Annotated in this window: 104 protein-coding genes, 1 tRNA gene, 2 pseudogenes and 1 riboswitch; of the genes and pseudogenes, 59 read left to right on the top strand and 48 right to left on the bottom strand. The window is 70.0% G+C overall.

The window, feature by feature from the left end; translation table 11 throughout:
• Positions 1 to 19: 19 nt before the first annotated feature.
• The 3 genes from Apa02nite_RS25450 to Apa02nite_RS25440 all read right to left on the bottom strand — a co-directional run bounded on the left by Apa02nite_RS25450 (position 20) and on the right by Apa02nite_RS25440 (position 2,978).
• Positions 20 to 673 (bottom strand): biliverdin-producing heme oxygenase, encoded by a 654-nt coding sequence (locus Apa02nite_RS25450; RefSeq protein ID WP_067691558.1) that lies wholly within the window; start codon positions 671 to 673, stop codon positions 20 to 22.
• A gap of 67 nt (positions 674 to 740) precedes the next feature.
• Positions 741 to 1,712 (bottom strand): WxL protein peptidoglycan domain-containing protein, encoded by a 972-nt coding sequence (locus tag Apa02nite_RS25445; protein WP_203827214.1) that lies wholly within the window; start codon positions 1,710 to 1,712, stop codon positions 741 to 743.
• Positions 1,713 to 1,823: 111 nt separating this feature from the next.
• Entirely contained in the window at positions 1,824 to 2,978 is a 1,155-nt protein-coding gene (locus Apa02nite_RS25440; protein WP_203827213.1) for an HtaA domain-containing protein, read from the bottom strand.
• A gap of 150 nt (positions 2,979 to 3,128) precedes the next feature.
• On the opposite strand from Apa02nite_RS25440, the gene Apa02nite_RS25435 reads away from it, so the two are divergent.
• From Apa02nite_RS25435 to Apa02nite_RS25420, 4 genes are read left to right on the top strand one after another with little or no spacing between them, the layout of a single operon-like run.
• Positions 3,129 to 3,869 carry a hypothetical protein gene (locus Apa02nite_RS25435; protein ID WP_203827212.1) on the top strand — a complete coding sequence of 247 codons (741 nt, stop codon included), beginning with the start codon at positions 3,129 to 3,131 and terminating at the stop codon, positions 3,867 to 3,869.
• Between the two features lie 25 nt (positions 3,870 to 3,894).
• Positions 3,895 to 4,917: a heme/hemin ABC transporter substrate-binding protein gene (locus Apa02nite_RS25430; protein ID WP_203827211.1), complete on the top strand. Its 1,023-nt coding sequence runs from the start codon at positions 3,895 to 3,897 to the stop codon at positions 4,915 to 4,917.
• A gap of 41 nt (positions 4,918 to 4,958) precedes the next feature.
• On the top strand, positions 4,959 to 5,966 hold the full coding sequence (locus Apa02nite_RS25425; protein WP_239164556.1) for a FecCD family ABC transporter permease: 1,008 nt from the start codon (positions 4,959 to 4,961) through the stop codon (positions 5,964 to 5,966).
• On the top strand, positions 5,963 to 6,772 hold the full coding sequence (locus Apa02nite_RS25420) for a heme ABC transporter ATP-binding protein (protein ID WP_307871977.1): 810 nt from the start codon (positions 5,963 to 5,965) through the stop codon (positions 6,770 to 6,772). The genes Apa02nite_RS25425 and Apa02nite_RS25420 overlap by 4 nt, the downstream gene beginning before the upstream one ends.
• 181 nt (positions 6,773 to 6,953) lie before the next feature.
• On the opposite strand, the gene Apa02nite_RS25415 is transcribed toward Apa02nite_RS25420, so the two are convergent.
• Positions 6,954 to 7,751, bottom strand: a complete 798-nt coding sequence (locus Apa02nite_RS25415; RefSeq protein WP_203827208.1) for a S1 family peptidase — start codon at positions 7,749 to 7,751, stop codon at positions 6,954 to 6,956.
• A 247-nt stretch (positions 7,752 to 7,998) separates the two neighbouring features.
• Positions 7,999 to 8,940 (bottom strand): N-acetylglucosamine kinase, encoded by a 942-nt coding sequence (locus Apa02nite_RS25410; RefSeq protein ID WP_239164555.1) that lies wholly within the window; start codon positions 8,938 to 8,940, stop codon positions 7,999 to 8,001.
• A gap of 69 nt (positions 8,941 to 9,009) precedes the next feature.
• Between Apa02nite_RS25410 and Apa02nite_RS25405 the strand changes: the two genes are divergently transcribed.
• The 5 genes from Apa02nite_RS25405 to Apa02nite_RS25385 all read left to right on the top strand — a co-directional run bounded on the left by Apa02nite_RS25405 (position 9,010) and on the right by Apa02nite_RS25385 (position 15,905).
• On the top strand, positions 9,010 to 9,936 hold the full coding sequence (locus Apa02nite_RS25405; RefSeq protein ID WP_232344178.1) for a MurR/RpiR family transcriptional regulator: 927 nt from the start codon (positions 9,010 to 9,012) through the stop codon (positions 9,934 to 9,936).
• Positions 9,933 to 10,685, top strand: a complete 753-nt coding sequence (locus Apa02nite_RS25400; RefSeq protein WP_203827207.1) for a sugar isomerase domain-containing protein — start codon at positions 9,933 to 9,935, stop codon at positions 10,683 to 10,685. The genes Apa02nite_RS25405 and Apa02nite_RS25400 overlap by 4 nt, the downstream gene beginning before the upstream one ends.
• A 97-nt stretch (positions 10,686 to 10,782) precedes the next feature.
• Complete coding sequence (locus Apa02nite_RS25395) at positions 10,783 to 11,982, top strand: glycoside hydrolase family 16 protein (RefSeq protein WP_203827206.1); 1,200 nt, start codon at positions 10,783 to 10,785, stop codon at positions 11,980 to 11,982.
• A gap of 129 nt (positions 11,983 to 12,111) precedes the next feature.
• Positions 12,112 to 12,320, top strand: a riboswitch (cobalamin riboswitch).
• A gap of 133 nt (positions 12,321 to 12,453) precedes the next feature.
• Positions 12,454 to 14,910: a ribonucleoside-diphosphate reductase subunit alpha gene (locus Apa02nite_RS25390; protein ID WP_203827205.1), complete on the top strand. Its 2,457-nt coding sequence runs from the start codon at positions 12,454 to 12,456 to the stop codon at positions 14,908 to 14,910.
• Complete coding sequence (locus Apa02nite_RS25385; RefSeq protein WP_067691584.1) at positions 14,910 to 15,905, top strand: ribonucleotide-diphosphate reductase subunit beta; 996 nt, start codon at positions 14,910 to 14,912, stop codon at positions 15,903 to 15,905. Before Apa02nite_RS25390 ends, Apa02nite_RS25385 begins: the two co-directional genes overlap by 1 nt.
• A gap of 115 nt (positions 15,906 to 16,020) precedes the next feature.
• On the opposite strand, the gene Apa02nite_RS25380 is transcribed toward Apa02nite_RS25385, so the two are convergent.
• The 3 genes from Apa02nite_RS25380 to deoC form a co-directional block, all read right to left on the bottom strand.
• Positions 16,021 to 16,794, bottom strand: a complete 774-nt coding sequence (locus Apa02nite_RS25380; RefSeq protein WP_067691587.1) for a peptidase — start codon at positions 16,792 to 16,794, stop codon at positions 16,021 to 16,023.
• Positions 16,794 to 18,089: a VWA domain-containing protein gene (locus tag Apa02nite_RS25375; RefSeq protein WP_373873052.1), complete on the bottom strand. Its 1,296-nt coding sequence runs from the start codon at positions 18,087 to 18,089 to the stop codon at positions 16,794 to 16,796. The genes Apa02nite_RS25380 and Apa02nite_RS25375 overlap by 1 nt, the downstream gene beginning before the upstream one ends.
• A gap of 212 nt (positions 18,090 to 18,301) precedes the next feature.
• Positions 18,302 to 18,997: a deoxyribose-phosphate aldolase gene (deoC, locus tag Apa02nite_RS25370; protein WP_203827204.1), complete on the bottom strand. Its 696-nt coding sequence runs from the start codon at positions 18,995 to 18,997 to the stop codon at positions 18,302 to 18,304.
• 70 nt (positions 18,998 to 19,067) lie between these two features.
• On the opposite strand from deoC, the gene Apa02nite_RS25365 reads away from it, so the two are divergent.
• A complete protein-coding gene (locus tag Apa02nite_RS25365; protein WP_067691605.1) occupies positions 19,068 to 19,787 on the top strand; it encodes a GntR family transcriptional regulator in 720 nt (239 codons plus the stop codon).
• 130 nt (positions 19,788 to 19,917) lie between these two features.
• Complete coding sequence (locus Apa02nite_RS25360) at positions 19,918 to 21,486, top strand: ATP-binding cassette domain-containing protein (protein WP_203827203.1); 1,569 nt, start codon at positions 19,918 to 19,920, stop codon at positions 21,484 to 21,486.
• A 164-nt stretch (positions 21,487 to 21,650) separates the two neighbouring features.
• Here Apa02nite_RS25360 and Apa02nite_RS25355 read toward each other — a convergent pair whose 3' ends face one another.
• The 4 genes from Apa02nite_RS25355 to Apa02nite_RS25340 form a co-directional block, all read right to left on the bottom strand.
• Positions 21,651 to 22,271 (bottom strand): hypothetical protein, encoded by a 621-nt coding sequence (locus tag Apa02nite_RS25355; RefSeq protein WP_203827202.1) that lies wholly within the window; start codon positions 22,269 to 22,271, stop codon positions 21,651 to 21,653.
• Positions 22,271 to 22,795: a SigE family RNA polymerase sigma factor gene (locus Apa02nite_RS25350; RefSeq protein ID WP_232344179.1), complete on the bottom strand. Its 525-nt coding sequence runs from the start codon at positions 22,793 to 22,795 to the stop codon at positions 22,271 to 22,273. Before Apa02nite_RS25350 ends, Apa02nite_RS25355 begins: the two co-directional genes overlap by 1 nt.
• Positions 22,796 to 22,893: 98 nt before the next feature.
• Entirely contained in the window at positions 22,894 to 23,355 is a 462-nt protein-coding gene (locus Apa02nite_RS25345; RefSeq protein ID WP_203827200.1) for a hypothetical protein, read from the bottom strand.
• Between the two features lie 181 nt (positions 23,356 to 23,536).
• Positions 23,537 to 23,896, bottom strand: a complete 360-nt coding sequence (locus tag Apa02nite_RS25340) for a DoxX family protein (protein WP_203827199.1) — start codon at positions 23,894 to 23,896, stop codon at positions 23,537 to 23,539.
• A gap of 120 nt (positions 23,897 to 24,016) precedes the next feature.
• Between Apa02nite_RS25340 and Apa02nite_RS25335 the strand changes: the two genes are divergently transcribed.
• Positions 24,017 to 24,388 carry a winged helix-turn-helix transcriptional regulator gene (locus Apa02nite_RS25335; protein ID WP_067691627.1) on the top strand — a complete coding sequence of 124 codons (372 nt, stop codon included), beginning with the start codon at positions 24,017 to 24,019 and terminating at the stop codon, positions 24,386 to 24,388.
• Here the strand turns inward: Apa02nite_RS25335 and Apa02nite_RS25330 are convergent.
• Both Apa02nite_RS25330 and Apa02nite_RS25325 read right to left on the bottom strand, forming a co-directional pair.
• Entirely contained in the window at positions 24,376 to 26,202 is a 1,827-nt protein-coding gene (locus Apa02nite_RS25330) for a sensor histidine kinase (protein WP_203827198.1), read from the bottom strand. The genes Apa02nite_RS25335 and Apa02nite_RS25330 overlap by 13 nt on opposite strands.
• Positions 26,195 to 26,881, bottom strand: coding sequence for a response regulator transcription factor (locus Apa02nite_RS25325; protein ID WP_198170835.1), 687 nt, complete (start codon positions 26,879 to 26,881; stop codon positions 26,195 to 26,197). The genes Apa02nite_RS25330 and Apa02nite_RS25325 overlap by 8 nt, the downstream gene beginning before the upstream one ends.
• Positions 26,882 to 26,972: 91 nt before the next feature.
• On the opposite strand from Apa02nite_RS25325, the gene Apa02nite_RS25320 reads away from it, so the two are divergent.
• The 4 genes from Apa02nite_RS25320 (at position 26,973) to Apa02nite_RS25305 (ending at position 30,474) form a co-directional block, all read left to right on the top strand.
• On the top strand, positions 26,973 to 27,509 hold the full coding sequence (locus tag Apa02nite_RS25320) for a hypothetical protein (protein WP_203827197.1): 537 nt from the start codon (positions 26,973 to 26,975) through the stop codon (positions 27,507 to 27,509).
• A gap of 127 nt (positions 27,510 to 27,636) precedes the next feature.
• A complete protein-coding gene (locus tag Apa02nite_RS25315) occupies positions 27,637 to 28,554 on the top strand; it encodes an efflux RND transporter periplasmic adaptor subunit (RefSeq protein WP_203827196.1) in 918 nt (305 codons plus the stop codon).
• Positions 28,555 to 28,628: 74 nt separating this feature from the next.
• Positions 28,629 to 29,309, top strand: a complete 681-nt coding sequence (locus Apa02nite_RS25310) for an ABC transporter ATP-binding protein (protein WP_203827220.1) — start codon at positions 28,629 to 28,631, stop codon at positions 29,307 to 29,309.
• Complete coding sequence (locus Apa02nite_RS25305; protein WP_203827195.1) at positions 29,287 to 30,474, top strand: ABC transporter permease; 1,188 nt, start codon at positions 29,287 to 29,289, stop codon at positions 30,472 to 30,474. The genes Apa02nite_RS25310 and Apa02nite_RS25305 overlap by 23 nt, the downstream gene beginning before the upstream one ends.
• An 82-nt stretch (positions 30,475 to 30,556) precedes the next feature.
• On the opposite strand, the gene Apa02nite_RS25300 is transcribed toward Apa02nite_RS25305, so the two are convergent.
• The 3 genes from Apa02nite_RS25300 to Apa02nite_RS25290 all read right to left on the bottom strand — a co-directional run bounded on the left by Apa02nite_RS25300 (position 30,557) and on the right by Apa02nite_RS25290 (position 33,024).
• On the bottom strand, positions 30,557 to 31,807 hold the full coding sequence (locus Apa02nite_RS25300) for a hypothetical protein (protein WP_203827194.1): 1,251 nt from the start codon (positions 31,805 to 31,807) through the stop codon (positions 30,557 to 30,559).
• A gap of 69 nt (positions 31,808 to 31,876) precedes the next feature.
• Positions 31,877 to 32,380, bottom strand: a complete 504-nt coding sequence (locus Apa02nite_RS25295) for a SigE family RNA polymerase sigma factor (protein ID WP_067691793.1) — start codon at positions 32,378 to 32,380, stop codon at positions 31,877 to 31,879.
• A gap of 86 nt (positions 32,381 to 32,466) precedes the next feature.
• Positions 32,467 to 33,024, bottom strand: coding sequence for a hypothetical protein (locus Apa02nite_RS25290; protein ID WP_203827193.1), 558 nt, complete (start codon positions 33,022 to 33,024; stop codon positions 32,467 to 32,469).
• Between the two features lie 92 nt (positions 33,025 to 33,116).
• On the opposite strand from Apa02nite_RS25290, the gene Apa02nite_RS25285 reads away from it, so the two are divergent.
• Positions 33,117 to 34,286, top strand: a complete 1,170-nt coding sequence (locus Apa02nite_RS25285) for a calcium-binding protein (RefSeq protein WP_203827192.1) — start codon at positions 33,117 to 33,119, stop codon at positions 34,284 to 34,286.
• Between the two features lie 50 nt (positions 34,287 to 34,336).
• Here Apa02nite_RS25285 and Apa02nite_RS25280 read toward each other — a convergent pair whose 3' ends face one another.
• The gene (locus Apa02nite_RS25280; RefSeq protein WP_203827191.1) at positions 34,337 to 35,206 is read right to left on the bottom strand and encodes a hypothetical protein; all 870 of its coding nucleotides are present in this window, start codon (positions 35,204 to 35,206) and stop codon (positions 34,337 to 34,339) included.
• Between the two features lie 299 nt (positions 35,207 to 35,505).
• Here Apa02nite_RS25280 and Apa02nite_RS25275 point away from each other — a divergent pair, with 299 nt between their 5' ends.
• The 6 genes from Apa02nite_RS25275 (at position 35,506) to Apa02nite_RS25250 (ending at position 40,325) form a co-directional block, all read left to right on the top strand.
• Positions 35,506 to 36,360, top strand: coding sequence for a CPBP family intramembrane glutamic endopeptidase (locus Apa02nite_RS25275; protein WP_203827190.1), 855 nt, complete (start codon positions 35,506 to 35,508; stop codon positions 36,358 to 36,360).
• 206 nt (positions 36,361 to 36,566) lie between these two features.
• Positions 36,567 to 37,085: a hypothetical protein gene (locus tag Apa02nite_RS25270; RefSeq protein ID WP_203827189.1), complete on the top strand. Its 519-nt coding sequence runs from the start codon at positions 36,567 to 36,569 to the stop codon at positions 37,083 to 37,085.
• A gap of 36 nt (positions 37,086 to 37,121) precedes the next feature.
• Entirely contained in the window at positions 37,122 to 37,610 is a 489-nt protein-coding gene (locus Apa02nite_RS25265; protein ID WP_203827188.1) for a GAF domain-containing protein, read from the top strand.
• 130 nt (positions 37,611 to 37,740) lie between these two features.
• On the top strand, positions 37,741 to 39,174 hold the full coding sequence (locus Apa02nite_RS25260) for a sensor domain-containing diguanylate cyclase (protein WP_203827187.1): 1,434 nt from the start codon (positions 37,741 to 37,743) through the stop codon (positions 39,172 to 39,174).
• Positions 39,175 to 39,229: 55 nt separating this feature from the next.
• On the top strand, positions 39,230 to 39,454 hold the full coding sequence (locus Apa02nite_RS25255) for a hypothetical protein (protein ID WP_203827186.1): 225 nt from the start codon (positions 39,230 to 39,232) through the stop codon (positions 39,452 to 39,454).
• Between the two features lie 88 nt (positions 39,455 to 39,542).
• Positions 39,543 to 40,325, top strand: a complete 783-nt coding sequence (locus Apa02nite_RS25250; protein WP_203827185.1) for a hypothetical protein — start codon at positions 39,543 to 39,545, stop codon at positions 40,323 to 40,325.
• On the opposite strand, the gene Apa02nite_RS25245 is transcribed toward Apa02nite_RS25250, so the two are convergent.
• Entirely contained in the window at positions 40,318 to 41,148 is an 831-nt protein-coding gene (locus Apa02nite_RS25245; RefSeq protein ID WP_203827184.1) for a hypothetical protein, read from the bottom strand. The genes Apa02nite_RS25250 and Apa02nite_RS25245 overlap by 8 nt on opposite strands.
• 44 nt (positions 41,149 to 41,192) lie before the next feature.
• Here Apa02nite_RS25245 and Apa02nite_RS25240 point away from each other — a divergent pair, with 44 nt between their 5' ends.
• The 10 genes from Apa02nite_RS25240 (at position 41,193) to Apa02nite_RS25195 (ending at position 50,430) form a co-directional block, all read left to right on the top strand.
• Positions 41,193 to 42,158 carry a helix-turn-helix domain-containing protein gene (locus Apa02nite_RS25240; RefSeq protein WP_203827183.1) on the top strand — a complete coding sequence of 322 codons (966 nt, stop codon included), beginning with the start codon at positions 41,193 to 41,195 and terminating at the stop codon, positions 42,156 to 42,158.
• A gap of 83 nt (positions 42,159 to 42,241) precedes the next feature.
• Positions 42,242 to 42,559, top strand: a complete 318-nt coding sequence (locus Apa02nite_RS25235; RefSeq protein ID WP_203827182.1) for a WXG100 family type VII secretion target — start codon at positions 42,242 to 42,244, stop codon at positions 42,557 to 42,559.
• Entirely contained in the window at positions 42,510 to 42,944 is a 435-nt protein-coding gene (locus Apa02nite_RS52405; protein WP_373873046.1) for a putative T7SS-secreted protein, read from the top strand. The genes Apa02nite_RS25235 and Apa02nite_RS52405 overlap by 50 nt, the downstream gene beginning before the upstream one ends.
• A 241-nt stretch (positions 42,945 to 43,185) precedes the next feature.
• Positions 43,186 to 43,608: a contact-dependent growth inhibition system immunity protein gene (locus tag Apa02nite_RS25225; protein WP_203827180.1), complete on the top strand. Its 423-nt coding sequence runs from the start codon at positions 43,186 to 43,188 to the stop codon at positions 43,606 to 43,608.
• A gap of 154 nt (positions 43,609 to 43,762) precedes the next feature.
• The gene (locus tag Apa02nite_RS25220) at positions 43,763 to 44,920 is read left to right on the top strand and encodes a calcium-binding protein (RefSeq protein WP_203827179.1); all 1,158 of its coding nucleotides are present in this window, start codon (positions 43,763 to 43,765) and stop codon (positions 44,918 to 44,920) included.
• A gap of 612 nt (positions 44,921 to 45,532) precedes the next feature.
• Positions 45,533 to 45,823 carry a hypothetical protein gene (locus tag Apa02nite_RS25215; RefSeq protein ID WP_203827178.1) on the top strand — a complete coding sequence of 97 codons (291 nt, stop codon included), beginning with the start codon at positions 45,533 to 45,535 and terminating at the stop codon, positions 45,821 to 45,823.
• Positions 45,824 to 46,129: 306 nt separating this feature from the next.
• Entirely contained in the window at positions 46,130 to 46,486 is a 357-nt protein-coding gene (locus Apa02nite_RS25210) for a hypothetical protein (RefSeq protein ID WP_157441428.1), read from the top strand.
• Between the two features lie 1,144 nt (positions 46,487 to 47,630).
• The gene (locus tag Apa02nite_RS25205) at positions 47,631 to 48,962 is read left to right on the top strand and encodes a sensor histidine kinase (protein ID WP_203827177.1); all 1,332 of its coding nucleotides are present in this window, start codon (positions 47,631 to 47,633) and stop codon (positions 48,960 to 48,962) included.
• Entirely contained in the window at positions 48,947 to 49,615 is a 669-nt protein-coding gene (locus Apa02nite_RS25200) for a response regulator transcription factor (protein ID WP_203827176.1), read from the top strand. The genes Apa02nite_RS25205 and Apa02nite_RS25200 overlap by 16 nt, the downstream gene beginning before the upstream one ends.
• Positions 49,616 to 49,758: 143 nt before the next feature.
• The gene (locus tag Apa02nite_RS25195) at positions 49,759 to 50,430 is read left to right on the top strand and encodes a helix-turn-helix transcriptional regulator (RefSeq protein ID WP_198170840.1); all 672 of its coding nucleotides are present in this window, start codon (positions 49,759 to 49,761) and stop codon (positions 50,428 to 50,430) included.
• Positions 50,431 to 50,517: 87 nt separating this feature from the next.
• Here Apa02nite_RS25195 and Apa02nite_RS25190 read toward each other — a convergent pair whose 3' ends face one another.
• From Apa02nite_RS25190 to Apa02nite_RS25175, 4 genes are all read right to left on the bottom strand, one after another.
• Entirely contained in the window at positions 50,518 to 51,198 is a 681-nt protein-coding gene (locus Apa02nite_RS25190) for a response regulator transcription factor (protein WP_203827175.1), read from the bottom strand.
• 99 nt (positions 51,199 to 51,297) lie between these two features.
• Entirely contained in the window at positions 51,298 to 52,050 is a 753-nt protein-coding gene (locus Apa02nite_RS25185) for a hypothetical protein (protein ID WP_203827174.1), read from the bottom strand.
• 27 nt (positions 52,051 to 52,077) lie between these two features.
• Positions 52,078 to 52,809, bottom strand: a complete 732-nt coding sequence (locus Apa02nite_RS25180) for a sulfotransferase family protein (RefSeq protein ID WP_203827173.1) — start codon at positions 52,807 to 52,809, stop codon at positions 52,078 to 52,080.
• Positions 52,809 to 53,621 (bottom strand): inositol monophosphatase family protein, encoded by an 813-nt coding sequence (locus Apa02nite_RS25175; protein ID WP_203827172.1) that lies wholly within the window; start codon positions 53,619 to 53,621, stop codon positions 52,809 to 52,811. The genes Apa02nite_RS25180 and Apa02nite_RS25175 overlap by 1 nt, the downstream gene beginning before the upstream one ends.
• A gap of 266 nt (positions 53,622 to 53,887) precedes the next feature.
• Between Apa02nite_RS25175 and Apa02nite_RS25170 the strand changes: the two genes are divergently transcribed.
• The 15 genes from Apa02nite_RS25170 to Apa02nite_RS25100 all read left to right on the top strand — a co-directional run bounded on the left by Apa02nite_RS25170 (position 53,888) and on the right by Apa02nite_RS25100 (position 70,129).
• The gene (locus tag Apa02nite_RS25170) at positions 53,888 to 55,165 is read left to right on the top strand and encodes an aspartate aminotransferase family protein (RefSeq protein WP_203827171.1); all 1,278 of its coding nucleotides are present in this window, start codon (positions 53,888 to 53,890) and stop codon (positions 55,163 to 55,165) included.
• The gene (locus Apa02nite_RS25165; RefSeq protein ID WP_203827170.1) at positions 55,162 to 56,196 is read left to right on the top strand and encodes a Gfo/Idh/MocA family protein; all 1,035 of its coding nucleotides are present in this window, start codon (positions 55,162 to 55,164) and stop codon (positions 56,194 to 56,196) included. Before Apa02nite_RS25170 ends, Apa02nite_RS25165 begins: the two co-directional genes overlap by 4 nt.
• 32 nt (positions 56,197 to 56,228) lie before the next feature.
• Positions 56,229 to 57,347, top strand: coding sequence for a hypothetical protein (locus Apa02nite_RS25160; protein ID WP_203827169.1), 1,119 nt, complete (start codon positions 56,229 to 56,231; stop codon positions 57,345 to 57,347).
• A 115-nt stretch (positions 57,348 to 57,462) separates the two neighbouring features.
• On the top strand, positions 57,463 to 59,235 hold the full coding sequence (locus tag Apa02nite_RS25155) for a fatty acyl-AMP ligase (RefSeq protein WP_203827168.1): 1,773 nt from the start codon (positions 57,463 to 57,465) through the stop codon (positions 59,233 to 59,235).
• On the top strand, positions 59,235 to 60,956 hold the full coding sequence (locus tag Apa02nite_RS25150) for an acyl-CoA dehydrogenase family protein (RefSeq protein WP_203827167.1): 1,722 nt from the start codon (positions 59,235 to 59,237) through the stop codon (positions 60,954 to 60,956). The genes Apa02nite_RS25155 and Apa02nite_RS25150 overlap by 1 nt, the downstream gene beginning before the upstream one ends.
• Positions 60,956 to 62,662 carry an acyl-CoA dehydrogenase family protein gene (locus Apa02nite_RS25145; protein ID WP_203827166.1) on the top strand — a complete coding sequence of 569 codons (1,707 nt, stop codon included), beginning with the start codon at positions 60,956 to 60,958 and terminating at the stop codon, positions 62,660 to 62,662. The genes Apa02nite_RS25150 and Apa02nite_RS25145 overlap by 1 nt, the downstream gene beginning before the upstream one ends.
• Positions 62,659 to 62,931: an acyl carrier protein gene (locus Apa02nite_RS25140; RefSeq protein WP_067691725.1), complete on the top strand. Its 273-nt coding sequence runs from the start codon at positions 62,659 to 62,661 to the stop codon at positions 62,929 to 62,931. The genes Apa02nite_RS25145 and Apa02nite_RS25140 overlap by 4 nt, the downstream gene beginning before the upstream one ends.
• A complete protein-coding gene (locus Apa02nite_RS25135; protein ID WP_203827165.1) occupies positions 62,928 to 63,857 on the top strand; it encodes a 3-oxoacyl-[acyl-carrier-protein] synthase III C-terminal domain-containing protein in 930 nt (309 codons plus the stop codon). Before Apa02nite_RS25140 ends, Apa02nite_RS25135 begins: the two co-directional genes overlap by 4 nt.
• A gap of 9 nt (positions 63,858 to 63,866) precedes the next feature.
• The gene (locus tag Apa02nite_RS25130) at positions 63,867 to 65,246 is read left to right on the top strand and encodes a preATP grasp domain-containing protein (protein ID WP_203827164.1); all 1,380 of its coding nucleotides are present in this window, start codon (positions 63,867 to 63,869) and stop codon (positions 65,244 to 65,246) included.
• Positions 65,243 to 66,499, top strand: a complete 1,257-nt coding sequence (lysA, locus tag Apa02nite_RS25125; protein ID WP_239164554.1) for a diaminopimelate decarboxylase — start codon at positions 65,243 to 65,245, stop codon at positions 66,497 to 66,499. The genes Apa02nite_RS25130 and lysA overlap by 4 nt, the downstream gene beginning before the upstream one ends.
• Positions 66,500 to 66,533: 34 nt before the next feature.
• On the top strand, positions 66,534 to 66,809 hold the full coding sequence (locus Apa02nite_RS25120) for an acyl carrier protein (RefSeq protein WP_232344180.1): 276 nt from the start codon (positions 66,534 to 66,536) through the stop codon (positions 66,807 to 66,809).
• 6 nt (positions 66,810 to 66,815) lie between these two features.
• Positions 66,816 to 67,649 (top strand): hypothetical protein, encoded by an 834-nt coding sequence (locus Apa02nite_RS25115; protein WP_203827163.1) that lies wholly within the window; start codon positions 66,816 to 66,818, stop codon positions 67,647 to 67,649.
• Positions 67,646 to 68,299, top strand: a complete 654-nt coding sequence (locus tag Apa02nite_RS25110; RefSeq protein WP_203827162.1) for an acyl-CoA dehydrogenase family protein — start codon at positions 67,646 to 67,648, stop codon at positions 68,297 to 68,299. The genes Apa02nite_RS25115 and Apa02nite_RS25110 overlap by 4 nt, the downstream gene beginning before the upstream one ends.
• Positions 68,296 to 69,453 carry an acyl-CoA dehydrogenase family protein gene (locus Apa02nite_RS25105; RefSeq protein ID WP_067691818.1) on the top strand — a complete coding sequence of 386 codons (1,158 nt, stop codon included), beginning with the start codon at positions 68,296 to 68,298 and terminating at the stop codon, positions 69,451 to 69,453. The genes Apa02nite_RS25110 and Apa02nite_RS25105 overlap by 4 nt, the downstream gene beginning before the upstream one ends.
• Entirely contained in the window at positions 69,446 to 70,129 is a 684-nt protein-coding gene (locus Apa02nite_RS25100) for a 4'-phosphopantetheinyl transferase family protein (RefSeq protein WP_203827161.1), read from the top strand. Before Apa02nite_RS25105 ends, Apa02nite_RS25100 begins: the two co-directional genes overlap by 8 nt.
• A 50-nt stretch (positions 70,130 to 70,179) precedes the next feature.
• On the opposite strand, the gene Apa02nite_RS25095 is transcribed toward Apa02nite_RS25100, so the two are convergent.
• Positions 70,180 to 71,259: an inositol-3-phosphate synthase gene (locus Apa02nite_RS25095; protein ID WP_203827160.1), complete on the bottom strand. Its 1,080-nt coding sequence runs from the start codon at positions 71,257 to 71,259 to the stop codon at positions 70,180 to 70,182.
• A 169-nt stretch (positions 71,260 to 71,428) separates the two neighbouring features.
• Between Apa02nite_RS25095 and Apa02nite_RS25090 the strand changes: the two genes are divergently transcribed.
• From Apa02nite_RS25090 to Apa02nite_RS25080, 3 genes are all read left to right on the top strand, one after another.
• Positions 71,429 to 72,580, top strand: coding sequence for a sensor histidine kinase (locus Apa02nite_RS25090; protein WP_203827159.1), 1,152 nt, complete (start codon positions 71,429 to 71,431; stop codon positions 72,578 to 72,580).
• A gap of 27 nt (positions 72,581 to 72,607) precedes the next feature.
• Positions 72,608 to 73,273 (top strand): response regulator, encoded by a 666-nt coding sequence (locus tag Apa02nite_RS25085; RefSeq protein ID WP_067691745.1) that lies wholly within the window; start codon positions 72,608 to 72,610, stop codon positions 73,271 to 73,273.
• A gap of 113 nt (positions 73,274 to 73,386) precedes the next feature.
• Positions 73,387 to 75,492, top strand: a complete 2,106-nt coding sequence (locus Apa02nite_RS25080; protein WP_203827158.1) for an MMPL family transporter — start codon at positions 73,387 to 73,389, stop codon at positions 75,490 to 75,492.
• A 52-nt stretch (positions 75,493 to 75,544) separates the two neighbouring features.
• On the opposite strand, the gene Apa02nite_RS25075 is transcribed toward Apa02nite_RS25080, so the two are convergent.
• The 4 genes from Apa02nite_RS25075 to Apa02nite_RS25060 are packed head-to-tail and all read right to left on the bottom strand — an operon-like array spanning position 75,545 to position 80,200.
• Positions 75,545 to 76,981 carry a condensation domain-containing protein gene (locus tag Apa02nite_RS25075; protein WP_203827157.1) on the bottom strand — a complete coding sequence of 479 codons (1,437 nt, stop codon included), beginning with the start codon at positions 76,979 to 76,981 and terminating at the stop codon, positions 75,545 to 75,547.
• Positions 76,969 to 77,658 carry a hypothetical protein gene (locus Apa02nite_RS25070; protein WP_203827156.1) on the bottom strand — a complete coding sequence of 230 codons (690 nt, stop codon included), beginning with the start codon at positions 77,656 to 77,658 and terminating at the stop codon, positions 76,969 to 76,971. Before Apa02nite_RS25070 ends, Apa02nite_RS25075 begins: the two co-directional genes overlap by 13 nt.
• The gene (locus Apa02nite_RS25065; RefSeq protein WP_203827155.1) at positions 77,655 to 78,860 is read right to left on the bottom strand and encodes a hypothetical protein; all 1,206 of its coding nucleotides are present in this window, start codon (positions 78,858 to 78,860) and stop codon (positions 77,655 to 77,657) included. The genes Apa02nite_RS25070 and Apa02nite_RS25065 overlap by 4 nt, the downstream gene beginning before the upstream one ends.
• Positions 78,860 to 80,200 carry an MATE family efflux transporter gene (locus Apa02nite_RS25060; protein ID WP_203827154.1) on the bottom strand — a complete coding sequence of 447 codons (1,341 nt, stop codon included), beginning with the start codon at positions 80,198 to 80,200 and terminating at the stop codon, positions 78,860 to 78,862. The genes Apa02nite_RS25065 and Apa02nite_RS25060 overlap by 1 nt, the downstream gene beginning before the upstream one ends.
• Before the next feature lie 253 nt (positions 80,201 to 80,453).
• On the opposite strand from Apa02nite_RS25060, the gene Apa02nite_RS25055 reads away from it, so the two are divergent.
• On the top strand, positions 80,454 to 81,539 hold the full coding sequence (locus Apa02nite_RS25055; protein WP_203827153.1) for a calcium-binding protein: 1,086 nt from the start codon (positions 80,454 to 80,456) through the stop codon (positions 81,537 to 81,539).
• A 61-nt stretch (positions 81,540 to 81,600) separates the two neighbouring features.
• On the opposite strand, the gene Apa02nite_RS25050 is transcribed toward Apa02nite_RS25055, so the two are convergent.
• The 9 genes from Apa02nite_RS25050 to Apa02nite_RS25010 all read right to left on the bottom strand — a co-directional run bounded on the left by Apa02nite_RS25050 (position 81,601) and on the right by Apa02nite_RS25010 (position 86,657).
• Positions 81,601 to 81,852: a hypothetical protein gene (locus Apa02nite_RS25050; protein ID WP_203827152.1), complete on the bottom strand. Its 252-nt coding sequence runs from the start codon at positions 81,850 to 81,852 to the stop codon at positions 81,601 to 81,603.
• Between the two features lie 47 nt (positions 81,853 to 81,899).
• Positions 81,900 to 82,202, bottom strand: a complete 303-nt coding sequence (locus tag Apa02nite_RS25045; protein WP_203827151.1) for a hypothetical protein — start codon at positions 82,200 to 82,202, stop codon at positions 81,900 to 81,902.
• 30 nt (positions 82,203 to 82,232) lie between these two features.
• Complete coding sequence (locus Apa02nite_RS25040) at positions 82,233 to 82,442, bottom strand: hypothetical protein (RefSeq protein WP_203827150.1); 210 nt, start codon at positions 82,440 to 82,442, stop codon at positions 82,233 to 82,235.
• 189 nt (positions 82,443 to 82,631) lie between these two features.
• A protein-coding gene (locus Apa02nite_RS25035) for an IS3 family transposase (RefSeq protein WP_203827149.1) occupies positions 82,632 to 83,830 on the bottom strand; the annotation gives its coding sequence in 2 pieces (ribosomal slippage) (positions 82,632 to 83,566 and positions 83,566 to 83,830; 1,200 coding nt in all).
• Positions 83,745 to 84,812: a WXG100 family type VII secretion target gene (locus Apa02nite_RS25030; RefSeq protein WP_203827148.1), complete on the bottom strand. Its 1,068-nt coding sequence runs from the start codon at positions 84,810 to 84,812 to the stop codon at positions 83,745 to 83,747. Before Apa02nite_RS25030 ends, Apa02nite_RS25035 begins: the two co-directional genes overlap by 86 nt.
• A complete protein-coding gene (locus Apa02nite_RS25025; protein WP_203827147.1) occupies positions 84,809 to 85,135 on the bottom strand; it encodes a hypothetical protein in 327 nt (108 codons plus the stop codon). Before Apa02nite_RS25025 ends, Apa02nite_RS25030 begins: the two co-directional genes overlap by 4 nt.
• A complete protein-coding gene (locus tag Apa02nite_RS25020; protein WP_203827146.1) occupies positions 85,132 to 85,515 on the bottom strand; it encodes a YbaB/EbfC family nucleoid-associated protein in 384 nt (127 codons plus the stop codon). The genes Apa02nite_RS25025 and Apa02nite_RS25020 overlap by 4 nt, the downstream gene beginning before the upstream one ends.
• 108 nt (positions 85,516 to 85,623) lie before the next feature.
• Positions 85,624 to 86,013: a PPOX class F420-dependent oxidoreductase gene (locus Apa02nite_RS25015; RefSeq protein ID WP_203827145.1), complete on the bottom strand. Its 390-nt coding sequence runs from the start codon at positions 86,011 to 86,013 to the stop codon at positions 85,624 to 85,626.
• Positions 86,014 to 86,027: 14 nt separating this feature from the next.
• Complete coding sequence (locus Apa02nite_RS25010) at positions 86,028 to 86,657, bottom strand: TetR/AcrR family transcriptional regulator (protein WP_239164553.1); 630 nt, start codon at positions 86,655 to 86,657, stop codon at positions 86,028 to 86,030.
• 18 nt (positions 86,658 to 86,675) lie between these two features.
• On the opposite strand from Apa02nite_RS25010, the gene Apa02nite_RS25005 reads away from it, so the two are divergent.
• The gene (locus tag Apa02nite_RS25005; protein WP_239164552.1) at positions 86,676 to 87,929 is read left to right on the top strand and encodes an epoxide hydrolase family protein; all 1,254 of its coding nucleotides are present in this window, start codon (positions 86,676 to 86,678) and stop codon (positions 87,927 to 87,929) included.
• Between the two features lie 180 nt (positions 87,930 to 88,109).
• Here Apa02nite_RS25005 and Apa02nite_RS25000 read toward each other — a convergent pair whose 3' ends face one another.
• Together Apa02nite_RS25000 and Apa02nite_RS24995 are read right to left on the bottom strand one after the other, a co-directional pair.
• Entirely contained in the window at positions 88,110 to 88,430 is a 321-nt protein-coding gene (locus Apa02nite_RS25000) for a MerR family transcriptional regulator (RefSeq protein WP_203827143.1), read from the bottom strand.
• 759 nt (positions 88,431 to 89,189) lie between these two features.
• Positions 89,190 to 89,311, bottom strand: a pseudogene (locus tag Apa02nite_RS24995) (IS5/IS1182 family transposase); the annotation flags it as partial.
• A 9-nt stretch (positions 89,312 to 89,320) separates the two neighbouring features.
• On the opposite strand from Apa02nite_RS24995, the gene Apa02nite_RS24990 reads away from it, so the two are divergent.
• Positions 89,321 to 89,596, top strand: a complete 276-nt coding sequence (locus Apa02nite_RS24990; RefSeq protein WP_203827142.1) for a hypothetical protein — start codon at positions 89,321 to 89,323, stop codon at positions 89,594 to 89,596.
• A 28-nt stretch (positions 89,597 to 89,624) separates the two neighbouring features.
• Here Apa02nite_RS24990 and Apa02nite_RS24985 read toward each other — a convergent pair whose 3' ends face one another.
• The 4 genes and pseudogenes from Apa02nite_RS24985 to Apa02nite_RS24970 all read right to left on the bottom strand — a co-directional run bounded on the left by Apa02nite_RS24985 (position 89,625) and on the right by Apa02nite_RS24970 (position 92,091).
• Positions 89,625 to 90,488 carry an 8-oxoguanine DNA glycosylase OGG fold protein gene (locus Apa02nite_RS24985; RefSeq protein WP_203827141.1) on the bottom strand — a complete coding sequence of 288 codons (864 nt, stop codon included), beginning with the start codon at positions 90,486 to 90,488 and terminating at the stop codon, positions 89,625 to 89,627.
• Between the two features lie 443 nt (positions 90,489 to 90,931).
• Positions 90,932 to 91,264: a hypothetical protein gene (locus tag Apa02nite_RS24980; protein ID WP_203827140.1), complete on the bottom strand. Its 333-nt coding sequence runs from the start codon at positions 91,262 to 91,264 to the stop codon at positions 90,932 to 90,934.
• 3 nt (positions 91,265 to 91,267) lie between these two features.
• A pseudogene (locus tag Apa02nite_RS52400) lies at positions 91,268 to 91,459 on the bottom strand (polymorphic toxin type 30 domain-containing protein); the annotation flags it as partial.
• 92 nt (positions 91,460 to 91,551) lie between these two features.
• The gene (locus Apa02nite_RS24970) at positions 91,552 to 92,091 is read right to left on the bottom strand and encodes a hypothetical protein (protein ID WP_203827139.1); all 540 of its coding nucleotides are present in this window, start codon (positions 92,089 to 92,091) and stop codon (positions 91,552 to 91,554) included.
• A gap of 552 nt (positions 92,092 to 92,643) precedes the next feature.
• On the opposite strand from Apa02nite_RS24970, the gene Apa02nite_RS24965 reads away from it, so the two are divergent.
• The 3 genes from Apa02nite_RS24965 (at position 92,644) to Apa02nite_RS24955 (ending at position 95,257) form a co-directional block, all read left to right on the top strand.
• Positions 92,644 to 92,716, top strand: a tRNA-Arg gene (locus Apa02nite_RS24965).
• Between the two features lie 118 nt (positions 92,717 to 92,834).
• The gene (locus Apa02nite_RS24960; protein WP_203827138.1) at positions 92,835 to 94,160 is read left to right on the top strand and encodes a cellulose-binding domain-containing protein; all 1,326 of its coding nucleotides are present in this window, start codon (positions 92,835 to 92,837) and stop codon (positions 94,158 to 94,160) included.
• A 116-nt stretch (positions 94,161 to 94,276) separates the two neighbouring features.
• Entirely contained in the window at positions 94,277 to 95,257 is a 981-nt protein-coding gene (locus tag Apa02nite_RS24955; RefSeq protein ID WP_203827137.1) for an alpha/beta hydrolase, read from the top strand.
• 159 nt (positions 95,258 to 95,416) lie between these two features.
• On the opposite strand, the gene Apa02nite_RS24950 is transcribed toward Apa02nite_RS24955, so the two are convergent.
• From Apa02nite_RS24950 to Apa02nite_RS24940, 3 genes are read right to left on the bottom strand one after another with little or no spacing between them, the layout of a single operon-like run.
• Complete coding sequence (locus Apa02nite_RS24950) at positions 95,417 to 96,025, bottom strand: MarR family winged helix-turn-helix transcriptional regulator (protein ID WP_239164551.1); 609 nt, start codon at positions 96,023 to 96,025, stop codon at positions 95,417 to 95,419.
• Between the two features lie 14 nt (positions 96,026 to 96,039).
• On the bottom strand, positions 96,040 to 96,507 hold the full coding sequence (locus Apa02nite_RS24945; RefSeq protein WP_203827136.1) for a cytidine/deoxycytidylate deaminase family protein: 468 nt from the start codon (positions 96,505 to 96,507) through the stop codon (positions 96,040 to 96,042).
• A complete protein-coding gene (locus Apa02nite_RS24940; protein WP_203827135.1) occupies positions 96,504 to 97,160 on the bottom strand; it encodes a GTP cyclohydrolase II in 657 nt (218 codons plus the stop codon). Before Apa02nite_RS24940 ends, Apa02nite_RS24945 begins: the two co-directional genes overlap by 4 nt.
• Before the next feature lie 189 nt (positions 97,161 to 97,349).
• On the opposite strand from Apa02nite_RS24940, the gene Apa02nite_RS24935 reads away from it, so the two are divergent.
• Positions 97,350 to 98,966, top strand: coding sequence for a serine/threonine protein kinase (locus Apa02nite_RS24935; RefSeq protein WP_203827134.1), 1,617 nt, complete (start codon positions 97,350 to 97,352; stop codon positions 98,964 to 98,966).
• 61 nt (positions 98,967 to 99,027) lie between these two features.
• On the opposite strand, the gene Apa02nite_RS24930 is transcribed toward Apa02nite_RS24935, so the two are convergent.
• Positions 99,028 to 102,090: an EAL domain-containing protein gene (locus tag Apa02nite_RS24930; RefSeq protein WP_239164550.1), complete on the bottom strand. Its 3,063-nt coding sequence runs from the start codon at positions 102,088 to 102,090 to the stop codon at positions 99,028 to 99,030.
• Between the two features lie 150 nt (positions 102,091 to 102,240).
• Between Apa02nite_RS24930 and Apa02nite_RS24925 the strand changes: the two genes are divergently transcribed.
• On the top strand, positions 102,241 to 103,851 hold the full coding sequence (locus Apa02nite_RS24925; RefSeq protein ID WP_203827133.1) for a chitinase: 1,611 nt from the start codon (positions 102,241 to 102,243) through the stop codon (positions 103,849 to 103,851).
• On the opposite strand, the gene Apa02nite_RS24920 is transcribed toward Apa02nite_RS24925, so the two are convergent.
• Positions 103,848 to 105,707, bottom strand: a complete 1,860-nt coding sequence (locus tag Apa02nite_RS24920) for an Lcl domain-containing protein (protein WP_203827132.1) — start codon at positions 105,705 to 105,707, stop codon at positions 103,848 to 103,850. The genes Apa02nite_RS24925 and Apa02nite_RS24920 overlap by 4 nt on opposite strands.
• Between the last annotated feature and the right edge of the window lie 430 nt (positions 105,708 to 106,137).

Here is a 106,137-nt window from a genome sequence, read left to right as displayed (position 1 = left end):
CGTGGCGGGTGGGGTGCGGTCAGGCGGCGGGGACCAGATCCTCTGGATAGGCGGTGCCCAGCTCCTGGAAGATGGCGGCGTTCAGGGTGAAGGCCAGCTGGGACTCCTCGACCAGGGTGTCCAGGTCCGCGGCCGGGAGGTCGAGGGCGTCCAGGCGGGCGCGGTAGACCGTCTTGTAGGCCTTCGGGTCGGTGATCTGGTCGAAGCGGTAGAACGCCGTGCCCGCGTCGCCCAAGTGGTAGGTCGCGGCGACCTTGCGGCCGACCAACTGACCACCGGAGAGGTCGCCCAGATAGCGCACATAGTGGTGGGCCACGAAGTGGGCCGATGAGGTGTGGCAGTGCTCGCGCAGCCGGTCCGCGTAGCGGCGGGTGGCGTCGAGGGGCACGACGGACGACTCCCAGTCCGGGCCGTGCAGGTGGGCCAGATCGGACTCGAGGGCGGCGACCCGGGACAGGGCCGGGTCGGCGAAGTCGGCCGCGTCCGGGTGATCGGCCATCGCGGTCGCGGCGGCTTCCAGCTCCCGGTAGATGACCAGGTACTGGGCGGTCAGGGCGGTGAAACCGGTGAGCGGGACCGCGCCGGCCATCAGGCGGGCGATGAAACTGCGGGTCTCCGCGTCGCGGTGCTCGGACATGGTGGCCTTGCGGAGGCGTGCGGCGAATCCGGTCATCTGTCGGCTCGTCCTTCCTGGCTGTGCCGGTTGCGGGAGGGAAGCACGACAACGGTGTCGTACTCGATCATGCTGCGGGGGTGGGACGGTGTCCAGCGCGACGACGCCGTACGAACCGGACGATGAGGTAGAGCAGGACCGCGCCGAGCACCGCGACCAGAGCCCAGGGCCAGGCCCAGACGCCGGTGCTGCGGGACACCGCGGGAAGCTTCTGGTCGAACGAGGCGGGCTCGACCCAGACCTGCGCGGCCAGGCGGACCGTCGGCTGCACGCCGAGGATCTTCTCGGTCACGGTGACCGAGCCACCGGGCAGCAGCTCGGGGATCTCCATACCGCCGGTGCGGGCCAGCTCCCAGCCGAACGGGCCGGTCACCCGGACCGTGCCGGTGCCACTGAGCCGCAGGTTCCCGGTGTTGTGCACGAGGTATTTGACGGTCATCACGCCGCCGTCGGCCGGGTTCGCCGAGGTGACGTACTCCAGTCGTACCGTGTCGATCTTCAATGTCGGTGTGACGGCGCCGGCGACGGTGAGATAGACGCGGGCCGCGACCCGGCGGTCGACGAGCACCTTCTGACCGTTCGCGGTGGTCTGTTCCTCGGCGATCGAGGTGACCACTCCGCCGGCGTGGTCGCCCGGCGTCGCGTCGGCCGGCACCGAGATCGAGAACGGGATGTCCAAGCGGGTGTTCGCCGGCACGGTGTATCTCGTGGCGCCCAGCGCCGTCCAGGACCCGACGTCGGTCGGCTTCTGCGCGGCCGGGAGCAACGCGAACGAGCCGTCGTCGGTGGTGTACGCGTCGGTGCCGTACACGGTGAAGACCAGTGGGCGGGTGGTCAGGTTGGTGACCCCGACGTAGTCGGTGAGCCGTTCGCCGGGCGCGGCACGCCGGATGATGAAGTCCCGGCCGTCGGGGCCCTTCGCCGTCGACGGCTGCACCGACCAGCGCACGTCGGACGAGCCGCTGGGAGCGGCCGAGGCCGGCGCCGGGATCAGCACAGCGAGCAGCGACAGGGCGGCCAGCGCGCCACGTACGACCATGGTGCTCCTTACGATGGGTGCGGGCCGGACGGGAACTGTTGCGGAATTCCCGTCCGGTTCCCCGCCCGCTGGTGAATCAGGCGAGCGTCAGAGCTCGATGAGCGTCGGAGCTCAGGCGAGCGTCAGGGTGAGCACGGCGCTGTACTCACCGGCTGCGCTGGACTCGGGGATGCCGAGGCTCAGCGCCGCGCCACACGTGGAGCTGCCGAGGCTGCTCCCGGTGTCGGCCTTGCAGAGGGTGCGGCTCGCGCCCAGCCCGGTGCCGGGTGCGACCGGGCTGCCCGGCGCGACGGCGTTGGTGACGCCGTTCGCCGCGACCAGACCGGTGCCGGCGACCGCCGCGGTCGGTGTCCAGCCGAGGTTGGCGGCCGGGATGGTGGCCCCGCCGGTGGAGGCGAAATCGGTCACCTGACCGACCAGGTCCCAGCCGGAGTTGGTGCCGCGCAGGTCGCTGACCGTGACCGCGTTGAGGTTGCCGGTCGCGGTCTGGCCCGGGGTGGCCGCGGAGAGCGCCACCGCGGAACCGGCCGAGGTGAGCGTGAGTGCCCCGCCGGAGACCGCTGCGGTGATCTTCTGGGCGGCCGAGCTGCTGCCACCGGGCTGCTCCGGCTCCTGCGGCTCTTCCGGTTCCTGCGGTTCCTCCGGCTCGGTCGCGGTCGCGGAGGCGGACGCGGTGATCGGGTCGAGCGCCGAACCGGCCGAGTAGAAGCCGGCGAACGCGCCGGCACCCGAGCTGGTCAGCGTGCCGGCCAGGTTCGAGAACGAGACGGCGCCGTCGGTCACGGCCGGTGCGGTGGTCACCACGGTGGCGATCTCCGCCTGGTCCAGGTGCTGCTCGGTGCTGCCACCGTTGGCCACCAGGTCCACATCGGCCAGTAGTGCGCCGGTGCCGTCGCCGTCGACCACCAGGGTCGGGTTGGCCAGGGTGATCTCGAACATGTGCAGCGGGTAGGAGAAGACCACGGTCCCGCCGTAGGTGACCTTCGCGGTGCCCGCGGCGGCGTCGTACGTGCCGCCGGTGGCCGGGAAGTCGAACGTCCCGTCGGCGTTGCGGGTCGCGCCGTCCTTGACGGCGATCGGCGGGGTGCCGTTGCCGGTGCCGACGTAGGCCCGGAACGACGCCTTGAAGCCCCAGTCGAGGCTGCCACCGCCGACCTTGACCTCGGCGGCCATCGCCGGTGCGGCCGCGATCAGGGAGGTGGCGACGCCGAGAGCCAGCGCGCCGGCCAGCAGTGCGGCCCGATGCGAGCCGTGAGATGTGCCCATGCTCGTGAGTTCCTTCCGAATAGGGCAGTGACCCGCTGTCGCGAGTTCAGTTAGGGTAGCCTCACCTAACCTCATGATCAAAAGCAAGATCGCAGGGGTACGAATGTGGTGGGGGCGACAGTGCGCATCGGCCTGAGAACGGTGGCCACGGTGCTGACTCTGCTGGTGGTGGTGCTGTCCGGCACACCCGCGCAGGCGGCGAAGCGACTCTCGGTGTCCAAGACCAAGGGCCTGGACCGAGCCGGGCAGACGGTCACCGTCACCGGCCGTGGGTACGACGTGAAAAAAGGCATCTACGTGGCGTTCTGCCTGGACAACGGCGCCGGCGTGATCCCGTCGCCGTGCGGTGGCGGCGCCGACATGTCCGGCTCGTCGGGTTCCTCCTCGTGGATCTCGTCGAACCCGCCGTCCTATGGGGAGGGTCTGGCCACGCCGTACGGCGCGGGCGGCTCGTTCACCGTGTCGATCCGGGTCAGCCAGATGATCGGTGAGGTGGACTGCGCGGTCCGCGGCTGCGCGATCGTCACCCGGGCTGATCACACGCGGACAAGCGATCGGTCCCAAGACGTGCGGATCGCGGTTCGTTTCGCGCCCGCCAGGACCGGGACCGCAGTGACCGTGGCGCCGAGCCCGGTCAAAGGGGCAGCGGTCGCGCCGACCGGGAAGCCGACATCCCCGCCGGTCGGGCCGCCGACCGGACGCCTGGCCACCGCCGCACCGCACGCGGCCACGACGGTCGCCGCGTTGCCGGCCGCCGATCTCGCGCTGACCAGGACGAGCGCCGCCACGCCGCTCGGGCACTGGTGGGCGATCGGCGGCGCGTTCCTGGTCGGCCTGCTGTCCGCCTCCGTCGCGGGCCGGATCCGCCGCCGGAAAGGAAGCCGCGCGTGAATCGGTTGCTAGAGGGAGAAAGCGCATGAACCGCCGAGCCGTCGCCGCTGTCGCTGTCGTGTTCCTGTTCGGCGTGGCCGGGTGCACCGCGGTCAGCGAGGTCGGGCCGGAAGCCGCCGCGACCACCGCCGGCTGCGGCGTCGCCACCGCGAAGCTGACCAGCACCGACATCACCCCGCTCGACCCGAAAGCCACCCCGGCGCTACCGGCCACTGTCGACTCCGCGGACGGCCGCAAGGTCACCGTGACGAGCGCCGACCGGATCCTCGCGGTCAACCTCTACGGCTCCCTCGGCGAGATCGTTTTCAGTCTCGGGCTCGGTGACCAGGTGATCGGCCGGGACACCTCGACCACGTTCCCGGCGGCGAAGAAGCTCCCGCTGGTCACCCCGCAGGGCCACGACCTCTCCGCCGAGGCGATCCTCAAACTCAACCCCACCGTGCTGCTCGCCGACGACAGCATCGGCCCGCCGACCGTTCTCGATCAGGTGCGCCAGGCCGGCATCCCGGTGGTGATCGTGGACGACGAGCAGACCCTCGCCGCGGTGCCCGAGCACATCCGCGCGGTTGCCGCCGCCCTCGGTGTCGCCGAGGCCGGCGAGCGCCTGGTCACGACGGTGCAGGGCGAGATCGACGCCGCGCGCAAGACCGCGCCGGCCGGCGTCACCCCATTGAAGATCGCTTTTTTGTACGTACGGGGCACGGCCGGCGTGTACCTGATCGGCGGCCGGGGCGCCGGCTCGGACGCGATGATCGGGGCGATCGGGGCCGTCGACGCCGGAAGCGCGATCGGGCTGACGAAGTTCCGTCCGCTGACCAGCGAAGGACTGATCAACGCGGCGCCGGACGTGATCCTGGTGATGACCGAGGGACTGAACTCGGTCGGGGGAGTGGACGGGCTCCTCAAACTCGCCGGGGTGGCGCAGACGCCGGCCGGGATCCACCGGCGGATCGTCGACATGGACGACGGGGTGCTGCTCAACTTCGGGGCGCGCACCGGACAGGCCGTCGCCGCGCTGGCCAAGGCGGTCTACGGCCCATGCGACTGAACATTGCGGTGCTCAGGTCGTACCGGAAAACGGTTTTGATCGTGGGTCTTGCCGCAGGCCTGATCGTGGTCGCGCTGCTCGCGGCGGGGCGCGGACAGGTCCCGATCTCACCGGCCGAGGTCGCCGGATCGGTGCTGCACCGGCTCGGCCTGGACCTTGGCCCGATGCCCTCGGCGGTGCAGGGCGAGAACGCGTTGTGGCTGGTCAGGTTCCCGCGAGTGGTGCTGGCGGTCCTGGTCGGTGCGTCGCTCGGCTGCGCCGGGGCATTGATGCAGGGCGTTTTCGGCAACCCGCTCGCCGAGCCCGGCGTGGTCGGTGTCTCGGCCGGTGCGGCGGTCGGTGCGGCGGCCGCGATCGTCAGTGGAGTCACCCTGTTCGGCGGCTGGACCACCGCGATGGCCGCCTTCGGCGGCGGCATGATCACCACCCTGATCGTGTACGCCATGTCCCGCGCCAACGGCCGCACCGAAGTAGTGACCTTGGTGCTGACCGGCGTGGCGGTGAACGCCACCGCCGGCGCGCTGCTCGGCCTGCTGATGTTCCTGACCGACGACGACGGGGTCCGGGCGATCGCGTTCTGGCAGCTCGGCAGCCTGGCCCAGGCCACGTGGGGCGCGGTCGCGGTGGCGCTGCCGTGCGCGGCGCTCGGCCTCACGGTGGCCGCGGTCCTGGCCCGCAAACTCGACCTGCTCGCCCTCGGCGAAGGCCCGGCCCGGCACCTCGGCGTCGACACCGAACGGCTGCGGATCGTCGCGATCGTGGCGACCGCGCTGCTCACCTCGGCGGCGGTGGCGTTCACCGGGATCATCAGCTTTGTCGGCCTGGTGGTGCCGCATCTGATCCGGATGGTCGCCGGGCCCGGGCACCGGGTGCTGATCCCGGCGAGCGCGCTGGGCGGGGCGGTGGTGGTGGTGCTCGGTGACCTGATCGCCCGGACCGCTGTTGATTATCAGGAGTTGCCGCTGGGGGTGCTGACCGCGATGGTCGGCGGGCCGGTCTTCTTCTGGCTTTTGCGCCGCACCCGGGCGCGGGCCGGGGGTTGGGGGTGAGCGGGTTTGGCGTGGAATCGGACTCGGGCCGGGGTCTCGGGGTACGGGCGGCCGGTGTGCGGGTTCGGCTTGGTGGGCGTCATGTCGTTGACGGCGTTGACCTGCACGCCGACCCCGGCGAGGTGATCGCTCTGGTCGGGCCGAACGGTGCGGGGAAGTCCTCGCTGCTCGCCGCGCTGGCGGGCGACGTGCCGGCCGAGGGTGCCGTCGAGGTGGCCGGGCGGGCGGTCGGGACATATCGGCCGGTTGAGCTGGCCCGGCTGCGCGCGGTGCTGCCGCAGAAGGCCGTGCTGTCGTTCCCGTTCACCGTCGGTGAGGTGGTGCGGATGGGCCGTGCCCCGTGGGCCGGCCGGCCGGAACGCGCCGAGGACTCCGCCGCGGTGGCCGAGGCGATGCGGCAGACCGAGACGGCCGGGTTCGCCGACCGGCCGTTCCCGGCGCTCTCCGGCGGGGAACAGGCCCGGGTCGCCCTGGCTCGGGTCCTGGCTCAGCGAACCCCGGTGCTGCTCCTCGACGAGCCGACCGCGGCGCTCGACCTGCGGCATCAAGAGCTCGTCTTGGGTACGGCACGCGAACGAGCCCGCTCCGGCGCGGCGGTGATCGTCGTGCTGCACGATCTGGGGCTGGCGGCGGCCTACGCGGACCGGGCGTATGTGCTGGCGGGTGGCCGGGTGCGCGGGGCCGGTCCGCCGGCGGAGGTGTTCACCAGGGAGCTGCTGAGCGAGGTTTACCAGCACGAAGTCGAGGTGCTGCCCCACCCGTCCGGCGGCGCCCCGCTGGTCATCCCCCGCCGACCGAGCGTGTGAAGTTGTGGCGTGTGCGTCTCGCGCGGACCGAGCGTGTGAAGTTGTGGCGCGTGCGGTCTCGCGCGGAACGAGCGTGTGAAGTTGCGGTGCGTATCGCGCCGTAACTTCACACGCTCGGTGGTTTTGCTTCGTGTGTGGGGAGTTCGGGTGCGGAGCGCGCCCTGACTCCCCACACTCGGGTTCAGCCGCCCAGCGTCGTGGCGGCGGCGGCGATCGTGGCGGCGAAGTAGCTGACCTGGGTGTAGACGCCCGGCTTGTTCGGCCGTGCGCACCCGTCGCCCCAGCTCACGATGCCGACCTGGACCCAGGCGTTGGCCGAGTCACGGCGGAACATCGGGCCACCCGAGTCACCCTGGCAGGTGTCGGTACCACCGGCGGTGTATCCCGCGCAGATCTCGTTGCTCGCGATGATCTCGCCGTTGTACATCGAGCTGGAGTTGCAGGTGGTGTCACTGACGAACGGAACGGTCGCCTTCAGCAGGTACCGCTGCTGCGCACCACCCTCGGTGGCGGCACCCCAGCCGGCGATCGTGAAGGTGCCGGTGTCGTAGGCGGTGGTCTTCGCGATCGGCAGCGTGGCGACGCCGGTGACCGGGCTGGCGAGACGGATGAACGCCCAGTCCTTGCCGCTGCCGGTGTAGCCGGGCGCCCGGTAGACGTAGTTCGACTTCCGGGTGATCTTGCTGGTCGAGTTCAGGTCGACCACGCCCAGGGTGGCGGTGATCGAGGTGTTCGTGCCGGTCGCGCTGACGCAGTGGGCCGCGGTGAGCACCAGGGTCGAGCTGTACAGGGCGCCCCCGCAGCCCATCGACAGCCGCACCATCCACGGGAACTCACCCAGAGTCGCCCGGGTGCCGCCGACCACGCTGGCGTCGGCGTGCGCCGCGCCCGGGGCGGCGAGTGCGCCCATGCTGGCCACGGTGATCGCGGCGGCGAGTGTCGCTGTGGTCCTCGCCAGAAGGGTTCGCCAACTGCGCATCTTCGGTTCTCCTCGTCGCGGGGGATACGCCCGGTGGGGCGCTGAGGAGAGAATTGCATTCACATCCATGAATGCGGGTATCCCAAACCGCTCATACCGTCACGCCCACGATGTGTTCACACCCGCGAAACAACCAGCCCCGCTCCAGACCGCGGCCCCGGCGCCGGGCCGGGGCTGGTTGTCAGGGGTGTGTCGGGGTGGTGAGGCACCCCTGAGAGCCAGCCGAGCTCCGGGCCGGGGCTGGTTGTCAGGGGTGTGTTGGGGCTGGGGAGGCAGCTCTGGGGGTCGGCTGGGTGGTGGCGGCCAGGCGGGCGGCGGCCTCGGCGGGGTCGCCGGCCAGCGTGACCTCGGTGCCGCGGGCGCGCAGGGTGGTGAGCAGGGCGTCGCGGATCGGGGTGTCGGCGGTGAGCAGGCTGCCGGCCAGCACGACCGGGCCGGGGGAGTCGAGGCTGTCCAGGGTGCGCAGCAGGCGGCGGACCGCGTCGGTGACGATCGCGGTGGCGTCCGGGTCGCCGTGCCGGGCCTCGGCGCAGACCGTCGGGGCCAGCGCGGCGATCGCGTCCAGCGGCAGGGCCTGCGCCCAGCGCACCAGCTCGTCGCAGGAGGTGACGCCGGCGTGCGCGGCGATCCGGGTGGCGAACGGTGAGTCGAAGGAGCGGGCCGCGGCCCGGACCGCGCGCAGGCCCAGCCACCGCCCGGAGCCCTCGTCACCGAGCAGCCAGCCGAGCCCGTCGACGACCCGGACGATCGCGAGCTGGTCGATCCGGGCGGCGACCGCGCCGGTGCCGGCGATCAGCACCGCGCCGGACGGCGACCGGGTGCCGGCCACGAACGCGGTGAGCACGTCGCCGACCACGGTCATCGGGCAGGTCAGCCCGAGCTCCGTCCACATCTGACGAAATCGGTCACGGGTGCGGGGGTCGTCGAGGGCGCTGGTGCCGGACAGGCCGAGCGCTGCCGCCCGTACCGAAGCGGGGGAACGGTGACCCAGAGCCTGCCGGACGGCGGCGGCGATCTCGAGGAGCGCGGCCGGCCCCGCCGAGATCGGATTGCCGGGACCGGCCGCGCCGCGCCCGACGATCCGCCACGGGCCTGCCGCGTGGTCCGGCGATTCGGCGATGACGGCCCGGGTGCCCGTCCCGCCCGCGTCGATGCCCAGAGCCAGCTCCATGCCAACAGATCGAAGCATGAATATTTCTTGTTGACTAGATGTGAAGACGGTCGTAATTTTCATCGGCAACAGCACTCGATGAAAAGGATGACCGAAGTGACCGGTGAAAGCGGCGGACTGCTGGGACGGTTGCGGATCGAGGGCGCGGGCATGCCCGAGGCGCTGGCGAGGATCGCCGAGACGATTCTCGCCGACCCGGAGACCTCGGCGCACGCCAGCATCGTCGACCTGGCCGAACGGTCCGGGACCTCGACGGCGACGGTCACCCGGTTCAGCCGCACGCTGGGCTTCAAGGGGTACGCGAACCTGCGCGTGGCGATCGCCACCGAGACCGGCCGGGCCGAGCAGGCCCGCTGGGAAACCGACATCAGTGGTGACATCTCGCCCGACGATCCGCTCATCGACGTGCTCGGGGTGGTGACCGCGGCCGACACCCGGGCCATTCAGAGCACCGCGGCCGGCCTGGACGTGGCCGCCGTCGAACGGGTCGCGGCCGCGATCGCCGGCGCCGGCCGGGTGGAGATCTTCGGGCTGGGCAGCAGCGGCACGTCGGCGCGGGAGATGGCGTTCCGGCTGGAGCGGATCCGGGTGCCGGTCTGGCACCGGGTGGACTCGCACACCGCGCTCACCAACGCCGCCCTGCTGCTGCCCGGTGACGTGGCGATCGGGTTGTCGCACTCCGGGCGTACCCGTGAGGTGATCGAGACCCTGGCCGAGGCCGCGGACCACGGCGCGCTCACCGTCGCGGTGACCAGTTTCGGTCGGTCGCCGCTCGCTGAGGTGGCCGACGTGGTGTTCACCACCTCGGTGCAGGAGACCACGTTCCGGCTGGCCGCGCTCTCCGCGCTGCACTCCCAGCTGCTGATCCTGGACCTGATCTACGTGGCGGTCGCCCAGCGCACGTACGAGCGGACCGCCGAAGCGCTGGAGCTGACCGTCCGCGCCGTCGACGCACACCGGCTGCCCGAGAAGATCCCGACCCGCAAGCGTGGGCGTACGAAAGGACAACCGTGACCCTCACCGGCAGTGACTTCCTGGAGCAGGTCCGGGCCGCCGTCGACCGGGTCGGCACCGGCCAGGCCGACGAGAAACGGCGCGCCGCCGAGCTGCTCACCACGACGGTCCGCAACGGCGGAGTGATCCAGGCCTTCGGCTGCGGCCACTCCGAGGCGCTGGCCATGGAGATCGCCGGCCGGGCCGGTGGCCTGGTCCCGACGAACCGGATCGCGCTGCGCGACATCGTGCTCTACGGCGGTGACCCGCTCGAGGCGCTCGCCGACCCGATGGTCGAGCGCGGCACCGAGATCGCCCACCGGCTCTACGACCTGGCGCCGATCAAGCCGGACGACGCGTTCGTGATCGCCTCGAACTCGGGGATCAACGGCGCGGTCGTGGAGATGGCGCTGCTGGTCAAGGAGCGCGGACATCCGCTGGTGGCGATCACGTCGGCGGAGCACTCGGCGGGTGTCGCCACCCGGCACCCGAGCGGGCGCAAGCTCGGCGAGATCGCGGACGTGGTGCTGGACAACGGAGCGCCGTACGGCGACGCCACCCTGCCGCTGCCCGGCGGTGGCGCGGTCGGCGCGCTCTCCTCGATCACCGCGGCGCTGCTGGCCCAGCAGATCGTCACCGAGGTGGTCGCGAACCTGCTCGCGGCGGGGATCACCCCGCCGGTCTACCTGTCCGACAACGTGCCGGGAGGCAAGGAGCACAACGCAGAACTGGAGGCGCGGTACGCCGGGCGCATCCGGCGTACCGCATAGGAAGAGAGCCCGCTGACGCACGCACCAACCTGGCCCCGAAGGTACTCCGTCGGCCAGGTGACCAAAAAATCCCCTCTCCGACAGGAGGAGTCTATCCATGTTCATTGACAAACGTCGATTGGCTGGTCTCGCCGTGGCCGTGCTGGCCGCCTCGGGCATCGTCGCTTTCGGCGCCGGCACCCCTGCGGCCGCCGCCGACTGTGGCTACCTGTTCGACGACTTCCACTACAGCTCGTCCGCGGACGCGTCGCTGACCGGGAACGGCTGGACGCCGCGCAGTTACCAGGGCGGTCCCGGTGTGGCCGGGGCGAACTGGTCGCCCGCGAACATCACGTTCCCGACCACGAACGGTGACAAGGTGGCTCAGCTCACCGCGTACACCGACGGCACCGCGGCGGGCACCGGGCACGCCGAGCTCTACTCGACCCAGAAGCGGTTCCTGGAGGGCACCTACGCCAGCCGGATCAAGTTCACCGACGCGCCGGCCAGCGGGCCGGACGGCGACCACATCAACGAGACGTTCTTCACGATCAGCCCGCTGAACGGTGATCTCGACCCGACCTACAGCGAGCTGGACTTCTCCGAGTACCTGCCGAACGGCGGCTGGGGCGAGACCGGGCCGATCAACTACCAGACGACCTGGTACACGTACCGGAACGAGCCGTGGTTCGCCGACAACCTGCACTCCGAGCAGCGGTCCAGCCTGGACGGCTGGCACGACGTGGTGGCGCAGGTGGCGAACGGTCACGTCGTCTACTTCATCGACGGCGTGCAGGTCGGCGACCACGGCGGGAAGTTCTTCCCGCGGCAGACGATGACCATCAACTGGAACCTGTGGTTCATCGACCTCGCCGCGCACACCGGCGGCAAGAGCACGTACGTCCAGCAGGTCGACTGGGTGCTGTTCGCGAAGAACCAGGTGCTGTCACCGACTCAGGCCAGCTCGCAGGCGGCCGGATATCGGACCGGTGGCACCGGCTTCCTCGACACGGTGGGTTCGTCGGGCACCTGCTCGACCCCGAGCAACCCGACAAGTTCGCCGACCTCGTCGCCGACCTCGTCACCCACGTCGTCACCGACGTCACAGCCGCCGGCCACCGGCTGCTCGAACGCGCCGGAATGGGCATTCGGCAGTGTCTATCTCGGTGGTGCCCTGGTGAAGCACGAGAAGAGCCGGTACGGCGACCCCAGCGGCCCGGCGTCGGGTCAGGGCAAACACCTGTGGAAGGCCAGGTACTGGACGCAGGGCTCGGAGCCCGGCTGGACCGAGCAGTGGCAGGATCTCGGCACCTGCTGACCTGTTGTGAATGAGCCGGCGGGGTGCGCGAGCACCCCGCCGGTAATCCGTTAGAGATCGTTTTCAGCCTTCTCGGGTGACTGATCCGACACACCATGTGGCGTTGCGATCATGGTGCGGCACCCATATATAGTGTCGATCGCAGCTGGTTCGGGATGCCCTCGCGGGTGTGTCGAGGCAACAGGGAACCCGGTGCGAGACCGGGGCTGCCCCGCAGCGGTGAGTGGGAACGAAAGCCGTCAACCAAGCACTGGGCCGTCAGGTCCGGGAAGCGATGGCCGGTAGGCACGAGCAGTGCGCCCACGAGTCCGAAGACCTGCCAGCGCGCCGCACGCACACGTGTGTGGTGGTCGAACGCCGCGCGGGACGGCCGACGCCAAGGGATCTCTGTGCGCGTTTGCGCCCGGAGGGGTCGATGGTGTCTTCCTGCGCGCGGTCGGAGACCGTGTTGACTCGCGAGGGAAGAGGGCTATGACGCTCACGCCGGAGAAGACCACCGTGCCGGGACAGCGCCGGCACGTGATGCAGGTGCGCAAGCGCAACGGTGAGCTGGCTCCCGTCGACGTCAACAAGATCGTTACGGCGGTCGAGCGCTGGATCACCGGCCTCGACGAGGTCGACCCGCTGCGGGTCGCCACCAAGACCATCAGTGGCCTGTACGACGGCGCCACCACCGAGGAACTGGACAAGCTCTCCATCCAGACCGCCGCCGAGCTGATCGGCGAGGAGCCGCAGTACTCCCGGCTGGCCGCCCGGCTGCTGATCGACCTGGTCTCCGAGGAGGTCGGCGAGCAGGGCGTCACCACGTTCAGCGAGTCGATCGCGCTCGGCCACCAGCAGGGCCTGATCAGCGAGAGCACTCTCGAATTTGTCACGAAATTTAAAGACAAATTGGACAATGCGATCGACCTCGGCAACGACCTCCGCTTCGAGTACTTCGGGCTGCGCACGGTGGCCGACCGCTACCTGCTGCGGCACCCGACCAAGCGGGTCCCGATCGAGACACCGCAGTACTGGCTGCTCCGGGTCGCCTGCGGCCTGTCGCAGACCGTCGACGAGGCGATCGGCTTCTACCGGCTGATGTCGTCGCTGGCGTACCTGCCCAGCTCGCCGACCCTGTTCAACTCGGGCACCACGCACACCCAGATGTCGTCGTGCTTCCTGGTCGACTCGCCCAAGGACGAGCTGGACTCGATCTACGAGCGGTACCACCAGGTCGCGAAGCTGTCGAAGTTCTCCGGCGGGATCGGGATCGCCTGGTCGCGGGTCCGGGGCCGGGGCGCGCTGATCCGCGGCACGAACGGCAAGTCGAACGGGATCGTGCCGTTCCTGAAGACCCTCGACGCGGGTGTGGCTGCGGTCAACCAGGGTGGCCGGCGCAAGGGCGCGGCCTGTGTCTACCTGGAGCCGTGGCACCCGGACGTGGAGGAGTTCCTGGAGCTGCGGGACAACACCGGTGAGGAGTCCCGGCGTACCCACAACCTGAACCTGGCCAACTGGATCCCGGACGAGTTCATGCGCCGGGTCGAGGCCGACGGTGACTGGTCGCTGATCGACCCGTCCGACGCCCCCGAGCTGCCGGACCTCTTCGGTGACGAGTTCACCGAGGCGTACCGGAACGCGGAGAAGAAGGCCGTCAAGACGGTCAAGGCCCGCGACCTGTACGGCCGGATGATGCGCACCCTCGCGCAGACCGGCAACGGCTGGATGACGTTCAAGGACCGCTCGAACGCGCTGTCGAACCAGACCGGCGCGCCGGGCAACACCATCCACCTGTCGAACCTGTGCACCGAGATCCTCGAGGTGAACTCGGACGCCGAGACCGCGGTCTGCAACCTCGGCTCGATCAACCTGGGCGGGCACACCACCGCCGACGGCGTGGACTGGGAGAAGCTGCGCGCGACGGTGCGTACCGCGGTGACGTTCCTGGACCGGGTCATCGACATCAACTACTACCCGTCCGACCAGGCGGCGGCGTCGAACCCGCGCTGGCGCCCGGTCGGCCTCGGGCTGATGGGCCTGCAGGACGCGTTCTTCACGCTGCGGCTGCCGTTCGACTCGGCCGAGGCCAAGGAGCTGTCCACCCGGGTGCAGGAGGAGATCTTCCTGACCGCGCTGGAGGCGTCGGCGACGCTTGCCGAGCAGTTCGGCGCGCACCCGTCGTACCCGGAGACCCGCGCGGCCAAGGGTGACCTGCACCCCGAGCTGTGGGGCGCCCCGATGGTCCAGACCGCGCGCTGGGCGTCGGTCAAGGAGCGGATCGCGGCGCACGGCCTGCGCAACTCGCTGCTGATCGCGATCGCGCCGACCGCCACGATCGCGTCGATCGCCGGCTGCTACGAGTGCATCGAGCCGCAGGTCAGCAACCTGTTCAAGCGCGAGACCATGTCCGGCGAGTTCCTCCAGGTCAACACGTACCTGGTCCGGGAGCTGAAGGCCCGCGGCCTGTGGACCGCGGAGATCCGGGACGCGATCAAGCGGGCCGAGGGTTCGGTCCAGGAGATCACCGAGCTGCCGGCCGACGTCCGGGAGATTTTCCGTACGGCGTGGGAGCTCCCGCAGAAGGCCCTGATCGACCTGGCCGCCGCCCGTGCGCCGTTCATCGACCAGTCCCAGTCGCTGAACCTGTTCCTGAGCGCGCCGACCATCGGCAAGCTCTCCTCGATGTACCTCTACGCGTGGAAGTCGGGGCTGAAGACCTCGTACTACCTGCGCTCGCGCCCGGCCACGCGCATCCAGCAGGCCACCACCACCGCCGCCGTCACCAAGGCCCCGGTCGTGGTCGTCCCGGCGCAGACCACCACCCTGGTGGCGAACCCGTCCGGCGCCGGCCAGGTCGCCACCCTCAGCCTGAACCTGCTCGGAGACACGGACGGTGTGCTCGCCGCGTCCCTCGAGAACCCCGACATCTGTGAGGCATGCCAGTAATGCTGCTCGACCCTGGAATGGACCTGACCCTCCGGCCGATGAAGTACCCGCACTTCTTCGACCGGTACAAGGACGCCATCAAGAACACCTGGACGGTCGAGGAGGTCGACCTCCACTCCGACCTGGCCGACCTGGCCAAGCTCAGCCCGGCCGAGCAGCACCTGGTGTCCCGGCTGGTCGCGTTCTTCGCCACCGGCGACACCATCGTGGCGAACAACCTGGTGCTGAACCTCTACCAGCACATCAACTCCCCGGAGGGCCGGCTCTACCTGTCCCGGCAGCTCTTCGAGGAGGCCGTGCACGTCCAGTTCTATCTGAACCTGCTGGACACGTACGTGCCCGACCTCGACGAGCGGGCGGCCGCGTTCTCCGCCGTCGACAACATCCCGTCGATCGCCCGCAAGGCCGAGTTCTGTTTCAAGTGGATCGACTCGGTCTTCGAGCTGCGTGAGCTGAAGACGAAGGCGGACCGGCGGGCGTTCCTGCTCAACGTGATCTGCTTCGCGGCGTGCATCGAGGGCCTGTTCTTCTACGGCGCGTTCGCGTACGTCTACTTCCTGCGCTCCCGCGGCGTCCTGCAGGGTCTCGCGTCCGGCACCAACTGGGTGTTCCGCGACGAGAGCATGCACATGGCGTTCGCCTTCGACGTCGTCGACCAGGTGCGGGGCGAGGAGCCCGACCTGTTCGACGCGGAGATGGAGCAGCAGGTCCGGGACATGCTCGCCGACGCGGTCGAGTGTGAGGTGCAGTTCGCCGCCGACCTGCTCGAGCAGGGCGTCAGCGGGATGTCCCTGGGCGACATGCGCGAATACCTGCAGCACGTCGCGGACCGGCGGCTCGCGGCGCTGGGGATCGCGCCGATCTACGGCTCCAAGAACCCGTTCGCGTTCATGGAGCTGCAGGACGTACAGGAACTGTCGAACTTCTTCGAACGGCGCGTCTCGGCCTACCAGGTAGGCGTGAGCGGCAGCGTCACCTTCGACGACGACTTCTGATCCTCGAGTGTGTGAAGTTCGGGCGCACAGCGCACCCGAACTTCACACACTCATCGGTTTTCCGCTTGGTGTGGGGAGTTCGGGTGCGGAGCGCACCCGAACTCCCCACAACCGTTCAGGCCCGGCGGCGGCGCCGGGTCAGCGAGAAGCCGAACAGCCCGGTGAGCGCGGCGATGATGCCGCCACCGGCGGTCCAGAACCAGCGGCCGGAGAAGTCCGGCAGCCAGTCCGCGCTGAAGCTGCTCTTCTCCGCGTCCGGGTCCGCCGAGGCGGACGGCGCGGGCGCGGTGAGCACCGCGCCCGGCTGGTTGTTCGGCACCAGCGGCGCGGCCAGTTCGCCCTGGTCGGCGTCGAGGTCACCGTCCGGCGTGCCGAGGGTCAGGCCGACCTTGAGCGGCAGGCCCAGATCCTTCTCCGGCGTCTGCGTGCTGGACAGCCGCACGTAGTAGGTGCCCGGCAGCGGGTCACCGTCCTGCGGCTCGGCCCAGGACCGGACCTGACGCAGCCGGCAGCCGAGCGTGACCTGCGCGGCGTCCTTCGTGGCCACCGGGCTCTGCTCACCGGCCACACAGGCCTGCCGGCGGCGCAGTCCGTCGAAGACCTCGATGATCCACGATTCGTCGCCGGTCCGGCCGTCCGGCAGGTTGACCGTCGCGGTGGCCTCCGGGCGCTGCCCGGCGGACGCGTTGAACTGCCAGTACAGGTAGTCGCCGGTGACCGCGCCGACCTGCACGGGCTGGTTCGCGGTGATCGACACCGCGGTCAGGAACGAGGTGCCGGCGGTGTTCACCGCGGGCGCCGGGGACGGGTCGTCGGCGAACGCCGGTGCCGGGACGGCCATGATGCCGACGATCGCGGCACCGGTCACGGCGAGGTGCTTGATCCGCATCAGTTCTCCCTCCAGGTGGCCACCCAGTAACGGGTCACCCAACCGGCCAGGATGCCGGCGAGCAGGCCGGCGATCGCCAGGACCAGCAGGAACAGGAAGCCACGGCCGAGGCCGGGAGCGTCCGGGGCGTGCGACGCGTCGACCAGGTCGATGCTCAGCTCGACCGGCATGCCGGGTGCGGTCGCGGCGGTGGCCGCCACGGCGGCGAACGAGTTGCTGACGATCAGGCAGACGTCGGTCGAGGTGTCGTCGACCGCGTCGGCGGCCGCATCGTCGTCGGCGGCTTCGGCCGAGGCCTTGGCGTCCGCCTTCTGCTCGTCGGCGGACCAGCGCAGGCCGGCCGACAGCACGTCGGTGCGCCCGGCGCCGGCGTCAACCCCGCGGACCAGCTCACGGCCGTCCGGGGTCGAGGCTTTCAGGAGTACGCCGTAGTCCGGGTTGACCGCCCGGTCCAGCCCGATGCTGACCGAGGCACGCAGTTCCTGGTCGGGTTGCACGGCGACCCGGTAGAAGCGGTGCTCGCTGAGCTTCTCCCGGTCGGTGTAGACGCCCGGGGCGAGCAGCGGAGCGTTCGTGCAGTCCGCGGTGCCGGTGACCACGGCCGGCTGCACCGGCGGCGGGAGCGCGGCCCGGTCGACGAGTTGCTGGACCCGGTCGGTCAGCTCCTCTTCGCTCTTCGCCGCGGCGTACGTGCCGCCGGTCGCGGTGGAGATGCAGACCAGCTGCTTGCGGGTCTTCTCGTCCGGGGTCAGGCCGAGCGTGTCGATCACCAGGTGGGTGCCCTGCGCGGCCAGTTCCCGGGCGACCTCGCACGGGTCCGGCGGGGTGCAGGTGTCCTCGCCGTCGGTGATCAGGACGATCCGCCGTACCGAGCCGGTGTCGCCGAGGTCGTCGGCGGCCTTGCGCAGCGCCAGCCCGATCGGCGTGTAGCCGGTCGGCTTCAGCGTGGCGATCGCGTTCTTCGCCTGCGTCCGGTTGACCGGCCCGACCGGGGTGATCTGCTGGGTGTCCTTGCAGGCGACCCTCTTGTTGTTGCCGGAGTAGGTCGCGCCGAGGACGCGGATGCCGAGCTGGGTGGTCTCCGGCAGCGCGTCGACGACCTTGTTGAAGGCGCGCTTGGCCACCGCGATCCGGGTCTCGCCGGCGATGTCGGCGGCTTTCATCGAGCCGCTGACGTCGAGGACCAACTCGACACGGGGTGGTTCGGAGGGCTCGGTCTCGTCGGCGAAGGCCGGGGCGGCGGCGCCGAGCAGGGTGGCAGCGCTGATCAATCCAGTCGCCACCACTATGGACAGACTTTTATGGATCACGCGCCAAGATCATAAAGGTAAGGAACATTCACGATCGTGGGAGGGGTTCCCGGTTCGTCCGTGCCCTTGTGGGGCCCGGAGTCACCGGGCTGCGACCGGATTCCGGCGCTCGTGGCGCGCCTTCCAGCCGGCACTCCCGCCCGCGGCGCATTTCCCGCCGCCGGGTCAGTGTCTTGGCGACCTTGCGCCGCCGCGATTCAGGCACGGCGGGCGTACGAGGTCACCTGCCGCCGCGCCAGATCGTCGAGGATCTCGGCGGTGGCCGACGAGCCGAAGCGGGTCACCCCGACCGCGGCCATCGCCAGCAGGGTGTCCAGGCTGCGGATCCCGCCGGACGCCTTGACCTGCACCTTCGCCGATACGGCGGAGCGCATCAGGGCCAGGTCGTCGATCGTCGCGCCCTTCGGAGCGAACCCGGTCGAGGTCTTCACGAACGCCGCGCCGGCCCGCTCGGCCGCCCAGCACGCCGCCAGCTTCTCCTCGTCGGTGAGGTACGCCGTCTCCAGGATCACCTTGACGTGTGCCTCGCCGGCCACCCGCACGATCTCCTTGATCTCGGTCTCCACCGCGGCGATGTCACCCGAGCGCAGCCAGCCGATATTGATCACCATGTCGATCTCGGCCGCGCCGCGCTCGACGGCCTGCTCGGTCTCGGCGACCTTGACCTCGGTGCTGGTGTCACCGTGCGGGAAGCCGATCACGGTGCCGACCTTCACCTCGGTGCCGCGCAGCAGCTCCACGGCGAGGGGTACATCGGACGGTCGGACGCACACCGAGGCGACCTGGTATTTCGCCGCGACGGCACAGCCCACGCGGACATCCTCGAGGGTGAACTGCGGCTGCAGGATGGAGTGGTCGATCATGCGGGCGATCTGCGACACCGTGAAGTCCATGGAACGGGAACGTACCTGTCTAGACAGCCACCTGTCTAGACAGGTTGTCGGTATCGGTATGGTGTCCCCCATGTCCGCCGGACCAGACTTCGCCCCGCTCTACTTCCGTATCGAGCAGGAGCTCCGAGCGCGGATCGCGCAGGCCCGGCCCCACGACCCGCTGCCCTCCGAACCGGAGCTGGCACGCGAGTTCGGGGTCAGCCGGATGACCGCGCGCGCCGCGGTCACCCAGTTGGTGAACGACGGGCTGGCCTACCGCGCGCCCGGTCGTGGCACGTTCGTCGCCGTACCCACCGGTCCGCGCCGTGCCGACAACCTGATTCGGCTCAGCGAGGAGATCCGCAAGCAGGGCAAGGTCCCGACATCGAGGGTGGTCAGCGCCGAGCTGCGGCCGGCCACCGTTATCGAGGCGACCCGGCTGCGGCAGCGGGCCGGCGAGGTGGTCGCGATCTACCGGGTCCGGCAGGCCGACGGCGACCCGTTCGCCTTCGAGCACGCCTGTTACCCCGGGGTGCTCAACGAGCTGCTCGACTTCGACCTGTCCGGATCGGTGCACGAGGCACTCGTCACGCTCGGGCGGATACCGACGCGGGGCACCTCGACGATCACCGCGCAGCCGGCGAACGAGGAGGACGCCAAGGAGCTAGGCGTCGAGGTCGGCACCGCGCTGCTGGTCGAGGAACGCCTGATCCTGGACCAGGAGGGGCGGCCGCTCGAGCTGAGCGAGTCCCGCTACAACGGCACGAAGTACCGCCTCGACGTGGCATTCGGCGTCGAACCGCACCAGTAATCCGGGTATTCTCGGACGCGTGTCGTACCAGTTCTACCTCTGAGCTGACCCAAGTCGGCCTGCCGCGCCCCGCGCCGCAGGTGACTCGCCGCTGTCAACCCACCGCCCTCTGCTCAGAGGAAGAAACGGCATGCCCGTCACCAGCACCCTGCCCGCGCGCGCCCGCGCCCAGCTCGTCGCCACCGGGATCCGCGCCGATCGCGCCCGGATGTCCGATTTAGATCTCACCGTCTCGCCCGGTTCCCGCTGGGGGATCATCGGCGAGAACGGCCGCGGCAAGACCACTCTGCTGCGCATCCTCGGCGGCTCGTTGCCACCGGATGCCGGTTCGGTCCAGGTCGTCGGCACTCTCGGCATGGCCGACCAAGAGCTTTGGTACGAACCGGAGCACACCGTCGGCACCCTCGTCGACGTCGCACTCGCGTCGGCCCGCGCCGCGCTGTTCGCCCTCGACGAGAGCACCCGAGCCCTCGCCGACGGCCGGCCCGGCGCCGCCGAGACCTACGCGCGGGCCCTCGACGCGGCCGAACTGCTCGACGCCTGGGACGCCGACCGCCGCGTCGACCTCGCCCTGACCGGCCTCAGCGCGGTCACCGACCGGGACCGCCGGCTGGCCACCCTCTCGGTCGGGCAGCGCTACCGCGTCCGGCTGGCCTGCCTGCTCGGTGCGGCCCACGACTTCCTGCTGCTGGACGAGCCGACGAACCACCTCGACGCGGCCGGACTCGACTTCCTCACCGCGAACCTGCGCTCCCACCCGGGCGGCGTGGTGCTGGTCAGCCACGACCGGGCGCTGCTCGGCGACGTGGCCACCACGATTCTGGACCTCGACCCGACCGTCGACGGCCGGCCCGCGGTCCACGGCGGCGGCTTCGCCGGATACCGGGCTGCCCGGGCGGCGGCACTGGCCCGCTGGGAACAACTCCACGAGCAGCAGGTGCTCGAGGCGACACGGCTCGCCGATGCGCTGACCGGGGCCCAGGACCGGCTGGTCACCGGGTGGCGGCCGGACAAGGGGACCGGCCGGCACAAGCGCGCGACCCGGGCGGCGGGGCTGGTCCGCTCGGTGCACCGCCGGCAGGACGAGCTGCGGGACCACGCGGTGACCGCGCCGGTGCCACCGGAGCGGTTCACCATGCCCGAGCTGCCGGCTCGGCCCGGGGTCACGCTGCTGGCCGCGGATCGGATCCGGGTCGGCGAGCGGCTGCCCGGACCGGTGTCACTGACGCTGGAATCCGGCTCGCGGCTGGTGGTCACCGGTGCGAACGGCGCGGGGAAGTCGACGCTGCTCGCCGTGCTCGCGGGCCGGCTCATGCCGACGTCGGGGGTGGTCACGGCGGCTGATTCCGTACGCATAGGTCTGCTGGCGCAAGAATCGGCGGACCCGGCGGCGCGCCGCATCGACCGCGCCCCCGGCAATCTCGCGTTCGGTTTGTTGTCCGCGGCCGATCTCGGCCGTCCGGTCCGCGAGTTGTCCACCGGCCGGCGGCGACGGCTGGACCTGGCGGCGCTGCTGGCCGCCGAACCGCACATCCTGCTCCTCGACGAACCCACCAACCACCTGTCGATCACCCTGGTCGACGAGCTCACCGATGCCCTGCTGCACACCCCGGCCGCGGTGGTGGTCGCCACCCACGACCGCCAACTCCGCAACGACCTCGCCGCCTGGCCCGAGCTCCCCCTCCACCCCAGCGTGTGAAGTTACGGCGCGCTCCGCACCAAAAGTCCCCACGCAGTGCTCGCAACGACCGTGTGTGTGAAGTTGGGGTGCGGAGCGCGCCGAAAGTCCCCACGCAGCGCTCGCAACGACCGTGTGTGAAGTTGGGGTGCGGAGCGCGCCCCAACTTCACACACGACGAGGGGTTAGTCGGTGGTGCAGAAGCCGGTGCTGGGTGGGATGCCCATGTCGCTGCAAGTGACGGAGCTGCCTTCGCCCTTGTTGGTCCACTTGCCGGTGGTGGGGCTGTACTTGAAGAACATCACGCCGTCGCCCTGCTGCTCGACGGTCGGTGCGATCAGGGCGGACGTCGCCCAGTTCTGCTTGCACTTGATCGAGGAGGAGTCGAGCTTCCAGCCGTTGTCCAGGCCGGCCACCTTGGTCAGGGTGGACGTGCGGACCGGGCACCCGTTCGCGGCGTGGGCCGGGGTGTGTGACGTCGAGGTCGACGACGACGGTGGTGTGCTCGGCGGGTGTGACGCCGGGCGCGACGCGGGGACCGAGGGCGAGAGCGACGGCGACGGCGAGGCGGCCGGGGCCGGTGGGAGCGTGGCGGTCGGCAGCGGGGCGGAACCCTGCTGCTGGGCGAGCGCGATCGGCACCGCGATCGCCAGCACCGCGACGGCCGCCGCGGAGGTCGTCATGATCGCCCGGCGGCGGCCGAGGCGGCGGGAACCGGTCAGGGTGCGCTGGTAGAGGTCGGTGCTGCCGCCGTGCTCGGCCAGGTCGGACATGGTCGCGCGCAGGCGGCTCAGGTCGTCGCCCATCAGGCTGCCTCCTCCTTCGCCGCGGAGCTGATCAGGTCAGGGGCGATGACGCGCAGACGGGCCAGCGCCTTGCTGGTCTGACTCTTGATCGTGCCGATCGAGCATGACAGCAGCGTCGCGGCTTCGGCCTCGGAACAGTCCTCGAAATAGCGCAGCACCAGAACGGCCCGCTGCTTGCGGGTCAGCTGGGCCAGCGCCTGGTGCAGGGCGACCTGCAGATCGACCCGGTCGCTGTGGTCGCCGTCCGGGTGCGCGGCGTCGTTCAGCTCGCCGGGCAGCGACTCGGCCACCCGGCGGCGACGCCACATGCTGATGTGCAGGTGGTACATCGCCGTCCGGGTGTACGCCTCGAAATGTCCGTCGTCCGCGAGCCGGCGCAGCGCCCGATGGGTGCGCGACAACGCGTCCTGCACCAGATCCTCGGCCAGGTGCCGGTCACCGGTCAGCAGGAAACCGGTACGCAGCAGCGCCTGTGTCCGGGACCTGACGAACTCGCAGAAGTCGGCCTCTACCGCATCGTTCACGCCGACTGCTACCTCTACCCCCTGCGCTGACACCCCGTATCGGGCGGACCGCGGGGACTCTAGCGGAGGGTGTCCAGTGGTCACCGCGGTCGTCATGATCAGGCGTTGGTGCAGAGGTCGCTGCTCGCGGGCATGCCCCACTCGCTGCAGAGGAGGGAGCTGCCCTCACCCTTCTTCGTCCACTTGCCGTCGCGGTGCTGGAAGACCATCACGCCGTCGCCCTGCTGCTCCGGCGTCGGTGCGGTCAGGCCGGCCGTCGCCCAGTTCTGGTCGCACTTGATCGTGCCGGAGTTGATCTTCCAGCCCTTGTCCAGGCCGGACGCCTTCTGCAGGGTGGAGGCGGTGACCGGGCAGCCGTCTTTGTCGGCCGCCGGGGAAGCAGCGGGCGTGGTCTTCGTCGTCTTCGTCGGGGCCGCAGTCTTCGAAACCCCGGTGGTGCTGGTGGCGGGGGTGGTGTTGGTGGTGCCCGCGGCGATCGGGTCCTGGTTGTCGCAGGCCGAGAGCGCGAAGACGGCGGCACCGGCGAGCACACCGAAAACGAGAGAGTTACGGACGCGCATGGGAAAGCTCCTCATCGAAACGTGCAAGTGAGTGATGGCTGGGCGCCGGCCGGAACCGGTGTGCCGGCGCCCGGATCGTCGTCGCACCCGTCGGCCAGGCGGGTCGAATCGACGATCACACTCGGGTACATGCTCGTGCGGCTGATGAGGTTGCCGTCGTACCAGAAGATTTTTGGGTTTTTCAGAAGGACCAGAGCCAGGCGGTGATCGCGGCGGCCAGGAGCAGGCCGATGTTCAGTCCGATCACCTTGGTCTCGCCCCGGGAGACGTGCGTGACGATGCCGCCGACCTGGATCAGGACCAGGCCGATCGCGGCGGCGAGGGCGAGAGCCGGCACGATGCCGGTCAGCGGCGGGAGGATCAGGCCGACGGCGCCGAGGACCTCCAGGGCGCCGATCGCCCGGACCAGCGGCATCGGAACCTGATCGACCCAGGCCATCATCGGCCGCAGCTTGTCCTGGCTCTGCACCACCTTGATGCCGCCGCTGTAGACGTAGAACAGCGCGAGCAATCCGGCCAGGATCCAGTACGCGATCTCCATGTGCGCCCCCTCGAACGTCGACGACCAGGAGAGTTACCGGTCGTAAGTGACCACATCATGAGTCACTATCGAGGGGCTTACAAAAGGCACATCCGTGTGCCTCAGGCACAGGGAGCTGTCATGTCGGAGTACGAGCACGTCTGCATGATCCGTGGCGACGGCGGGCGCACGCTGCGAGCGATCCTCGATCAGATCTGCAACAAGTGGACACTCCTGATCGTGGCCACCCTCGATCAGGGCACGCTGCGCTTCACCGACCTGGTCCAGCAGGTCCCGGGCATCTCGCAGCGGATGCTCACCCTGACCCTGCGCAACCTGGAACGCGACGGGCTCGTCGACCGCACGGTGTACGCCCAGGTCCCGCCGCGGGTGGAGTACGCGCTGACCCCGGTCGGCAAGAGCCTGATCACGCCGGCGCTGGCCCTCGCGGGCTGGGCCATCGAGCACGTCCCGCACATCGAGGCGAGCCGGGAGGCGTATCAGTCCCGCTGATCGAGCGGCAGGTGGACGGTGAACGTGGCGCCCTCGCCGGGGGTGCTGCTCACCGACGCGGAACCACCGTGCGCCTCGGCGAGTTTGCGGACGATGGAGAGGCCCAGGCCGCTGCCACCGGTCTGCCGGCTGCGGGACTTCTCGGCCCGCCAGAACCGCTCGAAGACCAGCGCCTGCTGATCGAGGGGCAGCCCGGGGCCGGTGTCGCGTACGTCGATGCGGAGCAGGCCGTCCGCCGTACCGGAAAGGATGTTGACGTGGCCGCCGGCCGGCGTGTGCCGGATCGCGTTGGTGATCAGGTTGCCGACCGCCTGCCGCAACCGGATCGGATCCGCGGTGATCAATGTCGGCGGCGCGGCGACCGTGAGGGTGACGCCGGCCCGGTCCGCGGCCGACGCGAACGCCTCGGTGATCGCCGGCAGCAGCTCGGCCATCTCCACCAGCTGCGGGTGCAGGCGCAGTTCGCCGGCGTCCGCCGCGGAGAGGTCCTGCAGGTCGTCGATCACGTGCTGGAGCAGCAGTGCCTCCTCGAGCAGCGAGAACATCAGCTCGCGGTCGAGCGGCACCACCCCGTCCGCGGCGGCCTCCAGCCAGCCGCGGATGTTCGTCACCGGCGTACGCATCTCGTGCGCGATGTCGCCGACCATCGTCTTCCGCAACTGCTCGACGTGCCTGCGGCGCTCGGCCATGTCGTTGAAGGCCGCCGCCAGCCGGCCGATCTCGTCGCGTCCGGTGACCTTGACCGAGGCGCTCGCGTCGCCGTCGCGCATCCGGCCGGCCGCCGCGGTCAGCGCACGCAGTGGGCGGATCAGTCGCACCCCGACCAGCGTGGTCACCCCGATCGCGGCGAGCAGCACCAGCCCGGTGACCGTGAAGATCCGGCGCTGGTTGGCCGGGGACAGGTCGAGCGTGCTGGTCGCGGCGGTGCCGGGAGTGGTCACGAAGACCAGCGCGGCCGGGGCGACATAACTCGCCAGCTGCTCGCGGCGCCCGGCGGTCAGGCAGTCGGCGACCGGCTGGTTCCGGCGCTCGCCGGTACGCGCCGACTCCGGGTCGGCCCAGGTCCAGGTGTTCGCCAGGCCGATGGTGACGGCCGGGATGTCCTGCCGGGCCAGGCACGCGTTGACCAGCTTGCCGAGGCGGGTGAGCGCCTTGCGTTCGGTCGCGGTCGGCGCGGCCAGGTCGGCGCGCCCCTCGGCGCAGGTGATGGTGTCGGCGCTGAGGTCCGTGCCGGCCGCCTCGATCCGGGGCCGGCCGTTCGGCTCGTCGACGATCTCGACGTTGTGGATCATGACTCGGTCCTGGCCGTCCGGGGCCGGCGCCGGGGCGATCGGTGGGTCGCGCAGGCAGCTCTGCACCCGGGTGGCGATCGTGTGCAGCAGGGACTTCTCGGCCGCGGTGAGCCGGAACGGGCCGAGGGCGCGCGGGTCGATCGGATCGTCGGCGGCGACGGCGAGGGGGTCGACGGTGGCGAGGGCCTGGTCGGGGAGCGCGCCGGCCGCCTCGGGTTCGGGCAGTGCGCCTGCGGAGTCGGCGATCGGCTCGCGGGCCCGGCCGGTCAGCGCGATCCGGTGCCCGGTCTCCGCGGCCAGCTTCGTGACCAGCGGGCCGACACCGGACCAGTCCGGGTGGCCGGCCGCGTAGCCGAGCAGCGCGTCGTAGACCTTCGCCTCGTCGGTCAGCGCCTGGCCGCGTTCCTGCTGGATGGCCCGGGTGGTGGTGCGGACCGCGAGCCACGCGGTGGCGCCGATGGAGAGCAGCGAGACCACGGCGGAGAGGGCGAGCAGCCGGACCAGCAGGCTGGTTCTAACCATCGGCGATCTTGTATCCCACGCCGTAGACGGTCAGCAACCGGCTCGGGTGACGGGGATCCGGCTCGATCTTGCGGCGCAGGTTCATCACGTGCACGTCGACGGTGCGGGTGGTGACGTACGAGTCGAAGCCGTGCAGGTGCCGCAGCAGCATCTCCCGGCTGAACACCCGGCCGGGCTCGGCGGCCATCGTCCGCAGCAGGTGGAACTCGCCAGGTGTGCAGGTCACCGGCTGGCCGTCGGCGCGCACCTCGTGGCGTACCGGGTCGACGTGCAGGTTGCCGACCCGCAGCACCGGGTCCGGGGCGTGCGGCGCGGGCCGGGTCCGGCGCAGCAGCGTGCGCACCCGGGCGGCCAGCTCCCGCGGGCTGTAGGGCTTGGTCAGGTAGTCGTCCGCGCCCAGGTCCAGCCCGAGCAGCAGGTCGTCCTCGGTGGTCCGTGCGGTGAGCATCAGCACCGGCAGCGCGGAGTCACGGCGCAGGATCCGGCACACGTCGAGGCCGTCCACCCGGGGCATCATCACGTCCAGCACCAGCAGATCGGGCGGGTTCTGCCGGATCTGCTCCAGCGCCGCCCGGCCGTCGCCGACCACGATCACGGCGTGGCCCTCGTGCTCCAGATACCGCTGGACGAGCTCGGCCTGCTTCGGGTCGTCCTCGGCGACCAGCACATATGCGCACACGGCGGGGAGTCTAGGCGTGCTTTCGACCTTGGAACGGGAGCACTACCGGATCACAACAGGATCCTGACAAGCTCTGGCCAGGGTCCTCGGCATGCCTAAGCTCTTCTATCTCAGCGCGGTGCTGTTCCTGGGCGCCTGCAGCTCCCCGGCACCCTCCGCTCCGGACGTCGCGACCCTGGCCAGCACCGCTCCGGTGGTGTCAAAAACGGACACTGCGCCGAAGCGTCCGCAGCTGCGACTGGACACCAGCGACGAGGAGAGCGACCGGCTCTGGACCATTTATGACGACTGCCTGGTGGCGCACGGCGTGAAGGCCAACCCGGTGGATCAGCCCGGTCCGGCCGGCCCGGGGCGGCGGCTCGACCAGAGCGGGGAGCCGAAGTCGGCGTACACCGCCTGCCAGATCAAGCTGCCGCTGCAGCCGCCGGAGCTGGACGCCGACCTCAACCCGAACTTCGCCGCGCAGTGGAACGACAACGTCAAATGTCTGCGCGCGCACGGTCTCAAGGTGCACGTGACCAATCCGGGCGAGTGGACCTACGACTCGTCGGACGTGCCGATCCCGGACAACCAGAGCGAGATCCAGGACGACTGCCTGCGTGAGGCGTTCGGCCATGCCTCCTCTTAAGTGGACGGTCGCTGTCTGCGCCGTGGCCCTGCTCGGTGCGGGCGCGACGTTTGCGTTCCACCACCACCGTCCGGCGCCTGACGCGCCGCGTCCCGACCCCAAGATCAACACCACTGAGGTACGAACAATGGATCTCATCGACGAACGCACCGTCAGCGGCACACTCGGCTTCGGCCCGGCCCGCGTGGTCAAGGGCGCCGGCGACGGGGTGCTCACCACGCTGCCCGCGGTCGGCACGAAGGTCCGGCGCGGGACGGCGCTCTACCGTGTCGACGACAAGCCGGTGACCGTTTTTTACGGGGCCACCCCGCTCTTTCGTACGGTGGACAAAATCGGCCTGCACGGCAGGGACGTCCTGGAGATCCGCCGCAACCTGTCCGCCCTCGGCTACTCCTCGCGGTCGACGGACCGCGACGTCTCGGACGATTCCCTGCTCGATGCGATCGAGCGCTGGGAACGGGACCGCGACCACGTGCCGAGCGGCGCGCAGCGGGCGACCCTGAGTGACCTCCCCGGGCCGAGTCTCACTCCGGGTGAGGTCGTGGTGCTCGCCGGACCGGGCCGGGTCAGCGACGTCACCGCGCAGGCCGGTGATCCGGTCGCCGGGCCGCTGCTGTCGATCACATCGACCGCGGCGGTGGTCTCGGTGCCGATGAGCCCGGCCGACGCCGCGACGGTCCACTCCGGAATGGCGGTGACCGTGATCGCCCCGGACGGCGCCTCGTCACCCGCGAAGATCACCGCGGTCGGCCGGGCCGTCACCGAGGGCGATGAGTCGGCGAAGCTGTCCGTCACGGTCACCCCGGACAAACCCCTTTCCGCGTACGACGCGGCGCCGGTACAGGTGCGGATCACCACGCTCAGCCGCAAGGGGGTGCTGGCCGTGCCGGTCGGTGCCCTGGTCGCGCTCGCCGAGGGCGGATACGCCGTGCAGCGGACCGACGGTTCGCTGGTCGCCGCCACCACTGGGTCCTTCGCCGGCGGGATGGTGCAGGTCAGTGGCCCGGGCATCACCGACGGCCTGCCGGTGGTGACCACGTCGTGACGCCCTCGGTCTCGCCGCCGTCCACATCGGTCTCGCCCGCTCCGGTCTCGAAGGCTCCGGTCTCGCCGGTTCCGGTGCTGTTGATCCGGGATGTCAGCCGGGTCTATCCGGGTGGGGTGATCGCGCTGGACCGGGTCTCGCTGAGCCTGGCGCCGGGTGAGCTGGCCGCGATCGTCGGGCCGTCCGGTTCCGGGAAGTCCACCCTGCTGCACGTGATGGGCACCCTCGACCTGCCCACCAGCGGCACGGTGGAGGTCGAGGGGCGGGACGTCACCACGCTCTCCGACCGCCGGCTCGCCGAGGTGCGCGGCCGCCGGATCGGTTTCGTCTTCCAGCAGTTCCATTTGATCGACGGGCTGAGCGCGGCCGAGAACGTGGCCACCGGGCTGCTGCACGCCGGGGTGCCGGTCCGTCGCCGACGGGCGCTGGCCGAGGAGGCGCTGGACCGGGTCGGGCTGAGCCACCGCCGCGAACACCGGCCGCACCAACTCTCCGGCGGCGAGAAGCAGCGGGTCGCGATCGCCCGTGCGGTGGCCGGCGCCCCCGCGCTGGTGCTGGCCGACGAGCCGACGGGTGCGCTGGACTCGGCGACGGGGGAGGCCGTGCTGGGCCTGCTGACCAGGCTGAACGCGGAAGGGGCAACGATCGCGGTGATCACCCACGACCGTGACGTGGCAGCCCGCCTGCCCCGCCGGATCACCATCCGGGACGGCCGGATCGTGGAGGACGTTGATGGCTCCCATGCACCCCGGTGACCTGTGGCGGCTCGGGGTGGTCGGGTTGCGGACCCGGAAGCTGCGGGCTGTGCTCTCCGCGCTGGGCATCGCGATCGGTATCGCCACCATGGTCGTGGTGGCCGGGATCCCGGCGTCCGGGCGGCAGGCGGTCGCCGATCGGCTCGCCGCGCTCGGCAGCAACCTGCTGCGGGTGCAGCCGCAGAGCACCGGGGACAAGACCGTGCCGCTGCCTCTCGAGTCGGTGGCGATGGCCGCCCGGATCGGGCCGGTCACCCAGGTCAGCGCGGTCGCCAACGTGCACTCGGTGGTGCGCCGGTCGGACCTGATCGATCCGTATGACGGGTCCGGCCTGACCGTGCTGGCCAGTCGTACCGACCTGCTGGCCGCGGTGAACGGGCGGATGCGCTCGGGCAGTTTCCTCACCGCGGCCGGCTCGCGGTTCCCGACCGTGGTGCTGGGGGCCGAGGCGGCCGCCCGGCTCGGCTACGACCGGTTGCCGGCCGACGGGCCCGCGCCGCAGCTCAGCATCGGCAACCGCTGGTTCAGCGTGACCGGTGTCCTGGCGTCGGTGCCGCTCGCCCCGGACCTGGACCAGTCGGTGCTCGTCGGCTGGGACGCGGCCGGCGCGCTGCTCGGGTTCGACGGCCACCCGACGGTGATCTACGTTCGCTGCCGGGAAGCCGCCCTGGAACAGGTCCGGGCGGTGCTGCCGGCCACGGTCAGCCCGCAACTGCCGGGGCTGGTCCGGGTGAGCCGGCCGTCCGACGCGCTGGCCGCGAAACGGACCGCGGACAGCGCCTTCAGCGCGCTGCTGCTCGGCCTGGCCGGGGTGTCGCTGCTGGTCGGCGGCGTCGGAGTGGCCAACACGATGGTGATCTCGGTGCTCGAACGGCGCCGCGAGATCGGGCTGCGCCGGGCGCTGGGCGCCCCTCGGGGGCAGATCCGGCTGCAGTTCCTGACCGAGTCGATCATCCTGTCCGCGCTGGGTGGCGGGGCCGGGACGGTGCTCGGGGTGGCCGCCACCCTCGGGTACGCGAGCTGGCAGGGCTGGCCGCCGGTGGTGCCGGTCTGGGCCGCGGCCGCCGGTCTGAGCGGGGCGCTGCTGGTCGGGGTGGTGGCCGGCGTCTACCCGGCGATGCGGGCGGCCCGGCTCACCCCGACCGAGGCACTCAGCGCCTCGTGACGGCGCATCGCGAAGGGGCCGGCCCGGCGCCGAACCGGCCCCCTCCCCCGTTACTGGCAGCGCGCCTTGATCGCGGTCCGCTCTATGCGCAGCGCCAGACGACTGCCTTGATCACGTCGCTCTCGTCGTCGGACTGGCCACTGATCACCCGGCCGTCGTCGCTGAGCGTCTTGGGGATCTCGTGCAGCTGGCCCGCCGGACGGTCGGCGATCCCCGGTAGCGTCACCGGGGCGCCGCCGGCGAGCAGCACGGCCCGACCCTTGCTGCCGACACCGACCTGCCAGCCCTGCGCGTTCACCCCGTCCGCGTACATGTCGAGGCCCGCCTGCTGGGCGACCGTCCCGGTCCGCAGGTTCCAGAGGACCGCCTGGCCGTCGCCGGGCGCCGCCTGGCCACGCTTGGCCAGGGGCTCGTTCGCCATCCCGGTCGCCCAGCCGCCGCGAACCTGGAAGACCCGAGCCTCGATCTTCTTCCCGGTGCCCAGGTCGGGGATCTTCAGCGCGTGGTGGGTGCCGTCCGCGAGCCACACGTACGGCGTGGCGTTGTCGATCGTGCCGACCACCGTGCCGTCCTCGTCGATGTCGCGCGCGGTGGCCGTTTTCGCCCCGGCCGGCAGTGGCAGCCGGATCGCTTTCGCCGTCACCGACGTCCAGAGCAGCGCGTGGGTGTCGTCGTCGCCGACGATCGCGCCGGCGTCGTTGATCGCGTACGCCGAGCCGGCCTTCACCCCGGCCAGCGGGTACACCTTGCCGTTCTTGAAGGCGTAGGGGAGCGCCGCGTTCCCGTGATAGCTCCAGCCCACCGCGGTGCCCGTGGTGTTGACGTCGGTCAGCTGCTCCTCGGAGTCACCGGGCAGCGGCACCGTCGTGGCCTTGCCGTCGTGCCAGAGGACCGCCTGGTACCCGCCGCCCTTCGGGTAGGACCGACCGACGAAATAGGTCCCGTTCGGGTCGGCCCCGCCGATCAGGGCCTGCGGCGCGCCGCCAGGGAGGGGCAGCTGCTCCACCGTGCAACTGGTCGGCGCGGTCGCGGCCGGCGCGGTCCAGCCGGGTGTGCCGGGGATCGTGTAGGCGGGTTTCGGTTTCGGCTTGGCCGACGCGGAGGTGCTCGCCTTCGGGCCGGCGGTACTGCTGGGCGGGCTCCGGTGGAACATCCCGCCGGCCACCGAGACGCCGGCGACCGCGACCACGGTCAGGGCGGCGGCACCGGAGTAGGCGGCGCTCCGGCGCACCTTCCGGCGGCGCGCGTTGAGGATCGCCCGCTGGACATCCACGGTGGAGGGCGCGCCGGGCTCAGTGTCGAGAGGGCGCAGAAGATCGAAATCGGACGGCATGACTGCTCCTCGATCGCATCGGTTCTGGTGGGCTGAGCTCGGCGGCAAGGGGTTCCGCCCGGCCGGGCTTCAGCTGGTGGCGGCCAGTTCGCGCTCGCCGAGCAGGCGTCGCAGCGTGGCTAGCCCGCGAGAGGTGTGACTCTTGACCGTGCCGGTGGAACAGCCGAGCGACGCGGCGACGTCGTCGACCGACAGGTCGTAGAAGAACCGGAGCACCAGCACGGCCTGCTGCCGGCGTGGCAGCCGGAGCAGCGCCGCCCGGACCACCTGGCGTTCCTCGACACCGCCGTGCTCCACCGGTGGCGGCTCCGGTGCCTGCCGGAACAGCCGGACCCGGGCCCACGCCAGCCGGCGCTCGTCGACATAGGTACGGACCAGCATGGTGCGCACGTACGCGTCGAGGTTGCTGGCGGCACTCGCCCGCCGCCACTTCACATACAGCGTGGTGATGGTCTGCTGAACGAGGTCGTCGGCGCGGTGCTCGTCGCCGGCGAGCAGGTACGCGAGCCGGCGCAGCGCGGGTATTCGCGCTGTCACGTACTCGATGTACTCCGCATCGGTGCCATCGCTCATGGTGTCACCCTTCCGTCGGGTCATCACACCTCAGACGGGACCGGGCGATCGTCCGGTTGTCATCCCGCCGCCCCGATTCTCCGGCTTCAGCCCCGCCGGGCGACAAGCAGCGAGGTGAGCCACAGGGTGACGGCTGCCGGGAGGCCGACCACCGCGCGCACCAGGGCGGCGTCCGCGTCGTACGCGAAGAAGATCGCGCCCACCGCGGCGACCGCGACCAGCAGGGCACCGGTGAGCCAATAGGTACGGACGTCGAAGACCCGGGCCAGCGGGAGGAAGTGCAACCCCACCACGAAGCAGACCGCGGCCGGGATCAGGCCGGGGTGACCCGCCTTCGTCAAACCGAACACCGCGACCAGGATGAGCACCGTCTGACCGAGGTTGACCAGGCCGAACACCGTCCGCGAACTCGCCGAGACCCGGCGGGTGGTGCCGCGGGCCGCTGACCGGGCGGCCAGTCGCAGCCCGGTGACCGCCACCGCGGCGGTGACCGCCACGCCCAGCACCGCCAGTCCGATCGTGGCCGCTGTGGACGGCGCGGCGGTGGCCGCGAGGACGACCCAGGCCAGGCTGAAGACGGTCATCACGATCACCCCTTGGGCGATGCCGTCACGAGTGTCCACAGTGTGCGTCCCGGCTGACATAGCGGCACCCTATCTCGGCGGGCCGTAACCGTACCGTCCTATGATGTCGCCACCGCGCGGCATAGAGACCGCCGGATCCCTGGGGAGGATCCATGGCACGCATCATCCGGCCGGCGCTCGCCGGTCTGGCACTACTCACCACGACCTGTGCCGTCGGCCTGCTGGCCGGCCCGGCGCAAGCCGCCGCGACCGGTGTCGCCTCCGTCTACGGGGGCACGAAGGTGCAGTACAAGGCGGCGACCGGCAAGCAGAACAAACTCGTGATCACCCGGCTCGGGAACACCGTCACGATCGACGACGTGGTCGCGGTCAAGGCGGGCAAGGGCTGCAAGAAGGTCAACTCGTCGAAGGTCCGCTGCACCACCGGGAAGGCGCCGACCCGGGTCCGCGTCTACACCTACGACCGCAACGACTCGATCGTCAACAACACCGACGTACGGATGAGCGCGGACAGCGGCACCGGCAACGACCGGGTCTACGGCGGATCGCGCGGCGACTACATCCTCGGTGGCATGGGGACCGACAAGCTCTACGGCCAGGGTGGCAACGATAACCTCGACGGCTCCGAAGGCAACGACCTCGTCCACGGCGGTGACGGCGACGACGTCGTGATGGACGCGGGGAGCAAGTACTCCGGGAACGACATCCTGCACGGTGACAGCGGCGGCGACACGATCTGGGGCGAAGCCGGCAACGACCAGCTCTATGGCGACGGCGGGTCCGACATCCTCTTCGGCGGACCGGGCCGGGACCGCCTCGACGGCGGATACGGCGAGGACACGCTCCAGGGCGACGACTGCTACATGGGCAGCGCGATCGGGCCGTGTGTGGCGGCGGACGTCCTGTTGGGCGGTCCCGGCATCGACGCCGTGGACTACAGCACCAGCGACGCGCCGCTCACCGTCGACCTGGACGGTGCGAGCCGCGACGACGGGCAGTCCGGCGAGCACGACACCGTCGGCGCCGACGTCGAGAACCTCTACGGCGGTTCGAAGAGCGACCGGCTCACCGGCAACAACGCCGCCAACAACATCGCGGGCGGCCGGGGCGGTAACGACACCATCCACGGCGGGTCCGGCGACGACCGCCTGGAGGGCGGGACCGGCCGCGACAAGCTGTACGGCGACGCCGGCGACGACGTCCTGCAGGGTGCCGACGAGGGCGCCAACGCGGCCGACCGGCTCGACGGCGGTGCCAACGGCGCCGGCGGCGACCAGTGCCTCGCGAAGAAGCTGGACGTCAAGGTCAACTGCGAACGCTGACCACGAATCGGTCGCCGCTCCTCACGGGCGGCGACCGTAAGCGGCCCGCCCTAGCGGGTGGGCTTGCCCGGGAAGCGCGTGCTGACCGCCCTGCGGTGTCCGGCCCGCGGGGTGGCAGCCGTCTCCGGTGCTGGCTTGTCCTGTGCCGGCTTCGACTCGCCGCGGTACCGCCGGGCGTCCTCGGCCACCGACTCGTCGGCGTCGTTCTCCAGCTCCTGCCGGATGTGCTCCGGAACGACCGAGGAGGTGGCCATCGAGCGCCGCACGTCCACCGACCGGTCGTCGAGCAGGTCCTGAAGATCCTCCTCGGCCAGCTCCAGTGCCCGCACCAGCACCGCGCGCACGTCGGGCGAGGAGTCCTGCGCCAGCTGATGCCGTTGTTCGGCGCTGGTCCACCGATTGACCGCAAGACCTTTTCGTACGCGTACGGTCCGGTCCTGCAGCAGCGCCACGATGACGTCCGGATCCGTGGTGTGGCTGGCCAGCCGCTCCCGGACCTCGGGAGAGGCATCCTTGATCAGGAGCGCCGCCAGGTCGGGCTCGAGCAGGGTCATCTCGGCGGCCAGGCCACGGAGTTCCTTATCCTGAGCGTTCGCCATGACGTGGCGGATCCGGGCGTCCACCGACGGGTTGGCCGCGACCGCCCAGCGCACCCACCGGTCCGCGTCACCGAGCAGGCGCAGCAGGTTCCCCTGCGAGGAGGCGGGGTTCTTCGCGACCACTTCCCGCACGTTCCGGTCCCGGTCGCGTGCGAGCGGCCGCAGCGCCTCGGCCGGAGCGTCCGGCCGCGCGGCGACAGCCGCCCGAACCAGAGCCGAGGGGTCGGAGGCAAGCTCAAAAAGCGTCGTCGGAGCGGTCTTCTGATCCTTGGCGAGGGAGACCCGCGTATCGATGCTGCCGGTCACACGCTGATTTCCCATGCCCAAATCCTCTCATGACCCGCACCCACCTCCCTCATCCGCGGCTGACGGCGGGGCAGGCCGGGGTCAGCTGACCGCGGGGGACCGCGTGGATGGCACAGGCGCGGCCCCGCTCGGCGCGCGTCAGCGCGGGGCCGACGCACAAGCGCAGGCCGGGCCGTCACCGGCGATCTGCACGAGGCATCCCCCGGCCGGGGGATGCCGATTGCTTACCTCGGGGTGACTACCGCGGCGGCGGAAATCCATAGTGTTCTCCTCGTTGAAGCGGGACGTTCCCGCAGCTCACAGAGGAGATAACGATGAGCAACGAGACCGCGCCGGCCTCGCCCGTCCGTTCCGGTCCGCCCCGCTGGTTGCGCCCGCTCGGTGCCCGCCTGGCGTTCCTGCTCGTCGTTTTTGTGGTGTTCGAGGCGCTCTTCACGCCGCTGCTGACCACCGCCGCGAAGAACCCGGTCACCGGTCTTCTCGCCGGGGTGGCGGTGATGGCGATCGTGCTGGTCGCCTATGCGAAGTTGGTCTCCTGGCTCGAGGAACGCCGTACGCCGGAGATCGACCGCACCACGATGCGACCGCAACTGATTCGCGGCACGCTGATCGGTATCGGTCTGTTCTGCGCCACGCTGGCACTGATCTTCATGTGCAACGGCTACCGGCTGCACGGCGGCTCGTTCGGGGACATGATCGCCACGTTCGGGATGATGCTCGGCGTCGCCACCATCGAGGAGCTCCTCTTCCGTGGCGTGCTGTTCCGCATCGTCGAGGAGCGTTGGGGCAGCACGATCGCGTTGGTCGTCTCCGCGCTGATCTTCGGCGGCCTGCACCTGATCAACGACCCCACCGCCTTCTGGGGAGCGCTGGCGATCGCCATCGAGGGCGGTCTGCTGGCCGGCGCCGCGTACGTCGCCACCCGGAGCCTGTGGCTGCCGATCGGTATCCACCTGGGCTGGAACTTCGCCGAGTCGGGCATCTTCGGCGCCACCGTCTCCGGTTCTGACACCACGGTCGGCGGTCTGTTCAGCGGCACGCCGCACGGCCCGGCGTTCTTCAGCGGTGGCGGCTTCGGCCCCGAGGCGAGCATCTGGGCGGTGCTGGTCGGCGGGGCCGCCGCCTACTACTTCATCCGCACCGCCCGCAAGCAGGGCACCTGGCGATAGAACACGCCTACTCGGCGAAACGCGCGCCGTCCCGCATCGTCGATGCGAGGCGGCGCGCTGGCGTCCACCGGGCGGGCAGATTTTCGGATGACCCCCCGGGCGAGCGATTACCGAAAGAGCCAAACACGATTACGGTTCTTTCTTAGGCGGCTACGTAGGCTAGCCGCCGATCGCCTCTGAGGAGCATGGTCATCGATATCACGCCTGTGCGACGCCCGCCGCTGCGGAGCACCGCAACCAGCCGGTGGCTCGCGTTCGCGGGCATCCCGGCACTCGCCCTGATCGGCTACTGGCTGCTCGGCCGTGCCGTCATCCTGCCCGGCTGGTCCACCGGTGTCGCCCGCAGTCTCGCCGTCCTGCACGCGGCGGCGATCCTGCTGTTCGTGTGGCGTGCGGCCGCGGCCCGTCCCCGCCGTACCGAAAAGGATCTTGATCTTGATCTTCCGCGGCCGGTCGACCGGCCCGCACCGCCGCCGGCCGCCGTGGTGCATGCCGTGCCGGAGGGGCGCGCGGTGCCGGTGCGAGCCGATCAGGATCGGACAGTAGAGATTTTGAGCGGGCACCGCACCGACCGCACGGCCGTCGAACCCCCTGCGCGCCGGTCGGAACCGGACGCGCCGCCGCCGAAGCTCATGTACCGAAACAACGCCGCGAAGCATCACGCCTCGCCGGCTTCACGGGGAATCCGGCGAGCGGGCCGGCCCGCCGTTCTGCCGCCTCAATAGACCGGGCGCCCGCTGTGGAAAGTCGGAAGGCAAGGCATGCGGTCCAAGACGATGGTGCTCGACGAAACGGTTCAGGAATTGGTGGGGGCGAACACCCTGCGGCGGGTGCAGCAATTGGTGCGAACGTGTGCCCGTGCGCTCGCCGATTCGCACGGCGCCACGATCGTGCTGCTCGACGGCGACCAGTGCTTTTATGCCGATGAGGACGCGATCAGCCCGTTGTGGCGGGGACAGCGGTTTCCGGTCTCGGAGTGCATAAGCGGCTGGGCGATGATGAACCGGTGCGCCGCGGTGATCCCGGACATCCGGATCGACGAACGGATTCCCCAGCTGGCCTATCGGCCCACCTTCGTGCGGAGCCTGGTGATGGTGCCCATCCGGAAATCCGCGCCACTCGGAGCGATCGGCGCGTATTGGGCGGTTCCGCACCGTGCCACCGCCGAGCAGACCGCGCTGCTGTCCGTGCTCGCCGAGGCGGCCGGCACGGCCCTGGAACGCATCCTGACCGCGGCCGCCTGGTGGTGAGGCGGGGTCAACTGGCCGGTACTCCTCAGATCGCGCCCCGGACGTCCGATCGCACTTGTCGGCAACACCCCTAGGGTTCCGCAGCGGATGCCTGATCACCTTGGGACCGGCGAGGTGACAGGAGCGTGTCATGCCTGCGAAGGCGGGAGAGCAGACGCGGGGGTTGGGCGCGCGCACCACGACGAACGTCGTTCCGCTGCTGTTCGGCATTCCCCTGCTCTTTGCCCTGATCTACGGCCTGATGGTCTGGGCGCACCGGCACGGCGCGGTTCTCGGATCGCCGCTGCTGATCGCGGCGCTGGGCACGCTCTTCGGGGCCAGCGGGGACGAGAACTGGCAGCGCCGGGTGGGCGGGGGACACGCGCACACCCGGCCGGTCCTCCGGCTGAGCTACGCGACCACCTTGATCGGAACGACGCTGCTGGTGGCCGGGTGGGGCTTCCTCCTCCCGGCCTGCGCCATGTTGATCGCCGTGGTGCACATCGGCTGGTCCGGCTCCCGCACGTGGCGTCCCGCCGCTTTGATCACCGCGATGGCGACAGTGGTCAGCGAGACGGCCGTCCAGCTGGGCCTGGCCGGATCCGTCATCCCGCCCGAGTACTCCCACGTCGCCGCCGCGCTGAGCCTGGTCATGTCGATCTTCGGCCTCAGCAACCTGGGCCTGAGCGCGGCCCGCGGCGAGCAGGCCGCGCTCGCCGTGCAACGGGCCGAGCAGCGCTATCGCGCGCTCGTCCGGAACTCCTCCGACGTGGTGGTCATCATCGACGACGGCGGCCGGCTCACCCACATCAGCGACGCCGTGCTGCAGGTGAGCGGCTGGGCCGCCGGCGATCTCCTGAACTCCGACTACCTCGACCTCTTCCACCCGGACGATCAGCACCGGGCCCGGACCGCGCTGGCCGAGGTCACGTCCGCCGGGGCGAACAGTCAGACACGGCTGGAGTTGCGCTCCCGTCACCACGACGGGACCTGGCGCTGGCATGAGGTCACCCTGCGCAACGCGTTCGACGACGCCGCGGTCCAGGGCATCGTGTCGAACCAGCGCGACGTCAGCGAGCGGCGCGCGCACCAGGATCGGCTGGCGCACGCCGCGGCCCATGACGCCCTCACCGGACTGCCCAACCGCCCGGAACTGTTGCGCTCGCTCGCTTCGGTGTCACCGAACGCGCCGGTGGCCGTGTTCTTCATCGATCTGGACGGCTTCAAAGCGGTGAACGACACCTACGGCCACGCCACCGGGGACGAGCTGCTGATCGCCGCCGCCACCCGGCTCGCGGCCGGCCTTCGCCCGTCGGACGTGCTGGCCAGGATCGGCGGCGACGAATTCGCCGCTGCGCTCACCGGCGACATCGACACGTCCGCGGTGCACGAGCGGGCCGCCCGGCTGATGGCCGACATGCGGAGACCTTTCGACCTCCAGGATCATCGGGTACGCATCGGCGCGAGCATCGGCGTCGCTCTCGGCAACGGCCCGGTCGAGGCGGAGGCGCTGCTGGCACACGCCGACACCCAGATGTACGCGGTGAAGCGCAGCAACGCCTACATCCGGGCCGGCCAGTCGTAGATCACCCGGTGGGGCTGCGCGCGTCGGCGGGGTGGGGTGATCGCCGCTGCGTAGCGTGTACGACGTGATCAAGGATGTGGTGCGCGGTGTGTTCAGCCGCTGCCTGCCCGTTCTTGTCGCGATTCTGCGGGCTGTCGCCGGATGGTGGCGCAGTCTCCCCGCTGAGCGGGTGAGTGACACCGTGACCGCCGTGGTGGTCGCGGATCGTGCGCGGATTTTGACGGCGCAGAACACCGCTTCGGTCGGTGGCGCTCGTGCGCCGCCGGTCACCGCCGCCTGAGCGCGCTTCCGTCGTACCAAAAGCTTTTTTTGACGGCCGTGAGTCGGCCGCCCCCCTTTTTTCGCATCTTCTGTTAGGAATTTCGACGGTGAACTTTGTGCCGCAGCTGCTGCTGGCCGACTCGATGACCCCGGTGATCGTCTGGATGATGTTGATGGTGGCGGCGTTCCCCGCGGCGATGCTGCTGGCGAGCCCGCAGGCCGTGCACCGGCCGGGGCAGCTGGTGATGGCGGTCGTGGATGTGCTGCGGTGTCACCTCGAGGCGCGGGAACAGGCCCGGCGCGAGGCCGCCGCGGCGGTGCGGTTCGCCGATGAGGTCAAAGCTTCATCGGTACGGGCGGACGCGGCGGTCCGGTACCGCCAGGAGCTCTGGCGCGAGTCCGGGCAGCACGCCGGGGACACCTGGCTGACCTGGCAGGCCGCGGAGCAGGACGTGGCCCGGGCCCGTGCCGCGGCGGCGTTCACCGCGCCGTGGTCCGCGCGGACCCCGACCGAGTACGCGGAGCGGGAGCGGTTCCTGCACCGGACCGTGCGCGACGCGGTGCAGCGCGGTGACCTGCCGACTGCCGCACTCGCCGCGGCGCTGGCCGGCCGGGGTGGCTGGGACCCGCGACTGCACCCGGTGGAGCAGGAACTGGTTCTGCTCCGGGCGGTCGCGGAGCATCGGCAGCGGTGTCACCAGCAGGCCACCGTCGTGGAGCGGGCCGCCTGGCACGACATCCGAACCGCCGTCACGGACCGCGACCGGATGCGTGCGGAGGCCGCCGCCGCCGTGCACCGGGCGGCCCGGCAACGGCTCCGCCCGGTCCGGGAACACTGGACGATCCCGGCGCTGCGTCTGACCTGGGGCCACCAGCTGGCCGTCAGGTGAGCAGCGTGGTGCGCAGTTCGTGTGCCCCGTCGGGGCGGCGCGCCTCGAAGTATGCCCGCCGGTCGCCGTTCGGCAGGGTCAGGATGTCGAGGTAGCGCACGTCCGCCACCGGCTCCGTGCCGACCGCGGTCAGACCCGGCCCGGCGCCGTCCGGAACGAAGCGGCCACAGCGTTCGAACCAGTTCTCCGCCCGGTTGCGCCGCCCGTCGTAATAGCCCGACCCGTCCGGCAGGACGCAGGTCAGGCGCGCGCCCCGGGCGTCCCAGTGACCTTCGCGGGCGGCGAGCACCACCCCGTGCGACGCCCAGGTCAGCCCGTCCGGCGAGGTCCAGTGCGTGGTGAACATCCGGTCGTCGGCGCCGGGCACGTCCAGCGGGTGCACGCAGATCCACGCGGACCAGCCCCGCGTCGTACGGTGAATGATCGGATCCTTGACGGTCTCCAGCGGGCCGCCGATGTTGATCTCCCGCAGCGGCCCCGGCGTGAAGTGCTCCGGCTCCACCGCCTCGAGCAGACCGATCCGCCACGGCCCGCCGCCGCGCGGAGCGAACGAGACGTAGAGCCGCCAGACCGCACCGGTGAAGACGAGCGCGGCGCGTTCGACCGCGTCGGCACCGAGCCGAGCCGCGCTGAGTTCCGCGATCGTGTGGAACGCGACGCCGTCGCGGGAGCGGGCCAGGACGAGCGTGTCACCGTCACCCCTTTTCCGGTACGCCAGGAGCACCGACCCGTCGGAGTCCAGGACCGCGGTCGGAGCGCCGGCCCAGCGCTGGACGCCGGTGGCCGGTGGGGAGGCGACGAGTGCGGAGTTCGTGAGGTTCATGCCATCACCCTGGTCGACGTGCGCGGCATGCCATAGTGGCAGGAATGCCAGGGTCCCGGAACATCCCGCCAACCGTCCGTGTGGCCGCCGTCGTCGGCCGTCGCGCCGCCGCGTTCGAGCTCGGCATCCTCGCCCAGGTGTTCGGGCTGGACCGCAGCGCCGAGGGCCTGCCCGCCTACGACTTCGCGGTCTGCGGTGAACACCCCGGCCCGGTCCCGACCACGTCCGGCTTCGACGTCCACGTGCCGTACGGGCTGGACCGCGTCGTCGCCGCCGACGTGGTGGCGATCCCGGCCTGGCCCGACGAGGACGCCGACCTGACACCGGCGCTGGCCGAGGCCCTGCGCGCGGCGCACCGCAACGGGGCGACCCTGCTGGCGATCTGCACCGGCGCGTTCGCGCTGGCCGGAGCCGGGCTGCTCAGCGGCCGCCGGGCGACCACCCACTGGCAGGCCACCGCCCTGTTGCGCAAGCGCCATCCCGACGTCGTCATCGCCGAGGACGTGCTCTACGTCGACGAGGGCGACATCATCACCAGCGCCGGCGCGGCCGCCGGGATCGACGCGAGCCTGCACCTGGTCCGCCGCCTGCACGGCACCGAAACGGCCAACGCGGTGGCCCGGCGGATGGTGGTGCCGGCCCACCGCGAGGGCGGCCAGGCGCAGTACGTCGAACGCCCGCTCCCGCCGCAGCCGGCCGGGCTCGCCGAGGTGCTCGACTGGGCGCTGCTGCACCTGGACCAGCCGCTGACCGTCGACCGGCTGGCGGCGCGGGCCAGCATGTCGGGGCGCAGTTTCGCCCGGCACTTCCGCGCCACCACCGGCACGACACCCCATCGCTGGCTGCTGGAGCAGCGGCTGCAGCGCGCGGAGTTGTTGCTGGAGAGCAGCGATCTGACGGTGGACGCGGTGGCGGCCCGGGCGGGTTTCGGCAGCGCGGACACGCTGCGGCACCACTTCGCAGGCAAGCGCGGCACGACCCCGCGAGCGCACCGGCTCGCCTTCGGCTGAGCTTCGCCTGATGTGAAATTCGGCGATCGTTCGACTGATTTCTGTCAGGCGACGGTAGCTGCCGGTCGTGCAGGATGAAACTCATGGATGGTCCTGGATTTCATGTCGACATCGAGTCGCTGGAACAGGCCAGCGGCGGCATAACGCGTAGCGTCAATGATCAGGAGAAACACCGGCTCAAAGACGTCTGCGCCGGGCCGGAGGCCTACGGAGAGGTCAGTGTCCACCGGGCGATGAAGCACTTCTGCGACCGTTGGAACGACGGACTCGACGTGCTGGTGGAGGACGCGAAAAAGGTCGGCGACATCCTCGGTCGAGCGGCGACGGCCTATCGGGCTGTCGACAACGTCAATGCGGCAAGTCTCCGGGGTGACCCGGGAACGCGGGTCACCGATGGCTGAGCTCGGTGAGACGCAGAGCGCGACGGACCTCGTTCCGGGCGCTCCTGTCACGATCCTTGCCGACGTAGGTTCGCTTCGAGTCCGTGCGGTCAGCGCTGAATCAGTGGGCAACGGCTTGATCGACATCGACACCGGCGCGTGGACAGGTAGATCCGGCGACACTTTCCGCGAGAAGTTCAGCTACGAACCCAACAAGTGGTTCGACGCGGCCAACTCGCTACGGACCGCGGCCGACGCGCTGTCAACCTACGCCGACGTGCTGGAGTGGGCGCAGAAGCAGGCCGGAGAAGCGATCCGCCTCTGGGAGGAGGCTGAAGGCCGCACCAGCCAGGCCAAGCAGGAATACGACCAGGCGGTCGCGCAGGCGGCTCCCGGTCAGGACTGATGCTTCTGAGCTCCGGAGGCGAAGGCTTCGGCGTGGCTCTCGACGCGACCGGCGCAGGTGCCGTTGTGGGGGTTCCTCTCAACGTCGTATCGGATCCGCCAACTGAAACGCTTGATCGCGGATAGTCGATTGCCTGACGAGCAGCGTTCGGCTGCGCAGGATGAGCTGGGCGAGGCCAGCCGTCTGCTGGACCATTCTGAACAGTTTCTGCCTCGCGTCTCCGAATAGAGGGGGAGGTGCCATGACCGACGCACGGGAGCAATCGCTCGAAGAGCTCGAGGGTGATGCTTGGGGCGACGCTCCGGCTGATGCGACCAGGCTCATCACCACGGTCCACCAGTTGCGACGCAAACCGATCGGCAAGCTGGATGTCGAGGATCTGAGGATCATGCTCGGCCAGCAAGTGGGCGTGCCGGTGTTGGTGCCCGAGGCCCTCGCGGTGCTGGAGCATGATCCACTCGCCGAGGGTGACTACTACCCGGGAGACCTGCTGTCCGCCGTCGTACGCCGGACTCCTGCGGAATATTGGGCCACCCATCCGGAGGAGTTGACCCGACTGCATGCCGTGGTGGCCGGGATCGATCTGGCTGAGCTTGACGACGGCAAGCTCGTGGCCGACCTTGCCGCCTTCCGCTCGGCGGGCTTCGATGCGGCGCAGTCCTGATCGCAGGGTGTTGTCGAGACCACGTCGGTGCGTGGTCACCCCGCACTCCCGGAATCCTTGATGGACTGCCTGTCGCGGTCACCGGCGGACGGGGTCGCTCATAGATCCTTTGCCATCTAGACTGCGGCGCAATCGCCAACCGGGAGCTCTCTCGATGCCATACCAGTTCGGCCCGCTGCGGGCCGGCCTCGTCGTTCTGACCGTCATCGCCGCCGGATCGGTCGCCAGCCCAGCCGCCGCGGCAAGCTGGGGCTACGCGACAGCGGGCGCCACGAAGGTCTCCTTCGCCGCCGACTACAAGGCCCAGAACAAGGTCGTCATCACCCGGTCCGGGCGCACCGTGACCATCGACGACCGGGTCGCCATCCGGCCCGGCAAGGGATGCAAGCAGGTCAAGGGCGACAAGACCAGGGTCCGCTGCACGACCACGAAGACGCCCACCGTGATCTTCGTCAAGACGTACGACCGCAACGACTCGGTCGTCAACAAGAGCGACCTGAGGATGAACGCCACGGGTGGCTCCGGCAGCGACAAGCTCGTCGGCGGCCCCAAGAGCGACGTTCTCAACGGCGACGACGTGTGCGACACGTCGCCCGGCAACGACAAGATCTACGGCGGCGCCGGCAACGACGTGATCGATGCCGGCGAGGGCTCCGACTACGTCTCCGCCGGTGACGGCAACGACCAGTTGTACGGCGACGGCGACTGCATCGACACTCCCGACCGTTCGGGCAACGACACCCTCCTCGGCGGCAACGGCAACGACACCCTCCTCAGCGGCGACGGCAACGACCGCTTGTACGGCGGCAACGGCAACGACTTTCTCTACGGCTCCAACGGGGCGGACCGTGTCGAGGGCGGCGCCGGCAACGACGTCTTCTTCGGCGACGCCGGCGCGGACATCCTCCTCGGCGGTTCGGGGCGGGACTCCGTCAACTACTCGGGTTACACCAAGGCGGTCAGCGTGGACCTGGACGGCGCGTCCAGGGACGACGGGGCTGCCGGTGAGCACGACACCGTCGGTTCCGACATCGAGATCCTCATGGGCGGCGCCGGCAACGACCGCCTGGTCGGCAACGCGGCCGCCAACGAGATCGACGGTTTCGGCGGCGGCGACGTCATTCTCGGCGGATCCGGCAACGACCTGCTCGACGGCGGGGACGGCGACAACAAGATCTACGGCGAGGCCGGCAACGACATCCTGCACACCGGCTACGGCGTCAACACCCTCTACGGTGGCGCCGACGACGACACCTGCATCAGGAAGCCCGCCGACACCCTGATCTCCTGCGAGATCCTGCAGCCCTGGTGATCCGACCGACCGATCAGCGCTGACGGTCATGGATCTCCGGCGCGAGGAAAACCGTTCCGGCGCAGGGCGACGACGTGGGCGTCAGGCCGATTAGGACATTGATTGTACGTACGGGTGGGCAGCCCGACGCTCGACATCCCACTGTGGACCCGAGGGCGTTCCCGGTGGAGCGCTTGCTCCGCGTATCGGCTCCGCGGCCTCGCGGCCTCGTGGCGTACACGTGGCCGGATCGCGGCGCCCATCGGGAGTCGTGTCGGCGCGACAGTCGTCGATGGCCTGAAGGCGCCCGGACATAGGTGGCCGTAGAGGTCGCGGGGCTGCCACGGCCCCCCCGGCGGGGTGATGGCCCGGCTGGCCGGGACGTTCGCGGCAGGCGCCGCACCTGCTCGCCAGGTGTGAGAAATCGCGTGTTGGCCGGGGCCTCAGGGTGCTCCCGCTGGCCGCGGGCGTGTCTTCCAGGGGAGGTGGAATGTGAGCATGCCGTTGCGGTCTTCACGTCCCACTGGCGGGTCAACTTTCTCCCGAATGTCCTCAAATGTGGCGTTTCTGCAGGTTGTTGGCCCAGAATCGTGTTCGGCGGTGCTTCCAAGCCGCCACTTTGAAAGGAATCTCATGCGTCGTTCTGTCCTTTACACCGCCGGCCTGATGATCGCCGGAGGCGCGAGCCTCCTCTTCGCCGGGCCCGCCGCCGCGGCGCCCAGCACGACGGCCTCGTTCTGCTGCAGCTACCCGTCCTACTCGTCCTCCAACTACCAGTACCTGGGCCAGAGCAACTACACCAACCAGACGACGCTGAACAACGTCGGAAACCCGCAGCTCGGTCTGATCAACTTCAACGGTGGCGGCAGCGCCGGATCGAGCAACTACACCTCCCAGTTCGGTGGCATCAGCAACGGCTGGTAGTCGGAACGCGACCGGTCAGGCATCACCTGGCCGGTCGCGGTTCGGGCACGAACTCGTGCAAGTGCCGTCGCCGGACCGGTTCGAGTGTCCAGACACGACGGAGATGTTCGGTGCGCGTGACCCGCTCCGGATATCTATCAAGCCGTCGCGGTCGCGGTCACGCTGGTGCGAGCCACCGGCCGGCCGAGTGCGGGGCAACTTCTGAGAGCTTCATCCCGAATGTGTTTTAAAGACATAGATGTAATGGTCTGGTATCAGGGCTCACCCACCGCTGCTTTCGCATCGCGGGGTTTGGAAGGAAAAGTCATGCGTCGTACGGTTCTCTACCCGGCTGGCCTGATGATCGCCGCAGGCGCGAGCCTGGCACTCGCGGGCCCCGCGAGCGCCGCGCCCAGCGCTTCGGCGAGGAACTGCTGCAGCTACTCGCATCAGGGCCCGAGCAACCAGGGCCGGTCGTTCGCCCCGTACCGGCAGAGTCAGCAGTTCGCACCTCGGGGCGGCGGCTTGAACCTTCAGAACCTGGTGCAGATCTCCGTGACCAACCAGATCGTGCTGAACAACGTCGGCAACACCCAGATCGGCGCGGGTAACTACAACGGTGGCGGCAGCGTCAACCTGAGCAGCTTCACCTCCCAGTTCGGCGGGATCTTCGGCGGCCGGTAGCGATGGTCGCGGTCGGCAGCGCCGGGCATCTCTGAACCACCCGGCGCCGGCTGCCGCTTCGGAGAAGTAGTGGGGGGGGTCGAGTCCCTCGGGAACGCCAGACCAGAGGCGGTCCTGAACTGCGGAAACGTAGTTCAGGACCGCCTTGTCGTCCGCGCCGGGAGCGGTCGGCCCGCGACCTCGGTCCATGCACGTCCCGACGAAGCCGTCTGGGCGCCGGCGTTGTCGTCCCCCCCGTGATGCGGGAAGCCACCGCGCGCGGCGTGGGGCAGCAGTAGTCGCCGTCGGTACCGACGTCGAGCAGGTCCTTCGGGTTGCTGCCCCTCCGGCTCGGGAGCATTTGTGCCATCCGGTTCGGAAGTATGTGCATGTCGGCATTAGGGATTACTTATGCAGCTGTTTTTCTGTACCGCTGCCCGTGAGCCGGGTCGGTAGCGATAACTAGCGGTTTGCCGAAGTGTCGTAATGCGCAAGTGGGCCGGCTTCCCGGCGGCTTTTCCGTCGACTTCGCGGGCGCTGAGTCGCGGGCGACGAGGCGGGCCGGGGATGCCGTCCTTGGCGCGGATTGGGCCGGTTTCCGATGCGGGGGCGGGTGTTGAACCGGCCGGCTTCGGTACCGCGCCGGCGTGATACCGGCCGATGGGGTGGCCTGGGGCTCGACGCGGTGGTCTAGGCGGTGAGACGCGATGCCATGGGGTGGGAGCAGGGCGGATGTCGGCGGCTGCCGACCCGTGGATCCGAATAGGACAGAATTACCTTCTAAACTGATAGGTTATACAGTCAATGGGGGGAATGAACTGTCCGGTTCGCGTGCTTGAGTGAGCGCGACGACCGTAAGTCAGCAATGACCAGTTTTGCGAAAACTCCTATGCAATTAGCAGACCTGATTAATCGGAAGTGCTATATATTGCTGTCGATCGCGTAGGCCGATCCGGACGGACTGATCGTCTTCGGAAGTCGCGTCGCGACCACCGAGTGAACGCTTGTCGGTTCCATCGCCGTCCAGCGGTCAGCTCCCATCGGCCACCGACTACGGGGGGAACGATTGGTGTGGCTTCCGATGCACGGCAGAGTCAGCCGGCTCTACGCGCGTCAAGCACTGCGGCGCTTTGCTGTGGCACTGCTGATCTGTGTGATGTTGGGTGTGAGCCTGGTCGCCGCGGTGCGGGTGATCCAGTCCGGTGATCCGGAGATCACGCTCTTCGCCGCCACAGCTCTGGTTCTCGTCGGTTCCTACGGCACGGCCGGGATGATCCTGATCGGGTCGGCCGCCAACCTCCTGGCCGGCACGCTGTTCCTCGCCGTCGCCATGATCTGGCTGGCGCGGAGCATCGGGCCGCTGCACGGCGTGACGGGCACCGGCATCGCCGCCGCCGCGCATCCGCTGATCTGGACGCTTCTGGTGGTCATCCTGGTCACCCAGCCGCACCGCCGTACGCGTACCCGATCGGACCGCCTCCTGCTGACGGTCGCGCTCGGCGGCCTGCCGGTGCTGATCGTCGACGGCCAACTCGCGCCATCCAGCCCGATCGACCCGTGCCTGGCCTGCCTCCCCTCGCCGGGCTGGGACGCCGAGCCGTACCTTCCGCTTGCCGCACGGCTGGTGGTCTCGGTGGTGGCGGTCTGGCTCGCCGTCCAGCTGATCCGGCGGTGGCAGCGCACCCAGCGGATCGTCGCCCTGCCGGGTGTGCTCCTCTGTCTCCAGGTGAGTGCCGCCGCGTTGGTGCCGGTGCTGACCGTTCCGACGCAGGCGGCCTGGCTGGTGGGCAACGCGGCCGGTGTGATCCTGCAGATCCTGATCCCACCGCTGGCCCTGCTCGCCAACGCGCGGGGCTGGCAGGCCGATGCCGAACTCTGGGAACGCCGGTACGAGCAGGAGGCGCAGAACGGCCGCAGCCGGGCGCGCAGCGAGATCGAACGGGACCTGCACGACGGTGCGCAGCTGCGGTTGATCAACGCGACACTGCTGGTACAGATGGCGCGCAAGGCCGCGCGGGGCACCGCCGAGGCCGACTTCCACCTGGACACGGCGGCCACGGAGCTGGCCATGGCGCTGACCGAGTTGCGGTTGCTGAGCCGGGGACTGCGGCCGCCCGCACTGAGCCGGCGTGAACTGCACGAGGCGCTGGCCGTGCTGACCGCCAACACGCCGGTGACGGTGCGGATCGAGGGGCGGCCCCGCCTGGTTCCGCGTGCGGTGGCGGAGGTCGCCTATTTCATCGTGGCGGAGGCGTTGACCAACGCGGTTCGGCACGGCGGCGCCTCGACGGTGGTGATCCGGATGCGCAAGGAACAGCACTGCCTGCACCTGGAGGTGTGCGACGACGGCTCCGGCTCGCCCCGGATCCTCACCGGCGAGGGCGGCCTGCACCATCTCAGCCGCCGCGCCGAGGCGCTCGGTGGCCGGATCGAACTGGAGAGCCGGCCCGGGATCGGTACGACGTTGCGGACGGTGATCCCGTGCGGATCGTCATAGCGGACGATGCGGTGCTGATCCGGGAGGGCTTGTCAGCTCTCCTGCGGCAGGCCGCGATGACCGTGCTCGCCTCGGTTAACGACGCCCGCGAGCTGCTGGACGCGGTGGCCGCACACCGGCCGGACGCGGTGATCGTCGACATCCGGATGCCACCGACCTACACCACCGAGGGTCTGGTCGCCGCTGAGCGGATCCGGCGGGACTACCCGGGGATCGCGGTGCTGGTCCTCTCCATGCACATCGAGACGGAGTACGCGCTGGCGATCGTCAACTCGGGTGGGGGCGGCGTCGGATACCTGCTCAAGGAGCGCATCCTCGACGTCGAGCAGGTGGTCGCCGCGTTGCGCGAGGTGGCGAACGGCGGAGCGGTCATCGATCCGGCTCTGGTCGAGGAGCTGATGGCGCTGCGCCGGAGGGGTGGCCGGATCGACCGCCTGACCGTTCGGGAACAGGAGGTGCTGGCACTGATGGCACAGGGGCTGACCAACCGGGCGATCGCCGACCGCCTGCACCTGAGCAGCAAGACCATCGAGTCGTACGTGACGAGCATCCTGGAGCGGCTGCAGATCGACGCCACGGAGGGCGTGCACCGGCGGGTGCGGGCGGTGCTGATGTACCTGCGGTCCAACAGCTCCGTCGACCGAAGCGAGTAACGCGGGCGGCGGTGAAAAACCGGCGTCATGAGGCAGGGATTCCCCGGTACCCGCGAAGGCTGCCGATCGCTACGTTTCCATCACTGTCCGCTTGGTGCGGGCCGGTGTACGTGCGACACGACGGCAAACACGGGGGAGAGATCATGCTGGACGGGGCTATGGAACCGGAGCCGAAGGTCATCGAGGCCGAGGGTGCGGGCTGGCGCCTGGCGACACGGCTGATCAGATCCGCGCGGGACGAGGTCCTCGCGCTGATCCCGGCCAACTGCGCTCTGTTGTCCGGCCCGGAGCCGGGCCGGATCCGGCAGCCCAGGGCCGGATGGCTCGGCTCCGCCCGGGTGCGCGCGGTGGTGGCCGGAGAGACACTGCTGGACCGGGGTGCCCGGCTGCAGGCCCTCCTGGGGGTCCGGGCCGACGTGCGGAGCGGCAAGCACTCGCCGACCCTTATGGTTGTGCTGGACCGCAACCTGGCGATCGTGTCACGGGGCGGGGACATGTCACCGCTGGCCATCCGCTCGCCCACCGCGGTGCAGACGCTGGTGACGATCTTCCACCACCACTGGTCCGAGGCTCGGGCGGATCAGCGCGACCTGCACGGCAGGCTCAACTCGCTGCAGCGTGACGTGCTGCGGCGGCTGGCCGGCGGGGCCACCGACGACGTGGTCGCGCGGGCGCTGGCGGTGTCCACCCGTACCGTGCAGCGGCAAGTCACGCAGATCATGCAGATGGTCGGGGCCCGCAGCCGGCTCGAGCTCGGCATCCAGCTGGCCGTGCACGGCCTCTACGAGCAACCTGCGGTACCGCAGACGGTCTGAGAGAACCACGAAGGTGGCGGCACCGCTCGGGCGCCGCCACCTTCGTGGTTTCCGCACTCGTCCACCCGCGGAACGGGTGCCGGTGCCCTATGCGCACTCCACCAGGCCGGAGCGGATGGCGGTGACCACCGCCGAGGTCCGGTTGGTGCAGCCGAGCTTGAGCAGCACTCCAGCGACCAGCCGCTTCGCCCCGTGGTCGGAGATCTTGAGGCGCCGGGCGATCTGTTTGTTGCTCAGCCCCTCCACCAGCAGCAACAGCGTCTCGTGCTCACGCGGCGTCAGCGTGATGCGCGCCATCGACGATGGTGTACGCCGGATGCCGGCCCGGGCCAGCAGCTGTTGTGCCAGGACCGCGGGCATCGGTACCTCACCGGTCATGATGGCCCGTAGCGCGTTCTCCAGCGTGCGACCGGACAGATCCTGTTGGAGCAGGAAGCCGTCCACCACCACCCCGTCGGCCAGCACCGCCTCGGCGGCACGGGCGTCGTGGATCAGCATGACGATCTTGCTGCCCGGGGCGATCAGAGCGGCGGTTGCGATGCCTGCGACGCCGTCGGCCGCGTTGACGACGAGCACGTCCGGCCGCTCGTCGACGGCCTCGGTCAGCAGCTCCGGCATCGAGCGGTAGGCACGGACGGAAGTGGTCAGGGCGAGACCCCGGAGCGCCACGCTGAGGCCGTCCCGCAGGATGTCGTTGATCATTACCAGTGCGATGCGGAGGCTTGCCGACTCGCGGTGCGGACGGTGTTCGACGATCGTCGCGGTCATGACCGCGCTCCTCTCACTCGGAGTCACACGAATCATCGAATCCGACGACGGTACGCCCCATCCAGGACCGTGTCTCGTTCCGGACACGCTCCCCGGGGCTCATCGGGCGTGACAGGTCTCCAGCAGGCTGCCGAGCACCTTGCCGAACTCCGGTGAGGCCAGATAGTTGCGAGCGCCACGCAGTCGCGGGTCGCAGTCGAGCGACACCTTCCCGGTGATGCCCGCCGGACCGCTCCTGGCCGCCAGAACCAGGGTGTCCTGCACGTCGGTGACGTCCACCCAGGTGGCCGGGCCGGACGTGGGCCACTCCCCGGCCGGGGGGTGCGGGGAGCCCAGGGTGATCAGCGCCGGAGCGGCGGCACCGGTGCCGGCCAGGGCCAGCGCCGCAGCTACCCCGCCCAGACAGTGGCCGATCACGATCTCGGTGTCCGGGGTGAGCGCCGCGCGTACGTCGTCGACCGCCGGATGCGCGGCCACGGAGCCGGTGGCGAAGGCGCGGACCTGTCGCAGGGTGCCGGTCAGTTCCTCGGCCGTCAGGCCGCAGAAGTATCGGGACCAGGCCAGCCGCGCGGCCAGCGCATCCTCGTCGGCGGGCTGCGTACCGGGCTCGGTGTCGAAGATGGCGGCCTGCCAGCAACGCCGCAGCAGCGCGAGCTCGGCGGCCGGATCGCTGTCGCCGAGGACCGGTACGCGGTCCGGCGCGTCGAGGTTGACCAGGGTGGCGTCCGGTGCCACGGCCGGGTAGCCGGCCAGCACCAGACCGTCCTGGATGGAGCTGATCCACTCCCGGCGGACCGAGTCGTCGCTACGCTGCGGTCCGCCGGTGCCGTGCACGATGAGCAGCCGGGGCATCCGTTTTCTCCTCTCGGTGGAGCGGGTTCAGGCGAACGCGGGCAGCCGGTAGCCGTACCGCTCGACCCGCTCGGCGAGGTCGGCGAGGTCGTCGTCGGCGCCCGGACCCTGCCGCCAGGCCCGCAGGTACCGGGTGTTCGTGTCCTGGTCCAGGTCACCGACGTCGAAGGCGGGCGGAATGCCGGCGAAGGCGGCGATGGTCTCCAGCGTCCGGTCCGGTTCCGTCATCAGGTCCTCGTAGCGGACGGTCAGCAACGCGTCCAGGTGTGCGGCGTCGGCCCGGGCCAGGTCGTGGGCGTGCAGCCAGTGCTCGACGAGTTGCCGCACGGTCAGCGCCGGCGTCCACTTCCGGGTGCTCATCGCCACCCCCAGCGGATGCCGGGTGACCAGCACGAACCGGGAACCGGGGAACAGCCGCTGAAAGAAGCGGAAGCGCAACAGGTTGGGCGGCGACTTCTCCAGCAGCACCGGGCGGCTGGGGTCCAGGTAGCGGCCCCACTGCTCGCGCAGCAGCCGGGCGGTGGCGGGGGTGGCCAGCTCGTGGTGCTCGGTCATGTGCGCCCCGGGTGCGTACGCGAACCGCCCCGGACCACCGTGCTGCTCGTCGTAGGGGCAGACGGTCTGCAGGTACTGGCCCTCGTCCATCGGCGCGCCGGTCTGCCGGAACCCGGCCACCCGCGGATTCGTGCCGACCAGTGCGGCCAGCAGGGTGGTGCCGCTGCGGTGCATACCGCCCATGAACAGAAAACGCCTGTGCATCACACGGTCTCCTCGAAATGGTCACGGTGCAGGGCCCCGCCGACCGAGCGGCCGAGAGCCTCGTACGCCGGGGCCCACGCGACGAAGCTGCCCCGTCGCAGGGTGGGCAGTGGGTCGGGGTGGCTCAGGTAACCGCCGCCGGTTGCGGTGACCAGTGCCCGGCCGGCGGCGGTGTCCCAGTCGTAGACGTCCGCGTTGGCAGCCAGGTCGGCGCGACCGGCCGCGACGTACGCCAGTGCCAGCGCCGACGAACCGAGCCGTCGCACGTCAGCGGCGGCGGTCAGCAGCGCGGCCAGCAGGTCGGTCTCGGCGGCGGCCGGCGGCCCACCGGCGTTCGGGATGTCGCACAGCACCAGCGGTGGTGCCGGCGGCTCGGACGTCCGCGTGGGCAGCGGTGTGCCGTTCAGCCACGCGCGGCCGTCCGCCGCGGTGAACAACTCCTCGTGTATCGGGTCGTAGACACAGCCACCCACGGTCCGGCCCGCGATCCGCAGGCCGATCGACACGCAGAAGAACGGGATGCCCCGGACGAAGTTGTACGTGCCGTCGATCGGGTCGACGAGCCACACCGGATCGCCCGCCCCGATCGTGGCGCCGCCCTCCTCGCCCACCACCGACGAGTGCGGAGCAGCGCCGCGTAACGCAGCCCGGATCGACTCCTCCGCGGCGAGGTCGACCGTGGTCACCACGTCGTGGGCCGCCTGCTTCGTAGACGTCCCGATCGGGCCGCGGAACCGGTGGCGGATCAGGCGGCCGGCGTCCACAGCGGACTGCGCCGCCACGTCGATGAGGTGCTGCACGGTGCTGGTCACGGCGCCACGCTAACCGCGTCATCACCGCGTCACGCTGCCCGGACGTGCCAGCCGTCCGGGCATACCCATTCGTCGTGGCCGATCGAGGCTCCCGGTGCGGCCGCCGGATCCCGAGCATTGGCGGAAGCGGTCGGCGGTCGACGGGACCGGGGGATCGGCCGCACTCGAGAGGCGGAACGATGGCAGAAAGTTCAGGCGACGGCCGACGGTTCGGGCGTACTCCCGACCGGCCGCGTGGTGCTCAGCACTGGGCCGCTGAGCAGGAAGTGATCGGACCCGGACTGCAGGCCGTCATGCTCTGGTCGCAACTGTGCGTCGAGTCCGCCTCCGGCGCGGTCCTGGTCGATGTGGACGGCAACGAGATCATCGACTTCCAGGGTGCCGGCGGGGTCAATTCCATCGGACACGCCAACCCCCGCCTGATTGCCGCGCTCACCGCGGAGCTGGCCACCGCGCCGGCCGGGGCGTTCGGCTCGGCCGGTCGCCGGGCGATGGCTGAGGCACTGCGCGAGTTCCTGCCGCCGCCGCTGGACCGGATTCAGCTCTACAGCGGTGGCACCGAGGCGGTGGAAGCGGCGCTGCGGCTGGCCAAATCGGTCACCGGCAAACATGAGTTCCTGTCGTTCTGGGGTGGCTTCCACGGCAAGACACTGGGCAGCCTGGCGCTCACCGCGGGGGCGCGGGCCGGTCTCGGGCCGCTGCCCTCGGGCTACTTCAGCGCCCCCTACGCCAACTGCTACCACTGCCCGCTCAAAATGACGTTCCCGAGCTGCGGCTACGCCTGTGTGGAGACGGTGCGGGACACCATCAAGGAGAACTCCACCGGTGCGCTGGCGGCTCTCGTCGTCGAACCGGTGCAGGGCCGGTCCGGGAACGTGGTGCCGCCGCCGGGCTACCTGAACGCGCTGGCCTCGGTCGCCGCCGAGTTCGACGCGCTGCTGATCGTCGACGAGATGATGACCGGTTTCGGTCGTACCGGTGAGCCGTTTGCCTTCATGCGCGACGAGGTGGTGCCGGACATCGTCACGGTCGGCAAGGGGATGGGCGCCGGATACCCGGTCACCGGGGTGATCTCCACTGCGGAGTTGATGGCCGCCGCCCCGTTCTCCGACCCGAGCGCGAGCTCGTCCAGCTTCGGCGCGTTCCCGCTGGCCTGCCGGGCTGTCGCCACCACCACCGAGGTCCTTGTCGACGAGGACCTGCCCAGTCGGGTGGGCAAGCTCGGCACCGAGATGCTGGCCGCCCTCGAACCGCTTGTCGACGAGTCTCCGCTGGTCGGTGACGTCCGGGGCGCCGGGTTTGCGATCGGCATCGAGTTGGTCGCCGACAAGCACTCCCGCCGGCCGCTGGACAAGGGCACCTTCCGGGAGACCTTCCTGACGCTGCTCGACGCCGGGGTGCTGGTGATGACGGGGGGCACCACGCTGCGTCTCTACCCGCCACTGAACGTGGACGCGGAGCTGGCCGAGCAGGCCGTCGAGATCATCCGCGGCGTGCTGGTCGACGGCGTGGCACCGCAGCACCTCGAGGAGGAATCGGCATGAGGATCGCCATCATCGGGTTCGGCACCGCGGGGGAGGGCCGGCTGCACGCCTACCGTACGGTCGCCGCCGGCCGGGTCGTCGCGGTGCTCGACCCGTCGCCGGAGCGGCGGGCCCGGGCTCTGCGGCTCGACCCCGGCGTGGTCACCTACGCGACGCTGGCCGAGCTGCTCGCCGCCCAGCCGGTGGATGCGGTCGACATCTGCGCCCCGCCGAACCGCCATGTCGAGCTGGAACGGGAAGCACTCACCGCTGGGCTGCACGTGATCTGCGAGAAGCCGGTCGCGGTGCGTACCGACGAGGCCCTCGACCTGATCAACCTGGCCCGGGAACGTGGCCGGCTGCTCTATCCCGCGCACAACTACGGGTTCTCGCCGATGATGCGGGTGCTCACCGGCGCGGTCACCGGCGGGCGGCTCGGCGGCCCGTTGCGGGCCCGGTTCCAGATCGCCCGCGACTCGCATGCCCGCGGGGTCCCCGGGTGGCAACCGGACTGGCGACGGGACGTCGCGGTGGCACAGGGCGGGATCATGCTCGACCACGGGACGCACTGCGCGTACATGGCCACCCAGCTCTTCGGCGAGGCACCGCGTACGGTCTCCTGCCTCGCGCAGTGGGCGGACGGTGACGCGGCAAGCGGGATGGACCTGGCCGCCCGCCTGAACCTGGATTTCAACGGTGGTGGGACCTGTGAGATCGATCTGAGCTGGGTCAGCGGCACCCGTTCCAACCGTTACCTGGTCAGCGGTCCAGGGGGTACCGCTGACGTGCACGACGGGGTGGCCGAGGTGCGTACGGCGCACGGGGTGGAGCGGACCGACCTGGCCCCGCCGAGCCGGGATCAGACCCACCAGGAGTGGTTCGGCGGCATGTTCGCCGACTTCGCCGGTCTGGTCGCCGCGGGCACCGGCTGGGACCGGCCGATGCGGGAGGTCGTCACCACAACGGCGCTGATCGAGGCGGCCTACCGGTCGGCGGGCCGTGGTGGGGAGCCGGTCGTCCCGGCCGGCTTCTCGGCCGCGCAAGCGCGGTGACGGCCGCGGAGATCCGGCTGAGCGTGGCAATCATGCACCATCCGCGCCGGCGGGAGCGCATCCCGCCACTGGTGCTCGACTGTGCCCCGCTGGACGCCCGGGTGGTGACCGATCCGGACCCGGACGGGGTGCCGAGCCCGTTGCGTACCGCCAAGGTGGCCTGGCGCTCCATCGCCGAGGGCGCCACCCACCACCTGGTGCTCCAGGACGACATCCGGCTGATCCGGGGCTTCGCCACCCAGGTGCACCGGGCGATCGGGGCCCGCCCGGAACACGGCATCTCGCTCTACTCGCACTGGGACAGCCCGCAGAACTCGTACCTGGTCCGTCGCGCGGTGACCGCCGGCTGGCCGTTCGCGCCGTTGTCGCTGTTCGAATGGACCCCCACCCAAGGGTTCGTCATGCCGGTGAAGCTGGCCCGGGACCTGGCCGACTACCTGGCCGGCATCCCGGACGAGGTCAAGGACGACGACGAGATGGTGGTGACGTTCTGCCGGGAGGCCGGCATCCCGGTCGTCGGAACCGTGCCGCACCTGGTCGACCACCGGTTCGATCCGACGATCGTCGGGCATCCGGGACGGTTCCACGCCACGGTGTTCCTGCCCGCCCCGGCGTTGTCCCCGGAGTACTGGCAGTTCAGTGTGAGCGCTGAGGAGGCCCTGGCGCGCCGGTGCCGCTCCGGCGAAAAGCTGCCGTACACCGTGCAGTTGCATCGCAGCCGGTGCCTGCTGCGACCGTTGCGGCCGGGCACCGGAGAACCTGTCGAGCACGGGTTCGGCTGGTACTGGGCCGATCACTGCGGCCTGGTCGGGGTGACCGCGAGCCACGTGGTGGACGGGTTCGACGCTCTGATCGAGGTCACCGGGCTGGCACCGGGCCTGCACTGGCGGCTCGCCCTGGAGGTGTGGGCGGCCGGCTACCTGCTCGGCGCGGACGCGGTGCTGGTCCGCCGGGGGGAGGCCGACGGGGTCTGGCCGCCGGCGGCCGTCGGGGCGGGGCTCGCCCAGGCCGCGATGACCAGCTGGATCGCCTCCGGTCTGGCGGAGCCGGACGCCGCCGGGCTGACCGCCGAACACCGGACGGCTCTGGTGGGCATCGGCCTGGCCGGGGTGTCGCAGGGCTGGCTCGGCGGCTGGCAGGAGACATCGTGACCTCCTGGCATACCTGTTCGGGTACCCCAAGCGCCCGCTCGATCGAGCCTTATGCATATGCCGGATGCGGCGTGACGCTGGTCCGGCACGTCACCGACTCGCGGGGGAGCGTCTGATGTCCGAGCACAAAACGTTCGTCGACCTGCTGCAGGAGCGCGCCGCCGCCCACCCGCAGCGCCCGGCGCTGATCTTCGACGCCGACCCCGGGCAGGGCGACGCCGCGGTGCGTACGGTGCTGTGGGGCGACCTGGCCGCCCGGGCCCGGCAGATCGCCACGCTGCTCGCCGGCACGATCCGTCCCGGTGACCGGGTGCTCGTGCTGAACGAGCCCGGCACCGCCTTCGCGGAGAACTTTCTCGGCGTCCAGCACGCCGGTGCGATCCCGGTCCCGGCCCCGCTGCCGGACGGATACCGCCGGCAACGGGAGCGGCTGGCCGGCATCGCCCACAACGCGCAGGTGGCCGCGGTGGTCACCGACGGTACGGCCCTCGGCGCGGTCCGCGAATGGGCGGCCGAGTCCGGGCTGTCCGACGTGCCGTGCCTGGCCTTCGACGACGTCCCCCCGGTACGGACGACAACGTGGCAGCGGCCGGCCATCGACGGGTCGACCATCGCCTTCCTGCAGTACACCTCCGGCTCCACCAGCGACCCCAAGGGCGTCGTCGTGGACTACGCGAGCCTGCTGCCGAACCTGCGGGCGTTCAACGAGATCCTGGGCGGCACCGAAGGCGTACGGGTCGGCGGCTGGCTGCCGATGTATCACGACTTCGGCCTGATCGGGCAGTTGCTGGCCCCGCTCACCCAGGGCGGCTGCAGCGTCGGGATGTCGGCCACGACGTTCCTCAAGCGCCCCGCCACCTGGCTCCGGCTGATCGACAGGCATGACATCCAGATCTCCCCGGCACCGAACTTCGCGTACGACCTGTGCACGCGGCGGATCACCGACGAGCAGATCGCCGGTCTCGACCTGTCCCGGTGGAAGCGTGCGGTGAACGGCTCGGAACCGGTGCAGGCGGCGACCCTTGCCGCGTTCAGCAGCCGGTTCGCCGCTGCCGGGCTGCGACCGGAGGCCGTCTGCCCCGGGTACGGCCTGGCCGAGATCACGCTCAGTGTCAGCGGAGCCACCATCGGCCGCCCGCCGGTGGTGCTCACGGTCGACGCCGAGCAGTTGGAGCGGCACATCGTGACGACGGTCCCCGCAGGCCACCCCGAGCCGGTCCGTGAGCTGGTCAGCAGCGGCGAGTCCACCCCGGATTTCGACATCAGGATCGTCGATCCGGCCACCCGGCTGCCGCAGCCACCGGACCGGATCGGCGAGATCTGGCTGCGTGGCACCAGCGTCGCGCGGGGCTACTGGGCCAACCCGGCGGCCACCGGGGAGGTGTTCGGCAACGAACTGGCCGACGGGGAGGGTGGCTTCCTGCGCACCGGCGACCTGGGCCTGCTGCGCGACGGCCAGCTCTACGTCACCGGCCGGATCAAGGAACTGCTGATCGTCAACGGTCGCAACCTGTACCCGCACGACATCGAGGTGGCGGTACGCACCGTGGACGAGAGCCTGTCCCGTGGTGTCGGCGCCGCCTTCACCGCCGAGGTGCCGCACGAGGAACTCGTCGTGGTGCAGGAGTGCCGGGTCAGGTCGCTCGATCCGGCGGCCCGCGCCGCCGTGGTCACCGCGATCCGCCAGGTGCTGTCCCGGGAGTTCGGCACCGGCCCGGTGAGTGTGGTGCTGGTCCGTCCCGGTACGGTGCCCCGCACCACCAGCGGCAAGATCCAGCGTGGACTGGCCCGGATGCTGTTCCTGACCGGTGCCCTCAGCGTCGAGCACGAGCAGCTCACCGACGGTGTGCGGGCCGTACGCCGGGCCGGCGACCGGGTGCGTGCCTGATGGCCGCGCCCACCCTGCCACTGGCCGCGGACGTGGCCCGGCAACTCGACGAGTGGCTCGGCGACCCGGACGACCCGGGCGTCGTCTTCAACCACGCCCGGGTCACCGCCGCGGACGAGATCGAGGCGTTCCCGGACGAGATCTGCGATTACCTGGACCAGCTCGGCCTGCCGGCGCACTACGTGCCGGTGGCGTACGGCGGTGACCTGCGCGGCTTCGACACCCTGGCCCAGGTGCTGCGGGTGATCGCACGCCGGGACCTGACCACGGCCATCGGGCACGGCAAGACGTTCCTCGGCGGGGCCTCGGTCTGGGCCCGGCCACTGCGGGACGAGGCCGCCCGGGCGCAGGCCCGTACGCTCGCCGCCACGATCCTGGCCGGGGTCCCGGTCTGCTGGGCGCTCACCGAACCGGGCCACGGCAGTGACCTGCTCGCCGGTGAGGTCACGGCGGTCCGGCACGACGGCGGGTACCGGGTGACCGGGACGAAGTGGCTGATCAACAACGCCACCCGGGCCGGTGTGGTGTGCCTGCTGGCGCGTACCGACGCCGACGGCGGGCCGCGCGGGTTCACCGTGCTGCTCGCCGACAAGCGGACACTCCCGGCGGACTCGTACCGGTGCCTGCCCAAGGAGCCGACCCACGGTATCCGGGGCGCCGACATCAGCGGGATCACCTTCGACGACGCGCCGGTGCCGGCCGCGGCCCTGATCGGGGCGCATGGCACCGGACTGGAGACGGTGCTGCGGGCTCTGCAGTTGACGCGTACCGCGTGCGCCGCGTTGTCGCTCGGCGCGGCCGATCACGCGCTGGCCCTGGTGCGGCGGTACCTGACCGAGCGCCGGCTCTACGGCCGGCGGTTGGCCGACGTGCCGTACCTGCGGCGCGGGGTGGGCCGGCTGCACACCATGCTGTTCCTGGCCGAAGCGGTCACCGCACTGGTCACCCGGGCGGTGACGGCGGAGACCGAGGAGTTGGGCGTGCTCGCCCCGGTGCTGAAGGCGTTCGTACCGGAGCTCGTCGATGAATTGATCAGCGGATGCGGCGAGCAGCTCGGCGCCCGCGCCTTCCTGACCGGCATCCCGGACTACGGACGCTTCCAGAAGATCGAGCGGGACCACCGGATCGTCGGGATCTTCGACGGCAGCACCCCGGTCAACCGCAACGCGCTGATCAACCAGTTCCCGCAGCTGGCGCGGGGCTGGCCCGGGGAACCGGTGGGCGTGACCCGGCTGCGGTCGCTGGCCGACCTGGGGGTGCCGGTGCCCGAGTTGGACCCGGACCGGATCTCGCTGGCCGGCGCGCGGGGATGTCTGCCGCTGCGCGGGCTGGCCGCGGCGGTGGTCGCGGTCCGTACGGCGGGCGGCCCCTGGGCCCGAGCCGAGGAGCTTCTGACCGCGACTGATCAGCTGCACACCGACCTCGCCGGGTACCGGCCGCGGCCGTACGACGTGGAACCGGATGCCTATGACCTCGCTCACCGGTACGAGCTGTGCGTGGCCGGCGCGAGCGCGGTGCATCTGTGGCTGCACAACCACCGGCGGGCCGGCGCCGACCCGCTGTGGACCGGCGGGCTGTGGCTCGATGCGGTGCTGACCTGGGTGCTGTACCGCCTGGGCGCCGCGCCGGACCATCCGGAGAGCTACGACCAGGTGTACGCGTCACTGGTCGCCGGCCGCCGCCCCTCCGTGCTCGACCCCGGCGTCACCGAGGAGGCGTGATGACCACCGTGCTGGATCTGGAGAGCCGCTTCGGCGACCCGTGGGACCCGGCGAACCCCCTCGGGAACCGGGCCGTGCTGGCGGCCGACGAGCGGCAGGAGATGTTCGCCGACGGTGAGCGGATGCTCGACGACTTCGGGCTCAACGCCGAGTTCGTCCCGGTCGCCCGGGGTGGCCGGATGGCCGGACTGGACCGGCTGATCCGGACGATGCGCTCGGTGTTCCGGCACGACCCGGCTCTGGGCCTCGGTTACGGCGCGAGTTCGTTCATCGCCTCGGTCAACGTCTGGGCCGGCGGCGACGAGGCCCAGCAGCGACGGCTGGCGGAGCTGCTGCTCTCCGGACGGCGGGTGGCGTCCGTCTACCACGAGCTGGCTCACGGCAACGACTTCGCCCGGGTGGACTTCCGGGCCGATCCGGGCCGGCCCGGCGAGCTGCTGCTCACCGGCCGCAAGGAGGTGGTCACGAACGCGCAGCGGAGCAGCGCGATGGTGATCTTCAGCCGTACCTCGGACGCGCCGGGCGGCCGCAGCCACACCCAGCTGTTCGTGGAGAAGGACGCGCTCCCCCCGGGGCGGTTGCGGTACCTGCCGCGGTTCCACAGCAGCGGGATGCGCGGGGTGCAGCTCGGCGGGATCGAACTGGACCACTGCCCGGTCGACGCGGGCGTGGCACTCGGCCCGCTCGGCTCGGCCATGGAGGTCGCCCTGCGCTCGTTCCAGCTGACCCGGACCGGGCTGCCGGCGATGACACTGGGCGTGCTGGACACCGGCCTCCGTACGGTGCTGCGGTTCGGCGAGGACCGATGGCTGCGCGGACGGCCGGTGGGCGCGATGCCGGTGGTCCGTGTCGCCCTGGCCGAGGCGTTCGTGGACCTGCTGATCGCCGACTGCCTGGCCACCACCGTCGCCCGCGCCGTGCACCTGCTCCCCGAGGACACCAACGCGTACGCCTCGGCGGTCAAGTACGTCGTGTCCGGTCGATCCATCCGCGCCATGGCCCGGCTCGGTGAGCTGCTCGGCGCGCAGAGCTACCGGCGCACCGGTGAGTACGGCATCTTCCAGAAGTTGCAACGGGACCTGGCACCGGCCGGATTCGGGCACGCGGCGCGGGTCGCCTGCCTGGCCACCGTCCTCCCGCAACTGCCCCGGCTGGCCCGGCGCTCGTGGACGACCGGCCAGGAACCGCCGCCCGGCCTGTACGACCCGGGCGCCGATCTCCCGGCACTGCCGTTCGACCGGCTCCGGATCGCCTCGGCAGCCGATCCGCTCGCGGCGCAGCTGCTCGCCGCGGCCGAGGCGATGCCGGCCGGTGGGGGCCCGCTGCACGGGCTGGTGCAGCGGTTCGCCGGTGAGCTGGTTCGGCTGCGCTCGGCCGCGCTCGGTTTGCGCCCGGCGGACCTGGCGATCGGCGGCGACCCGGCGGCGCTGGACCTGACCGCTCGCTACACCGTGGTGCTGGCCGCCGCCACCTGCCTGAACCTCTGGCTGGCCGAGCAGCGCCGTCCCGCCACCTTCCTGGCCGACCCGGTCTGGGTGACGGCGGCCCTGCTGCGGCTGGCCGGCGAGTTGGACGGCACCTCCGCGGCACTGCCCGCCGCGCTGGCCGGCCCGATCCACGCGGAACTCGCCGGCCGGTATGCCGCCGGCCGGGCCTTCGACCTGTCCAACAGCCTGCTGCCCGACCTGCCAAGGAGCCGGAATTGACCTTTTCGCCGAACCAACGGGCCGCCGGACAGCTCCGTCCGTGGCTGCAGGACCGCGTCGCGGATTTCACCGATCGGGACCCGGCCACCATCGACACCGCCGCGCCGCTAGCCGATCTGGGGCTCGACTCGGTGTACGCGCTCGCGCTCTGCGGCGAGATCGAGGATCACCTCGGAGTGTCCCTGGAACCGACGATCGTATGGGATCACCCGACCATCGACGCGCTCACCGAGTACCTGTGCGGCCTACCGGTGGAGGCCGGCACATGACCGCCCTCGAAGCGGTCTCCGCCTACCTGCCGCCGGAACGGGTGCCGATCGACGCGCTCGCCGGGGAACTGGGCCTGACCGACATCCAGGTCCGGATGTTCCACAGGTACTACGGACTGGCCGAGGTGCTGCGGGAACCGACCGGAACGATCACCGACCTGATGCTCAACGCCGCGGCGAAGCTGTCCGAGCTGCGGGGTCGCGAATCCCAGGTGCGGTACGTGATACAGGCCCGCACCCTGCAGGCGATCGCGCCGTATCCGGAGGATCCGCTGCACGACGTGGTGGCGGCCCTCGGTCTGCGGCACGCCCAGGCCTTCGCGGTCACCCAGCACGCCTGCGCCTCGGGCCTGCTCGCCGTCGAGCTGGCCGGGCGGCTGCTCGCCGAGGACGGCGACGACGGCGCGCTGGCCCTGATCTTCGTCGGCGAGAAGGCGTTCACCCCGTCGGCCCGGATGATCCCGGGCACCGCGCTGATGGGCGAGGGGTGTGCCGCCATCCTGGTCGGCACCGGCCGGCGTGACCGGCTGCTGTCCTACGCCTCGGCCACGCACGGCGAGTTCAACGCCGGGCTGTCCCTGACCGCGGAGATGTCCCTGGAGTTCCAGCAGCGCTATCCGGACGCGCTCGCCGAGGTGATCCTCGCCGCGGTGGCGCGCGCCGGGATCACCGTCACCGACCTCGACCTGGTGTTGCCGCACAACGTGAACCGGGTGTCCTGGGTGCGGGTGGCGCGCAAGGTCGGCATCCCCGTGGAGCGCCTGTTCCTGGACAACATGCCGGTCACCGGCCACTGCTTCTGCGCCGACTCCTTCCTCAACTACGTGGCGGCCCGCGACCTGGGCCGGCTGCGGCCCGGCGACCACTACCTGATGGCCGCGGTCGGGCTGGGTTCGACCTTCTCCGCCTCGGTCTTCGAGCACTGAGAGGACGTTATGACGACGACACGGGAACCCTTCGTCCGACGGCTGCGGACGGCTCTGCTGGGCACCGCCCGGACTCCACTGGTATTTCTCGGCAACTTCGAGGTGGAGCAGCGGTGGGGAGGTGACGAGCTCGGCCTGCCCCGCATCGCGCTGACCGCCGGCGACGCGATGGTGAACCGGATGGACGAGTTCGCCCTGCTGCTCGCCGGCCCGGACGACTACGTGGTGCTCAAGGACCGGCCGGACCCGGAGCACCTGGCCTACCTGGAGGCGCTCGGGCTGGCCCTGCCGCATCTGCTGATCACCGACCGGCAGGACCCGCACCACACGGTGACCCAGGACGCGCTGGACAGCCCGGCTCTGCTCGCCCGGTTGTCCGCCCTGGCCGGGGTGGCCGCGCTCGTCCCGCACGGGGTCTCGGTGGACGAGGAAGCGCTCGCCGCGCGTACCGGGGTGGCGCTGGCCGGGTCGCCGGCTGCCGTCTGCAAGGCGGTGAACGGCAAGATCTACAGCCGGCGGATCGCCACCGAGTTGGGGTTGCGCCAGTCCGTGGGCTGGACCTGCGAGACCGTCGAAGAGCTGGACGAGGCCGTGGAACACGCGCGGGAGCTGCTCGCGGCCGGGCGAACGGTGGTGCTCAAGGACTCGTACGGGGTGTCCGGCAAGGGCCTGCTGGTGATCCAGGACGAGGCACGCCTGGGCCAGATCCACCGGAAGCTGCACCGCCGGGCCGACCGTTCCGGCGATCACCGGCTGGCGCTGCTGGTCGAGGAGTGGGTCGACAAGACCATCGATCTCAACTACCAGTTCACCGTGTTCCGCGACGGCGGGGTGCACTTCGACTTCGTCAAGGAGGCGGTCACCGCCGGTGGCGTACACAAGGGGCACCGGATGCCCGCCGGGCTGACCTCGCGGCAGCTCGCGATCGTGCGGCAGAGCGCCGCGGTGCTCGGCGCCCGGCTGGCCCAGGACGGCTACCTCGGGGTGGTCGGGGTGGACGCGATGCTCGATCCGGAGGGCGGGGTCTACCCGGTTGTGGAGATCAACGCGCGCAGCAACATGTCGACCTACCAGATCGGGCTCCAGGAGCACCTGGTGCCGGCCGGGTGGAGCGCACTGGCCCGGCAGTACCCGTTGCGCGTGGTGCAGCCGATGCGCTTCGGCGAGGTGCGCGACGCGCTCGGGCCGTTGCTGCTCAGCGGCGCCGGCGAGGCCGGGATGGTGGTGCAGAACTTCTCGACCGTGAACGCCCTGGTGCGAGCGGGCACGGGCCCGGCCGAGGGCCGCCTGTACGGCTTCCTGATCGCGCCGACGGCCGGCGAACTGATGGCGATGGACAGCGAGATCGCGGACCGCCTGGCGGCCGTGACGGAAGGAGTACGACGGTGACCGGCGAAGTGGTGATCCAGGGTGTGCCGATGTCCGAACTGGCCGAGCGGTTCGGCACGCCGTTCTACGTGTACGACGGTGACAGCCTGCGCGGGCAGTACCAGGACCTGCGCGAGCGGCTGCATCCGGCGATGGAGATGTTCTACTCGCTGAAGGCCAACCCGAACGTAGCCGTCTGTGCACTGCTCGGTTCCCTGGGTGCCCGCGCCGAGGTGTCGTCCATGGTGGAGCTGCGTACCGCGCTGGCCGCCGGGGTGGCTCCGGGCGACATCATCTTCCTGGGCCCCGGCAAGAGCCGCGCCGAACTCGAGGCGTGCCTGGCGGAGGGCATCTTCGCCCTGGTCTGCGAGTCGTTCGGGGAACTGGCGATGATCGACGAGCTGGCCCGGGAGCGGGGCGGTATCGCCCCGGTGATGTTGCGGATCAATCCGAGCTTCGCGATCAAGGGCTCCGGCCTCACCATGGGCGGCAAGCCGCGTCAGTTCGGGATCGACGAACAGCAGCTCTTCGACGAGGCCGACCTGGTCAAGAACCATCCTGGGGTACGGGTCCTGGGGGTGCACGCCTACATGGGCACCCGGATCCTCGACCCCGAGGTGATCGCCGAGAACGCCCGTCGCATCATCGACCTGGCCGAGCGGCTCGCCGAGCGGCTGGACTTCGTCCTGGAGGCCGTCGACGTGGGCGGCGGCCTCGGCGTCGGCTACTTCACCGGGGAACCGGACCTCGACCCGGCCGCGGTCTGTGGCCTGCTCAACCCGGTGGTCGAGGCGTTCCACGCCGCGCACCCCGGTGCCCGGTTGCTGCTGGAGCTCGGCCGGTACCTGGCCGCACCGTGCGGCACCTACGTCACCCGGGTGCGGTACGTGAAGACGTCGATGCAGGAGCGTTTCGCGGTGACCGACGGCGGCACCAACCATCACATGGCGGCCGTCGGCATCGGGTCGTTCGTCAAACGCAACTTCCCGATGCGGCTGCTCAACCGGGCCGGTACGGACCCCGGCCCGTGGAACGTCACCGGCCCGCTGTGCACCCCGAACGACACCGTCGGACGCAACGTGGAACTGCCCGAACTGCAGCCGGGGGACCTGGTCGGTGTGCTGCGCTCCGGCGCGTACGGCCCGAGCGCCTCACCGGTGCTCTTCCTCAGCCACGGCCACCCGGCCGAGGTGCTGGTGGACGGCGGCCAAGCCCGCCTGGTTCGCCGCCGCGACACCGTCGAGGACCTGCTCAGGACGCAGATCCTCGGCTGACCACCCATTCCGACCGGCACACAGGAGGACCACCATGACCATGGCTTCGGAAGCCACCGTCGACCGCGCCGCGGTCGTCGACCACGTGATCGACGCTGTCGTCGCCGTGCTGAACCGTGACTCGGTACAGGTCACCGAACAGACCCGGCTGATGGACGAGCTCGGCCTGGACTCCACGAACGTCCTCGAACTGCTCATGCACCTCGAGGACCGGCTGGACATCATGATCGACTCGGACACGCTGGAGCAGCACCACTTCGAGTCGGTCGGCACCCTCGCCGACTATGTCCTCGAACAGGGTCTGGCCTGACCGGCGATGTTCCTGTCCATCGCCTCGCCGGCGCCGGCTCGTACGGGCCGGCTCCGGCCGGTTCAGGTGATCGCCCGCCGGTTCGGCCCCGACCCGGAGCCGTACCGGGACGATCCGCTGCTCGAGGAATACCTCTCGGACATGACCGAGCTGTACGGCCGCCGGTTCGACCGGGATCGGCACGCGGCCGCCAGCCGGAACTCCTTCACCACGATGGCGGACCGGCTGGTGCGTGACCTCGACCTCGCGGTGCCGGTGGATCTGGTCGTCATCGCGCACTCCACCCCGGACGCCGACCCGCGCCGGGTCACCGCCTGCTACCTCAACGAGCTGCTCCACGGTGATCCTCTCGCCTTCGCGGTGTCCGACCAGGGGCCGGTGGCGCCGTTCACCGCCCTGCGGCTGCTGGGGACCTACTCCGGCGACTTCCCGGGCTGCCGGGCGTTGCTGCTGGTCCTGGAGCAGACGACGATGTCGTACGAGGTGACCGGGGCCCGCTACCCGGTGCCCGGACACGACATCGGGGTGGCGGTGCTGCTCGAACCGGCCGGCTCCGACGGGGTCAGCGTGCACCAGTGCCCGGACGTGACACCCGCGGCGGCCGGGGCGTTGCTGGACGAGTTGGTACCGGCGGACGCCGTTCTGATCACCGGGCGGGGTATGACCGCCGCACGCCCGTCGGTCCCGGCGCCGGATCTGGGGGCGGCCGGCGTCTGGGCCGAGTTCGCCCAGCGCCGGGCGGATACCGCGGGTCCGATCGCGGTGGCGGACCACGACCCGGTGTCGGGCACCCTCTGCGTCGCGGTCTTCGCCGGTACCGAGCCGGAGGTGCGGTCATGAACGCCGACCAGGCCCGGCGGGCAGCCCGGGCCCACGGGCTGACCGCAACGCTCACCACGATGCACGACACGCTGCCGGAGCGGGTCCTGCCGTGCGGCCCGTCCGGCTGCTGCGTGCTGCCCGAACCGGCGCTGCACGACGTCATCGGGGTGTGGACCGCGGGTACGGTCGCCGTGCTCGACCCGGCCGCCGTCGAACGGCTCGGCAGGGTCGAGACACCGGACGGCCCGCTCGCCGCGGTCCGCTACCGGGGCGCACCGGGTCCGGCCGGGGTGCCGGCACCCTGGTCTGACTGGCTGGCCCGGTTGGCCGGGCTCCGGCTCGGACTGTCCGAGGCGCTGCTCGATGCCACGGTCGCCCACCTCGGCGACCGCCGCGTCGGCGACACCCCGCTGCTGCTGCAGCAACTGATCAAGGGTGCCCTGGCGGACGCGGTCACCGAGCAGATCGAGATCAAGATCCAACTGACCGGTACGCCACCGCCGGCCGAATCCCTGGTTGCCCTGCACCGGCAGATCACCATGACCGACCGGATGCTGCTGCGTCTGCTCGGCGCGAGCGGGTTCACCGCGGACGGGCCGGGCGCGGTGGTCAACGCGTCGGAGTTGCTCGCCGACGCCTGGATCGGTGGAGAGGGGTGGGTACCGTGATCGAACTGGACGACCGGCTCGGCACCGCTCGGGTGCACGCCCGGGACTGGGCGCGCGATCTGCGCGGGACGGCACTGGAACTGGACCGCGATCCGGACACCGTGTACCGGTGCCTGGACAACCCCGCCGTACGGCACCTGTCCCGCATGCTCATCCCGGAGCGGTGGCTGCCGGACCGGACGCTCATCGGCGGATACCGGTTCGACGGTATGACCGCCATGGAACGGGTGGTGTTCGCCGAGGAGATCGCCGCCGGGGACGCCGGCATGTTGCTCGCGTCTCCCGGCGCCTCGCTGTCCGGAGTGCTCATCGATCTGCTCGCCGACCAGGAGCAGAAGGAGTGGTTCTACGGCCGGCTGCTGGCCGCGCCAACCTGGACCTTCTTCGCGCTGACCGAACCTGATCACGGATCGGACGCGGGTGCGATGGGTACCGCGCTGGATCCGGACGGTGAGGGGGGCCTGCTGCTGCGCGGTGCCAAACGCTACATCGGCAACGGCGCCAGGGCTCAGGTCGGCGTCGTCTTCGCCCGGGACCGGCCTGGCCCGCTCGGCGCCACCGCGGTACTCGTCGACACTGGTGCGCCCGGCTTCAAGGCCGAGCCGATCCCGACGATCGGTCTGCGCGGCGCCCAGCTCAGCGCGATCACCCTGGACGGCGTGCCGGTCCCGGCCGCCCGGGTACTCGGTCGCCATCTCAGCCCCACCCGGCGGGGGGTGTGGAGCGGCGTGCAGATGTTCAACCGGCTACGTCCGGGCGTGGCGGCGATCGCCCTGGGCATCGCCCGGTCGGCGCACGACTACGTCGCCGAGCAGCGCAGTTCGCTGTCCAAGGCCGAACGGCTGCGCTGGGAGCGGACCGGCCGACGGATCGACGGAGTGCGGCAGCTCATCTGGCAGGCCGCCGCGATCGTGGACGCCCAACCGGCCAACGGCCACCTGGCGTCGGCGGCGAAGGCGCGGGCGGCCCGGCTGGCCGAGGAGGTGACGCTGGAGGCGCTGGAGTACTTCGGTCCGGGCGCACGGCTGACCCAGCCGATGCTGGACAAGCTGATCCGCGACGCCCGTGGTGTGGAATTCATGGAGGGCACCGGCAACATCCAGCGACTCAACACCTTCCAGGGTCTCGTCCAGGGCAAAATCGGCCGTGACTGAGCCGGACGGCGTCGACGTCTGGACCGTCCACGTGGACCGGGACGTCGACGCCGCCCGCTGGCTCACCCCTGGTGAGCTGCGGCGTGCCGCCACCTTCGGCGACCCGGACGGTCGCCGCCGCTTCGTCGCCGCACACGCCGCGCTGAACGGGATCCTCGCCGAGCGCCTCCAGCTGGGGCCCACTGCGCTGCCGCTGCGCCGTAGTCCGCAGGGTCGGCCGTACCTGCCCGGCGGGTCATTGCACTTCAGCCTGGCGCACGCCGGCGACCGGGCACTGATCGCGATCGCCGGCCGGCCGGTCGGCGTGGACCTCGACCATCCCCGGCCCGGGCTGGACCCGCGGCGGATGGCCGCACGTTTCTTCGCCCCCGCGGAGGCCGCCCGGGTCGCGGCGGCGGGCACCGGTGCCTACCGCACGTACCTGCGGTTGTGGACCCGCAAGGAGGCATGTGTCAAGGCCGCCGGCGCGCGGCTGGCGCTCGGGCTACGGCTTCCGGTCACCGGTACGGCGGACGGGGCCGTGGTCTGTGATCCGTCCGGCCGGCTTCCCGGCGCCTATTTCGTCCGGGACCTGCCCGTTGACGGCCCCTACTGCGGTGCCGTGGCGCTGGCCGGAACGGAGCCCGCGCCCTGCCACCACCGCGAGTTCCACCATGATCTCCAGCGGGCGCCGTGACAGACGACGACGGGGGGAGCCGGACTCCGGCTCCCCCCGTGACCTGCCGATCAGCGTTCGATCTCACCGCGGATGAAGCGTTCGACGGCGTCCCTGGCGGTGGCGTCGTCGTACTGCTCGGGCGGTGACTTCATGAAGTACGAGGAGGCGGAGAGGAGCGGGCCGCCGATCCCCCGGTCCATGGCGATCTTGGCAGCCCGGACCGCGTCGATGATCACGCCGGCCGAGTTGGGAGAGTCCCACAGCTCGAGCTTGTACTCCAGTTGCAGGGGCACGTCGCCGAACGCCCGGCCCTCCAGGCGCACCAGCGCGTACTTGCGGTCCTCCAGGAACGGCACGTAGTCGCTGGGACCGATGTGCACGTCGCTGGCGGCCATCTCCCGGGGCACCTGCGAGGTCACGGCCCGGGTCTTGGAAAGCTTCTTCGAGGCCAGGCGCTTGCGCTCCAGCATGTTCATGAAGTCCATGTTGCCGCCGAAGTTGAGCTGGTAGGTGCGCTCCAGCCGGACGCCGCGGTCCTCGAAGAGCTTCGCCAGCACCCGGTGGGTGATGGTGGCGCCCACCTGCGACTTGATGTCGTCGCCGACGATCGGCACGCCGGCCTCGGTGAACCGGGCCGCCCACACCGGATCCGAGGCGATGAACACCGGCAGCGCGTTGACGAACCCGACGCCCGCCTCCATCGCGCACCTCGCATAGAACCGGTCGGCGTCCTCCGACCCCACCGGCAGGTACGACACCAGGACGTCGGCCCCGGACTCGCGCAGCGTACGAACCACGTCGACGGCCTGCTCGTCGGACTCCTCGATCATCTCCCGGTAGTACTCGCCGAGACCGTCCATCGTCGGGCCACGCCGTACGACGACCCCGGACGGGGGAACGTCGCAGATCTTGATGGTGTTGTTGCCGCTGGCGACGATGGCCTCGGACAGGTCCTGGCCCACCTTCTTCGCGTCCACGTCGAAAGCTGCGACGAACTCGATGTCGCCGACGTGGTAGTCGCCGAAATTGACGTGCATGAGGCCGGGAACGGTGTCGGTCGTCCTCGCGTCCCGGTAGTACTCGACGCCTTGCACCAGCGACGCGGCACAGTTGCCGACCCCGGCGATGGCTACGCGGACTGCGCCCACGTGGTGCCTCCTTCTCTATGCGACAGAACCCCATCCAACCGATCCGCTCGTCCCGGTCTCCACCTCGATGTCCTAAACAGGACATCGATGAAGGCAGGCTCTACGCGGGCCCGACCGGACGCCCCTCGCGCGGCATACTGGGGGCCCTCCGCCCGTCGAGGAGCTGCTCGTGCCGTTGTCCACGCCCGTTCCGGCCGTCGTCCGATCGCGACTGCGGGTCGAACGGTTGCCCCGCAACGCCACGCTCTGGCTGGACGGGGTGATCGCCGTGGCGGTGTTCGTCGGCACCGCCCTGCCGGTGACGTTCTCCCAAGATGGGAAGTTCTGGCACATACTGGTCGCCGCCGGCGCGTCGCTGCCGCTGTTCTGGCGCCGGCGGGCCCCGCTGCTCACCACGGTGACTGTGGGCCTGGCGATCAGCATCCTCGGGCTGTCGCACCAGCTGCCGCCGCTGCCGTTCGGGCCGCTCGTGGCGACGTACACGTTCGCGTCGCTCAGCCCGTCACCCTGGCGGCAGATCGCCATCGGAGTGCAGGCCGTGGGGGTGGTCGTCTCGCTGGTGGTCCCGGGGGAGGACCCGGCCACCTTCGGGTACGTGGGGATGGCCTACGTGGCGGCGTACAGCATGGGTATCGCCTCCCGGGGTCGCGGCGACCGGATCGCCGTGCTGGAGGAACGCGCCGCCCGGCAGGAGGAGGAACGGGCCACCGCCGCCGCGCGGGACCGCAACCGGATCGCCCGCGAGGTGCACGACATCGTGGCGCACACGGTCGCGATCATGGTGGTCCAGGCGGAGGCCGGTCCGGTGGTGGCGCGTACCGACCCGGCGCGGGTCGAGAAGACCTTCGAGGTCATAGCGGAGAGCGGCCGGGCCGCGATCTCCCAGCTCAGGCGGTCGCTGGCCGCCCTGCGTTCGGCGGAGAGCGATGAGCCGCCAAGCCCGGCGCACGGGGTGGGTGACGTGCCGCAACTGCTCGGTGAGGCGCGCTGGGGCGGTCTGGAAGCGGCGTTGCGCTGGCGCGGGCAGCAGCGGCCCCTGCCCTCCGACGTGGATGCCACGGTCTTCCGGGTGGTGCAGGAAGCGCTCACCAACACCATCCGGCACGCGCGGGCGTCGATGGTGGACGTGCTGATCGAGTTCACCCCGCACGACATCCTGGTCACGGTGACCGATGACGGTGTCGGGGCGGTGGACGCCGGAGGGGGATACGGGATGATGGGCATGCGGGAACGGATCACCGCCTGTGGCGGTGAGCTGAACATCGGATCGGGTCCCGATGGCCGTGGCTTCATGGTGAACGCCGTCCTGCCCACCGAGTGAGTTGCTACGGATCGAGGAGCGGCGCCCATGGTGCGCATCGTGGTCGTCGACGACCAGGATCTGGTTCGGGGTGGCTTCGCCATGATCCTCGACGCGGAGCCGGACCTGACGGTGGTGGGCGAGGCGGCGGACGGCCTGGAGGCCCTGCGGGTCGTGGCCGAGAAGAAACCGGACGTGGTGGTCATGGACATCCGGATGGACGGCCCGATCGACGGTATCGAGGCCACTCGGCGGATCTGCGCCACCACCGACGCCCGGGTGCTCATCCTCACCACGTTCGACGTCGATGAGCACGTGCACGACGCGTTGCGTGCCGGTGCGAACGGCTTCCTTCTCAAGACCATGCGCCGGGCCGAGCTGGTCGAGGCGGTCCGGGTGATCGCCAAGGGGGAAGCGCTGCTCGCCCCGACGGTGACCCGGCGGGTGATCGCCGACCTGCTGCGCCGTCCGCAGGGTGCGATCCGGCCGCCGGCCCTGCTGGACGAGCTGACCGGCCGGGAACGGGAGACCCTGCGTCTGATCGCCCGCGGCCTGTCCAATGCCGAGATCGCCGTCCGGATGACGGTGAGCGACCACACCGTCAAGACCCATGTCAGCAACGTGCTCTCCAAGCTCGGCCTGCGGGACCGGGTGCAGGCGGTGGTGTTCTCGTATGAGGCCGGCCTGATCAGTCCCGGTGAGGACCTGGACTGAGTCGTCTCCCCCACGCGGGGGAGAACGGATTTCGCTCTCGTCGGCGATTCGCTGGAGAGCCCGCTTCACCAGGATGAGATCACATCGATCTTTCGGTCCTGAGGAGCTTTGTAATGATCCGTGTCGTTACCCGTTTCGCCCGCCGGCGTCCCGCCGTCGTGCTCGTCATCTGGCTGGTGATCGCGGCGGCCGGATTTACCGTCGGCAACGGCGTCTTCGCCCGGATGACCACCACCGTGGGCGCCATCGCCGGGAGTGAGTCGCAGCAGGGCGCCAAGGCGATGGGTGACGCCAAGCTGGCGCCACCTGTGATCAATGCGGTGATCTCCGGTGGCTCGGCCACCGACCCCGCCTTCCGCGGCAAGGTCTCCACCGCGCTCACCGGGCTGCGCGCCATCGACGGCGTGCTGAACGTGACCGACCCGTTCGGCCCCGAGGCTCCGGCCGCCACCGACGGTGCGGCCGTCCTGGTGAACGTGGAACTGGCGCACCAGGGCGATCTGCTGGCCGACAAGGTGCAGAAGCAGCTGACATCCATCGACGGGGCGACCGTGGTGGTTTCCGGCGGGCCGCTCACCGACCGCGAGTTCAACAACCAGGCCACCTCGGACACCCGGCGGGCTGAGATCATCTCCGCGCCGTTGCTGCTGCTGTTGCTCCTGCTGGTCTTCATGTCGCTGGTCGCCGCCGGGCTGCCGCTGCTGATCGCGCTGGTCGGCGTCGGCGGTACTTTCACCACGCTGCTGGTGATGAGCTTCTTCACCGACGTGTCGATCTACTCGATCCAGGTCACCACGATGCTCGCCATCGGTCTCGGGGTCGACTACGCGTTGCTGATGGTCAGCCGGTTCCGGGAGGAACGGGCAGTGACCGAGGACCCGGCGGAGGCGCTCGTACGGGCCTCCGAGCGGGCCGGCCGGACGATCGTCTTCTCCGGGCTGACCGTCGCGGTCAGCCTGGGAAGTCTGGTGGTCTTCGCCGATCCGTTCCTGCGGTCGATCGGCGTGGCCGGCGCCGCCGTGGTGCTGATCGACATGCTCGCCGCCATCACCCTGCTCCCCGCGCTGCTCCAGATGCTGCGCAACAAGATCAAGCCGGCCCGGGGACGGAAGGAGCGCGGCCGCTCGTTCGCCGCGGTCGCCCGAGGTGTGCAGAAGATGCCGGTGCTGACCCTGGTGGTGGTGCTCGCGGGCCTGATCTTCGCCGGTCTGTCGGCGACCAACCTGCGGCTGGACACCAGCAACCCGAAATCGTTGCCCGCCGACAGCGCCACCCGCCGGCTCACCGAGCAGCTGCGTGAGCACTTCCCGGCACTGGCCGGCCCGAGCGCGATCACGATCGTGACCCGGGCCTCGGCCGACAGCCCCGAACTGGCGGAGTTCCGGCAGCGGGTCGCCGCGGTGCCCGGTGTGTCAGCGGTGAACCTGGGGCGCAGCGGCGGCGGGCTGACCGTCCTGCAGGCCACCCCGAAGAACCCGACGAGCGATCCGGGCACCGCCCGGGCGGTCCGCGACATCCGCGATCTGGACGCACCCTTCACGGTGCAGGTCACCGGGGATGCCGCCCGTCTGGTCGACTACCAGCAGCAGCTGCGGGACCGCCTCCCGCTCGCCGGTGGCATCGTGTTGCTGGCCACCTTCATCCTGCTGCTGGCTTTCACCCGGTCAGTGCTGATCCCGTTGAAGGCCGTCCTGACCAACCTGCTGAGCCTGTTCGCCGCGCTCGGTGTCGTGGTCTGGGTGTTCCAGGAGGGGCACCTGGTCGGCCTGCTCGGCGGTGAGCGGCTCGACGGCATCGACCTGACCGTGCCGGTGGTGGTCGCGGCGATCGCGTTCGGCCTCTCCACCGACTACGAGGTCTTCGTCCTCTCCCGGATCCGCGAGCGGCGGTTCGCCGGCGTGGCCCCGGACCAGGCCGTCCAGGAGGGTCTGCAGCGCAGCGGTGGCATCGTGACGGCCGCCGCCCTGCTCCTGGCGGTCACCTTCGCCGGGTTCATGACCGGGGGCTTCGCCCCGATCAAGGAGGTCGGTCTGGGCCTGGTGCTGGCTGTCGTGATCGATGCGGTGATCGTCCGGATGCTGCTGGTCCCGGCGACGATGGCGATTCTCGGGCGCGCCGCGTGGTGGGCGCCCCGTTTCCTGGGTGGCCGGCCGCTGGTCCCCTCCGCTCCGGTCACCCCCGACCCGGAGCCGGAGTTGGCGGCCACCACCCAGCGATGAAAAACCGGGGCGGGGCAGCGTCCGCTGCCCCGCCCCGGCCGGTCGGATGCGATCAGTGCGAGGCCACCGTGCCGCGGTGCAGACCGGCGGCCTCGCCTACCTCGGAGAGGAGCAGATCGGTGTCGAGCAGGCGCAGCAGCAGCCGATCCACTCCGGTCAGGACCGTACGCAGGAGATCCGGGGGGAGCAGAGTGGTGTCCGCGAGCAGCGTCCAGCGCAGCTGTCCCGGTGCGTCGAGCACGTCGCCGACCTCCATGAAGAACGACGAACCGGCCGCCCGGCGGTCGGTCCACCGGAAGCCCGGCTCGGCGAGGGCCCGCTCCACCACGTCACGGTCGAGGGGTCCGGCGGCCGGCGGTGTCTCCGGCGCCCCGCGCATGTCGTTGAAGAAGCACCGGATCTCCGGCTCGGCGCCGCGTTCCCGGCTGACCTCGGCCAGCACCGCCCAGCCGTCCACCGGGTCGAACCGGCCGTGCCGGAAGGTCCGTACGGCCGTGCTCCAGCAGCGCCGGACCAGGTCGGAGAAGGCCGGTCCGGTCAGGTCGACGACCGCCGGCATGTGCTGGGTCAGGGTGCCTACCGAGGCCCGTTGTGGTGCCGTGGTGCGGTTGCCGGTGACCAGGAGCAGACCGCACCGGTCGGTTTCGGCGACCACGCCCAGCAGGGCCGCGGTCACCGCGAACGCGATCGTGGCCGTGCTGGTGCGGTACCGGTCGGCGAGCAGGCCCAGCATCGGCGCCGAGACCGGCGAGTCCAGGACACCGCGCCAGAACCGGGGCTCGGCCGGGGTCACCGGCCGGATCGCGGCGAAATTGTCGAGCGGGACCGCGTTCAGCTGCCGGCGCAGGTGGGCCACGGCGGCGTCGCTGACCGTCCGGCCCCGAGGGGAACGCTCGAAGACGGCGAGGTCCGCGGGATGAACCGATTCGGGAGTCTCCGGGTCTGGACGGCCCGCCGCCCGGCAGGCCAGCATCTCGGCGAGCACCCGCGCGGCCAGGCGGCTGCTCTGCAGATCGGCCACCAGGTGGGCGATGCAGAGCACCAGCGCCCGGGGCACACCTCGGTGCACGCAGACCAGCACCCGCATCGGCAGATCCCGTTCGTGGTCGAACGGCGTCGCCTCGAGCTGTACGTCCAGGTTCCGGGCGGCCGCCGCGAACTGTTCGGCCGGGCCGTCACCGGAGAAGACGCCGACCGGGATGCTGCCGCTGTCGAGCACCTCCTGGACCAGCCGGCCGTCCCGTCGTGGAAACCGGGTTCGCAGCGCCTCGAAGCGGCCGGCCAGCGCACCGACAGCGGCACACACCATGGCCAGGTCCACCCCCTCGGGGATCAGCACCGGCACCGTGACGTTGTAGGCGGTGCCCGGCGGCATCCGCCGGATGTCCCGTTCCACGAGCATCTGGCCCCACGTCAGGTGCTGGGTGATCGTCCGGGAGCCGGTGAAGGACGCGGGCTGCCAGCGCACGGCGTCGATCAGGCCGGACATGACGCGTAGCCCTCCAGCGTCCGGACCGCGGCGTCCCGACGGTTCACCAGGTAGACCTCGTTCCACCGGCCCTGATCCGCGTCGGACGCGTGCGGGCCGAGGAATCGGGCGGTGACCGAGGTGCGGTAGGCGGCCCAGGTGGTGGCCGGGCTGACCAGCCGGCTGGCGGCCGGTACGGTCCGCGCCGGTTGTGCAGGCAGGACGTCACCGGTGAGCAGAGCGTCGGCCCAGCTCTCCTGCTCGTCGAGGGCAGCGAGCACGGCGTCGAACGGCAGCTCGCCCAGCTCGGTGACCGCCACGGCGCGGCTGCGGAACGTGGTCGCCGCCACCGGGCCGAAGCGCTCGATCGCGATCGCCACCGGCAGCATCGCCCGCGGTGCGAACCACTCGCAGCCGAGGACGGCCAGGGTGGGCAAGCCGCCGGTGTCCGGGTCGTCCGCCGCGACGATCCGCCACTCGGCGAAGGGCAGCGCGATGCCCGCGGACTGGAACCGGTCCGCGTCGGCGCCGCAGTCCGGACAGGACATGATCCTGACCGCCATCGGGGGCGCGGGCGGGCGGATCACCCCCGGCGGCTGATCGGCTGGGATGAGAAAGTGCGCCGCCACCTCACGGCGCGCCATCCGTTCGACCATGCTGTCCAGGGCCGGGCCAGGTGTCGTGGCAAGTGTCGTCAACGTCGGGTGTCCTCTCCACGGGCGTCAGCCGGAACACCGGCCGCGACGAAGGGATTCGGGCTCCGGCGGTGCAGGCTGAGGGTGACCGCCGCCGCGCCGAGGTCGATCATGGCCGTACGGTCGCTGGTGCCGAGCGCCGTACCGTGCGGGCCGGTCAGTCCGGAGTCCACCCAGGACGACACCGCGGCCCGGATCCGTGCGGGGACCGCCGGGGCGAGCGGGACGGGCAGGTCACGGCGTACCGCTGCGGCACCCAGGCCGAGCAGGTATCCGGCGGCCCAGATCTCCAGAGCGGCCCGTGCCGCAGGCGGCGGGCCCGGCAGGTCGTCCAGGTGTGCCACAAACGCTGTGGTCACCTCGTCCGGACTGACCCCGACCAGGTCGCACCAGTCCTCCCAGTACCAGCAGAACTCGTTGCCGCCGGGCTCGCCGGTATCCGGCCGGAGCAGGCGGATCAGGCAGCGAGAGTCCTTGACCCGTACGACGTACTCGTCGTGGGACCGATAGCGAGACCGTGACGCCAGGGCCCCGTCGATCCGGGGGTCGACGTCCCAGTGCGTAGCGGACGGCACCGGTGGCGCCCACACCGTGGCATGGTGCCGCCCGCCGTGCCCGTCGATCAGTGTCGGCAGGCCGCGGTTGTCGACCAGATGAGGCACCGATGCCAGCAGGGGTACTCCACGTTCCCGGCAGTACCGGGAGATCATCTGGTCGTCGTCGGTGACCTCGTCCGGGATCGGCGCCAGATAGCCGGCCAGGTCCGCGGCGACGCCGGCCGGCAGCAGGAACGACAGCGCGGGCGTCCATTCCATCGGTGACAGTGGCGCCCACGGCGAACCGGCGACCGCGGCCAGCCGGGACAGGTAACTGTTCTGCGGGCTGCTCCAGTCGGTGTACAGGGCGATGCCGTGTGCCGGACGGGACGCGATCGCGGCGACCACGTGCGCGGCGAAGCCGTCACAGAGCCGGGCGTCGTCCTGCAGCACGAGGTGATGGGTGGCACCCTCGGCGATCGAGGCCCAGGCGACCTTCGCGGTCCGTAACGGGCTCCGCGCGGCGTCGGGGTCCGGGTCGTACACCACGCGCGCGGACAGCGGCCGGCATGCCTCGACGATGGCTTCCAGGTCTACGTCCCGGGCCGGGTGATGCATGATCGTCACGCTGAGGCGCACGTCCCGCGCCTGCCATCCCGGACGGGTCATCAGGTGTCCACCCGGCTGATCCGGCGGACGTGCCGCCAGGTCAACAGCGGGACGAGCAGCATGCCGCAGGCGTTGAGCACCGCGATCGTCCAGTACAGCGCCGACGGATCCTGCTGGGTCCGGGCCAGCGCGCTGCCGACCACCACCATGCCGCCGAAGTAGGGCACGTTCAGCAGCAGTGCGATCAGGCCGCCGCCGACCTGTTCGAGAAGCAGCAACGTCATCACGTTCAAGCCCAGACCGAGGTAGGTCAGCCCGACGATCCCCAGGAACCGTCCGGTCTCCGACGCCACCACCGGGTCACCGGTCAGTGCCGTGGCCAAGGGCTCCCGGCACAACCAGATCGCGGCGGCCAGCACCGCGTACACCGCGGCGGTCAGTCGTAGTCCGGATCCGAATGCCGCCGGGCCGTCGCCGGGCCGTCCCGCACCCCGCAGCTGGTTCAGCACGATCGCGGTCGCCGAGCCGAGCGCCGAGGCGGGCACGATCAGCAGGTTCTGCAGTGCGCCGGCGGCCGAGTATCCGGACACCACGTGTGGCCCGAACGGGCTGAGCGCCCACAGCAGGCCCGCGTTCGCGACCGCCATCACCACGAACGACGCCGTGACCGGCAGCCCGGTCCCGGTCAGCCGCCCGATCGCCTCCGGACGCCAGACCAGTGGTCCGCTCGCCGTCCAGAGCCCGCAGCGGTACACCTGCACCACGCCGACGGCCAGCGCGGCCACGCCGCCGATCGCGATCGCGACCGGAAGCGCGTACACCCCCAGATCGGTGCCGAAGCCGAGAACCGTGACCCCGCCCACCTCCAGGACCGCGCCGGTCAACACCACGGCAGCCGCGGAACCCGGCCGGCCGTAGCCGCGCAGGCTCGACGAGAGCAACACGGTCGGGAAGAAGATCAGGTTGGCCAGGCAGGCCCAACGGGTGAAGGCGACGAAGTCACCGACCGAGGCATCCGGGACGTTGAGCAGCGCCGCGAGCCAGGGCGCCGCCACGATGAGCGCGAGGCTGACGGCCCCCCAGACAGCCGCGCCGACACGGGCCATGCTGGCGGCGACCGGCAGGACGTCCTGTGGCCGGCCCGCCCCGCGGCTCACCGACGCCGCGACCTGGTTGCTGACGTCGAAACCCACCTGAACGGCGGCGAAGAGCAGGGCCAGCGGTACGTACAGCGACCGCACGTACATCGCCTCGGCACTGATCCGAGCCATCAAAGCGATCACCACCACGGGCACCAGCACACCGGCCGTCTCGCCGAGCGCGATCGTGGCGGCCAGGCGACGGATCCGGGCCTGGCCGTCCCAGACGACCGCGGTCGCTGCATCTTCCGTGGTGCTCACGACGGTGCCACCGCCGATTCGCCGGCATTCGGACGTACGGGCATGACCCACCCCCATTTTTGGGCTCCCGGAGACGCACCGACCGTAGGTCCGCGTGAATCGGGCTCACAAGCTGCCCAATGGGCTATGCCCAGGGGATGCGCTCTCCTGCCCTTCGGCGGTGCGGGCGCTCGTACCACATGATGTAGATCTTTCCTTCGATGCGTCGGAACGGTACCGTTCCAGCACTGAGTCACGCCCTGAAAGGATCACCATGCCCCGCATCACCCGGCTGGCGACTGTCGGAATCGGCCTTCTCACGGTGGCTACGGCCGGGACGATCGCCTCGCCCGCGCAGGCGGCAACCGGCGGCGTCGCCTCGGTGACATCCAGCACGAAGGTCCAGTACAAAGCGGCGAGCGGCAAGCAGAACAAGGTTGTGATCACGCGCAACGGCAACACGATCACGATCGACGACAAGGTCGCGGTCAACGCCGGTAAGGGCTGCAAGAGGGTGAAGGGCGACAAGACCAAGGTCACCTGCACCACGAAGAAGGCACCCGGCCGGGTCACGATCTACACCTACGACCGCAACGACATCATCGTCAACAACTCCGACGTACGGATGTTCGCGTTCAGCGGCACCGGCAACGACCTGGTCTCTGGTGGCTCTCGGGGCGACGCGATCCAGACCGGGAGCGGGAACGACCGGGCTGACGGCCGGGGCGGCATGGACACCCTCTGGGGCATGACCGGCAATGACACCCTGCGCGGTGGCACCGGCGACGACCAGCTGTGGGGATTGGAGGGCACCGACGTGCTCTTCGGTGACACGGGCGGCGACATGCTCGAAGGCGGGCCGGGCCGCGATCGTCTCGACGGCGGTGCCGGCAACGACTCCCTCAGCGGCGACGACTGGGAGCAGGCGAAGGCGGCGGATGTCCTGCTCGGCGGAACCGGCACCGATCTGGTCAGCTACGCCGGCTACACCAAGGCGGTAGCCATCGACGCTGACGGCGTCAAGGGCGACGACGGGCAGGCCGGTGAGCACGACACCATCGGTGCCGACGTCGAGGCACTCTTCGGCGGCTCGGGCAACGACCGGATCACCGGAAACGCGGGGAACGGCTCACTGATGGGCGGTGACGGCAACGACGTGATCCACGGCGGCGCCGGCAACGACTGGATCGTCGGCGGCGAAGGCAAGGACAAGATCTACGGCGACGCCGGCGACGACTCCCTGGACGGCGGCGACTATGACAAGAACGTCGTCGACCTGCTGAACGGCGGCGTCAACGACGCCTACGGCGACCACTGCGAGAAGGCGCCGAAGGACACCCTGGTCGGCTGCGAGAACTGATCGCGGACAGGTCCCGCGCTCGTCTCCGGCGTCCTGGCTGTTCAGAACCAGGTGACCGTATCTATTCTTCGACGGTCCAGGAGCGCCCCACCTCGACATATGCGGCGTCTGCCCGATCGACCACCAGGATGGTCTCGCCGGTGCGCCGGGTGCGCGGCGTGAGGTGATCGACCCCGAGCACGTGGACAAGGTCTCCGCTGGTGTCATCCCGGAGGCGCGGGACACCGACGAGCTCACCATCGCGGATCGACCCGACGACGATCAAGCCATCCCGCGCTGAAATATCGAATACCTCATTGATGTGGAACCGCATTTTCCGAGCCGTCCAGGTGCGTCCAGGTTGCTGGTTTCGCTGTGGTCTCAGTAGTAGTAGGCGTGCGCGGTTGCAGGAGCAGTCCCGGAGCGTCGATATGCGCGCATGATGGCGACGACCACCTGATTGAACAGACGTCGGTCTACTCCAGCCGCGGTGCCGGACGGCTCACCTTGCGCGGGGTCGAACAGAAGATCGCCGATCGGCTGACCGCTGTCATCCGCGGGACGGATCCTTCGGGCCGGTACTTCGAAGGTCACGAAACCGGTCTGTTCGTTGGCTTCCCACCGGTAGAGCACACTCTCACCGGTCAGATCGCCCTGTGCCCAGATCCCGATCGAGGCGGTCATCGCCGGCGTCCCCCTTCGTTGACAAAGCGCCTAGTAACTTCGCTGATAGCCGATCCCGTCCCGGGCAGCGGCCTCAGGATCCCAGGTAAATCCTGCCTCGATGGTGGCGGTATGCGCACGTCCGTAGCTCGGGTCGCCGGTTCTGGCCATGTACTGCGCCTCGAAACGTTCGTGCCGCAGCAAGTCGATGTCGGCCGGGTGAGGATTGCCGGCGGCCAGCCGCTGCCACGCCTCTGCCATGCGCGGGTTGGCGTCGAAGCGCGCGACGATCTCATCTCCGTAGAGGTCGAGTAGATGTTCGTCGCGGAAAACGTGATTCTTGACGGTCGTGATGTCATCGGGGCTGAAGCCGTATTCCTGGGCGGTCGCGGCGATGGCGGGAAGTTTGAGCTGCCACTGATTTTTCGGACAGGCGTATTTAGGCCTAATTCACGCGGCGAGTCGCTGATCCTCGAACTCGTACCGGATCTGGTGCGGCGTTTTGTAGCCGAGTTGCGAGTGGCGTCTGCGGGAATTGTAGCGGAGCTCGATGTATCTGGCAATATCGCGGCGAGCGTGTTCCCGCGTCGGGTAAACGGTACGGCGGACCCGCTCGTTCTTCAGCGTTGCGAAGAACGACTCGGCCATCGCGTTGTCGTAGCAGATGCCGGTCCGGCCAACGGATTGGCGAATCCTTAGATTTTTCAGAGTGGCGCCGTAATCGGCAGAGGTGTAATTGCTGCCGCGGTCGGAATGGAAGATTGCGTCATCGGCCAGTCGGTGGTTCCTGGCCGCCATCTGGACCGCTTCCTCGATGAGCGGCGTGCGGTAGTGATCGTCCATGGCCCAGCCGATGACTTCCCGGGTATAACAGTCGATCACGGTCGCCAGGAAAAGCCAGCCCTGCCACGTCGGAATATACGTGATATCACCGACCATTTTCCGCCCCGGGCGGTCGGTGGTGAAATTACGGCCCATCAGATCAGGAATGCGGTGCGGCGTGTCGCCGGCCTCGGTGAGGCTGTGCCGCCACGGTCGAGGCTGGCACGGCCGCAGGCCCAGCTCACGCATCAGGTCGCGAACCAGCTCCAGGCCGCAGGCGACGCCGTGGGCGGCCAGGTCCGCGTGGATGCGGCGGTAGCCGTAGGTGCCGTCAGACGCCTCGAAGAAATAAGTAATGAACGTCTTCAATTCCTCGCGGCGCAGAGAGGTCGCGGAGGCCGGCTTATTTCGCCAGTCGTAATACCCGGACCGGGAAACGTCCAGCCAGGAACACATCTTCGTCAGAGATGGAGACAAACTATTTTTGTTCTTCTGTGATGTTGCGTACTCGCCGTCGATGAACTCGAACGTGTCGCTCACCGATGATCCCGGGCGAAGTACGCCGCGGCTTTTTTCAGGAATTCATTCTCCATACGCAATTCCCGCGTCTCGCGTTCCAGCTGCCGCAGCCGTTCACGCTCGTTGACCGAAAGGGCCGGTTCCTCGTCGACATGCTCACGGCGATGTCTGGCTACCCAGCTACCCAACGTGCCCTCGCCGACCCCCAATTCGCGAGCCACATCAACAATCGGACGCGACTCGTCGATGACGAGTTTTACAGCCTCTCGCCGGAACTCCGGCGAGAAACTTCTCTTCGGACGAGGCATGCAATTCCTTTCCCAGGCGAACCAATTCTATTTGGTGCACCTGTCCGGAAAGATCATGGCGGCTCAGTTCGTCGTCGGAGGCGCGGAAGGTGTCGTAAGCATGATCGGCCCAGTACTCCTCGAAATCTATGTCGCCGCGAGGGCGTCGCAGCTCACCGCCGGTCTGGCGCACTCCTGCGGTTGCATCGGAGGCGGTTGCCGTCGGGTCGGAGCGGCTGAGCTTGCCGAGTTTGTTTTTGAGTTCGTCGAGTATGCGGGTCAATTCGGTGAGTTTGCCGTTGAGCCGCCGCAGGCTGTTCAGCAGTGCTCGAATGAAGCCTTGGATCCGGTTGACCCATGTGGCGACGAGGGCGCTCACCTGGCTGATGACCACCGGGGTAGCGAGGCCGAGGGTCAGGCCTTCCTCGGCCAGCCATTGAGGTAGACGGGTGGCGAGCGTGGCTACGAACTGGGCGATCAGATCGCGGACAATGCCACGGACCAGGCCGACGAGCAGCCCGGCGCCCTCGACGGCGTATGAGATCCCTTCGGAGGCTTTCGCGATGCCGCCGAGGGCGTCGAGTTGCTGCGCCGCATGGTGCCGGTAGGCGTCACCGGAGGCGCCGGACCAGCCGGTCGTCTGGTCACGGACGGCGTCGGCGTAGCGCTGGTGAGTGGCGGTCACAGCCGTGGCGACGTTGCGCCACGTGGCGGCATGTGCGCTGATCTTGTCGGGCTGGCCGGCCAGCCAGTCCAGGGCCTCGCGTAGGGGCTGCAGGTGCTCCATCAGCCAGCCGATGCCCCAGGCGGCCAGCGAGCCGAGCGGGTCGATCACTGTTCCGAGCAGGTCCAAGGAACCGCCGACGCCGCCGAGCGTGCTGTCGACCCAACTGCCGTTCTGGATCCCATTGCTGATCTGGGCGGCGTCTTCTGCCAGGCCGAGCCCGGTGTACCAGGTGGTCGACGTGGCAGTCTGGGCGATCAGCGGATTCGGGGTCATCATGGCTGACCGAGGCTCGGTCCTGCGGCCTGGTGCAGATCCTGAGCGCCGGCGCTGTCGGCCGCTGTGAGGCGGGAAACCGTCGTGCGCAGATTCAGCGCCGTCTCCCCGAGTGCTTCCACCGCGTCGTTCAAGACCCCCGCAGCGCTACCGAACAACGGCGTCAGCAGGGTCGGCAGGAATTGGCAGAGCTGCCCGTACGCCGCGCTGCTCATGCCTATCTCGCCGATTGCCGCCCGGATCTGCTTCATCTCGTCGGATGCTTCGCGGACCAGGTCGGCGTGCTGCAAGACCGCCTCGGCCGGAAAGCTCATTTCCGAACTCATCGATCCGCCTCGCGCTGGACCGTGCCGAACCGGGACTCGAACGAATCGATCACCGCTTGCCCAGTCTCGGAGTCCACGCCGACCGTCGCTCTGACCTGCTCGGCCACCAAACGGGCGAGGGCCGCCTGCGCGCACCGTGTCACTGTCATGATCTCCTCGGCCAGCCGAGGGCCCGACAGCTCATGCACCCGGTCGTCGAGTTCGAGCCGCGCCAACTGGCCGCCGGACCCGACGACGACCCGGATCGCGCCGCCGTGACCCTCCGCAGAACCGGTCAGTGCTGCTACCCGCCGCGACAGCTCGACGCCGCGCGCAGCTTGCGTATTTACTTGGCCCGCCCAGGAATCCAGCCAATCCTCGGCGGCATCGATGTCATCCATGGTCAACTCCCATCGACGTGCATCGACAGGCTAGCGAGCTTTTGCCAACAGGACGGCAAAGAACCGCCGGGCGGCCCGGCGCAAGCGGGTCGGCGCTGCGTTCAGGGATCAGGGCGTATGCAGCTTGTCGACCTTGATGGTGAGGAGGACGCGCTGCTGCTGACCGCCGCCGAAACCGGGGTACGGGCGGCCGATGTACTTCTGGGACAGCTCGTCGATGTTTTCCCGGGCGCCGTCCGTTGTGGCGTCCACGACCGTGCCGCGCAGAGCCCAGGACCGCGACGGTGCGGCAGGGTCAGCGATGCCGATGGCGATGCGAGGGTCACGTTTGATGTTGCGGGTCTTCTGGTGGGTGTCCACTGTGTTGATGAGTACGTGTTCACCGTCCGTACCGGCCCAGGTCTGCGAGATCTGCGGCGATCCGTCGGGCATCAGCGTGGTCACGAAGCAGATCGCCTTGGCGTTGAGGACCTGGAGCAGGTCATCCGGCAGAGCCATGATGGGCTGGACCTTCATTTCTTCTCGTTGTAGAGGTGGTCGATGACCGTCTCGTCCGGCGGGTCGCCGGACAGGTCGGCGTGGCGCAGGCCGGCCAGAGCGATGGTCAGGGCGCGTCGCCACAGCTGCGGGGCGAAGCCGCGAGAGGCGTCCATGACACTGCCCACCATCACGTGCACGGCGGCGAAGTCGGCGGGGGTTGCTCCGGCTGGCAATTGACCCGCACGGACGGCGCGGGCGATGAGCTCCGCCACGAGCGGGGTCATCCGATCGTGGGCCCGCTGGACCGCTGCGGTGGCCTGGCTCCGGCTGCGCAGCAGCTCCCCGACTCCCCGGCTGCGCGCCTCGATCTCGAGTTGCTGCTCGAGGAACCAGATGAGCCCGGCCCAGGCGTCGTCGCGCTGCGCTGCCTGCTCGGCAAAGCCGATCACCGTGTCGATGTGGTCGTTGAACAGGGCGTTCAGCAGGTCCTGCCGGTCCGGGAAGCGGCGGTACATCGTGCCCATCCCGGTGCCCGCGGCTCGGGCGATGTCTTCGTACGAGACGTCCAGGCCCTCGGTGGCCATCAGTTCGTACGCCGTGCGCAGCAATAGTTGGCGGTTGCGCTCAGCGTCGCGGCGCAGGGGAGGAGCCGGGTCGGTCACGTGATCGACACTATCTAAGTGGAAGAAGAATTCCAAGTTGAATTTATTTTCCACTTAATGGCTAGACTGGCGCTCCCCCGATACCGAGCACTCCAGGAGCACTTGATGAAAACCAGCGACACCGTCGAGCCGTTCACGGTCGCAGTCTCCGACGACGATCTGCAGGACCTGTTGCGTCGCCTCACCGCCACCCGCTGGCCGGACCGCGAAACCGTCCAGGACTCGAGCCAGGGACCGCAGTTGGACCGCATCCGAGCCCTCTGCGATCACTGGGCCACCGGCTACGACTGGCGCCGCACCGAGCGAGCCATCAACAGCTTCGGCTCATCCCGCACCGTTCTGGACGGGATCGGCATCCACTTCCTGCATGTGCGCTCGGCTGAGCCTGGTGCGACGCCGCTGCTGCTGTGCCACGGCTGGCCCGGCTCCATTCTGGAATTCCGGCAGCTGATCGGCCCGCTGACCGATCCAGTTGCACACGGCGGCAACGCCGAGGACGCCTTCCACGTCGTGATCCCCTCCATGCCGGGCTTCGGGTTCTCCGACAAGCCCACCGCCGCAGGTTGGAACATCTCCCGGACAGCCGACGCGTGGATCACCCTCATGCAGCGGCTGGGTTACGACCGCTGGTTCGCCCAGGGCGGCGACTGGGGTGCGGCCGTCGTCGAGCAGATCTCCCGCAAGGCACCCGAACGGTGCAGGGCCGTGCACTTCAACCTCCCGCTGGTGTTCCCCACCGCGCAGGAGATGAGCGAGGCGACGCCCGAGGAGCAGCAGATGATGGCGCACGCTCAGCGCTACCAGAGCGAGCTGGACGCTTATGCCCGGGAGCAGGCGACCAGGCCGCAGACGATCGGCTACTCGCTCGCCGACTCGCCGGCCGGACTCGCCGCGTGGATCTACACCCTTTTCCAGGACGTCACCGACAGCGACGGGCATCCGGAGAAGGCCGTCGCCCGCGACGAGATCCTCGACGACATCATGCTCTACTGGCTCCCCAACTCCGCGGCGTCCTCCGCCCGCCTTTACTGGGAAGAGCGGTTGAGTAGCGCCACGGACACCGGTCCCTGGGAGCCCAACCCCGTCCCCGCCGGGTTCAGCATCTTCCCTGGCGAGGCGGTCCAGGCATCCCGGCGCTGGATCGAACGACGCTACGCGACCGTGTTGCACTACGCCCAGCTCGATCGCGGTGGCCATTTCGCCGCTCTCGAGCAGCCGGGCCTGCTCATCGAGGAAATCCGGATGACCTTCAGGTCGGCGCCACCGGCCTGACCTGCGAAGTGGCGGGTTTGACATGCGATCACCGCCGGAGGAGTCCGTTGCTGACGGTATGCGCGGATGGTCGATGCATCTGATCCATCGGCGACGGACATGCGTGACCGCAGGCCGGCTGGGGCTGCGGCGCCTGGTGCCGTTCCGCGAGCAGTGGATACGCCGAACGGTCCTTGGGCGTCAGGCAGCGTCCGCGTGCTGCCGGTGCTGGTAGCTCTCGTTGAGTCGGAGAGCGTCCTCGAGTTGGTTCTCGAGGATGATGATCCGGCAGGCGGCTTCCAGGGCGGTGCCGTTGTCGACCATCTCCCGGGCCCGTGCGGCGAGGCGCAGCTGGTAGCGGGAGTAGCGGCGGTGCCCGCCGGCGGATCGGAACGGGGTGATCAGCTTCGCCTCGTCGAGGCGGCGCAGGAAATCCTGCGAAGCGCCAGTGATCTCCGCGGCGCGGCCCATCGTGTAGGCGGGGTAATCCTCATCGTCGAGCATGTCATCCGGTTGAGCCATACAGGGACCTCCATGACGAGGGCCCCGGCGCAGAAGCGCCGGGGCCCAGGGTTACGGGTTTACTACACCATCTACCAACAGGTTCGTCGGTTTGTCGTATCCGCACCGGCCGCGAACTTCAGCGGCGTGGAGTGCGAGGATCGCATACGCGTGACCGGAGACCACCTCACGTTCGATGGAGACTGCGGTGTCCACCCCAGAACCGGCACTGCGTCCTGACGGCGGGCGATCCAACGGTGCTGAACCCTCCCTTTCCTCTGCTTCCATTTTCTGTACTGCTGTCTTACCGTCTGCCGGTGTCGGAACCCCACGCAAACTTCATGGCCCCGCGCACGTGCGGCAGATCCTTGCTGCATCAGACAGAGCCCTGAACGTTCATCGGCCCTATCTGCGTGCCTCGACCTGGAAATTCGTCAAGGTCTTGACTGCCACTTCCACTGCCTTACCAAGTGCGGTCCTACATGCTTTCCTTCGACCGCATCAGGCAGAACCCTGAATTTGCATCAGCCCTGCCTGCACCTGCCTTGACCTGGAATTTCGTCAAGGTCTTGTCTTGCCATTGCCCTGCTGGGGTGCGGTTCTGCACTCCAGTGCGGTGCCGAGCGAGCCACGAACATTTCCGGGCCCTGCTTGACGCTCGGCCTGCTGCGTCTGCGTCTTCAACGATCTTTGCTGTCAACGAGAGAAACACTAACCGGTCTCGTCGAGAAAGTCTAGTAACCCCGGCACAGATTTCTTGGGCCGTGGTTCCCATCTTGGACGCCAGGCGGTCGCGACACCGATCTCGGAGCCGGCGGCGAGGCGGGTGCCGGTGTCGTCGTTGCGCCGGTGGGCCGGGGCGAGCAGGGCCCGGGGCCGGGGCGTCGCCATCGGGATCGGCGCTACTTGCGATGGGCGCTACCGACGCCGACATCGACGCCTTCTATGACCGCCTCGACGCCGAAGCGCCGGGTTGGCGACGCGCCGAGACTGCGTCGCCCGAGGCCCGCGCCGTACTCGAGCGGACGTGGGAGCTGATCTTCGACACCGGCGCGTGGTCCGCGATGCCGCACTGGCAGGCGACCGTCGCCGAACTGCGGATCACCGATGTGACCGCTGCCGTCATCCTCACTGTTCCCACTGCTGGTACGCGGCGGGCACCGGGCGCAACGACACCTGCCTGCTAAGGCGGCTGACGGCCGACCACCTGCGGACCTAGGCGTTTCGGGCCAGCAGAATTCTTCGCAGCTGCCGGATGCCTCGCTCGAAGTCGTCCACGTCAGCAGGGCTGACGTCGGCCAACGCGGCGAAGGCCGACGCGGCGTCCTCGATGGCCTCCAGGACCGCCGTGGTGGCGTCACCGTCTGATCCGGGCAGCACGGCGGTCTCCGTATCCGGGGCTGCCCATGGACTTCGACCGGGTTCCTGGCTGAGGGTGTCGCTGAACATCAGGTACTCCACGATGTCCGGCGTCGTCCCGAGCTCGTCGGCCCAGGCGCCGACCAGGTGGAGATAGCGGGTGTAGTCGCCAACCTGCCAGTCCAGCCTTACCTGACAGCCCGCGTGCTGGCGTAGCCACCGCTGCACCAACCGGTCGAGGATCAACGCCGGTGCCGATCCCGGGGTGTTGCAGAAGTAGAGGTACTTGGTGGCGAAGGCAACCCCGAGATAGCGCAGGCGGTGCTGCGCCAGCCAGGCGAACGCCGCCGCGCCCCCTTCGCTACGCACGACCTGCGCCGCCTCGCGTAACGTCTGCGCCGCTTGTGGGTTCTCGCGCAGGACCCGCGCGGTGCGGAAGGCGCCGTATCCCACCGGTCCGTACCCCCACACCATCGCGGTCACGAACGCTTGGACCGCCAGGGCCTCGCTGTCCGCTGCGCCGGCCGCACGTTTCGCCACGATCGCGCGGTCGACGACATCAGGCAACGGCGCCAGCAGATCGTGATGTTCGGGGAGGTTGGCCTGCCAGGTGGGCCTCATCCACCTCGTGGCTGGCTGTTCCCGGCGGCCACCGTCCGCCCATCGAGACAACACGTCCCGCAGCCGATGGGGGATCAGCGGCATCGCGTCGCTCGACATGCTTGTCATGCTGCCACCGCCTGAGCTCCGAGGATGCCGTGACACGACCTCGACGCTCCACGAAGACCTGTACCAAGCCCGAGGCGGCAACGGACCCGAAGCCATCGCGACGCTGCGAACACCGCGACCGGCTGGCGCCGCATCCGCGCCGCGACCGATATCGCCCGCGCCACTCGCCAAACAACCACCACTCACTGGCCTGATCAACGCCGTGACCGGCAGCGGCCACGTCCCTGACCGGATGCCGCCGACCCGCTAGTGCCGGCAACACCACAAGTGCCATTCCGTACTTCAGCCGGTTACAACCAAACCCGCCGTGCCGATCAGGCGATGTCTCCCGGCGCCGAGGAATGGCCCGGCCGGCACGGAATTCGACAGACTGACTAGATGCCAGTTCATGGGTTGGTGTGGTTCGGCAGATTGGCGACCAGCGATGCTCAGCACTAGAAATACTCTTCCGCGAAGTAATCGAAGTATTCGACTTCGGATCCCTTCAGCGATTCGCGCCTCAGCTTCCTGAGAGGCGCTATGGCCGATGAAACGATATGGCCAGTGTCAACCAGCTCGTAAATAGCGTGGAGCTCCTCTTCGCGGCAGTCCTCATCGGTTTCGACGACGGCCGCCACCGAGAGGGCCATGCCGAGCAGTCGCACCTCGAACTCGCTGAATGCCGTTAGCCAATCGGTGACCGTGCCGGACGCCTTGGAGCGCTCCTTGGTTTCAGTGCTGGCAATTCCCCTGATCAGGCCGAGTAGTCGCGGTTCGCCAACTTCCATTGATTACACCTGCCCTGGGTGGGTGCCACGCCATTCGACGTGGTCTGGCATTGGGATGTGGGTCTTGTTGGCTGCAGTTGGGTCGTGGTACGGACTTTTATCGTTATGGGACTGCTTATGGTAGAGGTTACCTTCTTCGTCCTGATATCTTCCTCCGATCTGGATGCGGTAGGTGTCGCCGTCGCCGGAGTTTGTCCCCTCCCTGGGTTGGGATCAGACGTATGGATCCTGAGGCGCTCGGTCTGTCCGGCCTCATTTTTCCATGTCCATTTACGTCCGAATTCAGATCAACTTTCTACATTAGTCCACTCATTTTCGACCGCATGTGGTGGAATGATGTCCATCGGGTTGGCACCGTTTCGGAGGTCGTAGCCGAACTCCTTCTTCGGCACGGTGCCCCGGTCGGTCAGTGCATTTCCCCGTAGGGCGGAGGTGATCGGTCTGCCCCACATGCCAACGGTGGCGACGCTGGCAGCGAAAGTGCCGGAGACTGCCATGGCCGCGGATCCCGCGGATCCCGCAGAACTCGCCGCGATGGCTCCCGCGGCGACGGTGGCTGTTTCCGATGCTGCCGCGACTGCTCCGGCCGCCGCCATGCCACCGCCGGAGGCGCCCGCGACCCCGGCGGCAGCAGCTCCCTCCACGCCGGCCGTGACGATGCTGGTGAGCACCGGTGCCGCCGCGATAGCTGGGCCGCGTTGCTCGCGGCCACCGCATTTACCCTGTCCGCCTGCTCGGGAGACGACGACATACAAGCCAAACCTGAGACCGATGTGAACGCTGTGGTGCAGCAGCATGCGGATGCAGTCGCCAAGGTCGCCGGCCAAGCACTACAGAATCCGAGTCTGACCCCGCATGGATGCACCGGCCCGGTGCTCCGTCAGGCGTTGTCGTCCTCGCTCAGCGGACTCGGTGCGGACGAATCCTTCCCGAAACCCTTGTCCACCCTCCACTCAGGCCGCGTCTGGCTGACCGAAGACATCGAGGCGTGGATCGCAACTCATCGTCCCGACCAGGCGTCGATCCCTCATTGAGCGTCATCGGTGGCGCCTTCGGCGACAGCCTTGCTCGTCCTTCAGGTCGTCCACGCGCCGCTGAAGCAGCCCGCGCGGGAGAGAGGCGTGTCCGGGCCCAACCGCATCGCCTCAAGTTTGACTCGGGGCCCCGTCCAGGGGCGCGGTCCTGCTCGGGGATGCGTGGTCATCAGCGGGTAGCGGTGGTCAGCGTCGGGCACGGGTGGTCACGGAGTCGCCGGCGGCGATCCGTGTGCTCCGGATGTGCTCCCCGGGTCGGAACGTCCCGGCCGAGGCGCTGCTGGTCAGCGGTGGGTGTTATCGGGTGCTGGTGGTCACTGCTGGTCAGGTACGATCAGCACTCGCGCCCTCGTAGCTCAGGGGATAGAGCAACGGTTTCCTAAACCGCAGGTCGCAGGTTCGATTCCTGCCGGGGGCACCCAAACAAGCCATCTGGAGCGCGCCCTGCGCGCAGTAAATCTGGACCGTGCGCAACCTTTTGGGGCTCGGCGACCACTGACCTACCGCATGAATCCCCGACATGCGGAGGCTTTGACATGTCCATCGGTGAACATCGCCGGCCCTCGACGACGCGGCGTGCGCTCTGGATCGGTGCGTGTGTGCTCACCGCGGTCTCGACCGTTGCGGTGCTGAAGCCGGCGCTCGCGGCGACCGGGTGCAGCGTCGATTATCAGGTGACGAGTGAGTGGTCGGGAGGGTTCCAGGGGTCGGTCACGCTGACCAACCTGGGTGACCCGATCACCGAGTGGAACCTCGGGTTCAGCTTCCCGGACGCCACCCAGAAGATCACTCAAGGGTGGAACGCCACCTGGAGCCAGTCCGGGACCGCGGTCGTCGCGACGAGCATGAGCTGGAACGGTTCGATCGCCGGAAATTCCAAGATCAACATCGGATTCACCGGTACGTTCACTGCCGCCAACCCCAAGCCGGCGGCGTTCACCCTCAACGACAGCAAGTGCACCGGAGCGGTCACCACCCCGTCGGCCAGCACCTCCACAAGCGTGGCGGCATCCCCCACGCCGTCAAAAACCGCGCCGGCGAGCCCGACCGCGAGCCCGACCGCGAGCCCGACCCCGACGGCAAGCGCGACCCCGACCGCCACCGCCGACCCCTGGAACCCGCCGTCCACCCTGGTCAAGCCGCTCGCCGCGGTCTGGGCACACGAGGAGTCGACGTACAGCGACCTCTACGGCTTCAAGAACTACGGCTGGGACCAGCTCGTCGCGAACGCCGGCACGATCAACTATTGCGTGCGGTGGGACTCGACCGCGCACGTGACGGCGGCACAGCGGGACGCGGTGCAGGTCGCGCTGCAGAAGCAGTACCAGAAGTGGATGGACGCGATGCTCGACGACGGCCAGGGGTGGGACAACTGGCCGTACAAAAATGTTGCGGTCAAGGTGGTGGGCTGGGCCGTTCGTGATCGTGCTCAGCTGGAGTGGACCGACGACGCGGTGGACGTCTACGTCAACGACATCAACGAGGACGCGCCGCAGTGCGGAGAACCGTGCGGACGCTTCTTCCACCAGGACGGCAACTACTCGGGCTGCACCGGCGGCAAGGCGCACCACTACGACAACTCGCTCTGGCTGACCGCGGGCTTCGAGGGCGGCGCCGGCGGCGACTGGGGTCAGCGGATCGGCGCCGAGTACTTCATGAGCAACCTGACCACCGAGAACATCCACATCCTGTTGCACGAGATGGGCCACACGTACGGCCTTGACGACTTCTACGACTGGGATCCGCTGAACGGCACGGCCGGGTTCATCATGATGGCCGGCAGCGCCACCCAGATCACCGACTTCGACAAGTGGATGCTGCGCGACTTCTGGCGGCACCTGAAGAGCCGGTACGGCCTCTGATCCGGCCCCCCGGTCCGCTACTTCATTCGTACGGTGAAATGGGGTAACCGGGCCGGGGGATTCCGTGCGGTGACCGCATCGCGGATGGTGGAGGGACATCCGCCGGGGGAGCCCGCATGATCAGTCGCCCGCTTTCCCGACTCCTCGCCGTGGCCGCGGTCCTGGCCGGCACGCTGACCGCGGTCGTCGCCGCCGGGCCGCCGACCTCCGCGGCCGGGCGCCCGATCCGGGTCTTCCGCGATCTCGCCTACGCCGCCGCACAGCCGGCCGGCAGCCGTGGCCACCTGCTCGACCTGTATCTCCCGGCCGAGCGGAGTACCGCCCCGCGACCGCTTCTGATCGTGATGGGCGGCAGCGGCTGGTTCGGCGACGACGGCAAGGGCTACGCGCCGGCGCTGGTACCGCACTTCACCGCGGCCGGTTTTGTGGTCGCCGGGGTCTCCACCCGCTCCAGCTACCAGGCGAAGTTCCCGGCCCAGCTGGACGACGTGCGGGCCGCGATCCGCTGGCTGCGGGTCAACGCCGCGCAGTACGAGATCGACCCGGGCCGGATGGCGGCGCTGGGTGACTCGTCCGGTGGCTGGACCGCGCTGATGGCCGGGTTCACCGGCACCGGCGTGCGCGCCGTTGTCGACCTGTACGCCCCGCTCGACTTCACCCGGATGGACACGCACATGCTGGCCGGCGCGTGCGACGCGTTCAACCGCGCCTTCCACCTGACCGCCTGCCACGCCGACCCGGGTTCACCGGAGTCCGCGCTGCTCGGCTGTCCGATTCTGACCTGCCCGGACCGGGCCGCCGAGGCCGATCCGATCCGGCGGGTGACGTCGTCCGCGCCGCCGGTTCTGATCATTCACGGCACCGAGGACGGGCTGGTGCCGCTCGATCAGAGCGAACGGCTCTTCGACGCCCTGGCCGCGGCGTCGGTCCCGGCGACGCTCTACATCGTCCCGACCGTGGGCCACAACCGGAACATCGTCTCCCCGGACCATCCCCGCGCCACGGTCCGGCACACCGGCCCCCGATTGATTCCGGACACCGAACACCCGACATACACCACGATCGAGGCGTTCGTCCGAGCCGCGTTGACCCACTGATCAATTCAGGGGTACGGGTGGAGCACGCGATGCCCGCGTTCCGGAGCGACCGCAGCGCGCCCCCGGCCCCGGCTGGCTCCTAGGGGTGCCTTCCGCGCCTCGAGACACCCCTGAGACCCAGCCGGGGCCGGGAGGCGCGCGCGGTCCGGGGGCCGGGGGTCAGGGGGTGACGGCGGGGAGGATCTTGCTGGTGATCGCCCGGAGCTGGTCCACCTCGGTCGTCGACAGGCGGTCGAAGATCAGCTGACGGACCTCGGCGACGTGGCCCGGTGCGGCGGCCGCCAGGATCTGCAGGCCCTGCTCGGTGAGGGAGGCGATCTGGCCGCGCTTGTCGAACGAGCAGGCCTTGCGGCAGATCCAGCCGCGTTGTTCCAGGCTGGCGACCGCGTGCGAGAGGCGGCTGGTGGTGGTGCCGACGATGCGCGACAGGTCGGTCATCCGCATCGAGTGGCCCGGTGCGTCGCTGAGCGTGGCGAGAATCTGGTAGTAGGCGTGCGGGATGCCGGCCTCGTCGCGGAGCTGCCGATCGAGGGCGGTCGGCAGCAGCATGAGCAGCTGGGTGAGGTTCAGCCAGGCGGCCATCTCCGGATTGCTGAGCCAGCGCGGCTCGGCGGCGCGTTCCGAAGCGGCCCGGTCCGAAGGGGCGCGGTCCGAAGGGGCCCGGTCCGAGGCGGCGTGGTCCGAAGCGGCCCGGTCAAAGGCGTCCAGCCCAGCGGCGGCACGGTCTGAGGTGGCCAGGTGGAAGGCGGGCAGCTCCGTTTCGGTCACGAGGGCATCCTGGGTCATGTCGTTTGCATCCCCATGACGTGGGCGTTGATGTTGCGCACCGCGTCGCCCAGGTCCGGGATCTCGAGCACCTCGACGCCCTGCCCGACGAGGGTCTCGACACCGGTGCAGTCGGCGAAGTGCAGCGGCTCGCGCAGCGCCAGCACCACCCGGCGGATGCCGGAGGCCAGGATCAGCTCGGTGCACGACGTGGGCCGGGACTTGCGGGTGGTGCACGGCTCCAGCGACGTGTAGAGCGTCGCGCCGGTCAGGTCGAAGCCGCGGCCGGCCAGCTTGGCCAGGGCTTCCTCTTCGGCGTGGAAGTGTGGGTCGGTCTCGCCGGTGTACCCGGTGGCCATCGGGTTGCCGGCCGGCCCGACCACCACCGCGCCGACGGCGTAGTGGCTCGGCGACGGCGGGGAGAGCCGGGACAGGTCGATGGCGGACCGGGTCCAGAATCGGTCGGCCTCAGTGAAGAGCGTCATGCGGCACCGGTCAGGTCGATGGTGTGCGCGGTGTGGTCGCGCTTGGTGGCAAGGTACCGGGCGTTTGCCGTGGAGAGGTGCACGCCCGTCCGAATCTGTTCAGTCACGTCGACGCCGAGGTCACTGAGTTGCCCGGCCTTGTCCGGGTTGTTGCTGAGCAGCCGGATCCGGTCGACGTCGAGGGCCTGCAGCATCTGCGCGGCGGCGGTGTAGTCCCGCTCGTCCTCGGCGTGCCCGAGCGCGAGGTTCGCCTGGTACGTGTCCAGCCCGGTGTCCTGCAACGCGTACGCGTCGAGCTTCGCGTACAGGCCGATGCCGCGGCCCTCCTGGCGCAGGTAGAGCAGGATCCCGCCGGCTTCGGTGATGCGCTCGGCGGCCTCCCGCAGCTGCGGGCCGCAGTCGCAGCGCTGGCTGCCGAAGACGTCACCGGTCAGGCACTCGCTGTGTGGTCGTACCAATGGATTGTCGGAATTCTTCCAGTCACCGAGACCGAGCGCGAGGTGCTCGCGGCCGTCAGCCAGGCCGATGAACGTGAAGACCTCGGCGGAGGTCTGGTAGCCGTCCGGGAATTCCAGCGGCACCGTGACCCGGGTCCGAATCCGCGCCGCCGCAGGCCTCACCCGTGCCGCTGCCTGGCCGATCGTCATCGTCATCGGGAACCCCCATGGTTGTTGAAGTTTCACTAACACTATTCGTCAGTCGCTCTTGAAACTTCAACAAGTCGAGCAGTGGGCTACATCACGACCTGATCACTCAACTCGCGCTTCCGGCCGTAATAGATCGGCATGGGTAAACTCCGCAGGTCGCGGCGACCGGTGCCGGCGGAGGGGGAACGGGTCGACATGAGCATGCCGCTACGTCCGGGCGATCAGGCCCGGCTCGGCCGGTACGAGCTGATCGGGCGCCTCGGTGAGGGCGGCATGGGCACCGTCTTTCTGGGCCGTGGCCCGGACGGCCGGCTCGTGGCGATCAAGATGGTCCGCACCGAGTTCGTGCACGACGCCGAGTTCCGTGGCCGGTTCCGGAGCGAGGTCAACCGGGCCAAGCAGGTGCCGTCGTTCTCGACCGCCGAGGTCCTCGACGCCGACCCGGATCACGAGCCGCCCTACCTGGTCGTCGAGTACGTCGACGGCCCCAGCCTGGCCGCCGAGATCAAGGACAACGGGCCGCTGTCCGACACCGCGCTGCACAGCGTCGCGGTCGGCATCGCCACCGCGCTGACCGCGATCCACGGCGCCGGGGTGATCCACCGTGACCTCAAGCCGGGCAACGTGCTGTTCGCCCGCGGCGGCATCAAGGTGATCGACTTCGGCATCGCCCGCGCGTTCGAGGCGACCAGCCAGCACACCCGTACCGATCAGATGGTCGGGACGGTGGCGTACATGGCGCCGGAGCGTTTCGACCCGGCGGACGGGCGGCCGGTGACCGCGGCCGCGGACATCTTCGCCTGGGGCGCGGTGGTGGCGTACGCGGCGACCGGGCGTACGCCGTTCGCCGCCGAATCCGCGCCGGCCACCGCGATGCGCATCCTCACCCAGCCACCGGACCTGTCCGGCCTGCCGGAGTCGGTGCGGTACGCGGTGGAGCGGGCGCTGGCCAAGGACCCGGTGGAGCGACCCGGCGCCCGGGAGTTGCTCGACCTGCTGCTGGCCGGCGGAAAGGCACAGCCGCTGACCGCCACCACACGGCCGCTGAGCGGCACGGCGCAGCCGGTGAGTGCCACCGCCCGGCCGGTGAGCGGCACCGTCTACCCGGCCGGCGGCATCGTGCCGCCGGCCGACGTGCTGCCGGCGTCGGCACCGCGCCGGCGTTCCGGGAAGCTCGTACTCGCGGCGCTCGCCGTGGCGCTGCTGGCCGCCACCGGGGTGGTCGCGGCCCGGTATCTGCCGCGCGGCTCCTCGACCTCCGCCGATCCCAGCGCCGCCCCGAGCGCGGCAGCGCACTCGGCGGCGCCGTCGGCGGCAGCGGCCCTGACCGCCGCCGAACGGCTGGCAGCGATCAAGGGTGGCCGCAATCGCACCCTCATCCACCTGGCCGAGGACGACCGGGACCTCGCGCTGGACACGCATTACACCGAGGTCACGGCGGGCGACGGCACGGGCGCCAAGTCCGAGTTCGCCCTCATCCCGCTCGGTGTCGACTACATGATCCGCACGCTGCGCGACCCGAGCGATCCTCGGGAGTACTGCCTGGGCGTCAAGATCCTCAAGGATGGCGACGCGCGGCTGGTCGGGGCGGACTGCGAGAACTCCGAGGCGACCGTCTTCTCGCTGCTGCGCACCGAGGGCAACAAGACCGACGACAAGAATCGGCCCACGTTCTGGATCTACAACGAGACCTATGGGTACGTCCAGTGGGACTCGGCGGGGAAGTACCTGTACGTGCAGGAAATCGGCGACGCCCCGCCGGTGTCCACCTACAGCTTCGTCGACCGCGGCCCGCTGCCGTCGCCGAGCTGACCGGTTCTGCCAGCATGAAGGGGCCGTCGCGATCCGCGGCGGCCCCTCTGCTGTGCGGTGGTCAGCGACCCGCGGCGTCCGCCAACGCTCGTTCCAGCGGGACCGGCCGGCCCAGGTAGAAGCCCTGGCCGAGGCGGATCCCGCAGGCCACCAGCGCGTCCCGCTGCGGCGCCGACTCGATGCCCTCGGCGATCACCGTGCAGCCCTGCGCCTGGGCGAACTCCACCAGCGCCTTGATCGAGGCCTGCCGGGCGCTCTCGGTCTCCACCCCGGCGAACGCGGTCGGGCCCAGCTTGAGGATGGCCGGTTTCAGCGCCTCGACCCGGGCCAGCGAGTCGTACCCGGTCCCGGAGTCGTCGATGGCGAACTTCAGCCCGGCCGGCATCCCGTCGAGGTCGGCCTGTTCCGGGTCGGGAATCTCCAGGACCAGCGGCCGGTCGGCCTCGTCAAGCAGCGGCGTCAACTCCTTCGGGCGGCGCAGCAGGTCGCTGGAGACGTTGACGGCCAGCCAGGTGCCGGCCGGCAGCGCCGTCGCCGAGGCCAGGGCGGCCCGGATCAGCGCGGCGTCCAGGTCGATGTGCTGGCCCCGGGCCTGCGCGACGGCGAGCCCGAGCTGCGGCGTGGTGCCGTCGGCGAACCGGGTGAGCGCCTCGTACCCGACGATCTCGCCGGACTCCAGCTCGGAGATCGGCTGGAAGACGGTGAAGAAGTTGAACTCCTCGAACGAGTTCGACCGGGCCGGCGACGTGTTCATCGGCCAGCGGCTGCCGCTGGTCTGCTGGTTGGCGCGGACCGCGACCAGGCTTGAGGTGCGCTCGGTGCCGTAGTGCAGCACCGAGGCCCAGTCGCCGATCGCGCCGGGGCCGGCCGCGGCCAGCGCGGCGGCACTGCCCGGCGACGCGACCGGTGCCGCGCCCTTGGCGGGCTTCTTCGCCTTCACCGGGCGGTACAGCCAGGTGCGGATGTGGGTGAAGAAGTCGACGAGGGTGTTGCCGATACCGACAAAGGCGATCATGGCGTACGACGCGAGCACCAGGTTGATCGCCGCGAAGACCAGGTTGTCCCAGTTCTTCAGCTGGATGTCACGGACCGCGGTGTACCCGCAGAACGCGATGAGGGCGAGGGGCGCGAGCAGGTAGCTGCTCGCGGCGGTCGTCCGGTCGCGGACCTTGGGCGTACGTTTGAATGCGCTCTTCTCCCCGGTGAGCAGCTGCAACAGCGAGGCGAAGCTGCCGGACAGGTTGACCGGGAGCAGGATTAGGTTGAAGCCGTAGATCCGCAGCACGTCGATCCGGCGGTACCCGCAGTACTTCAGGTCGGCGGCCATCATCCCGAAGTACGGCACCGACACCAGCAGCAGGATCGGGTTGAGCAGGTCGGCGTTGAACGGGTAGACCAGCATGATCACCAGGCACACCGAGCTCCAGAAGATCGAGGCCATGTAGTTGACCCGGAGGAACAGCTCACCGAAGCGGTTCTTCTGCTCGCGCTTGGTCTTCGCCCGGAACTGGTCCTTGAGCCGGGACAGGATCAGCAGGCCGCCGTTCGCCCAGCGCTGACGCTGGATGCAGAGCGAGCCGAAGTCCGGCGGGGTGGCGCTGTAGGCCATCCGCTCCGGGTAGTTGTACAGCGTCCAGCCGTGCACGCCGAGGTCGATCGTCGATTCGGTGTCCTCGATGACCGTACGGTCCTGGATGTAGCGGCGGATCTCCCAGTCGCCCTCGTAGGCGACCTCGCAGATGTCGTCGAGTGCCTTCTTGCGCAGCACCGCGTTCGCGCCGACCCAGAACGTCGCGCCGTAGTGGGTCATGCCCTGGTGGACGATGTGCTGGATGTCGGTGGTCGCCCCGGAGATCCGCTCGATCCGGGTGGCCGCGCCGGGGAACGCGCTGTACGGCGTCTGCGCCACCGCGACACCGGCGTACGCGCCCTGCTCCATCAGGTGCACCAGGCGCAGGCAGTAGTCCGGCAGCAGGACACTGTCGGCGTCCAGGGTGAGCACGTAGTCCGGGTTCGGCACGGTCAGCTCGCCGCGGCCGGCGCCGGCGTCCACCAGCGCCACCCCGAGCGGGGTGCTGACCTGCTGGTAGCTACCGCCCATCAGGCCGATGTAGCTGTTCAGGTTCATCGCCTTGTTCGGCTCGTGCGAGAGCGACACGAACCGCTTGCGCTCGAAACCGGTCAGGCGGACGTCGAAGATCGCGAGCAGCCGGCTGTAGAGCTGGACCAGGCGGGCGACCGGCAGCGTGGCGTTCTCGTCGGCGCCGTGCTCCAGCGCACCGGCGATGGTGGCCAGCTCGTCGCCGAGTTTGTTGACGATGTGCTCGACGAAGAACGTGTCGGTGTGGTCGACCATCTCCTGCTGGTGGCCGAGGCTGTAGAGCCAGCCGGTCGCGTACCGGTACTCGTCGGCCAGTTCGCGCATGTCCTCGACGGTGCTGGCCCGCTGCTCGCGGTCGCTGAGGTCGCGCTCGAACCGCTCGTACGCGGCCTTGACCCGCAGGTAGGGGACGGCCATCTCCGACTCGATCTGGCCGGGCAGGTTACGGGCGGACAGCAGCAGGTCACGGGAGGCCCGGGTCTTCGGCTGCTGCGGGTCGTCGATCAGCAGCACCACCCGCATGCCCGGGTACTCCTGCAGCGCCGCGGAGTACAGCGTGGTCCGGATGACCCGCTCGTCCTCCTGGTACGACGGCACCAGCACGGTCACCGACGGCTTCTTCGGCTCGGCCAGGAACGCGTCCAGCACGATCCGCGGCGCCCGCTGGTGTGCCCGGCTGCGATAGAAGAAGCCGATCCGGGTGATCAGGTACGCCATCGCGGAGGCGGCCAGCCCGGTGATCACCAGCAGGTAGACGATCGCCTCGGCGGCCAGCCGCGCGCTCGTCGCCCTGCCGACCACGAACTGCTCGAACACCGTGTAGGCGACGTAACCCGCCCAGACGGTGATGGTGAGCACGATCGCGAGCCGGCCGCGGGCGATCCGGCCCTCGGAGACGGGTGGCGGCACGATCGGCTGGGGCGCCGACCGCCGGTCGGCGCCCCACTGCCGTGGAGCGTCCGGCCGGGGCTGGGCCACCGATTTGCGCTGCATGGGGTTGCCCTTCACATGGGTTGTCGACACCGGCCGCACCTGCGGGACCGTTCGTCATTCCATCGGCGTTTACGCGCCTCGGCTTGAAGGTTTGGGCGGAAAATCCGGTCCAAGCTTCAGTGGGCGGCAAATCTGCCGATTCGAGAGCCGGAAACCCATGAAGGAGAAGAGGGCTCTGCGATGCTCACCGACCGCGCCACCCCGCTGTTAGTGCGGCCGGACGACGACCCGCTGGCCGACCCGGACTGGCAGGAACCGGAGCCGCCGGCCGAGAAGCTGTCCTGGCTCCGGCTGGGCTTCCTGATCCTGGTCGTGGCGGGGGTGGGAATCGGCGGGACCGCCGCGGTGATGCACTGGCGGGACAACGCCGGCGCGCTCGCCAAGTCGTGGGCGGTGCCGTACGTCGACGTCACGCTCACCCCGACGTTCGAGTTCCAGGATCCGACGCTGAACCCGGCGAACGACGTGGCCCTGGCGTTCGTCGTGGCCGACAAGACCGACGGCTGCGCGCCGAGCTGGGGTGGCGCGTACACCCCGGACGAGGCGTCCGCGTCGCTCGAGCTGGACCGGCGGATCAGCCAGCTCCGGGCGGCCGGCGGCAACATCATGCTGAGCGTGGGCGGCCTGACCAACAGCGAGCTCGCGGTGGCCTGCACCGACCAGGCGCGGCTGACCGACGCGTACCGGCAGCTGGTGAAGCGGTACGACCTGGCCACCCTGGATCTCGACATCGAGGGCACCGCGCTGGCCGACCAGGGCTCGCTGACCCGGCGGGCGGCCGCGCTGAAGACCCTGCAGGCGGAGCGGACCGCGGCCGGCTCGTCGCTGGCGGTGTGGCTGACCGTGCCGGTGAGCCCGGAGGGCCTGACCGCCGACGGAGTGGCCGCGGTGCGCGCCACGCTGGAGGGCGGCGTCGCGCTGCGCGGCGTGAACGTGATGACCATGGACTACGGCTCGGCCAAGGGTTCGAACCCGGACATGCTGGAGCTCACCACCAGCGCCCTGAACGCCACCCACAAGCAGCTCTCCGACCTCTACCTGCGGCTCGGCGTGCAGCTCACCTCGTCGGAGGTGTGGTCCCGGATCGGCGCCACCCCGATGATCGGGCAGAACGACGTCGACGCCGAGCGGTTCACCGTCCAGGACGCCGCGGGGCTTGCCACGTTCGCGGTGGACAAGGGCCTCGGCCGGGTGTCGATGTGGTCGCTGAACCGGGACTCCCGGTGCAAGAACACCTTCACCAACGTGGTGGTGCACTCGAACACGTGCAGCGGCGTCGACCAGACCGCGCTGGAGTTCTCCAAGGTCTTCGCCGGTCTGCCGGGCACCTCGGTGGGCAGCAGCGGCCGCGAGTCGGTGGAGATCCCGGACCAGAACGCGACCGTCGACGACCCGGCGACCAGCCCGTACCCGGTGTGGCGGCTGACCGCGCTCTACGTCGGCGGCTACAAGGTGGTCTGGCACGGGGTCGTCTACCAGGCGAAATGGGCCAACCAGGGCGCCGACCCGACCGCCGACGACGTCTCCGGCACGCCGAACCCGTGGTCGGTGGTCGGCCCGGTCAGCACCAGCGAGATCGCACCCACCCCGACGCCCGCGGTGTCCGGCGTGACCGCGGAGTGGAACCCGGCGCTCGGCTACAAGCGCGGTGACCGGGTGGTGTTCGGCGGCCTGCCGTACGAGGCGCGCTGGATCACCAAGAACGAGCCGCCGTCGACCGAGTACCCGATCGGCCCGGAGGAGCCGTGGGCGCCGCTCTTCACCGTCCCCGGCGAGCCGGTGACCGGTTAGGAACTCACACAGCGGGCGTACCCCGCGGTGACCTTGCGATAGTTCGTGTAGCCGTCGTCGTAGTTCAGGGCCCACCGGGCGGACGGGTCGGGGGCGGCCGTCGCGGAGGTCCAGTACCAGCCGTTCGCGGCGGTGCCGGGGAAGGCCGACCGGTTGATCGCGGGGGCCACCCGGGAGTCGTCGACGGTGCTGGCGAGTTCGGTGAGGCTGGGCAGCCGCCAGGTGCGGCCGCCCAGCCTCAGTGCCGTGCAGGACGCGGTGGCCGCGGCCGCCGTCATGGTGGCCGCGGAGCCGGCCCGCTGCCAGACCAGCCCGGTCTCCGGGTCGGTGACCTGGCCGGCCGCGACCCGGTAGGCCGGCGCGCCGGAGCCGCCGCCGGACCGCACGCAGCGGACCCGGTAGGCGCCGGTCTGGAACGCGCCGTTGCTGGCCAGGCCCTCGTAGAAGTTGATGATCCAGGCGCGCAGCGGCCCCTTGGTCACCGCCCACGGGGTCGAGGTCCAGAAGAACTGCGCCGGAGCGCCCGGGAACGCTGTGGTGTTCAGCGCCGGCCCGGAACGGGTGCTGTCGACGATCGAGGTCAGCTCGATCCGGGTCGGCAGGTGCCAGCCGCCACCGTCCAGCTTCAGCCCGGCGCAGTACGCCTTGGCCTGCGGGAACGTGTAGGTGTCCGGTGCCGTGGCACGCTGCCACTGCAGGCAGGTGACGTCGTCGCGGACCACCCCGCCGCCCAGGTCGGTGTATTTCGCCCGGTGGGTCAGGCCGGTCTTCGCCGGGTTCGGCATCGGCCAGCTGGCCCAGCGCGGGGCCAGACCGGCACCGCAGGCGGTGGTTTTCGGCTTCACCGGTGCTGTTGCCGACGGTTTCGCCGACGGTTTTGCCGTCGGCGGCGCGGTGGCCGGGGCGACCGAAGAAGGCGCGACGGAGGCGACGGCCGGGGCGAGGCCCGGCGCGACCGGCTGGGCGGTGGGTTGCGGTTCGGGCCGGCTGGCGTACGCCGCGGTGCCGCCGGCCGCGAGCACCGCGACGACGGTGAGCGCCGCCGCGACCGGATGTGATCGCAGCCAGCCGCCCTTGACCGCCACCGCCGCGGTCAGCGCCGCCGGAACCGGCACCAGCGCGCACCCGACCAACAGCCGCTCCACCGCCACCGGGTCCGGGACGGTCGCCAGGCACACCGGGCAGTCCCGGACGTGCCGGTCGATCCGTTTGCGCCACAGCGCGCCCGGCCGCTGATCCCAACCGGTCATCGTCTCGGCGAGCCCGGCGCAGCGCGGCCGCGCCTCCAGGGCCGCGACCAGGATCCGGCTGCGGTCGAGCTGGGCGCGCATCCGCTGGATCCGGACCGCGGCGTACGCGGAAGTGGTGTTCAAGGCCACCGCGGTCTCGCCGCGACCGATCTCGCCGGCCGCCTCCTGCCACCAGAGCGCCAGCACCGTGCGGTCCTCGGCGTCCAGCCACCGGCTCGCCTCGGCCACCTGGCGCCGCTCGCCGGAGAGCCGCAGCCGCAGGATGGCCAGCTCCTCGAAGTCGGCGCCGGTGTCCGGGACCTCGGCGAGCGGCCCGACCCGGGCGGCCGCCTCGGCGCGCTGCTGGTGCACGCCGACCTGATGCACCGCGATGGTCAGGATCCAGGCGCGCAGACTCTCCGGCTGCCGCAGCGACGGCAGGTCACGGATCACCCGCAGCATGGTCTCCTGCACCACGTCGTCGACGTCCGGATGCCCGTTCAGAGCCCGGCCGATCACGTTGAAGACCAGCGGAAGAAACGCCCGGGCCAGCTCGTCACGGGCCCGCCGGTCACCGCGCTGGGCAGCGGCGATCAGGTCGCGCCGGCGGTCGTCGCGCTTGCTCATCGGTCGGGCCCCTCGCGTCCGGTGCGCTGCCGTGCGTCATTCAACGGGCGCTTCGAGGGGAGAGATTAAATAGCTTTCCGGAGCTCTGTCAACGCGCGGTCGTGGCGCCCCGGCGTACATATCAGTTTTCGCTTTGAGATTTTTCACTGCGGCCTGAGCTGCAGGTTTGCGGGAATCTCGAGGCCGTGGACCATTGTCAAAATCGCATCGTACGGAATTCTGATGCCCCGGTGCGGGTGGTCGTGAGCGCCATTCCGGGGAAAGCCGCGCGGGCCACACCCGGTGAGGTGTGACCCGCGCGTGTCATGCATCAGTGAGAGGGGCGAGGCCCACCGTTGCCGTGGCCGCCGTTACCCGGTCCACCGTTGCCGGGTCCACCGTTGCCGGGTCCACCGTTCGAGGGTCCGCCGTTGGAGGGTCCGCCGTTGCT

This window comes from Actinoplanes palleronii (assembly GCF_016862315.1).
Classification (GTDB): Bacteria; Actinomycetota; Actinomycetes; order Mycobacteriales; family Micromonosporaceae; genus Actinoplanes; species Actinoplanes palleronii.
This window is presented reverse-complemented; position numbering and strand designations above follow the sequence as displayed.

Excerpts from the sequence above, each read along its gene's own strand:
- Apa02nite_RS25450 (WP_067691558.1), bottom strand. The coding sequence starts at position 673 with ATGACCGGATTCGCCGCACGCCTCCGCAAGGCCACCATGTCCGAGCAC.
- Apa02nite_RS25445 (WP_203827214.1), bottom strand. The coding sequence starts at position 1,712 with ATGGTCGTACGTGGCGCGCTGGCCGCCCTGTCGCTGCTCGCTGTGCTG.
- Apa02nite_RS25440 (WP_203827213.1), bottom strand. The coding sequence starts at position 2,978 with ATGGGCACATCTCACGGCTCGCATCGGGCCGCACTGCTGGCCGGCGCG.
- Apa02nite_RS25430 (WP_203827211.1), top strand. The coding sequence starts at position 3,895 with ATGAACCGCCGAGCCGTCGCCGCTGTCGCTGTCGTGTTCCTGTTCGGC.
- Apa02nite_RS25415 (WP_203827208.1), bottom strand. The coding sequence starts at position 7,751 with ATGCGCAGTTGGCGAACCCTTCTGGCGAGGACCACAGCGACACTCGCC.
- Apa02nite_RS25410 (WP_239164555.1), bottom strand. The coding sequence starts at position 8,940 with ATGCTTCGATCTGTTGGCATGGAGCTGGCTCTGGGCATCGACGCGGGC.
- Apa02nite_RS25405 (WP_232344178.1), top strand. The coding sequence starts at position 9,010 with ATGACCGAAGTGACCGGTGAAAGCGGCGGACTGCTGGGACGGTTGCGG.
- Apa02nite_RS25395 (WP_203827206.1), top strand. The coding sequence starts at position 10,783 with ATGTTCATTGACAAACGTCGATTGGCTGGTCTCGCCGTGGCCGTGCTG.
- Apa02nite_RS25390 (WP_203827205.1), top strand. The coding sequence starts at position 12,454 with ATGACGCTCACGCCGGAGAAGACCACCGTGCCGGGACAGCGCCGGCAC.
- Apa02nite_RS25385 (WP_067691584.1), top strand. The coding sequence starts at position 14,910 with ATGCTGCTCGACCCTGGAATGGACCTGACCCTCCGGCCGATGAAGTAC.
- Apa02nite_RS25380 (WP_067691587.1), bottom strand. The coding sequence starts at position 16,794 with ATGCGGATCAAGCACCTCGCCGTGACCGGTGCCGCGATCGTCGGCATC.
- deoC (WP_203827204.1), bottom strand. The coding sequence starts at position 18,997 with ATGGACTTCACGGTGTCGCAGATCGCCCGCATGATCGACCACTCCATC.
- Apa02nite_RS25365 (WP_067691605.1), top strand. The coding sequence starts at position 19,068 with ATGTCCGCCGGACCAGACTTCGCCCCGCTCTACTTCCGTATCGAGCAG.
- Apa02nite_RS25360 (WP_203827203.1), top strand. The coding sequence starts at position 19,918 with ATGCCCGTCACCAGCACCCTGCCCGCGCGCGCCCGCGCCCAGCTCGTC.
- Apa02nite_RS25355 (WP_203827202.1), bottom strand. The coding sequence starts at position 22,271 with ATGGGCGACGACCTGAGCCGCCTGCGCGCGACCATGTCCGACCTGGCC.
- Apa02nite_RS25345 (WP_203827200.1), bottom strand. The coding sequence starts at position 23,355 with ATGCGCGTCCGTAACTCTCTCGTTTTCGGTGTGCTCGCCGGTGCCGCC.
- Apa02nite_RS25340 (WP_203827199.1), bottom strand. The coding sequence starts at position 23,896 with ATGGAGATCGCGTACTGGATCCTGGCCGGATTGCTCGCGCTGTTCTAC.
- Apa02nite_RS25335 (WP_067691627.1), top strand. The coding sequence starts at position 24,017 with ATGTCGGAGTACGAGCACGTCTGCATGATCCGTGGCGACGGCGGGCGC.
- Apa02nite_RS25330 (WP_203827198.1), bottom strand. The coding sequence starts at position 26,202 with ATGGTTAGAACCAGCCTGCTGGTCCGGCTGCTCGCCCTCTCCGCCGTG.
- Apa02nite_RS25320 (WP_203827197.1), top strand. The coding sequence starts at position 26,973 with ATGCCTAAGCTCTTCTATCTCAGCGCGGTGCTGTTCCTGGGCGCCTGC.
- Apa02nite_RS25315 (WP_203827196.1), top strand. The coding sequence starts at position 27,637 with ATGGATCTCATCGACGAACGCACCGTCAGCGGCACACTCGGCTTCGGC.
- Apa02nite_RS25305 (WP_203827195.1), top strand. The coding sequence starts at position 29,287 with ATGGCTCCCATGCACCCCGGTGACCTGTGGCGGCTCGGGGTGGTCGGG.
- Apa02nite_RS25300 (WP_203827194.1), bottom strand. The coding sequence starts at position 31,807 with ATGCCGTCCGATTTCGATCTTCTGCGCCCTCTCGACACTGAGCCCGGC.
- Apa02nite_RS25295 (WP_067691793.1), bottom strand. The coding sequence starts at position 32,380 with ATGAGCGATGGCACCGATGCGGAGTACATCGAGTACGTGACAGCGCGA.
- Apa02nite_RS25290 (WP_203827193.1), bottom strand. The coding sequence starts at position 33,024 with ATGTCAGCCGGGACGCACACTGTGGACACTCGTGACGGCATCGCCCAA.
- Apa02nite_RS25285 (WP_203827192.1), top strand. The coding sequence starts at position 33,117 with ATGGCACGCATCATCCGGCCGGCGCTCGCCGGTCTGGCACTACTCACC.
- Apa02nite_RS25280 (WP_203827191.1), bottom strand. The coding sequence starts at position 35,206 with ATGGGAAATCAGCGTGTGACCGGCAGCATCGATACGCGGGTCTCCCTC.
- Apa02nite_RS25275 (WP_203827190.1), top strand. The coding sequence starts at position 35,506 with ATGAGCAACGAGACCGCGCCGGCCTCGCCCGTCCGTTCCGGTCCGCCC.
- Apa02nite_RS25265 (WP_203827188.1), top strand. The coding sequence starts at position 37,122 with ATGCGGTCCAAGACGATGGTGCTCGACGAAACGGTTCAGGAATTGGTG.
- Apa02nite_RS25260 (WP_203827187.1), top strand. The coding sequence starts at position 37,741 with ATGCCTGCGAAGGCGGGAGAGCAGACGCGGGGGTTGGGCGCGCGCACC.
- Apa02nite_RS25245 (WP_203827184.1), bottom strand. The coding sequence starts at position 41,148 with ATGAACCTCACGAACTCCGCACTCGTCGCCTCCCCACCGGCCACCGGC.
- Apa02nite_RS25240 (WP_203827183.1), top strand. The coding sequence starts at position 41,193 with ATGCCAGGGTCCCGGAACATCCCGCCAACCGTCCGTGTGGCCGCCGTC.
- Apa02nite_RS25235 (WP_203827182.1), top strand. The coding sequence starts at position 42,242 with ATGGATGGTCCTGGATTTCATGTCGACATCGAGTCGCTGGAACAGGCC.
- Apa02nite_RS52405 (WP_373873046.1), top strand. The coding sequence starts at position 42,510 with ATGCGGCAAGTCTCCGGGGTGACCCGGGAACGCGGGTCACCGATGGCT.
- Apa02nite_RS25225 (WP_203827180.1), top strand. The coding sequence starts at position 43,186 with ATGACCGACGCACGGGAGCAATCGCTCGAAGAGCTCGAGGGTGATGCT.
- Apa02nite_RS25220 (WP_203827179.1), top strand. The coding sequence starts at position 43,763 with ATGCCATACCAGTTCGGCCCGCTGCGGGCCGGCCTCGTCGTTCTGACC.
- Apa02nite_RS25215 (WP_203827178.1), top strand. The coding sequence starts at position 45,533 with ATGCGTCGTTCTGTCCTTTACACCGCCGGCCTGATGATCGCCGGAGGC.
- Apa02nite_RS25210 (WP_157441428.1), top strand. The coding sequence starts at position 46,130 with ATGCGTCGTACGGTTCTCTACCCGGCTGGCCTGATGATCGCCGCAGGC.
- Apa02nite_RS25195 (WP_198170840.1), top strand. The coding sequence starts at position 49,759 with ATGCTGGACGGGGCTATGGAACCGGAGCCGAAGGTCATCGAGGCCGAG.
- Apa02nite_RS25190 (WP_203827175.1), bottom strand. The coding sequence starts at position 51,198 with ATGACCGCGACGATCGTCGAACACCGTCCGCACCGCGAGTCGGCAAGC.
- Apa02nite_RS25185 (WP_203827174.1), bottom strand. The coding sequence starts at position 52,050 with ATGCCCCGGCTGCTCATCGTGCACGGCACCGGCGGACCGCAGCGTAGC.
- Apa02nite_RS25180 (WP_203827173.1), bottom strand. The coding sequence starts at position 52,809 with ATGCACAGGCGTTTTCTGTTCATGGGCGGTATGCACCGCAGCGGCACC.
- Apa02nite_RS25165 (WP_203827170.1), top strand. The coding sequence starts at position 55,162 with ATGAGGATCGCCATCATCGGGTTCGGCACCGCGGGGGAGGGCCGGCTG.
- Apa02nite_RS25160 (WP_203827169.1), top strand. The coding sequence starts at position 56,229 with ATGCACCATCCGCGCCGGCGGGAGCGCATCCCGCCACTGGTGCTCGAC.
- Apa02nite_RS25155 (WP_203827168.1), top strand. The coding sequence starts at position 57,463 with ATGTCCGAGCACAAAACGTTCGTCGACCTGCTGCAGGAGCGCGCCGCC.
- Apa02nite_RS25150 (WP_203827167.1), top strand. The coding sequence starts at position 59,235 with ATGGCCGCGCCCACCCTGCCACTGGCCGCGGACGTGGCCCGGCAACTC.
- Apa02nite_RS25145 (WP_203827166.1), top strand. The coding sequence starts at position 60,956 with ATGACCACCGTGCTGGATCTGGAGAGCCGCTTCGGCGACCCGTGGGAC.
- Apa02nite_RS25135 (WP_203827165.1), top strand. The coding sequence starts at position 62,928 with ATGACCGCCCTCGAAGCGGTCTCCGCCTACCTGCCGCCGGAACGGGTG.
- Apa02nite_RS25130 (WP_203827164.1), top strand. The coding sequence starts at position 63,867 with ATGACGACGACACGGGAACCCTTCGTCCGACGGCTGCGGACGGCTCTG.
- Apa02nite_RS25120 (WP_232344180.1), top strand. The coding sequence starts at position 66,534 with ATGACCATGGCTTCGGAAGCCACCGTCGACCGCGCCGCGGTCGTCGAC.
- Apa02nite_RS25115 (WP_203827163.1), top strand. The coding sequence starts at position 66,816 with ATGTTCCTGTCCATCGCCTCGCCGGCGCCGGCTCGTACGGGCCGGCTC.
- Apa02nite_RS25110 (WP_203827162.1), top strand. The coding sequence starts at position 67,646 with ATGAACGCCGACCAGGCCCGGCGGGCAGCCCGGGCCCACGGGCTGACC.
- Apa02nite_RS25085 (WP_067691745.1), top strand. The coding sequence starts at position 72,608 with ATGGTGCGCATCGTGGTCGTCGACGACCAGGATCTGGTTCGGGGTGGC.
- Apa02nite_RS25080 (WP_203827158.1), top strand. The coding sequence starts at position 73,387 with ATGATCCGTGTCGTTACCCGTTTCGCCCGCCGGCGTCCCGCCGTCGTG.
- Apa02nite_RS25075 (WP_203827157.1), bottom strand. The coding sequence starts at position 76,981 with ATGTCCGGCCTGATCGACGCCGTGCGCTGGCAGCCCGCGTCCTTCACC.
- Apa02nite_RS25065 (WP_203827155.1), bottom strand. The coding sequence starts at position 78,860 with ATGACCCGTCCGGGATGGCAGGCGCGGGACGTGCGCCTCAGCGTGACG.
- Apa02nite_RS25055 (WP_203827153.1), top strand. The coding sequence starts at position 80,454 with ATGCCCCGCATCACCCGGCTGGCGACTGTCGGAATCGGCCTTCTCACG.
- Apa02nite_RS25050 (WP_203827152.1), bottom strand. The coding sequence starts at position 81,852 with ATGCGGTTCCACATCAATGAGGTATTCGATATTTCAGCGCGGGATGGC.
- Apa02nite_RS25045 (WP_203827151.1), bottom strand. The coding sequence starts at position 82,202 with ATGACCGCCTCGATCGGGATCTGGGCACAGGGCGATCTGACCGGTGAG.
- Apa02nite_RS25040 (WP_203827150.1), bottom strand. The coding sequence starts at position 82,442 with ATGGCAGAGGCGTGGCAGCGGCTGGCCGCCGGCAATCCTCACCCGGCC.
- Apa02nite_RS25030 (WP_203827148.1), bottom strand. The coding sequence starts at position 84,812 with ATGATGACCCCGAATCCGCTGATCGCCCAGACTGCCACGTCGACCACC.
- Apa02nite_RS25025 (WP_203827147.1), bottom strand. The coding sequence starts at position 85,135 with ATGAGTTCGGAAATGAGCTTTCCGGCCGAGGCGGTCTTGCAGCACGCC.
- Apa02nite_RS25020 (WP_203827146.1), bottom strand. The coding sequence starts at position 85,515 with ATGGATGACATCGATGCCGCCGAGGATTGGCTGGATTCCTGGGCGGGC.
- Apa02nite_RS25015 (WP_203827145.1), bottom strand. The coding sequence starts at position 86,013 with ATGGCTCTGCCGGATGACCTGCTCCAGGTCCTCAACGCCAAGGCGATC.
- Apa02nite_RS25000 (WP_203827143.1), bottom strand. The coding sequence starts at position 88,430 with ATGGCTCAACCGGATGACATGCTCGACGATGAGGATTACCCCGCCTAC.
- Apa02nite_RS24990 (WP_203827142.1), top strand. The coding sequence starts at position 89,321 with ATGGGCGCTACCGACGCCGACATCGACGCCTTCTATGACCGCCTCGAC.
- Apa02nite_RS24985 (WP_203827141.1), bottom strand. The coding sequence starts at position 90,488 with ATGTCGAGCGACGCGATGCCGCTGATCCCCCATCGGCTGCGGGACGTG.
- Apa02nite_RS24980 (WP_203827140.1), bottom strand. The coding sequence starts at position 91,264 with ATGGAAGTTGGCGAACCGCGACTACTCGGCCTGATCAGGGGAATTGCC.
- Apa02nite_RS24960 (WP_203827138.1), top strand. The coding sequence starts at position 92,835 with ATGTCCATCGGTGAACATCGCCGGCCCTCGACGACGCGGCGTGCGCTC.
- Apa02nite_RS24955 (WP_203827137.1), top strand. The coding sequence starts at position 94,277 with ATGATCAGTCGCCCGCTTTCCCGACTCCTCGCCGTGGCCGCGGTCCTG.
- Apa02nite_RS24945 (WP_203827136.1), bottom strand. The coding sequence starts at position 96,507 with ATGACGCTCTTCACTGAGGCCGACCGATTCTGGACCCGGTCCGCCATC.
- Apa02nite_RS24940 (WP_203827135.1), bottom strand. The coding sequence starts at position 97,160 with ATGACGATGACGATCGGCCAGGCAGCGGCACGGGTGAGGCCTGCGGCG.
- Apa02nite_RS24935 (WP_203827134.1), top strand. The coding sequence starts at position 97,350 with ATGAGCATGCCGCTACGTCCGGGCGATCAGGCCCGGCTCGGCCGGTAC.
- Apa02nite_RS24925 (WP_203827133.1), top strand. The coding sequence starts at position 102,241 with ATGCTCACCGACCGCGCCACCCCGCTGTTAGTGCGGCCGGACGACGAC.
- Apa02nite_RS24920 (WP_203827132.1), bottom strand. The coding sequence starts at position 105,707 with ATGAGCAAGCGCGACGACCGCCGGCGCGACCTGATCGCCGCTGCCCAG.